Origin of the sequence: Burkholderia pseudomultivorans, assembly GCF_902499075.1 — a bacterium.
GTDB lineage: Bacteria > Pseudomonadota > Gammaproteobacteria > Burkholderiales > Burkholderiaceae > Burkholderia > Burkholderia pseudomultivorans.
In genome coordinates this window covers 57,172-172,036 of record NZ_CABVPP010000004.1, presented here as the reverse complement: position 1 = coordinate 172,036, position 114,865 = coordinate 57,172, and the positions used below count along the sequence as shown (strand labels likewise).

Genomic DNA, 114,865 nt, shown 5'->3' with positions numbered 1-114,865 from the left:
CCTGTTCGACGAGGTCCGCGAGCCGGTACAGCAGTTTGCCGCGCGCCGACGCGGTCAGGCCTGCCCAGGCGCGATCGGTCAGTGCACGGCGGGCCGCCGCGACCGCGCGATTCACTTCGTCCGTGCGGGCTTCCGGCATCTGCGCCCACACGGCGCCGGTTGCCGGGTCGATGCTGCCGAAGGTGGCGGCGCCGGGCTCGAACTGCCCGTCGATATACAGCTGAAAATGTACATTCATGACATCGTCCCCTTACCGGAACGCCGGCATCACGTCGCGGATCATCCGCTCGAGCGACGCCTTCTTGCGTTCGAACGGCATGCCCGTGTCGATCCAGAACGAGTACTCGTCGAAGCCGAGCGCCTCATAGGTCTTCAGACGTTCGATCACTTCCGCCGGCGTGCCGATCACGTTGTTCCGGCGCATCGCTTCGGGCGTGTAGAACGGGTGCGCGGCGATTTCCTCGCGGCTGAGCGGCTGGATCATCCCGCGACTGACCGGACGTTCGTTCTTGAACCACGCGCCGAAGTAGTTGTAGAACACGTTGATTTCGTCGGCGGCTCGCTGCGCGTCGTCCTCGTTGCTCGCGACATAGGTGTGACGCAGCAGCATGATCTGCGGACGCGGCACGTCGCTGTACTTCGCGCACGCGGCGTTGAAATGGCCGACGAGCTTCTCGACTTCGTCGTCGCCGAGATGCAGCGGTGTGACCTGCACGTTGCAGCCGTTGGCCACCGCGAACTCGTGACTGTTCGGATCGCGCGCGGCGACCCAGATCGGCGGATGCGGTTGCTGCAGCGGCAGCGGCGATGATGTCGTCGACGGGAACTTCCAGAATTCGCCGTCGTGCGCGTAGTTGCCTTCCCACAGCTTCTTCACGGCCGGAATCAGCTCGCGCATGCGCTGGCCTGCGCTCCACGCGTCGAGACCCGGCATCAGGCGCTCGTATTCGAACGAGTAGGCGCCGCGCGCGATGCCGAGCTCGAGGCGCCCGCCCGAGATGATGTCCGTCATCGCGGCTTCGCCGGCGAGCTTGATCGGATGCCAGAACGGCGCGACGACCGTGCCCGTGCCGAGCCGTACGCGCTTCGTCTTGTTCGCGAGATCGGCGAGGTTGATGAACGGGTTCGGCGCGATCGTGAAATCCATGCCGTGGTGCTCGCCGGTCCAGACGGCGTGCATGCCGCCGCGGTCGGCGATCTGGCACAGCTCCACCATCTCGTCGTACAGCTGCTTTTGGCTGGTCTGGTCGGAGACGCGCTCCATGTGAACGAAAAGCGAAAAACGCATGATGGGACCTTTCAGGAAAGAAGCGGACGGACGGTGCCCGTGCTGTGATCGCCGAAGTACAGGCCGTAACTCTTCAGCTGGCTCTCCTTGCGATAGCGTTCGAGCATGCTGGCGAGCGCGCTGTCCTGGAACGCGTCGGCGTCGAGATCGTCGAGGCTCACGAATTCGCCGGCGGCCGCCGCTTCGTCCGGTGCGCTGCAGAGGAACGAGATGTACTGATAGTGCGTCTCGGTATTGTTGTAGACCGAATAGATAAAGCTTGCCGATGCGTCGGGCTGGTATTGCCGGAAGAGTTCGGCGAGCGCCTTGTCGGCGCCTTCACGGCCGATCGCCTTCGCGGGCAGTGTCCACTTGCCCTCGGCGGTGCGGATCATGAGCACCTTGTCGTCGCGCGCGATGATCGCGCTGACGACGACCTTCGGGCCAGCAATGACTTCGGTCGACAGCTTCGCCGGCGTGAAATACCCGCCGCGGTAGTAACCGAGCCCCGCATAGCCTGCCGAATGAAACGCCTCTACCTTGCCGATGATGATTGCGTGATCGCCCGCATCGATCACCTCGTGCGTCGTGCAGTCGAACCACGCGCTGACGTCGTCGATCAGCGGATTACGATGTGCGCTCAGATGCCAGCCGACGTTCGCGAAGCGGTTCTCGCTCGGGCGCGCGAACCTGTTCGACAGCTCCGTTTGCCCTTCCGCGAGGATGTTGATCGCAAAGTGGCCGGCCGTGGAAAACGTCTGGAAATTGCTCGACGTCTTCGCGATGCTGACGAGCAGCAGTGCCGGATCCAGCGACACCGACGAGAACGAGTTCGCGGTGAAGCCGAGCGGCTGGCCGTCGTCGCGCGCAGTCGTGACGATCGTCACGCCCGTCATGAACGCGCCGAACGCATCGCGCAGCTCCCGGGTGTTGATCGTCGAGGCTTCCTGGCTGATTGCTTGGCTCATGTCACACTTCCGATTTCAGGGTTTCCGCCTGCGGCACGGTCTGCAGCCACGTACGCAGCGCGCGATTGACCGTGTCGGGCGCGGTCAAGTTGACCATGTGGCGCTCGTTCTCGATCACGACCGCCTTGCCATCCTGTGCGGCCTGCGCCATCTGTCGCGCCATCTCGGGCGTCGAATTCGGATCGTCCGAGCCGGTGAGCACGAGGGCGGGGCAGGCGATCCGGTGCCAGGCGTCCGCATACACCTCGTCGCCGTTCGCGAAGGCGTGGTACGCGGTCGCATAACCGGCGAGGTCGACCGAATGCAGCCACGATTGCACCTTCCGGGCGGCGGCCTGCTGCGCTTCTTCCGCGTTGAACCAGCGCTTGAGCGGCGTATCGACGTCGATGGTGCCCGACCTCAGTTCGGCGGCGCGTTGCAGTACGGCTTCGCGCGCCTGCTCGGTTCGGCGGTACACGCCGTTCAGGACTGCCACGCGCTTGACGAGATCCGGTCGCGTCACGGCGACGCCAGCCGCGATCAGCGAGCCCATCGAATGGCCGGCCAGATTGACGGGGCCGACCTTCAGCGCTTCGATGAACTCTGCCGCCCACTGCACGAACTGCGGCAGCTCGGCGCCGGTGTCGAGCGGATCACTTCTCCCGTGGCCCGGCATGTCGACGGAGATCACGCGAAAGTCGCGCGACAGGTCGTCGATCTGCGGATACCACGCGCTCGCCTGCATGCCGACCCCGTGAATCAGCACCAGCGGTTCGCCCGCGCCCTGGTCGAGATAGTGGGCGACGCGCTTATTTGACAGCGGCAGGGTTCTTGACGTCATTTCCGAGCTCTGCGAGATCTTTGTAGCGGTCGCCGATGCGGTGATGCGGCCGGCCGGCGGTGGCCGCGCCGAGGGCAATGACGAGTTCGTCGGCGGCCGGCGCGTCCGGAATCGCGAACTGGAGCGTCAGGTAGTGCGAACGGCGGCCTTCGTCGTTCTTGTCCATCATCGGAATCAGCAGCGGCGCGTTGGCCGGGCCCCGCGTGTTGTTGAACGCGAGATACGACTTCGCGCCGACGGCCGTCCGATACGTATTGCCGAAATGCAGCGTGTGGATCAGCGCGGATGCGTGCTCGATCTCGCCGTCGAGACCGACGATCGCACTCTTGCCGAACGCTTCGACGGCCTCGCCCGAACCGGCTTCGTCGAGGATCAGCTGCGTCAGGTGTTCGCTCAGTTGCGGCGCGAGCCTGCGGATCTCCGGCGACAGGTCCTCGACGTATCCGCGGCCCGCCCACGGGTTCTTGATCACCGCGGCCGCGCCGATCATCTTCAGCGGTTTCGCAGCGACCTTGTCGCCATCCACGTACAGCGTTTCGACGTGGAGGACGGATTTCCGAATCAGGCTCATGGCACCTTCCTTTCATGCGTTGATTGTCGGATTCATTGTGGTATACCATGTTACGGCATGCCATGAGTGTTAACCCGTGTCTCGAAATTGCGCGAAAGCGGAGGTGAAAAATGAGTGCGTACTGGATTGCCCACGTGCAGGTGCTGGATCCCGTGAAGTACAAGGACTACACGGATCTCGCGCCGCAGGCGTTCAAGAAGTTCGACGCCGTATTTCTCGCGCGCGGCGGCGCGTCGCAGACGCTCGAGGGCGACGCGTTCGAGCGCCACGTCGTGATCCGCTTTCCCGATATGGACACCGCGCTCGCGTGTTATCACTCGGTCGAATACCGGACGGCGAAGGCGAAGCGGGACGGACATTGCCGCGCGCAGATCTCGATCGTCGAGGGTCTGGAGGACTGAACCGGCGGCGTCGCCGGGCACGCGGCGGGCGGGATGGAAAGCTCGATGACAGTTAGGTCATAATATGGCATTCCATGTCGCCCGCCGACTTTCGGCGGGCGGCAGGCCATTTCGTTTCCAGAGTGCCGTCCATGCAAGACCTGAAAATCGACCGCAATGCCAAGACCCTGCGCGAACTGACGCTCGACAAGCTGCGTGGCGCGATCGTGCAGGGCTATTTCCGACCGGGCGCGCGGCTCGTCGAGCGCACGCTCTGCGACGAACTCGGCGTGAGTCGCACGGTGGTGCGCGAGGTGCTGCGGCATCTCGAGACGGAAGGGCTGGTCGAGACCGTGTCGCGGCAGGGGCCGGTGGTCGCGCGGCTCGATCCGGGGCAGGTCGGCGAGATTTACGAACTGCGCGGGCTGCTCGAAGCCAATGCGGCGCGCGCGTGCGCGGAGGGCGCGACGCCCGAAGTCGTGCAGCGACTGCGCGAAATTCGCGCGGTGATCGAGGATGCGTTCGAGAAGGAAGATCTGCCGCGCGTGCTCGAATACACCGAACGTTTCTATGAAGCGCTGTTCGAGGCGGCGGGCAAACACGTGTCGCTGACGGTCGTCAAGACGCTCAATGCGCGCATCAACCGGCTGCGTGCGCTGACCATCGCGATGCCGGGGCGCGGCAGCGATTCCAATACGGAGATGAACCGCCTGCTCGACGCGATCGAGCGGCGCGACGGCGACGCGGCTGCCGCGGCGTCGGCGGCGCACATCAAGCGCGTTGCCGAGCTGGCGCAGTCCGCGCTCGCGCAGCAGCAGGACGAGGCCGTCGACGACCGTTGACGACACGCCGGCGCGGGCGTCGATACGCGCGATTCACCACGGAAGGCCGTCGGCACACTTGCCGGCGGCCTTTTGTTTTGTCTGCCGATCCGACTCATGGTATTCCATAATACAGCGTTCATTGTTGTAGCCCATAAGATGGCATACCATAATCTCATCAAGCAGCACAGCCATCGCGGGAGGACGCCATGACCGAGTCGATAACCGAGCCCATCGCGCAGCAGCCATTCGACACGTCCGGCTTTCGCCGTGCCCTCGGTGCATTCGTCACCGGCGTGACGGTCGTCACGACGATCCAGCCCGACGGTTCGCCGCGCGGCTTCACCGCCAACTCGTTCACGTCGGTGTCGCTCGATCCGCCGTTGGTTCTCGTGTGCATCGCGAAGACGGCGTCGAGCCATCCGGTGTTCTCGGCCACGCAGCGTTTTGCGGTGAGCGTGCTGGCGGAGAACCAGGCCGACGTGTCCGGCGTGTTCGCCTCGAAAGCACAGGACAAATTCGCCCGAGTACCGTGGGATACGCGCAAAACGGGTGCCCCGGTGATCCGGGATGCGGCCGCGAGCTTCGACTGCGTGACGCACGACGTGGTCGACGCGGGGGACCACATCATTCTGATCGGACGCGTGGTCGACTTCGCGCAGACGAGCGCGTCGCCGCTCGGCTATTGCCGCGGCGCATACGTGAACTTCAGCCTGTCGCAGGACGCGTTGTCCGCGGCGGGGCGCGCGCAGGTGGGCGCGATTCTCGAACATCGCGACGGGCTGGTGCTCGTCGATACGCCGCACGGCCTGCGCCTGCCGACCGGCAGCCGGCTCGAACCGGCGAGCGACGCGGCGAGCCTGCGCGGCGTGCTGACGAAGCTCGGGCTCAACGCGCATCTCGACTTCCTGTTCGCCGTCTTCGAATCGGCCGGCGGCCGCGAGCCGGGCGTGCACATCTATTACCGCGGCCGCGTGATGCCCACCGGTTCGCCGTGGTTCGACAGCAGTATTCGCATCGTGCCGCTGTGGCAGGTTCCTTGGGACGACATCGCCGATACCGCCGTGCGCTCGATGCTCGAGCGCTACGTGCGCGAACGCAGGCAGGACGCATATGGAATCTACGTCGGCGACACGGAGGCCGGTACGGTCCAGCCGCTGGCCGCCGCGTAACGGCATCGGCGGCGCGCGATGCGCCGCAGTGACGAACGAGGCGATCGAGCAGCCGGCGCGGCGGGCGCTGCCGGACCGAGCACGCGTATTCGGAGGGCTGCCGTTCCGGTGGCCGCAAGCCGCACCCGTTTCATCTGGAGAGAGACCATGAGCAGCAGAAGCATCCCGCGTTTCGCAGCATCGCGTCTGGCATCGCAGCTTGCCTGTATCGCACCGTTGGCCGTTCTTTGCGCCGCACCGGCGCGCGCTGCGGACCCGATCGTGTTCACGAGCTGGGGCGGCACGACCCAGTCGTCGCAGCAGAAGGACTGGGCGCAGCCGTTCACGCAGGCGAGCGGCATCAAGGTGCTGATGGACGGACCGACCGACTACGGCAAGCTCAAGGCGATGGTCGAAAGCGGCAACGTCAGCTGGGACGTGGTCGACGTCGAAGGCGACTTCGCGTATGCGGCGGAAAAGGCCGGGCTGATCGAGCCGATCGACTATTCCGTGGTGAAGAAGGCCGACCTCGACGCGCGCTTCGCGACGCCGTCTGCCGTGGGCAGTTTCTATTATTCATTCGTGCTCGGCTACAACAAGGCGAAGTACACGGGTGCGCAGCCGCAGAACTGGGTCGATCTGTTCGACACGAAGCGTTTTCCGGGCAAGCGTACGCTTTACAAGTGGTCGGCGCCGGGCGTGCTCGAGATCGCACTGCTCGCCGACGGCGTCGCGCCGAACAAGCTGTATCCGCTCGATCTCGACCGCGCGTTCAAGAAGCTCGATTCGATCAAGGGCGATATCGTCTGGTGGAGCGGCGGCGCGCAATCGCAGCAGTTGCTCGCATCGGGCGAAGCGCCGATCGGCATGTTCTGGAACGGCCGTCTGCATGCGCTCGCGCAGACAGGCGTACCGGTCGGCATGTCGTGGAATGAGAACCTGACCGCGGCCGACATGCTCGTGATTCCGAAGGGCGCCAAGCATCGCGACGCGGCGATGAAGTTCCTGGCCGCCGCGACGAGCGCGGAAGCCCAGGCCAGGTTCGCCGCCAATACCGGGTATGCACCGATCAACGTGAAGTCGGCCGCGCTGATGCCGCCGGCGATCGCGAAAGCACTGCCCGACCAGTACAAGGGCTCGCAGATCAATCTCGACATGAAGTACTGGGCCGAGAACCGCGATGCGATCGCGAAGCGCTGGTACGCGTGGCAGTCGAAGTAAGCCGGCGCGTCGTGTTGTACCCACCCGAACGCCGTTCAGGAGCCTGAACCGGACGGAACCCGCCCGGTAGAGCAACGAACCCGCATGGGGCCAGCGGCAACAGGCACTGAAGTGCCGGCGCTGGCCGACAAAGGAGACACCATGCCGAACGTATTGAGTACCGTCGCGCATCCTGCCGCGACACCGCCGCGCAAGCGGCGCGATTGGCGCAGCGTGCGGCTGCTGGCCCCCGCGATGCTGCTCCTCGTGATCTTTTTCCTGCTGCCCGTGCTGTCGCTGCTGTTGCGCAGCGTGCTCGAGCCGGCGCCCGGGCTGCACAACTACGCGCAACTACTCGGCTCGACGACGTACGTGCGCGTGTTCGGTAATACATTCATCGTCGCGACGGTCGTGACGCTCGTCACGCTGATCGTCGGCTTTCCGATGGCGTGGCTGCTCGCCATCGCGCCGCGCAAGCTCAGTTCGGTGCTGTTCGCGATCCTGCTGTTGTCGATGTGGACGAACCTGCTCGCGCGCACGTTCGCGTGGATGGTGCTGCTGCAGGGAACGGGGCCGATCAACCGCGCGCTGATGGCGCTCGGCGTGATCCGGGAGCCGCTGTCGCTCGTGAACAATCTGACAGGCGTGACGATCGGCATGACCTACATCATGCTGCCGTTTCTCGTGATGCCGCTGCATGCGACGCTGCGCGGCATCGACCCGTCGACGCTGCGCGCGGCCGCGGTGTGCGGTGCGAGCCGTTGGCAGGCGTTCTGGCGCATCCTCGTGCCGCTCGCGATGCCGGGCGTGGCGTCCGGTGCGCTGATGGTGTTCGTCATGGCGCTCGGCTACTTCGTCACGCCGACGCTGCTCGGCGGGCCGTCGTACATGATGCTGGCCGAACTGATCGCGCAGCTCGTGCAGGAGCTGCTGAACTGGGGCCTCGCCGGCGCCGCGGCCTTCGTGCTGCTTGCCGTCACGCTCGCGCTCTATGCGTTGCAGCTGCGCTTCACGGGCAGCGCACACGCCGCCGCCGGAGGGCGCTGACATGTTGCTCGATTTCGATCGCCTCGGCGCGCTGCGCTGGATTCTGGTGGCCGTGGGCGCGGCCGTCGCACTGTTCCTGCTGTTGCCGATCGTGTTTATCGTCGCGTTGTCGTTCGGCGATTCGCAATGGCTCATTTTCCCGCCGCCGGGCTGGACGCTCGAATGGTATCGGCAGCTGTTTACCGACGCCGGCTGGATCGACTCGCTGCTGACCAGCGCGAAGCTGGCGATTATCGTGACGATGCTGTCCGTCGCGATCGGCTTTCTTGCCTCGCTGGCGCTCGTGCGGGGCAGGTTCCGCGGCCGCGAGGCGGTGCGCGGCTTCTTCCTGACACCGATGGTGCTGCCCGTCGTCGTGCTCGCCGTTGCGCTCTATGCATTCTTTCTGCGTATCGGGCTCAACGGCACGATGACCGGCTTCGTGATCGCCCACCTGATCATCGCGCTGCCGTTTTCGATCATCGCGATCAGCAATTCGCTCTTGAGCTTCGACACGGCGCTGGAAGACGCCGCGCTGATCTGCGGCGCATCGCCGCTCACGGTGAAGCTGCGCGTCACGCTGCCTGCCATCCGGCTCGGCCTGTTTGCGGCCGCGGTCTTCGCGTTTCTCGCGTCGTGGGATGAAGTCGTGGTGTCGATCTTCATGTCGAGCCCGACACTGCAGACGCTGCCCGTGCGGATCTGGGCAACGCTGCGGCAAGACCTGACGCCTGTCGTCGCGGCCGCGTCGTCGCTGCTCGTCGGACTGACGACCGTATTGATGCTGGCGGGCGCCGTGGTGCGCCGCGCACGCGCTCACTGAGGTACTACGCCATGACTGCTTTCCTGCAAATCCAGCGCCTGCGCAAGACCTACGATGACGTCGTTGCGATCGACCACGTGTCGCTCGACGTGCGCAAGGGCGAATTCATGACCTTCCTCGGGCCGTCGGGTTCGGGCAAGAGCACCACGCTCTATATCGTCGCGGGCTTTCAGGAGCCGACCGACGGACGCGTGCTGCTCGACGGCAAGTCGCTGCTTTCGGTTGCGCCGAACCAGCGCAACATCGGAATGGTGTTTCAGCGCTATACCTTGTTTCCGCACCTGAGCGTGGGCGAGAACGTCGCGTTCCCGCTGCGCGTGCGGCGCCGGCCGGACGCGGAAGTTCGCGCCAAAGTGGAGCAGATGCTGAAGCTCGTACATCTGTCCGAATGCCGTGACCGGATGCCTGCGCAACTCTCCGGCGGCCAGCAGCAGCGCGTCGCGATCGCGCGTGCGCTGGCCTACGATCCGCCCGTGCTGCTGATGGACGAGCCGCTGTCCGCGCTCGACAAGAAGCTGCGCGAGGAAATCCAGCTCGAACTGCGCCGCATTCACCAGGAGACCGGCGTGACGATCCTTTACGTCACGCACGACCAGGAGGAGGCGCTGCGGTTGTCCGACCGTATCGCCGTGTTCAACCAGGGGCGGATCGAGCAGGTGGGCACGGGCGAGGAACTGTATGCGAATCCCGCGTCGCGCTTCGTCGCGAGCTTTATCGGTAATTCGAATTTCCTGCCGGTCAAGGTGACGAAGACACGCGACGGTCGCATGGGCGGCGTGTTTCCCAACGGTGTCGAAACGGCCTCGGACGCGTTCCATCCCTCGCTCGCTGCCGGCGACGATGGCACGCTGATGATTCGTCCGGAACAGATGCGCATCCGCCCGGTGCAATACGCAGGCACAGCAACCGCGTCGGCCGTCGGCGCGGGTCTGCCCGTCACGGTGCGCGACATCACCTATCTCGGCGATGCGATGCACTACGCGGTCGCGACACCGTGGCAGCAGGAAATCTCGATCCGCACGCCGGCCGCCCATCGACACGGCAACGGCATCGTGATCGGCGCACAGGCGCTCGTCGAGTGGGATGCGCGCGACGCGCGCCTGTTCGCGCAAGCGTGACGGCAACGGCCATGCGTCCCGCACTGCCGTCACTGAAAGTCGAGCGGCCTACTGCCACGCTGCGGGAGCTCGCGCTCGAGAAGATGCGCACCGCGATCCTCGACGCGCATTTCCAGCCGGGCGAACGGCTCGTCGAACGCTCACTGTGCGAGATCCTGGGCGTCAGCCGGACCGTCGTGCGCGAGGTCCTGCGCCATCTGGAAACGGAGGGCCTCGTCGACTCGATCCCGAACCAGGGGCCCATCGTCGCGGTCCTCGACTTCGACACGGCCGCCGAGATCTACGAGATCCGCGCCTTGCTCGAGGGCGAGGCCGCGATGGCCTGCGCGGAGCATGCCGATGCGTCGCTCGTCGCAGATCTTTCGACGTGCATCGACCGGATCCAGCACGCGTTCGATACGCAGGATCATCACGCGGTGAAGGCGCTGACGTCGGCGTTCTACGAGCGCATGTTCATCGCCGGTAAAAAGCACGTTGCGTGGGAGATCGTGCAGACGTTGATCGCTCGCATCAATCGGCTGCGTGCGCTGACGATCGCTTCCGACGATCGCGGTCAGCAGGCGGTCGAGGAAATGCGCGAGATTCTCGCCGGGATCGCGGCCGGCGACGCGAGGGCGGCACGCGAGGCAGCCGTCGCGCACGTGGCGCGCGTGGCCGAGATTGCGCGCAAGCTGCTGACGCAGGGACGCGAGAGCGCCGCGTGGCGCCAGGCCGGGTAGCGCGCAGGCGGCAGCGTCGCGGCCGTGGCCATTGCCACGCCGCATCAATCGACCGGCGGAATCACCCCTTCATTCAAGGTCTTGAGAAGACGCGCCCGACGCTTTTCCAGGTCGGCGATCTGACGCTCGATTGCCTCGAGCCTTGCCCGCTGAACGTCCGTAATCTGATCGCAAGAACGGGCACCCTCGATCAAAAGCATGCAGTCGGGAAAACCGCGAATATCGTCGATGGTGAATCCGGTCGCGATCATGCGCTGAATCTGCTTGACCTGCGTGACGGCCTTCTCGGGAAACATGCGATAGCCATTGCTCGCACGTACCGAAGTGAGCAGACCATGTTCGTCGTAGTGGCGGATCGACCGCACGCTGGCGCCGGTGAGTTGCGAAAGTTGTCCGATCGCCAGCAGCTGCCGGGAAGGCGTGTTTTTCATGCAAAGCAGCGTAGCACGATTCGCTTGACTCTCACATCAGTGTAAGGGTTGAGAGTAAGCGTACCGACACTCTCCCGGGCAAGACAATGAGCTTAAGGACGTTCTCTCACCTTCTGATTTCCGCGCTCTCGGCGGTTACGCTGCTTGCGTCCGCGCCCCACGCATTTGCAGCACCGAACAGCTATACGGTGACCTCGGCGGATGGCGTAAGGATCGCCGTTCAGGAAAACGGTAATCCGAACGGCCAGCCGATCATTCTCGTGCATGGACTGCTCGGCAGCCGCCTGAACTGGGATGCCCAGGTGCGAAGCCGCGAACTGAGCCGATACCGGATCATCACCTATGATCTGCGCGGTCACGGTCTGTCCGACAAGCCGGCCGGCCCGGAGCCCTATCACGACGGGAGCCGCTGGGGGGACGACCTCGCAGCGGTGATCCGCGGCTCGCATGCGCGCAAGCCCGTCGTGGTCGGCTGGTCGCTCGGCGGCGTGGTGATATCGAACTATCTCGCGAAATACGGCGATAGCGGCATCGCGGGTGCCGTATATGTCGACGGCGTGGTCGAGCTCGCGCCCGGTCAGATCGTCGCCCACCCCGACGTTTATCGCGACATGAATTCGGCCGATCTGAAGACGCATCTGGACGGCGAGCGTACCTTCGTCGGCCTTTGTTTCAATCGTCGGCCCGACGCCGACACATTCGCGCGGCTGCTCGCGAACGCCGCCATGGCATCGTGGGACATGCAGCGAGAAGTGCCGGCCATGACCGTGTTCGCCACAGAAGGGCTCGCCAAGGCGCGCGTACCGCTGCTCTTTATCTACGGAGGTCGCGACGTACTGGTCGACACGCAGGCAACGCTCGCCCGCGCGGCCGCGCTGAATCCGCACATCGTAAGTCACGTGTACGCGGACGCCGGCCATGCGCCGTTCATCGAGGAGCCCGAGCGTTTCAACCGCGATCTGGACGCGTTCGTCAGGTCGGCATCGCAGCAAGGCCGCGACGTGTTACCGGAAGGTAAAGAGGGAACGTGACGTCGGATGTTTTCGGCCGACGGTTCGCTATCTCGTCGTCGAAGGTCCGACGCCTTTCCGCCTCGTTGTACTGCGGGCTTCGCGCAGTATCACGAGATCGTCGGGCGCGACGGCGTGTCGATATCGGCCGTCTCGACCACGACGCGTCCGAGCGCCCTGAACGGCGCAAGAAGCGCCTCGTCGGCCATGCTCGACGTGATCAAGCACCAGTCCCGTTCGAGCGGCGTCCAGTGTTGTTGCCGCGAGCGGCCGAGCTTGTCGGCGTCGGCGAGCACAAACGTCTGAGCCGCGCGCCGGATGATGCAGTCCTTCAGATACGCTTGTTGCGCGCTCGCTTCGCACAGCCCGAACTCCGCGACCACGCCGTCCGCACCGAGAAATGCCTTGTCGACGCTCAAGCGGCTCAGCGACAGTTCGGCGAGCGGCCCGAGCGTGCTCATGCTCGATTTGCGCAGATCGCCGCCGATCAACGTGAGATGGACGCCGGGCGCGTTCGCCAGCGTCATGACGGCAAGCAGATTGTTGGTCACCACATGAAGATCGACGCGCGAGACGAGATGCCGCGCCAGCGCGGCGCAGGTCGTGCCGCCGTCGAGCAGCAGCGTATCGCCGTCGTGCACGTGAGCGGCCGCCGCGCGAGCAATCGCTTCCTTCTGCTCGCGCTGCGTCGCCTTGCGCTCCTCGAGCGACGCCTCCGGTTCGTGTGCGCCGATCAGCGCCGTCGCACCGCCATAGGTGCGCACGAGACGGCGCTGGTTGGCGAGCGTCGTCAGGTCGCGCCGCACGGTAGCTTCGGATACGCCGAGCGCGGCGCTGAGCTGTTCGACGCTGGCGTCGCCCGTCAGGACGAGATCGAGAATCGCGCGATGGCGCTCGGACGCTTTCATGGCTGACATCTGCAGGATGGGAGGTTGCCGATGTTACACCACGGCCCGCGCGCATTCCGTCACGCCGGTTGCGCGCTCAGCCGCGCCGCGTCGCGAGTTCGGCGCCCTGGCGCAGCGCTTCGAGCAGGCTGCGCTCGTCCGCGACGCCCGTGCCCGCGATGTCGAACGCGGTGCCGTGATCGACCGACGTGCGGATGACTTCCAGTCCCACCGTCACGTTGACGCCCGCTTCGAGCCCGAGCACCTTCACCGGGCCATGACCCTGGTCGTGATACATCGCGACCACGAGATCGAAGTCGCCGCGGCCCGCACGGAAAAACAGCGTGTCGGCAGGCAGCGGGCCGGTCACGTCGAGGCCGCGTTCCTGCAACAACGCGACCGCCGGCACGATCTTCTCTTCTTCCTCGCCGTATCCGAACAGACCGTTCTCGCCGGCATGCGGATTGATCCCGCATACGCCGATGCGCGGCTTTGCGATGCCGGCCTTCACGAGCGTCGCGTGGCCGCGCTCGATCGTGCGCTGTACGAGGCCCGGCTCGATTTTGCGGATCGCGTCGATGATGCCGATATGCGTGGTCACATGAATCACGCGCAGTTGCGGCGCGACGAGCATCATCGATACTTCGTCGACGCCCGTCAGATGCGCCAGCATTTCGGTGTGGCCGGGATACTTGTGGCCGCCGGCGTGCAGCGCTTCCTTGTTGAGCGGCGCCGTGCAGATGGCGTCGATCTGCCCGGCTTCCGCCAGCTTCACCGCGCGCGCGATGAATTGGTAGGCCGCATCGCCCGCGACGGCCGACAAGCGGCCGAATGGCAGGTCGGCCGGAATCAGGTCGAGATCGATGCAGTCGATCGTGCCCGGTTCGTAGCGCGCGTCGGCCGCTTCCTGGATGCGGCGGATCTTCGTCGTGCCGCCGACGATCTCGTTCGCTCGTTCGAGCCGGCGCGCATCGCCGATCACGAGCGGACGGCATTGCCGATAAACGACGTCGTGTGCGAGGCTCTTGACGATGATTTCCGGGCCGACGCCTGCTGCGTCGCCCATCGTAATGCCGATCACGGGAAGGTAGTTGCTCATGATGTTTTGCCTTGATGTCCTTGAATTCTGCTCTACTGCATACCCGATCGCGTAGGAACGATCAGGCCGAACCGTGTGAGCGGGCGCCCGCCCTGACGCTCGCTGCCGGCGTTTCGCGGAGATAGCGCCACGCGGCGAACAATGCGTGATCGGTGCCGAACGCCCCGGCCTTCGTGACGATACGCAGATGAGGCTGGCAAACGGAGGCACCGATCGGCTTGCCGACGGCCACGCCGGCCTCTATCTCCTCAATCAGTTCGACGCTGCCGACGCCAACGGCGCTCAGCATCGCGCGGGCGGTTTCGCCGCCCGTCGCGATCAAGCCGCCGAGCACCGCGAAATGCGGCTTGACGAGCGCGGCAAGCGTGGCCGACAGCAACGCGCCTTCCGCCGGATCGAACGCGTCGTCGCTGCCGATGCGCAGCAGCAGGTCCGCGCCCGTTCGCAGCGCGTCGCCGATGCGCGCCTGCCATTGCGGTACGTCCGCGTGGCGCTCGCCGCCACGCAGCACGGCGGGCGGTACCGTCAGTTCCATCATGCCGGCGCGTTCGCGCAGCATCGCGCACTGCCGCTCCGACACCGCCGACAGGCTGCCCACCAGCGCCAGCACGGGCGCGTGTCGTGGCTGCCGTTGCGAAGCGGCAGCGCCTGTTCGCGCCGCGCGCGCGTCGAACAGACTTTCCACGCTCGCGATTTCGCGCGCGAGCCCGCCCGAGCCGACCCAGAACAGCGCGTCGTCCATCTGTGCCGTCGCCCGTGCGAGTGCGATCAGATCGTCGTTCGTCTCGGCGTCGACCACCAGCGCCTCGGTGCCGCTCGCCGCCACGGCGGCGATTCGCGCAATGAGCGTCTGGCTGCTTTCGCGCAATGCATCCACGTCGAGTTGGGCGGTCGAAACACCGTTTTGCGCGAGCATCGCGTGCAGGTCTGCAGTGCGGCCCGCGTTTTCGAGCTTCCATGTATCGGTGGTTTCGAGCGGCTCGCCGCGCACGAACACACGGCCGCCGAGGACGGTGCGGCCCGTCGCCGGAAACGCCGGCGCGACGATCGCAAGACCCGCGAGCGGCTGCAACGCGGCGACTTCGGCCGCCCAATTGCCGCGCAGCGTCGAGTCGATCTTCTTGTAGAGGCGCCGGCCCGGTTCGCGCAACGCCCGCCACGCGGCCGACGTGCGCTGCGCGGCCTCGGCCGGCGTGAGGCGGCGGGTGTCGGTATCGGCTGCGATCACGTCGGCGACGGTTGCGTCGAGGCCTTGCGTGGGCACGTCAAGCGTGACGACCGTCCGATAGCCGGCGCTCGCAAAGCCGATGGCGCAATCGGCGGCGCCCGACAGATCGTCCGCGATGATCAGCATGCTCATTGCGCCATTTCCGTTGCTTCGCGGCCGACCTGCACGCGTTTTGCGACGGCGGCGGTCAGGATCGGCGAAAGGACCGCGGTCACGACGACACAGGCGGCCACCAGCAGCGTCGCGCTCTTGGCGGCCTCCGCGTAGACCGGATTTGCCGCGGCGATCAACGCCGGCACGGCGGCCGCGTTACCTGCCGTATTCGCCGCCGCGGTGCCGGCGACGCCGGTGCCGCCCGTCAGACGGTCCGCGAGGTAAAGGGGAATGCCCGTCACGATGACGACAGCGATCCCCAGGCCGACGCCGAGCACGCCGGCCTGCCACACCTTGTGCAGATCGAGACTCGCGCCGAGCGCCAGCGCGAAGAACGGAATCATCACGGGTACCGCTTTGCCGAGAAACGCACGCATCTCGCGATCCAGATTGCCGAGCAGCATGCCGAATGCGAGCGGCAGAATGCTGCCGACCAGCGTCGGCCACGGGAACGCCGACAGTCCCGCCACGCCGAGCGTGACCATGGTCAGGAACGGCCCGGATTCGAGCGACATGATCGTATACGCGCCGACGTCTTCGGAGCGACCGTACTGGCCCATGAGCGCCATGTACAGCCCGCCGTTGGTGTCGTTCATCGCCGCGACGACGGCGAGCGTCGACAGGCCGGCGAACAATCCCGACGAAATCGGCTGTTCGCCGAGGAAATGCCCCATGACGACGCCCACGACGATCGCGGCGCCCACCTTCGTGACGAACAGCGCGCCACCCTTCTTCAGCAGGTAGGGCGTTGCCTTGACATCGATGCTCGCGCCCATGCAGACGTAAAACACCGCGAGGATCGGCAGCGCGCCGGTGAACAGCGCATTGGTAAAGGAGCCGAAAAACTTCGGCATGTCAGGCAAAAACGTGGCGACGAGTGCGCCCACGAGCAACGGCACGATCATCATGCCGCCGGGTACGCGTTCGATGCCGCGCTTGATGTGTATTTGAGCCATGCCAGTCTCCATTCTCTGATCGGACTTTGATTGAATCGGTCACTTATATGATTGAAACGATCAGTCTGGAGTGTACTTCGGCTGCGCATTTTGCGCAAATCGATCATTTTGGTGATCGATTCGATCACGCGCGTGGCGGGTGACCGCGCTCGAACCCGGTCATTGCCCCGAGATACAAGGAGCGCGCTGGCGCCATGCTTCGTGTGTCGAGGCGGATATCTGAAGCGCGCGCTCGAGCCAAGCTCCGGATACTGCTGCCCCAGCAGCACCGAATCAGCACCGCTGTTCACGCTCGTTCATCTCGTCTGCCGATAGCGTTATGAGCACCTTGCTCACACGCATATCTTCGCGCGTGGAATAACGCCGCCGCGCCCGCCGGACGTCGCGCACCATCCCGACACCCGCCCTTTGCCGCCGAACCTCGACGCGACTCGCGGAAATGGCACGCCGCTTGCAACGCAATCCAGCGACGGGCCCCTGGCCCGCTTCGACAGGAGAGATGCAAGCGATGAGCAAACCGGTGAACGTCGTCGCGGTATCGGGCAGCCTGCAACGCCCGTCGCGCACGCTCGTGCTGATCGACGCGCTCCTCGCGGCGCTCGGCAATGCGGCACGGATCGAAACGCGACGCATCGAGCTCGCGGAAATCGGCAGCCGGCTTGCCGGCGCCGCTACGCGCGCACAGGTGCCGCCCGATCTCGACTCGCAACTGCGCGCGATCGAAACAGCCGACGTGCTGATCGTGGCGAGCCCCGTCTATCGCGCGTCGTACACGGGCCTGCTCAAGCACTTGTTCGATCTCGTCGATCGCGATGCATTGGTCGACGTTCCCGTGCTGCTCGCCGCGACCGGCGGCAGCGAGCGGCACGCGCTCGTGATCGACCACCAGCTGCGCCCGCTGCTCGGCTTCTTCCAGGCGCGCACGCTGCCGATCGGCGTGTATGCATCCGAAAGCGATTTCGACCGCTACGCGATCGCGAATCCGGCGCTACACGCACGCATCGCACGCGCAGCCCGGCATGCCGCGCCGCACCTGCGCGCACGTCAGTTTCCGGTGGCGGCAGACGCCGCCGCGTAATCCCGCTTTTCCCGACGAGGACAATTCATGAGCGTTACCGAATCGCACGCCGATGGCGTCAAATTTGCGTACTGGGTGCCGAACGTCAGCGGCGGACTCGTGGTCAGCACGATCGAGCAGCGTACCGACTGGAGCCTCGAATACAATCAGCAGCTCGCGCGCGTCGCAGAAGCGGCCGGCTTCGACTATGCGCTGAGTCAGATCCGCTTCACGGCCGGCTACGGCGCCGAGTATCAGCACGAGTCGGTATCGTTCAGCCAGGCGCTGCTGCACGCGACGACGAAACTGAAAGTGCTCGCGGCGATCCTGCCGGGGCCGTGGCATCCGGCCGTCGTCGCGAAGCAGCTCGCGACGATCGACCATATTTCGAACGGACGCATCGCGATCAACGTCGTCAGCGGCTGGTTCAAGGACGAATTCACCGCGATCGGCGAGCCGTGGCTCGAGCATGACGAGCGCTATCGACGTTCGAAGGAATTCATTCAGGCCTTGAAGGGCATCTGGACGCAGGACAACTTCACGTTCAAGGGCGACTTCTACCGCTTCAACAACTACACGCTGAGCCCGAAGCCGCTGCAGAAGCCGCATCCGGAAATCTTCCAGGGCGGCAGCTCGCGCGCCGCACGCGACAACGCGGCAAGCGTGTCCGACTGGTACTTCACGAACGGCAATACGCCCGAAAACCTGAAGACGCAGATCGACGACATTCGCGCGAAGGCGGCCGCAAACGGCCATCGCGTCCGAATCGGCGTCAATGCGTTCGTGATCGCGCGCGACACCGAGGACGAGGCGCGCGCCGTGCTCGACGATATCGTCCGTCACGCCCATGTCGAAGCGGTGCACGCGTTCGGCGACGCGGTGAAGCAGGCCGGCAAGGCTTCGCCCGAAGGCGAGGGCAACTGGGCGAAATCGACGTTCGAGGATCTGGTCCAGTACAACGACGGCTTCCGCACGAACCTGATCGGTACGCCCGAGCAGATCGCGCAGCGCATCCTCGAGCTGAAGGCGATCGGCGTCGATCTCGTGCTCGCCGGCTTCCTGCATTTCATCGAGGAAGTCGAATACTTCGGCAAGCGCGTGCTGCCGCTCGTGCGCGAACTGGAGGCGCAGCGGCAGCCGGTCGCCGCCTGACGGGCGAACGCGCGCGTAGCGAAGCGCGTGGCGACGGGCCGGCTCGCCGGCCGCTACCGGCGCGCTTTGGCCGCGCGCCGCCGCGGCGTACCGGGTTGCATCGCGCGCAGCTCCGCCGCGTCGAGGAAGAAGTCGCGGTTGTCGGCGAGCCGCTCGACGACGAAGTCGATGAACGTCTTCACGCGCAGCGACCGCTCGGTGCGGTGACCGTAGTACAGATAGATCATCCCGTGCTCGACCACGTGTTCGGTCAGCAACGGAACGAGCCGGCCGCTGCGGAGATGCATCGCCGCACTGAAGCTGCCGAGCTGTCCGACCCCGAGTCCCGACAGCACCGCATGCGTTTCCATGTCCGTGTCGTTCACGGTGAGCGCGGCGGGCACGTCGCGGTACACGATTTCGTCGCCGACGCGAAACGTCCACTGCGCGAGCTTGCCTGTGTTCGCGCGTCGATAGCCCGTGCAGCGATGCGCGGCCAGTTCGTCGATCGTGCGCGGCGCGCCGTGGCGCGCGATGTACGCGGGCGACGCGCATACGATCAACTGGATCGGCACGAGCGGGCGCGCGATCGAGCCGGCGGACGGCGGCGGGCCGCCGCGGAATCCGACGTCCGCGCGCTCGGTGACGAGATCGGTGAACTGATCGTCGAACCGCACGTCGAGCTGCACGTCGGGATACGCGTGCTCGAACGCCTCGAAGCACGGCCAGAGCACGGGCAGCCCGAGCGCGCGCGGCGCGCTCACGCGCAGCAGGCCGGCTACCTCGGACTTCGAACGCCGCGCGTCCCCGAGCGCGGACGCGAGCATCGCAAGCGCCGGCTTCACGCTGTCGAACAGCCGCTCGCCTTCTTCCGTCAGGCTCAGCTTGCGCGTCGTCCGGTGAAAGAGCCGCACGCCGAGCGCCTTCTCGAGCTGCATCACCGCGTGGCTCGCCGCCTGCGGCGAGATGCCCTGATCGACGGCCGCCGCGCGCAGGCTGCCGAGCGTCGCGGCACGCACGAAGACGGTGATCGCACGAACTTCGTTCACGGCGGTCTCCTCGATTCGCAAATAAAAGTTGATTATGCGTCCAGTTCGCGGCAGCTAGTGTGTGTCAATCGACGCGCCTACGATGAAGTCACTTCATCACACACGTAGGAGAAACGTCATGGCAGCCACGCAACATCACGGTTTCAAGCGCGTCTGGTTCATCACCGGCGCGTCGCGCGGGATCGGCGCACTGATTGCGGAAGCGGCGCTCGCGGACGGCAACGCCGTCGTCGCGGCAGGGCGCAACGTGTCGGCGATCGTCGAGCGGCTCGGCGAATCGGCCGCGCTGCTGCCGGTCGCGCTCGACGTGACCGACGAAGCGCAGGCGCGCGCGGCCGTGCAGGCGGCGGTCGAACGATTCGGCCGCATCGACGTGCTGGTCAACAATGCGGGCTTCGGCCTGCTCGGCGCGGTCGAGGAATCGTCGGACAAGGACGTGCGCCGCATGTACGACACGAACGTGTTCGGGCTGCTGAACGTCACGCGCGCGACGTTGCCGGCGATGCGCGCGAACCGGTCGGGGCACGTGATCAACATCTCGTCGGTCGGCGGCTATCGTGCGGCGGCCGGGTTCGGCGTCTATTCGTCGACGAAATTCGCGGTCGAAGGGATCACCGAAGCGCTGCATGCGGAACTGCAGCCGCTCGGCATTCATGCGACGGTCGTCGAGCCCGGTTACTTCCGCACCGATTTTCTCGATGCGTCGTCGCTGGTCGTCGCGCCGACCGTCATCGACGATTACGACGCGACGTCGGGCGCCGTGCGTCGCAAGGCCGCGCAGCTGAATCACAACCAGCCGGGCGACCCGACGAAGCTCGCGGCCGCGATGATCGCGCTCGTCGATGCGCCGAACCCGCCGTTGCGTCTGCCGCTCGGCACCGACACGCTGGCCGCGATCGCCGCAAAGAACGCGTACGTCGCGCAGGAAACGGAAGCGTGGCGCGCGCTGTCGGCGTCGACCGACTTCGCGGCGTGACGGGCGGCGCGGCCGTGGCGCCCGGCTGCGGGCCGCGCCGCTTCGCCGCTCAGCCGGCCGGGACGAAGGCGGGATTGAAGACGACTTCCCACACGTGGCCGTCGGGATCCTGGAAGTAGCCGGAATAGCCGCCCCAGAACGTCTCGCCGGCGGGCTTCACGATGCGCGCGCCGGCGGCCGCCGCTTGCTGCATCACGTCGTCCACTTCGCGTGCGCTCGCGACGTTGTGACCGATCGTCGATGCGATGCCGTCGCGCGTCGTGGGCGGCAGGCCGGTGTCGTGTGCGAGGTCGGCGCGACCGAACAGGGCGAGTTTCAGCCCCGGCTGCAGATCGAAGAACGCGACCGCGCCATGTTCGAATTCGCGGCCGACGATGCCGTCGGTTTTTAGGCCGAGGCCGTCGCGGTAGAACCGCAGCGCGGCTTCCAGATCGTCGACGCCTAGCGTCAGCACGCTGATTCGGGGTTGCATCGATCGGACTCCGTCGTCGAGTAACGAAGCCGACATCCTAAACCGTACGATGCGCGACGGGTGTCGATTCGGCAACAGTGTGTGTCCGTCCCTGGCGCTACTGCGTTGCAATACGTGGCAACCACGATGCTGACGAAGCCGAACGTGCCGTCGGGCGCCTGATGCGGGCTCGCAAAGATGCACCGGTATCGACCTCGACGCGCGGTTCAAGAAGGGCGCGCCGGCGCCGATGCCGATGAAGCGACGCGCTCAGGTTCGTGGTAGACCGCGAGCCACACGGTCGGCACCGACGGATCGGTCCACGCGACGCGGTGCCGGCAATGCGCGTCGATCAGCAGATGGTCGCCGGCGTGCAGCGCGTGGCGCGCGGCGTCGTGTTCGAACTCGAGCACGGCCGCGCCCGACAACAGCACGACCCATTCGGCGCGCGGATCGTCGTACCAGAAGCCGGGCGGGCTGGCGTGTCCGGCCGAGACGATCCGCTCAATCGTCACGTTGGATCCGGCGACGAGCGTGTCGAAGCGTTCGCCGTCGCCGGGCGTGCGTTCGATATCGAACAGGTTGCCGATCCTGAGCATCGTTGCGGGCCTCGCTGCGAGCGTCGCGCGCAGGCCGCGCCGAACAATTACAGCGCCGCCTGCGGCGTGTTGCGAAAGCTGATTGCCATTCGGTTATAGGCATTCATCAGGCTGATCGCAATCGTCAGATCGACGATTTCCCGCTCGTCGAATACCTGCCGCGCGGCCTCGTAGGCAGGGTCGGGCACGCCGGTCTCGGCGACGCGCGTGACCGTTTCGGCCCAGGCGAGCGCCGCGCGTTCGCGTTCGTCGAACAGCGAGCCGGCTTCGGCCCATGCCTGGACGAGCGCGAGCTTCTCGATGCTCGCGCCGCGCTCGATCAGGTCGCGCGTGTGCATGTCGAGGCAGTATGCGCAATTGTTGATCTGCGAGACGCGCAGATAGACGAGATCGACGAGGATCGGCGAAAGGCCGCTTTGCATCACGTATCCGTAGACGCTGCCGAGCGCCTTCATGCCGGCGGGCGCAATCTGCGCATAGTCGAGACGACGGGTCATATCATTCTCCATGTTCAACGGGGGTTGTCAGTACGCGTGTTTCGATACGCGTGTCGGGCGTCGTCCGGTCGATCGCCGCGGGCGCGCGCATTCGTCGATACGCGGCTTCGGCGCACACGAACGCGACGACGATCAGCGCGGCCGCGACCACGCTCAGATAGCGCGCATCGATCGTGCGCAGCACGAGGCCGCCGAGCACGCCGGAGCCCGCGAGCCCGATATAGGTCGCCGTATTGTTCAGCGCGAGCACGAGCGGCGCGACCTGCGGCGCGGCATGCACGAGGCGGTGCTGCTGCGGCACGATCAGCCCCCAGCCGCAGAGGCCCCAGATCGTCAGCGCCACGATCGCGCCGAATACGTGGGCCGCCGTCCACGGCAGCAGGCAGAAGTTGACGATCGCAATCCAGAGCATCGCGTCGATCACGCGTCGGCTGTCGAAGCGGTCGACGAGCCGGCCCGCGATGAAATTCCCGGCAGTCGCCGCGACACCCCACAGCAGGAACAGCGCGGCGAGCATGCGTTCGTCGCCGTGCGTCACGCGCTGCAGCACGACGCCCGCATACGTGTAGACCATCAGGAAGCCGCCGAACGCGAACAGCGAGGTCAGCAAGGTCAGCGCGATCCGCGCGTCGCGCATCGGCGCGATGCGCTCGCGCAGGCCGACCGGCGCGGGGCGCGGCACGGCCGGCAGCATCGTCCACACGCCGATCATCGCGACGGCGCCGAGCGCGGCGACGAACCAGAGCGTCGAACGCCAGCCGCCGAAGCCGCCGATGAAGGTGCCGAGCGGCGAGCCGAGCGCGGTCGCGCCTGTCAGGCCGGCCGTCACGGCGGCCAGCGCGCGTCCGCGCCGTTCGGGTGTCGCGAGCGCCGATGCGACGCCAAGCGCGGTCGGCGAAAACAGCGCCGCGCCGAAGCCGGCCAGCGCGCGGCTGAACAGCACGACGCCGAGGTCGGTCGCGAGCGCGCTCAGTACGTTGCCCGCGACGAAGATGCCGAGCGCGGACACCAGCAGCAGCTTGCGCGGCCAGCGGCCGGCGAGTGCTGCCATGATCGGCGCGGCGATGGCGTACGTGAACGCGTAACAGGTCACCATGAGTCCGGCGAGCGCGACCGACGTATGAAGGGATGCCGCGACGCCGGGCAGAATCCCGGCGACGACGAAGTTGTCGGTCCCCATCGCGAACATTCCGACGGCGAGTATCGATAGTCGACGATCCATACGAAAGCTCTGACGGTAAGGGTTTCGGGAGCGGTACGCGGAGAGGATAGGCGCGATTGACCGTGTCTCAAATGTCATATATACAAGCAATTTCGGACATCGCTGGAGCACGCGCATGCACACGATCGGTTTCGTCGTCTTCCCGAATTTCTATCTGCTCGGCTTCGCGGCGATCACCGCGTTCGAGCTCGCGAACGTCGTGCTCGGCGAACCGGCGTATCACGTGACGGTGCTGTCGGAGGAAGGCGGGCTCGTGCTGTCGTCGGCCGGCATCCGCGTCGAGACGCAGCCGTTCTCCGACACGTCGTTCGATACGGTGATGTTCGGTTCCGGCGTCGAGATCGACATCGCGTCGCCTGCGCTGACCGCGTTCGTGCAACGCGCGCTGGCGACGTCGCGACGCATCGCGGCGCCGTGCACGGGCGCGTTCATTCTCGCGGAGGCCGGCGCGCTGGACGGGCGGCGCGCGACGACGCACTGGCGCTTCGCGGCCGACCTGCAGCGCCGTTATCCGGAGGTGGCGGTCGAGGACGATCAGATCTTCATCGTCGACGGGCCGATCTGGACGTCGGCCGGCATGACCGCGACGATCGACATGGCGCTCGCGATGATCGAGAAGGATCACGGACACGAGGTGTCGCGCGCGGTCGCGCGCAAGCTCGTCGTCTACCACCGTCGCGCGGGCGGGCAATCGCAGTTCTCGACGCTGCTCGATCTCGAACCGAAATCGGATCGGATCCAGAAGGCGATCGACTATGCGAGCGCGAATCTGCGCAAGCCGCTGACCGTCGAGGAGCTCGCGGACGTCGCGGGACTGAGTCCGCGCCAGTTCAGCCGCGCGTTCAGCGCGGAAACGGGCCAGTCGCCGGCGAAGGCAGTCGAGCATCTGCGCGTGGAAGCCGCGCGGCTGCTGCTCGAGAAAGGGCGTCTATCGCTGGACGTGATCGCCGATGAAGTGGGCTTCGCCGATCGCGAACGGATGCGGCGCGCCTTCCTGCGCACGATCGGTCAGCCGCCGCAGGCCGTTCGCCGCTTCAGCCGCAGCGCGCGTGCGGGCAATGCGGACGGCGGCGAGCGCACGCTCGTGCCGCCGGCCGCCGACGTGCAAGCGGCGACAGCAGCCGGCGCGGTACCGCGGTCATAGGCGGGACCCCTTGGCGGCTGCGCGTGCGTCAGCCACCGGTCGCGAAGCCGAGCGCGGTTGCCTTCGCGCGCAGGTCCGCGAAGCGGTCGGCGGTCGGATTCACCGCGGGCTTCGCGGCCATTTGCGACGGATCGATCTGCGAGATCGAGTCGGACGGCGCCGGTGCGGTCGCGCCGGCGCACAGCCCGCCGAACGGCCCTTGCGGCACGGTGAAGGCGGGCGCGTCGGTGCGCGGCGCACTTGCGAGATCGAGCGCATAAGCGAGATTGACGGTCGCCGGATCGCTGCCGCGCACGCCGAGCGGCTTCAGTCCGAAGCGCCATTGCAGCAGCGCATGAATCGAACTCGGATCGAACGGGTAGCGCGTGACCGTTCCTGCGCGCACGCGCGGGCCGAGCAGCGCGAGCGGCACGCGGCAGCCGAGCTTGCCGTCGTTGCCGAGCGCGAGCTCGTTGTTGCTGATCGGCCGCGTCGGCGGCACCACGTGTTCGAGAAACCCGCCCCATTCGTCGTACACGATGATCAGCAGCGTGCGGCTCCACGTCGGGCTCGTGCGCAGTGCGTCATACACCTGATTCAGGAATGCCTGGCCGTCGCGAATGTCGGCGTGCGGATGATCGTCGGACGACGTGCCCTCGCGTTCGCCCGCGAAAGCGGGGTCGACCATGCAGAACGCCGGCAGCGTACCGGCCGCTGCATTCGACAGGAACTCGGAGAACGGATGCGAGATGCCGACATAGCGCGTGCCGTACAGCGCCGTGAACGGCACGTCGTGATAGTAGTAATGGCAGCCCACGTTCGCATCGGCGAGGTTGTCCCAGATCGTGCGCAGCGTCGACGTATCGATGCCGTCGCCGAGGCGGTCCGTCGCGCCGCTGTGCAGATACAGGCGGTTCGGAAACGTGCTCGTCAGAATGCCGGTGAAGTAGAAGTCGCCGATCGTGTAGTGAGTCGCCGCCGCGCTGAAGAACGGCAGGTCGGCGGACGTGTAATAGCCGATCGGCAGCAGGTCGCCTTGCGTCTGGCTCGTGCCCGGCGTCAGCAGCCAGCCGTTCATCGCGCCGGACGCGAGTTGCGTGCGCGCCCCTTCGTAGCTGTGGTTCGGATCGTGGTACGCGCAGGCCTGATAGCCGTATGCGGGATTGGACGCGAGCGCGAACGGCGCATGTGTCGCGCCGAACGCGTCGGTGTATTGGCGGTTCGCGGGCATGCCTTCGGCGCCGGGCACCCAGCTCAGGAAGTGATCGAACGAACGGTTTTCCATCGTGACGAGCACGATGTGATCGATGCCGGCGTTCGACGGGTCCGGCAACGGCGGCCGCGGCAGACTGTAGCGATCGCCGCCGTTCGGCGAAGGCGTGTTGCCGATCGACGGCGCGGCCGCATTGCCGTCGGCGCCTGATCCGCCGCTACCGCCACCGTTACCGCCGTCGCCGCCCCCGCCGCCGCAACCCGATAGCGCGACACTGCCCGCAACAGCGGCAACGCCGGCGAGAAAGCGCCGCCGGTCGTAATGGCGATATGCTCCGGTCCCGTCCATGACAACGTCTCCCTGAATGAATGCGGCGCTGGCCAGCCGTGAGCGCTCCGAGCCGCGAAGCGAAGCGCGCTCGCCGTGCCGTGCGGCACGGCCGGCCGACAGGGGCAAGCGTCGTGCCCGGCGCGCGCATCGACGGACGGCCGATCACGATGCGGTGCTGCGGCGACGGATCGCGCGCGGTGACTGCGCACGTCGTGCGGCGCTTCGGCGTTCGTTGCGCAGGCAGCGTCCGGCGCGGCGTGTTGCGCCGCAATTTGTCGGGGGAGAGCTATCGGAAGGTTGGTACGCGATGCCGTTTGGATGGCCGCTGGTCAAAAAGACACAGTCGATGCGTGCGCAATGATCGGCGGAATCGAACGGCGCGTGCGCATCGGGACGTCGAATCGTGGGCGCAGATGCTTTGGATCGAGATGCCGCAGCGGCCCGATGCGCGATGCCGAGCAGTTGAAGCCGTTACGCGCAGTCGCACGGTCGATCCGCAACGCCACTGATTCTCGAAGCGACACTGCTTCTCATTTTCGGTTTGCGTGGCGAGACGGGACGCGGAACACGATCATCGCGATGCTCTCAAGAGCGCGCTCTGTACGTTGAACGCAATGGGGCGCGTCATCCGCATCTGCATCGAACCGGCCAGCCGTACGATCGCAACGCGCCGGCTCGATGCGGCCGCTCGCGGTCCCGGCTCAACGCATGACAGGAAGCGCGGCACGCACGACCAGCGACACGAGCTCGGCCTGCCGATGCGTACCGGTTTTCGCGAGGATCTGTTTCAGATAGCCGCGCGCGGTGCCGATACCGATGCCGAGTCGAGCGGCCGCTTCACCGAGATCCAGGCCGCCGGAGAGCAGCGCGGCGAGTGCCGCCTCGCGCGGCGTGAGATCGAACGTCGTCGCGATGCAGTCCGGATCGATGTCCGCCGGCCGGTCCGGCTCGGTCACGAAGACGATTGCGCGCGCCGCCGTGTCGATGCCGTCGGGCAGGTCGGAGGCACCGACCGGCACGACGCGGATCGTGAGCGGCGGACGCGGCGGACGGCGCGATACGTGGCAGCGCATCGACGCAGGCGGCTGCACGGTCGCGTCTGCGACGCGCCGGCTCCCGGCGTTCAGCGCCACCGCCGCGGCAATCGTACGCCGCAATCGCGCCGCGTCGGCCGGTTGCACCGCCGACACGGCGTTGCGATCGAGCAGCAGTCCGTTGCCGCCGCGCGCAAGCGCTTCGGCAGCTGGATTCGCGAACAGCGGGCGCATCGCCGCATCGACGAGGATCACGCCGAACGCGAGACGCGAGATCGCGTCGTACGCGCCCTGCGCACGCAGGTTGGCCTCCGCGATGCGGCGTTGCACCTGCAGCGCGGTCGCGACATGCGGGACGAGCCATTGTGCGACGCGCACGTCGTCGTCCGTGAAGTCCGCCGCGCCGCGATGGCGGCCGATCGCCAGAACCACGCGCCGGTCGGCGGCGAGCGGCGCGATCATCGCATAGAAGCCGTCGGCCGGCCGCACCGCGTCGTGGTAAAAGCGCGACCGTGCGAAATCGCGATCCGATATGCAGGCGGTCTGCCGCACCGGCGTGGCGACCGGAATCGCGCCGATCCACGGCGGCGGCTGCGCTTCGAACTCATGTTGCATGCGCGTGGCGCAAGCAGCGTCGAAGCCGGTCGCGAGCCTCGCCGAGCGCTGCGTCGCGGGCCGCGCATTCAGCAGGATCGCCATCGGCGAGGCAGCCGCATGCGCGAGCGCGCTGCCCGCGCGCGACCATCCGTCCGGCATCAGCGCAGCATCGTAAATGTGCCGGATCGTTTGATGGATCGTTTCGATGCGCGTCATGGACCCCTCGCCGGACAGCCGTTTCCCTCCCAAATGGGAGTGCCGCATATGCGCCGGCCGTTCAAAAGTATAGGTAACGGCGCGCGTTGCTTCGAGCGGAGTGGAGGCTAGGGGTTAACCCGTTCGGAGCGCGTCGACGAACCGTTGCGACTTCGCGAGGATCGGTTTCCATGCGGCGCTGGTGGATCGTCATCGGAGAGCGGGCCGACATCTGTCTGCTCGTTGCGCTTTACGCGGGCATGCTGGCCGTCGCGTTGTGTTGCGCGACGTCGGCGGACGGCGATCGCGACGGAGCGCTGTTTGCGTTCGACGTCGCGCCTGTCGTCGAGCTGAAGCTGCGCGGCGATGCCGCGACGTGCGTCGTGGAGAACGTCGTCGTCGGCGATGGCGCGATTCGCGCCGGTACGCGCTGCGCGCCGACGCTGCCGGTGCCGCGGCAGCGAGCGGGGCCGCGTTGACGACGACTGCGCACGCGATGCGCGCGCGCTCACGTCATGCAGACGCTGCCTCCCGCAGCCGAAACTGGGCGACCGCATTGCTGAGCCGCGCGCCCTGTTTCTCGAGCGACAGCGCGGCGGCAGCCGTCTCTTCGACGAGCGCGGTATTGCGCTGCATCGTCTGCTCCATCTGCGTGACGGTCGCGTTCACCTGTTCGATGCCCGACGACTGTTCGTCGAACGCGGTGCTGATGTCGCTCATGATCGCGTTCACGCGCTCGACGGCCGCGACGATCTCGGTCATCGCGGAACCAGCATGCGCGACGAGGCCGCTGCCGTGTTCGACGCGCTGCGTCGAATCGCCGATCAGCTCCCGGATCTCCTTTGCCGCCGCCGCGCAGCGCTGCGCGAGCCCGCGCACCTCGGTCGCGACGACCGCGAAGCCGCGGCCCTGTTCGCCGGCGCGCGCCGCTTCGACCGCCGCGTTGAGCGCAAGGATATTGGTCTGGAATGCGATGCTTTCGATCACGCCGACGATCCCCGCGATTTGCGCGGCACTTTGCGAGATCGCCGACATCGTATCGACGACGCGCTGCATCGCCTCGCCGCCGCGCGCCGCGATGCCGGCCGCGCCTTCGACGTAGCTGCGCGCATCGCGCGCGTTGTCGGCGTTCTGCCGCACGGTCGCCGTCAGCTGCTCCATGCTCGCGGCCGCTTGCTGCAGCGATACCGCATGCTGTTCGGTGCGCGCGGACAGATCGACGTTGCCGCTCGCGATCGTGCGCACGTCGCCGACGATCGTTTCCGTGCTCGCGCGTACCTGGCTGACGGTGTCGACGAGCCCGTCCTGCATCCGCTTCAGCGCGTTGAGCAGATAGGCCATCTCGTTGTCGCCGCCGATCGCGACCGCGCCGGTCAGATCGCCCTTCGAGATCTTGTCGAAATGATCGACCGCGAGCGCGATCGGCTCGATGATCGCCTTCGCGAGCAGACGCTGCGCGACGAAGCCGACAACCAGCGCAATCGCGGCGACCGCCGCCATCGCCCACACGATCCGGTGAAAGCGCTCGCCGGCCGCTTCGTAGCGCGCCTTCTCGCGCTCGACCTGAAACGCTTCGAGCGCGTCGATCGCCTTCTGGTATGCGGTGAACAGCTCGGGCGGCGCGGTGCGCTGCGTGTCGAGGAAATTGAACGCGTCGTCCTGATCGAGCTGCGCGAGCGCCTTCGAGAACACGCGATCGAGCAGCGTGCGGCGACTGGCCTGCAGTGCGTCGAATAGCGTCTGTTCATGCGCGTCGCGCGCATGCAGCCGCGAATACGCGAGCAGTTCGTCGTTGCTCTGCTGCAGCAGCGTGCGAAGCTGCGCGATTTCGTCCTTCGCGGGCCGGCCGGCGCTGATGATCTGCGCGACGTCGGCCATCCGCTCGCGCAGTACGAGCATGCGCTCGGAGCTGGTCTTCAGGTGCAGCAGCGACGCGGTGTCGTCGCGGTACATCGCTTCGAGCGAGTCGTTGCCGAGGTACAGGCCGCCGATGCACGCGGCGACCACGAGGACGAGCAGCAGCGTATAGCCGGCGATGGTCGCGACGAGCCCGCCGCGGATCGTGAATCGTTTTCGCATGTCGTTCCCTTGCCGGCGGCCGCACGCGGCCGACGGCGCAGAAGTGTTCCGGGTCGGAGGGACGAACGCCGCATGCAGCGCGCGGCGCCCGGGCTGCGAACGCGTTAACGGCACCGCGGCGGCCGCGCTTTTATCCGGACACGACGCGAATCATCACGATTGCGACAGGTTGTGCGTTTTTGGTTCAGCGCGGTTCGATCGCGTTGGCTGGTGCGAGACGTTCGGCGGCGCGGCGCGTCGCGGCGGGGCCGCCCAGTTCGTGCAGCGGCGTGCGGTGCGTCTCGCGTGCCGTCCATGCGGCGACGGCCGCGAGCGCGCTGATCGCGAGTGTTACGGTGCCGATCCGCAGTGGAATGTCGTGCGTGCCGGGCGGCGCGATCGCCGCGAACAGCGACGGCAGCAGCGCAGTCAGCGCCATGCCGACGTTCTGGCCGATCGACATCGCGGAGACGCGCGTGCGCGTCGGAAAGAGTTCCGGCATGAAGCTCGGGAACACCGCATTGAAGCCCTGATAGACGACGCCCCACATCAGCACCGACGTGAGAATCGCGGCCGCCGCGTTGCCGACGCTGATCGCATACAGATACGCATACGACAGCAGCCCCGCGCCCAGCGAACCGACGACGACCGGAATGCGGCGGCCGATGCGGTCGGACAATCGTCCGACGAAAGGAATCAGGATCACTGCGACGACGTGGCGCGCGTCGAGCGCAAGCCGCTGACGCCGTTTACGCGCACGTCGGTCGACGAGATCAAGGCGATCGTCGCGCAGATCCGGGAGCAGGGGTACGTGGAACTGGATCAGGAGTACGAGGTCGGCATGCGGATCCTCGGCGTGCCGCTGACGAATCGCGCCGGGCAGATGTGCGCGAGCCTCACGATCACGACGCGGGTGTCGTCGCTGTCGCTCGACGATATTCGCGAGCGCTGTCTGCGTTATCTGTATGAAGGACAGGCGCTGCTTCGGCCGATTATCGACATGTGAGGGTGGAGGGCGTGTCGGGTGATGGCGCGCTTCGCAGGGTGCGATACCGCAGTGTCGGCCCTCTATTGGGCCTTGCTGCGGCATGGAGCCCGGCGTGCGCCCCAGAACCGGCAGTCGAGCCGGCGAAGCAGGGAAGGGAGACCCCCGAATTGATAGCTGGGGGGAATGACGATGTCAGCTGGGCAGAGTAGCGGACCGGATCTTGGCCTGCTACGTGCCGATCACCGGCTTTGTACAGATCGCGCTGCTATCGGCTATTACGGGCGCAACCCTGCGATGCGCTGAGCCGTGTCCGGGCAACCAGCCCCCTCGCCCGATAAATAGATTGCGTTTTCGATGAAATGTAACTGAAAGGTAGTTTCGAGCACCTTTCGCCGTGTTGGAATTTGTCCTACAGTAGCGGGGCCTCGGATTGGCGGTCTGCCGGGGTAGAACCTGAGACGAGAAGAAAGGAACAAGAATGAGTTTCGCCCCGAATGGCGGTATTCCGAGCGGATTCGGAGGGAATTCGTTGGGCTCACTGAGTGCGCTCGTTGGCCTTGCCGGTCCAATTGCGTCCACAGTGGCCGGCCAAATCGGCCCGCTTGCTGGCGTCGCCGGCCATCTCGACACCGTGCAACGCGCGGTCCAGCTGGCGCAGACCGGTTTCTCGTTGATGAACAAGACGCCCGCTGCGATTGCGGATGCGCTCAACAATGCAACGGGCGGCGTCGCTCGTCTGACGCAACTGAACCGGTACGTGACGATCGAGTCTCCGCTCGGGCCCGACGTGTTATTGGTCGGTGCTGCGGTCATCGACGAACACGTCAATCGCCTGCCGGAAATTCATCTCGATTTGCTGTCGCATAAGCATGATCTCACGCCGGATCATCTGATCGGCCAGCCGATCAAGCTGCGGCTCGATCACAATGCGCGGCAGTCGACACTCGAACGCATCGTAATGTCCGGCGGTGCCGACAATAACCGCTATTTCGACGGGTATGTCGCGTCGTTCGATCGCGCCGGCAATCCGGGGCGCGTAACGCAGTACCACATGACCGTGGTGCCCTGGTTCTGGTTCCTGACGCGCTCGACCGATTGCCGAATTTTCCAGAACAAGACTTCGCGCTAGATCCTCGGCGAGATTTTCCAGGATCACGGGTTCACCGACTTCGAGTTCGACATCCGGACCGCCCAGAAACCCATCGAGTACATCGTGATGTACCAGGAGTCGTATTACAACTTCTGCGCACGATTGATGGAGCAGGAAGGGCTGATCTGGACGCACCGCTACGAGAAGGACAAACACATTCTCGTGATCGGTGATACCAACTTCGTGTTCCGCCCGATCGAAGGACTCACGACGGTTCCTTACGCGGACAGCGAAGCCAGTGAGTTCAACGGAATCGATCAGCTGCACGAAGGGCGGCGTTTTGGCGTCGGCAAGGTTACGTTCCAGGATTTCAATCATCAGAATCCGTCGTCGCCGCTGATGCTCGTACAAGCTGAGCCGCAGACGTTGCGACACGCGCGGCTCGACGCGACCGAGCGTTTCGAGCACCAGTCGCTGTATGACCACGGTGACGACGGAAATCGCTACGCGCGCATTGCGATGCAGGCGGAGGAAGCGCAGGCGCATCGATATACCGGTAGCGGCTATGCATGGAGGATGACCACCGCAGGCAGTGTGACGGTAGCCAACCATCCCGTGATGGCAAACAATCAGGAATACGCAATCCTGCACGTGCGGCATGAAGCGGTGAACGACTACACGCAGCATGCCGCGAAGATGCCGTACCGCAACTCGTTTGCGCTTCTGCCGCAAAACATTCCGTACCGCGCGCCGCGTAACACGCCGAAGCCGGTCATCCATGGAACTCAGTCAGCGATTGTTGTCGGCCCAAAAGGCGAGCAAATCCATACGAATGGCAGTTGCGTGAAGCTGCACTTCTTGTGGGATCGGCGCGGCCAGATGGATGGGTCTGACTCGATGTGGATTCGAGTGTCCCAGCCATGGGCGGGTGCAGGGTGGGGTGCAGCTGCGATTCCGCGGATCGGGCAGGAAGTTCTGGTCTCGTTCAATCAGGGCGATCCTGATAACCCGGTGATTGTGGGGCGCGTCTTCAACGGCGAGCAAGGCAATCCGTACCACGGTGCGGCTGGCCAGACGATGGGGATCAAGAGCCAGACGCACAAAGGACAGGGCTCGAACGAGTTGCGGTTTTCCGACGTGAACGGTGCTCAGGAAGTCTTTCTGCATGCGCAGAAGGATATGAAGACCGTGATCAAGGATTCCGAAACGCATACTGTCGAAGCCGGCGCGCGCACTGTTTCATTGCTCAAGGGCAGCGAAACCAAGCAGATTGCACAGGGCGGGCTGTCGGAAACCATCGCACTGACGCGCGACACCACCGCGAACGTGATCAACACGAAGGCGATCGCTAGCAAGGCCGGCCCCGGGATGCAGAGTCACCAGGCCAGCGACGGCATGGAGTTTCGTGTCGGCGAAAGCATCGTGACGATGACGCCGGACGGCATCAAGCTGGCGCACGGACCGTCGACGATCCTTATGAACGCGAACGGGATCTATCTCGACGCGCCCGTCATCCACCTGAATCAGGGCAGTGCACAGGCGCCTGAACAAGCGCTTGCGCTTCAGTGGGCGGAAGCACAAGCGATGATTGCCCAAGGGCTGGCGAGCCCTGATCCCGCGACTCGCGCCGCCGCGGGCAAGCTGGCGAATTCCCTGAAAGCCCAGCAAATGGCGAAACTGGCTGATCACGTTTATCACCCGAACGATCCACCGCCCACCGGCTGGAAGATGGTCACCAACGATCCGGAAGCGCTCAAGGCGTTTGGCTTGAAGCCGAGCGATTTCCTGAAAGGCGGTAGCAATTTTGGGGCACAGATGTATGTTCCCGATCCCAAGGTCTTCGGCGACAGCATGAAACCTTCGATCGCGTTCAAGGGAACGCAGCAACTCTTCGGCGAAGACATGACCAACAACATGGCGCAGGGGCTTGGTGCCGATGCACCGTACTATCGTAGTGCGGTCTCCATCGGCAAGAACATCCAGGCCGCAGGTGCGTCCTCGGGCGTCGATTTCACCGGGCATTCCCTAGGCGGTGGGCTGGCCTCGGCGGCCGCAGAAGCCAGCGGTAGCTCGGCAATGACGTTCAATGCGGCTGGCCTCAATCCGGGGACAGTGGCGCAGTACGGTGGGACCGTTCAACCGACCAACATCACGGCCTATCGGGTAGATGGCGATATCTTGACCGGGCTACAGGAAGGCCGGCTCGGGCCGATTAGCGATGGCACTGCGCAGCTCATGCCCAAAGCGGTCGGTACACCCGTCACCCTCGACGGCGAAAGCATCACCACGGTTGGGCGCCACATGATGGGCGACGTAACGAACGGGATGAACCAGCAGGTCGCGAAAGACGAGTTCGACCTGGTGTCCCAATTGAATTCATCACATTGACATGCAATACAAGAAAGCGATAACCGCTGGCGCGATTGCCGTGCTCGTGGGAGCGACCTCACCGCTTTGGTGGCCCACTCAAGCTCAAGGGACGAACATGACTGGCTTCAAACGTTACGCACCGGAAGAATTCTTCTCGGGGCAGCAGCTCGCGTTGGCTCAGGCCATTCATGACGGCGACCTTAACCGCGTGCAGCAGCTCGCGCCGAAGACCGATCTGAATGCACCGGGCGCAAAAAATACGACGCTACTGTCGTATGCTGTGCAGGAGATCGTCCCGGTAAAGAACGATGCGTCAAACACGCGCTATCAGATTATCTCGGCGCTCCTCAAGAATGGTGCTGATCCCAAGGCGCCGGTCGGAGCCAGCGGTGGGACGGTCGTCGATGTTGCGTTGCGCGCCGACACGCCGAATCTGCTGCGCGTGCTGCTGGACGGTGGCCTCGATCCCAACTGGCGGCCAAGCGGCGACACGCCAATGATTTTTGAAGTCGCCGAGAACAAGCTGCTGCCCCAGTTGAAGCTGCTGATCGAACATAAGGCGAATGTGAATGGCCGCGATTCGCTTGGAAAAACGGCGCTATTCGAGGCGACGATGATTCAGCAGTGGGATACCGTCGACTACTTGCTCGCGCATGGCGCTGACCCGAAGATCTCCAGCGAACTCGGCGTTTCTTACGGTTGGGTGCTGCAGAACGAACTGAAAAACCACACGACGCCCGATTCGCCGGCGCGTGCGCGCATCGACGCAATCCGCCGCAAGATTGTAGCGGCTGGTGCGCCGTGGCCGCCGGTCGATCCGAAAGCGCAACGCGCGGACATGCGCGCGCGTGGCGAAAAGGTCGTGACACCGGCTGGCCAAACGGAATGAGCGTGTGGGCAATCGATAATCCGACTTGCGAAGGAATCAGGCAATGACGCGTGCCTTGGAATCGCTGCCACGCGTTCGACGAGGAACCGTCCTGGGGGTATCGGTCGGGCTGTATGTCGTCTCGCTGCTGCTGCCCGCGATGTATTTCGAAAAGGAAGCCCCGCTCATCGGGATGTCCGTTCTCGCTCAGGGCTGGTGGGGGTTGCTGATGCTCAATCCTTCATGGCTCGCCAATCCGCTTTATGTGATCGCTGCGGTCCAGTTTGGCCGTGCACGATACGGACGCGCCAGCGTATTTTCCGGCGCGGCAGTCGTATGCGCACTCTGCTCACTGTTCACGACGAAGTGGTACTTCAACGAAGCCGACGCCACTCCGATCACGGGCTTCGGCATTGCTTTCTACGTCTGGCTCATCTCGCAGGTTGCGTTGTTGTTGGGCGGTTTGCGTTTGCGTCAGGACGCCGCTACCGCACCGCCCGGCAACTGAGTTTTACCAAGGCGCCTGACTCCTTTCGACTTCCCCGTTTCACGAGATTACCCGCATGACCGATTCCGAAAACCGCATCCGGATTCACGAAGGCAGCATCGTACTGCCAGACGGTTTCGAGGATCGCACAACCAATCTGCTTGTGCCTGCCGACTTGACCACGCAGCCGAACCTCAGTGTGGCCCGCGACTGGCTCAAGGATGGAGAAACGCTCGCGCCATACATCGACCGGCAGGTCACGTTGCTCAAATCCCGTTTGCAGGGCCTTCGCTTGCTCGGTCGTCAAGCCGAGCGGCTCGGCCCTGAGGCGGACGGGATGCCTGGAGAACGCATCGACACAGCCTATCGGAACGGCGCAAAGATGGTGTTTCAACGGCAAGCCGCGTTCATCGTCGCGCCCGGGCGCGTACTTATCTTCACGGCGTCGAACGCGAAAAGCTTCAACGGCACCTTCGACACATTCTGGCGCACCTGGCTCGATGGCTACCGGCCGGCTGAGCAAGCGTCGGCATGACAACAGCAAAGGACATTCATCGTGTACGAAGCCGCACGCGTCACTGATCCGATCGAGCATACCAGCGCGCTCGCGGGCTTTCTGGTCGGCGCTGTACTCGGCATCGCCCTGATCGCCGCCGTGGCGTTCGCGACATTCACGTGTGGATTCGGTGTGGCGCTGCTGGCGGGTATGGCAGCAGGCATCGGTGCACAGGGGCTGCTATCGTTAGGCGAGGCGATCGGCAAGATGTTCAGCTCCCAGTCCGGCAACATCATCACCGGCTCGACGAACGTCTATGTCAACGGCAAGCCGGCGGCCTATGCGACGCTGAGCGGCGTGGCGTGCAGCAAGCACAACCCCGTTCCGCTGGTCGCGCAGGGCTCGACAAACATCTTCATCAACAATCGGCCTGCGGCCCGCAAGGACGACAAGATCACTTGCGGCGCGACGATCGGCGGTGGTTCGCACGACACCTTCTTCCACGGCGGCACCCAGACGTATCTCCCGGTCGACGATGAAGTCCCGCCGTGGCTGCGGACTGCGACCGACTGGGCCTTTGCACTTGCCGGTTTGGTCGGGGGACTCGGTGGGCTGCTGAAGGCGGCAGGCGGTTTATCGCGCGCGGTCTTGCCGTGCGCTGCGAAGTTTATCGGTGGATACGTATTGGGCGAAGCCGTAGGTCGCTATGTTGCCGGTCCCGCGATCAACAAGGCGATCGGCGGGATGTTCGGCAACCCGGTCGACGTCACGACGGGTCGGAAGATTCTGTTGGCCGAATCAGAAATCGACTACGTCATCCCGAGCCCGATTCCGGTCGCGATCAAGCGATTCTATTCGAGCAGCCTCAACTACGTAGGCACGCTCGGCCGCGGCTGGGTGCTGCCGTGGGAACTTCGACTTCAAGCGCGAGACGGACGCCTCTGGTACACCGACGCCCAAGGGCGTGAGAGCGGATTCCCGCTATTGCGTACCGGGCAAGCGGCTTTCAGCGAGGCCGACCAGCGATACTTGACGTGCACGCCGGATGGCCGCTACATCCTGCATGACATCGGCGAGACATATTACGACTTCGGCCGATACGAGCCGGATTCCGGGCGTATTGCGTGGGTGCGCCGTATTGAGGATCAGGCCGGACAGTGGTACCAGTTCGAGCGCGACAGCCGTGGCCGCGTCACCGAGATCCAGACGTGCGGCGGCCTGCAGGCTGCGCTCGATTATGAACCGGAGCATGGCCGCCTTGGCGCGGTCACGCTCGTTCACGGTGACGAGCGCCGGGTTGCCGTTACGTACGGGTACGACGAAAACGGCCAACTCACCTCTGTGACGGATGCAAACGGCGCGATCGTGCGCCGATTCAGGTATGCCGACGGCCTGATAACGAGCCATTCCAATGCGCTGGGTTTCACGTCGAGCTACGTGTGGTCAACGATCGAAGGACAGCGGCGGGTCGTCGAGACGAACACCAGCGAGGGTGAACACTGGACTTTCGAGTACGACGTCGACGGTCGGCAAACCCGCGTTCGGCATGCTGACGGCCGTACTGCGCATTGGCGTTTCGACGCTGCGTTCCAGATCATCGAGTACACCGACCTCGACGGTGGCTTCTATCGGATCAAGTACAACGACGCGGGTATGCCGACGATGCTCATGCTGCCGGGTGAGCGCACGGTCGAGTTTGAGTACGACGACGCCGGCCGAATCGTTGCCGAGACCGACCCGCTCGGGCGCACGACGCGTACCCGCTATGACGGTAACAGCATGCGGCCCGTCGAGATCATCGGGGCCGATGGCGGCGCCTGGCGCGCCGAATACGATCCACAAGGTCGGTTGCTGTCGACTCAGGATCCACTGGGCCGTGAGAATCGCTACGAATATCCCACGGGATTGACCGCGCTGCCGACCGCGCACATCGATGCACGCGGCGGCCGCAAAATGCTGGCGTGGAACCGCCTTGGCGAGCTGGTCGGCTACACGGACTGCTCAGGCAAGACAACGCGTGCGTTCTTCGACGCGTTCGGCCTTCCGCTCGCACGCGAGAACGCGCTCGGGCAGCGCATCTCGTATGACGTGCGTCCAACCGGTGAGCCCCGTCGGATCACCTATCCCGACGGCAGCTCGGAAACGTTCGAATACGATGCCGCCGGGCTCGTAGTGAAGCACGTCGGACTCGGCGGCCGGATTCAACAATCGCTGCGCAATGCGCGCGGGCAACTTGTCGAGGCAATTGATCCGGCTGGTCGACGGACCCGCTTTCGTTACGATCCCGAGGGGCGGCTTCGCGAGCTACAGCAGGGGCACGCGCACTACGCCTTCACGTATAGCGCCGGCGGTCGACTAGCGACCGAAACACGTCCCGATGGTGTCGAGCGGCGGTTCGGGTACGGCGAAGCCGGCGAACTGGTTGCGCTGGACATCGTCGGCGCGCCGGACAGCGGTACAACCTCGAATCGGCCGATCCGCACCGTCCGCTTCGAACGTGACCGGATGGGCAACCTGAAGGTCCAGCATACGCCGACCGAAGTGACCCGCTACGAGCGTGACAAGGGAGATCGGCTGCTGAAGGTGGAGCGCACCCCGACGGCCATGGGTGTCGCGCTCGGCGTTGCGCCGGATACCGTCGAGTTCGAGTACGACAAGGCCGGCCGCCTTGTTGCCGAGCATGGTGCGAACGGAACCGTTCAGTACACGCTCGACGCGCTGGACAACGTAATGACGCTCGAATTGCCGCACGAGCAGAAGCTGCAGATGCTGCGCTATGGCTCAGGCCACGTGCATCAAATTCGTTGCGGCGATCAGATAGTCAGCGACTTCGAGCGCGACGACCTGCATCGCGAGGTGACGCGTACGCAAGGGCGGCTGATTCAGCGTTCTGCGTATGACCCGCTCGGCCGAAAGGTCTGGCAGTCCGCCGGTTTCCACCTAGAGGCGCTGGGCCGCGGGCGCGGCCATCTGTGGCGTAACTACGGGTACGACGCCGCCGGTGAACTGATCGAAACGAGTGACAACCTGCGCGGCAGCACGCAGTACGACTACGACCCGGCAGGACAGCTGACTCGCCGCGTGAACATCCTGGCCCGGCAGCTCGAGGAGTTTGCGTGGGATGCCGCCGGTAACCTGCTAGACGATGTGCAGCGCAGAAGCCGCGGATATGTCGAAGGGAACCGTCTGCGAATGTGGCAGGATCTGCGGTTCGAATATGATGCGTTCGGCAATCTGGTGGCCAAGACGCGCGGCGCGAACCGGACGCAGCGCTTCACGTACGACGGGCAGGATCGGCTGATCGCGGTGCGCACGCAGGACGCGCGTGGTGTTGTGGAATCGCGCTTCGCTTACGATCCCCTCGGTCGGCGCATCGCGAAGTCCGATACGTTTTTCGACATCCGCGGAGTGAAGCAGCGCACTGAGACGAAGCGCTTCGTATGGGAGGGGCTGCGACTCGCTCAGGAGGTGCGCGAGACCGGGGTGAGCAGTTATGTGTACAGTCCAGATGCGCCTTACTCGCCTGCAGCCCGCGTCGACAGGGTGATCGCAGAAGCGCTGGCGGCCGCAGCGATCGACACCGCGAAGCGTGCAGCGCGGATCTACCACTTCCATACTGATCTGGTTGGAGCCCCACTCGAAGTGACAGACGAGTCGGGCGAACTGGCATGGACCGGGCAATATACGGCGTGGGGCAAAGTTGAGTCGAGCAGCAAGGACATCGCTAGGATCGAGCAACCGTTGCGCTATGCCGGGCAATATGCTGACGAAGGCACCGGCCTGCACTACAACACCTTCCGCTTCTATGATCCAGACGTAGGGCGGTTCATCAATCAGGATCCGATCGGCCTGTACGGCGGCGGAAACTTATATGCCTATGGGCCAAATTCACAGCAGTGGGTCGATCCGTGGGGCTGGTGTTCGGTCAAGCTGAGCAATAACATGGAAAAGTCAGGCGTGACTCGTCCGGCCAACTCTGCCGCGCACCACATCGTCGGGGATACCGCGAAGGAAGCGGCGCCGGCGCGCGCCATCCTCTCGAAGTACGGCATTGATGTCGATTCTGAATTGAATGGCGTATTCTTGCCTAATCGGAATAATACTGACAATCTCGCCGGGATATTGCATAACGGGAAGCATCCGAATACGTATTTCCAAAAGGTAAACCAGTTGCTGCAGGATGCCGATCTGGGTGGCAAGCAAGCCGTTCTCGACCAGCTTCAGACGATAAGAGAGACGTTGCAAAATGCATCCAGAGATACTCCGTGGAAATCTGTTCTTTCTGAGTTGTGAGGGTATATGAACAATATCTATGGCTTGAGGCAGGACGACGCATTCCAAGCGTTGGTTCAGGTCGATGATGCGGGTGAAATTGGATATGACGACAGTGTCGCGATAAAGGCGACGGCGCTTTGTGGAGAGAAGTTTGACGGAAGCTTTTTGCCGCCCAAACTGTCTTGGGGAACGCCGCGCAAGAAGAAAGATTGTGATTTGCAGGCGATGCTTTCTCCGTTTCTCGTATTTAGTAAAAGAGCGTTAGATGCGTTGATGCCCTTCCTTCAAGCAAGCGGACAGATATTGCCGGTTCAAGCTCCAGTGGACGGTATGAGCGGATTCCATGTTACGCGTGTGCTGGAAGGCGCTGTAGATATGGATGCGTCCAAATTCAAAGTCTACCCTCAGGCGACAGTATTCAATAAGATTGTTCTCTTGGAAAAGCGGGTGCGGGACGTTGATATGTTCCGGTTGAAAGAGAAGCCGGCGACAGTATTTGTTTCCGAGAAATTTCGAAGAGCCGTAGAGGCGAGTAATCTCAAGGGATTTGACTTTGGGGAAGTAATCTTGCAGTCAGCCGAGAGGGGCTGATCCGATGGCGCCTGCGTGGTATCTCGTGGGTGCCAACCCGATCGCTTTCATCACGGTTTTCCTACTCGCCCGCTGGCGGAACGTGCGGCTCGAGCGGGCGCGGCACAATGATCGTGTTCCGAGCGGGGTGCGCGGAACGCGACACGCGGCTCGCAATCTCACGAGCGAACACGTCGTTACGCGCCACACGGGCAGTCCTAGCTACAAAGTCATCACGTAGGTGAGATCTAGCGTCCGCTGCCCGCGAACAACAGTGCAAGTGCGTCATTCAAATACGAAGTCCTTTTTGCGAACGTGCTCGTCACCGACATACGGGCCTTGAAAATCGACATTGTCGCCGTGCCCTAGTACTTTGCCGCATTGACCGCGTTGCCCGACCCACAATTGCGCGCCGCGAATAGCAAAATCGAGCTGGCACGCATCCGCACCTGCATATAACGCCTTGCTGTCGGCTCGCACGACGGCATCACCATTGAATTCCCGTCCGCTGTTCTGACCGTTCCATGAAACTGCATCGAACGTCAAACCGGCTGCGTCGGCGCGCTCGTTAACATGGATCGTTCTCATTTCATAGAGACCGGAATCACCGGAGCTGCCGACACATTGTGTCGCGAGCGACCGCGATCACAAGCTGATCGTCGAGTTTTGACAGCTCTGGGACGGCGCAAATAGTTCGTTCGGTCGGATGGCCGGCCCGATGGCAATTGAAGGAAGTTGCGTGTCCCGTGCTGGGAACGCAAAAGGAAACCAGTAGGGAAGCGGTTCGGAGTAGCGAGCGGTGGGCATGCACTTTCTTCATGTCGAAAAGGTCGGGAATGCCCCCGGCTCCGAATGCGCCGAGCAAGAGGGCGAACGGCACGAGCGCTGATCACGGCATCAACCCGGCCCGTCGCTCGCGGCCGCGAGGAGCGGCACAAGGACGTCGCTGATCGGAGTCGGAATGCCGTGCATCCGGCCGCGACGCGAGATGACACCGTTGCGGATATCCCATTCCAATGGCCGGCCGGCTTCCCGGTCCGTGAGGATGGAGGTGCCCATGTCGGCAGGCGCTGCACGGAACTTGTCGAGAATCGCTTGGGGCACCTCGTCGCCGAGTTCAGCGCCTTCCGCGCGAGCCACCGCCAGGCATTCGCGCAGATAAGCCAGCGCAAGCTCGGCGATGTCGGGGCGGCCGAACATGCCCGAGCGGCGGACCGCGAGCGCCATAAGACCGGCTACCGCGTTCTGCAGCAATTTGCGCCAGGCCAGAGAACTGAAGGCGGCCGTCACGTCCACGGCGCATCGCGTCCCGCGCAACGCGTCGGCTACCGTGCGGGCATCCGCCGTATCCGGCAGGCTGAGGCGCACTTCGCCTCGCAAGCGTACCGAGCCGTCCGGTTGCGCCTGCGCGGGGAACCATACGACCGCGGGAACGATCCGCCCCTGCGAACAATGCGGGGCCACCGTATCCGACTGCTCGATTCCGTTCTGCAAGACACACACCATGGTTTCCGGCCCGGTCAGCGCCGCCAGCCATTCTGCGGCCGCGGCAGTTTGCGTTGCCTTGACTGACAGGAAGACGAGATCGACCGTGCGATCGATTTCCGCGGGATCCGTTCGGACCGGGCCGGGCACGACGATGAGGCGGTCGCCATCGCGCAGCGTCAACTCATCGCGACGCGTGCGGCCACACAGCAAGGGCGTGCGGCCCGCTTCGTGCAGTGCCGCCGCGACCGTGGTGCCGATGGCGCCGGGGCCGACGACAGCGATTTCAGTACCGATTTCGGCGTTCATGAGAGGAACTCCTGTAACCGCGCATGCCGACGGAATGGTTGCGCGCGTGGAAGCGGCGTTTCGAACAGATCCGAACCCGAACCCGAACTCGATCGCACGTTTCAGCGCGCGTTCATGAGCCAATCCCGAAACGCCGCCAACGACGGCAACGATTCGTTCTCCGGCGGGTACACGAGGTAGTAACTGCGCCGGCTCGTGATCGCGTCGCCGATCGACACCAGTTCGTTGCGGCTCAGCTCGTCCTCGACGAGCACTTTCGGCACGAGCCCGATCCCCATTCCGGCGCGCACGGCCTGAATCAGGTGCGACGTCAGTTCGAAGCTCGGGCCGATCCGCATCTGGCGGTGGTCGAGCCGGTAATGCGCAAACCATTCCGCCCATGCGTGCTGATTGCTCGTCACGCCGAGCAGCGTCTGCCGAGCGGCCCACGCAGGGGCGCGCTCGCCGTTTGCGTCGGGCGGCGCGTCGGGGCTCGCGATCGCGATCAGAAACTCGTTGTATAGCCGGTGCGCATGCAGGCCCGGCCAGTCGCCGGTGCCGACCGCGATCGCCGCGTCGAGATCGTCGACGTGGAAATCGATGTTGCCGATCCGCGAATGCAGATGCACGGTCACGCCCGGATGCGCGGCATAGAAGTCGTGCAGATGCGGGAGCAGCCATTTCGAGCCGAACGTCGGCAGCGTCGCGAGCCGCAGCGTGCCGGCGCCCGCCTGATGCGACATCGCCTGCAGCGTCGCGCCGCGAATGCGGCCGAGCGCACCGCCGACCTCGGCGAAGTAGCGGCGGCCGACGTCGGTCAGCTTCACCGAGCGGCCTTCGCGCCGGAACAGCGGCACGCCGAGCTGATCCTCGAGCGTCTGGATCTGCCGGCTGATCGCGCTCTGGCTCAGCGACAGCTCGTCGGCCGCGCGCGTGTAGCTCTCATGACGCGCGGCGGCCTCGAAGACGAGCAGCAACGACATGGACGGAGTCAGACGCCGGTAATTCATGAGTTTTATGCAAGTGTCGACGGACAAGAATACGTTTGTTTGCGGCCATGACCCGAACGATACTGGAAACCCCGGCCGCGCGGAAACTTGCTCAAAATTCATGATTCGGCGGCGGCCGCGGACCGATTCATTCTCTTGACCTGTTCCTCCGATGCCGATCGCTCCGTTGCCCCGTCCCGCCGCCCCGACCGCCACCGCCTATCGCGACTTTCTCGATGCGCTGCGGGCGGCCGGCTTTGCCGGCGAGATCCGCGCGGACTACGCGAACCGCACGGTGCAGGCGACCGACAACTCGATCTATCAGCGCCTGCCGCAGGCGGTCGTGTGCCCGGCCGACGTAGGCGACGTCGAACGGCTCGCGCGGCTGCTCGCGCAGCCGGCGCATCGCGGCGTCGTCGTCGCGCCGCGCGGCGGCGGCACCGGCACGAACGGACAGTCGTTGACCGACGGGCTCGTCGTCGATCTGTCGCGCAACCTGAACCGGATTCTCGAGATCGATGTCGAGCGGCGCCGGGTGCGCGTGCAGGCGGGCGTCGTCAAGGATCAGCTCAATGCGGCGCTGAAGCCGCACGGACTGTTTTTCGCGCCGGAGCTGTCGACGTCGAACCGCGCGACGATCGGCGGGATGATCAACACCGATGCGAGCGGGCAGGGCAGCTGCACGTACGGCAAGACGCGCGATCACGTGCTCGCGCTCGATTTCGTGCTGCCGGGCGGCGAGCGGCTGCATAGCACCGCGCTGTCCGACGACGAGCTGGTGCGCCGCTGCGCGCGGCAGGACCGGATCGGCGAGGTCTATCGCACCGCGCGCCGGATCGGCGACGACCACGCCGCGCTGATCGACGCGAAGTTCCCGAAGCTGAACCGCTGCCTGACCGGCTACGATCTCGCGCACCTGCGCGAGGCCGACGGCCGGTTCAACCTCAACAGCGTGCTGTGCGGCGCGGAAGGCTCGCTCGGCTTCGTCGTCGAGGCGACGCTCAACGTGCTGCCGATTCCGAAGTACTCGGTGCTCGTCAACGTGCGCTACGCGGGCTTCATGGAGGCGCTGCGCGATGCGCGCGCGCTGCTCGAGCTCAAGCCGCTGTCGATCGAAACCGTCGACTCGACCGTGCTGATGCTCGCCATGAAGGATTTCGTGTGGAGCAGCGTCGCCGACTATTTCCCGCAGGACGACCGGCGCCCGACGCTCGGCATCAACCTGATCGAGTTCAGCGGCGACGATGCCGACGAGGTCGACGCGCGCGTACGCGCGTTCGTCGAGCATCTGCGCGCCGACACGACGGTCGAGCGCCTCGGCCATACGATCGCGGCCGGCGACGATGCGGTGAAGCGCGTCTACGCGATGCGCAAGCGCGCGGTCGGGCTGCTCGGCAACGTGCAGGGCGAAGCGCGCCCGCAGCCGTTCGTCGAAGACACGGCCGTGCCGCCCGAGCATCTCGCCGCGTATATCGCCGAATTCCGTGCGCTGCTCGACGGCTACGGGCTGCGGTACGGGATGTTCGGCCACGTCGATGCGGGCGTGCTGCACGTGCGCCCGGCGCTCGACATGAAGGACCCGAAGCAGGCGGCGCTGGTGCGGCCCGTGTCGGATGCGGTAGCCGCGCTGACGCAGCGGCATGGCGGCCTGCTGTGGGGCGAGCACGGCAAGGGCGTGCGTTCCGAATATGCGCCGGCGTTCTTCGGCGAACTGTATCCGGCGCTGCAGCAGCTGAAAGCCGCGTTCGATCCGCACAACCAGTTCAATCCGGGCAAGATCGCGACGCCGCCGCAGCCCGCGATGCGGCTGCTGAAGATCGACGAAGTGCCGACGCGCGGCGAGCACGACCGGCAGATCGACGAACGCGTGTGGCAAAGCTACGGCACCGCGATGCACTGCAACGGCAACGGCGCGTGCTACAACTTCGATCCGGACGACGCGATGTGTCCGTCATGGAAGGCGACGCGCGAACGCGTGCATTCGCCGAAGGGGCGCGCGTCGCTGATGCGCGAATGGTTGCGTCTGCAAGGAGAAGCGGGCGCCGACGTGCTCGCCGCCGCACGCGAGCGGCAGCCGTGGCTGCGCGGCTTCGTCGACCGCTGGCGCAACACGCGCGCCGCACGTCGCGGCGCAGCGGACTTTTCGCACGACGTGTACGACGCAATGGCCGGATGCCTCGCGTGCAAGTCCTGCGCGGGACAGTGTCCGGTCAAGGTCAGCGTGCCGGAGTTCCGTTCACGCTTTCTCGAGCTTTATCACCAGCGCTACTTGCGGCCGCTGCGCGACTACCTGATCGGCTCGCTCGAATTCACGGTGCCGTGGTTCGCGCGCGTGCCGGCGCTATACAACGGACTGATGCGTGCGGGCTGGGTGCGCACGCTGTTCGAACGGCACGTCGGCATGGTCGACAGCCCGTTGCTGAGCCGCTTCGATCTCGCGGCCGTCATTCGGCAGTTGGACGTGCGGCCGGCCGATCCGCATGCGCTCGCCGCGCTGACCGACGCGCAGCGCGCGCGCAGCGTCGTGATCGTGCAGGACACGTTCACGCGCTATTTCGACACCGAACAGCTGGCGACGCTGATCGAACTGGCCGCGCGGCTCGGCTTTCACGTGTGGCTCGCGCCGCTCGCGCCGAACGGCAAGGCGCTGCACGTGCAGGGCTTTCTGCGCGCATTCGAGCGGGCCGCGGTCCGCAACGCGACGCAGCTGGCTGCGCTCGCGCGTGCGGGCGTCGCGCTCGTCGGCGTCGATCCCGCCATCACGCTCACGTATCGGCAGGAATACCGCAAGGTGCCGGGGCTGCACGACGTGCCGCCGGTCGCGCTGCCGCAGGAGTGGTTGCTCGATGTGCTGCCCGATGTGAAGGGTGATATGCAGGCCGACACACAGGCCGGCGACGCGGCTCGCGCGTATCGGCTGCTGCCGCATTGCACCGAGAAGACCAATGCGCCGGACAGCGGCAAGCAATGGGTGCAGGTATTCGCGCGCCGCGGCTTGCGTCTCCAGGTTCAGCCGGCGGGATGCTGCGGGATGTCGGGCACGTATGGACACGAGGCGCGCAACGTCGATACGTCGCGGACGATCTACGCGCAGTCGTGGGCCGCGCACGTCGATGCATCGGAGCCGGCCGGCGAAGCGCTGGCGACCGGCTATTCGTGCCGCAGTCAGGTCAAGCGCATGTCCGCGCGGCAGTTGCGGCATCCGCTGCAGGTGCTGCTCGATCAGGTGCGGGCGGCGCAGTGAATCGCGGCTTCGGCGACGTGCAGGCGCGCAACGTCGCGGCGATGGAGAAGATGCGGGCGCGGTTGCCGCAGCGAACCCGGGCGGCCGCACAGGCGGCTGTGGTGGCATGACAGGGCTGGGCGGCGAGGGGCGATCGAGCAATCGCGAACGCCGCATGTGAAGCGCGCATCGAGCGACGTGCCGTCTGTCGTGAAGTCGCGCGTGCGCGCATGCGAGCGATCCGAACGGATAGTCTGGTTGCGCGGCGGCGTGCCGTTCGCGGCCGCCGGTTGACGCGCTTTACGACTGTTCGTCGCCGCGCTTTGCGGTACGCGGATGGGTCGTTGCGGGAAACGCCCCGACGCCGCGCGGCCGTTTCGGCTCGATCCGCGTCTGCCGGATCACGCGGCGGAAGTCGATCTCATGCGCGGCCAGCGCGCCGATCAGCGTTGCGATCACGGCGAGATGCGACGGCACCGTGCCCTTGCTCGAATAGTTCGTGATCGAGCTTTCGTTCATCCGGATCAGGCGCGCGAACTCGCGCGCGGTCAATTGCGCCTTCTTCAACTCCTGCTGAAAGTCGGCATACGCCATCGCACACATGATTGCTGTCCTCCGTCAAGCAAAGCCGGCTCGCGCGGCGCCGGCGCCGACGGGCGGCGACACCCGTCGCGCCGGCGTTGCGGCCGTTACATCCGGACCTGATCGAGGAAGGTCTTCTTGCCGCCCTTGTAGCCGTAGATCGAAATGATCCCGTGCGTCAGGTCGCCCTTCGAATCGAACGTCGTCGTGCCGATCACGCCTTCGTACTTCGTCGCCGGCATCGCGGCCAGGATCTTCGCGGGGTCGGTCGAGTTCGCGCGCTTCATCGCGTCGACGACGATGTACACGGCGTCGTACGCGAACGGCGCATCGAACTTGATGCCCTGGTTGAAGCGCTTCTGATACTTCGCGACGAACGCGGCGCCGCCCGGCATCTTCTCGATGGCCGCGCCGGCCTGCGAGCAGAGCACGTTGTCGGCCGCGGGGCCGGCGAGCTGCGCGAGCTGGTCGGTGCAGACACCGTCGCCCGACAGGATCTTCGCGCGCAGGCCGAGCTGCTTCGCCTGCTTCGCGAGCGGGCCGCCGGTCGCGTCCATGCCGCCGTACATGATCGCGTCGGGGTTTTCGCCCTTGATCTTCGTCAGGATCGCGCGGAAGTCGACCGCCTTGTCGTTCGTCGCGTCGTGTGACAGCACCTTCAGGCCGAGCGCCTTCGCCTTCTTCTCGAACTCGTTCGCGAGACCCTGGCCGTACGCGGTCGAATCGTCGACGACGGCCACCGTCTTCACGCCGTTCGACTGCGCGTAGCTTGCGAGCGCCGGGCCTTGCTGCGCGTCGGTCGCGACCACGCGATACGTCGTCTTGAAGCCCTGCTGCGTGTAGGTCGGGTTCGTCGCCGACGGCGAAATCTGCACGATGCCCGCGTCGCTGTAGATCTTCGAGGCGGGGATCGACGTGCCCGAGTTCAGATGGCCGATCACGGCGACGACCTTGTCGTCGACGAGCTTCTGCGCAACCTGCGTCGCCTGACGCGGGTCGGCCGCGTCGTCCTGCGGGTCGAACTGCAGCGTGATTTTCTGGCCGCCGATCGTCAGCCCCTTCGCGTTGATTTCCTCGACCGCGAGGCGCGCGCCGTTCTCGTTGTCCTTGCCGAGGTGTGCGATGCCGCCCGTCGTCGGTTCAACGCTGCCGATCTTGACGACCTGATCGGCCAGTGCGCCCGACGCCGCGCCGAATGCGGCGACGGCGAGTGCGGCCGTGATCAGGGGTTTGCAGCGCATGCCGACAATGCTTCGTTCCATCAGCCATCTCCATATCGATTGATATTTCTATTGACGTCCGGCGCGCCGGTCGCCTTGTGGGCGGCCGATGACCGGACGAGTCTCCGTCACCCTTGAAGGGTTCGTTTGCCTGGCGTCGGCGGCCGCGCGCGCATGCGAGCGTCGCGCGCGGCGTATTCGCCTGACGAAAAGCAAGGTGTGAATATAGCCGAACCGCTGTCGGCTCGCTTGCGGTTCGCTTCGGCTTCGGCGATGTCGGTCGCTGTCGTCGACTGAAGGATTATTCGGCCGCGTACGACGCGCTGGCCATGGACAGTCCGGTGCTGTCGGTACGGAACTGTTCGGTCGTTTTGGCGGCACACTTTCCGTCGATGTCATCGACAGGCCGACGACCGGATCGCGACAATCGGCACGTTGACGCAACTAACGGTCCGGTTCGCCGGCCTCCGCCAGTGACGGGCCGCACACGCGGCTCACGCTATGGGGCGCCTTGTTTTCGAGCGAGCAAAAAAACGGGCGCACACCGCAGTGCGCGCCCGTCGCGACGCTTGCCGATACGCCGCTATCGCGGCAGCGCGCAGCGGTCAGAACTTGTGCCGGATCCCGACGATCGCCAGTTCCTGCGTATCGGTACCGGAATTGACACCGTACGACCCGACCGACGCGGTCGCATTCACACGCGCGCCGTTCGCGTCGAGCGTATGGCCGCTCGCCTTCTGATAGCCGAACAGCGCATACAGATCGGTGCGTTTCGACAGCGCATAGTCGGCCCCGACGTTGACCTGGTTGTAATGCGCGGAGGTCGGCCCCGTCAGCGACGTGTAGTTGTAGCCGACGCCCGCGCGCAATGCCGGCGAGAACTGCCAGTTGAAGAACGCGGAGCCGTTGTTGAACTTCGCGGTCTGGCGGAACGCCGACAGCGTGTCGGCGCCGTATTGCGTATTCGAATACGCGATGCCGAACGTCGCCGGCCCGGCTACGTACTGGCCGGCCACGCGCACGATCTGAATCGACTTCGCGCTCGAGAAGCCCTGATTGATCACGGTGTTGAACAGCGTGTCCGAACTGCTCGTCCACGAGCGGATGCCGTTCGCGGTCGTCGTGCCGCCGTTCGCGAAGAAGTAGCCGGCGCCGAGCGACAGCGGGCCGTTCGCATAGCCGAGCGCGAAGCTGTACGTGCGCCCGCTGCCCGTCGCACCGGCGACGCCGCCGAAGCCGTACAGCGCTTCGGCCTGGAAGCCGGCGATCAGCGGACTCGTGTACTTCACCGAATTGCTCACGCGCAGGCTGTTGTCGTAGTTGTCGAGATCGCCGGGCGTCGCGAACACGCCGCCGAAGTAGTTGTCCTCCGTGAGCCCCTGCACGAGATCGACGACCGGATCGTACTGGCGGCCGAGCGTCACGGTGCCGTACGTGCCGCTCGACAGGCCGACGATCGCCTTGCGGCCGAACTCGCGCTGGCCCTGGCCGAGCGCGCCCGTGCCGATGTTGAAGCCGTTCTCGAGCTGGAACAGCGCGGCGAGCCCGCCGCCGAGATCCTCGGTGCCGCGCAGCCCCCAGCGGCTGCCGGACAGGTTGCCGCTGCTGAACTTGACGAGGTTCGACGCGTTGCTGCCGTTCGCGTTCTGCGCGTTGTGCACGTACGCGATGCCGGCATCGACGATGCCGTACAGCGTGACGCTGCTTTGCGCGTGCGCGCCGGCCGCGTAGAGCGATGCCGGCAGGGCGAGCAAGGCGAGTGACCTGATGCGTTTCATGACTGGATTCCCCCGTTGGTCGTTAGGTCTGACGATTCGGGGTGAACGATACGGACAGACGCCTCGTCGAGGGAACCAATAAATTGTCGGAACGTTATGAGGTGCCGCGGTGTACGCGCGCTCGGCTCCGATGCAATGGCGTTTCGTGAGGCGATGCGGGTGTGGCGACGATCGGTCGGCCTTGCGGGTTCAAGGACGATTGCAGTTGCGGTCGCAGTCGCAGCCGCGCACGCATGCATGACGTCGCGCGACCGATGGGCGTCGGCCGCGCTCGCTATCGCGAGATCGCTTCGGCTCCGCCGTCTCGCCGAGAAACCCGCCGCTCCGATGCGCCCACAGCGCCGCGTAAATCCCTTCCGCCCTCGCCCCTCGCGCACCGTATTCGCGCCTTCACGTCGCGCCCGATCGGCCATGCCGATGCGATCGCGCTGCCGCCGTACGAAGGTCGAAATCGACGCGCTCGGCGTGTTGCGAAATCCCGTCGCAAAAGTGAGGGTGGCCGGCTGATGCGGTAAAGCCAGGTGCGGGCGCTCGCTGTGGCAGATCGCCCAGCATGCGCATGTCCGCGAATGCCCGCACATTTGTCGCTCCTTCTTCAGTCGCCGCCTGCTCCACAGCAGGCGCTTCCGCCGCGAAACGATCGCATCCCGGGCGCCGCGAGCGGCATGCCGATGTCTATGAGGGATTCCCCCGTAGGCGCCCGTTTCAATCCCCCATGCGTTCGCGCAGCGCTTCTCCACCGGCCTGCGCGCCCGCCACGCCGATTATTTGCATTTCGCGAATGGCGCGTTCGCCGGTTGTTTCATACCCAATCCGCATCCGCACACCTATCGTTCGGGCGTCGGCGGGCTGAATTCGACGCCTCCGGCCGGCAGGCGAGCGCCATTTCCGCGCGGCTCGCGTCGCATCGCACCCAAAGACAACGGACCTGGCTCATGCACGAACGCCGCGCCTCGCGCGCGCTGACCAGCTTCACGGAGACAGACATGAAAGCAAACAAGTGGGATACCGCGTACGAGTGGAAGGCGGTCACGCTGCTGGCGCTCGGTTTCGGGCTGGTCGGCCTCGACCGCTGGCTCATCGCGCCGCTATTCCCCTCGATCATGAAAGACCTCAACCTCACGGCGCAGGACGTCGGTAACTGCATCGGCGTACTCGGCCTGTCGTGGGGCATCTTCGCCGCGCTGATGGGCGGCATCTCGGACAAGGTCGGTCGCCGCAAGGTCCTGATTCCCGCGATCGTCGCGTTCTCGCTGCTGTCCGGCTTCTCGGGGCTCGCGAGCGGGCTGCTCGGGCTGATCGCGATTCGCGGGCTGATGGGCGTCGCCGAAGGCTCGTTCTGCCCGACCAGCTTCGCGGCGACGGCCGACGCGTCGCATCCGCGGCGGCGCGGCTTGAACCTCGGGCTACAGCAAAGCGGCTTCGCGCTGTTCGGGCTCGCGCTGTCGCCGATCATCGCGACGCAGCTGCTCGAATTCGTGTCGTGGCGCTGGGTATTCGCGCTCGTCGCCGTGCCCGGTCTGGTCCTCGGCGCCGTCATGTTCTTCGTGATCCGCGAACCGGAGCGCGCGAAGGCAGTCGAGTCGGAGCACGCGCCGGCGTCGCTCGGCCATGTGCTGAAGAGCCGCAACATCCTCGTCGCGATGGCCGCATTGTGTTGCGCGATGACGGGCGTGTTCGTGCTCGGCGCGCTGCTGCCGCTGTACCTGACGGACTACCTGTCGCTGGGCACGCAGAAGATGGGGCTCGTCGTATCGGCAATCGGTTTCGGCGGCTTTTTCGGGCAGTTCGGGTTGCCGGGGCTGTCGGACCTGGTGGGGCGCCGCGTCGCGAGCATCGTCGGCTTCGCCGGCACGGCCGTGATGCTCTACCTCTTCCGCGGCCTCGGCCCGCAGCCCGTCATGCTGTTCATCGTCCTGTTCGTCGCCTCGTTCTTCACGCTCGGGCTGGTGTCGCTGCTGTCGGGGCCGGTTGCAACCGAAGCCGCGCCGGTGGGCCTCGTGTCGACGTCGATCGGCGTGGTGGTCGGCTGCGGCGAAATCTTCGGCGGCGGCATCGCGCCGGCGATGGGCGGCTACGTCGCCGCGCACTTCGGGATCCAGAACATCCTGTGGCTGCCGATGGGTGCGGTGCTGCTCGGCATCGTGGTCAGCACGCTGATGCGGGAAACCGCGCCGGCCGTGCTGCAGCGCCGCGTCGGCGTGCAGCCGGAGCTGACGGCCGGCAAGCAGCAGTAACGTGCCGGAGGCGGCCGGCGCGATTGACACCCGTCAGGCGACAGAGTGACGCCTTTCGCATGATCGAACCGGCCGGCAGCTCCGGTTAGACTGGTGCTTTCGCTTGCAGCAAGGGCGCGGTATGGATCGGTTTCTGAGCATCGAGGCATTCGTCAGGGTCGCGGAGGCGAGCAGCTTCGCCGAAGCGGCCCGTCAGCTTGGGGTCACCAGTTCGGTCGTGACGAACCGTATCCAGCAACTGGAGAAGTTCGTCAACGCACCGCTGTTCCATCGAAGCACGCGGCACGTTCGCTTATCGGAAGTAGGCGAGACCTTCTACCGCGAATGCGCGGAGGTCGTCGGGCGCGTGAACGAGCTGACCGACCAGATGCGCGAGCTGCGCGCGACACCGACCGGGCGGCTGCGCATCCAGATGCTGCCCGGCTTCGCGCTCGATCACTTCGGCGTGCCGCTCGCCGAATTCAATCGCCGCTATCCGGGCATCCAGCTCGACGTCATCGTCAACGATCGGGTCGTGGACCCGGTCGAAGAAGGGTTCGACATCGCATTCCAGATCTTCCCGCCGATTTCCGACTCGCTGATCGAGCGGCGACTGTTCGTCGTGCGGCGCCTGTTCTGCGCGTCGCCCGCGTACCTCGAAGCGCATGGTGCGCCACAGCATCCGCGCGAATTGCTGCAGCACACCACCGCGCTGTATTCGGGTTATCCATCACGCAATCGCTGGACGCTCACGCGCGGCGACGAAGTCGTCGAAATGGAGCTGCCCGGCATGATCCGCTCGAACTCCGTGCATCTGCTGCGCGAGTACGCACTCACGGGCGGCGGTGTCGTGTGCCTCCCGACGCTCGTCGCGAGCGATGCACTCGTCGCGGGCCGCCTGGTGCCGATTCTGACCGACTTCCAGATCGCCCCGCTGAGCTTCGCGGCCGTTTATCCCGCAACGCAGCGACAGGCGTTGAAGGTCAAGGCGCTCGTCGAATTCCTCGCTGAATACATCGGTGACGAATCGCCTTGGGACCGCCCGCTGCTCGAGCGCGGCTGGGTTCGCTGAACGACGCGATTATTCGCGAATCGCAAATGCCGTAGTCGCGGTCCGTTGCCTTGTTGAGAGGCGCCCCTGCCCCTAGAGTTGAATCCAACAAGCGGTTCAACTCAGGAGACAGCAATGACCGACACGGCACGTCACACCGTTTTTGGTTCGCTCGACAGCTACACGCGGGGCGAGATCGAAATCACCAGCGGCAGCGCGAAGCACTACGCGTTTTCGAACATCTTCGACATCGCATCGAAGTCGGCGCCCTACGAGAAAGTGGTCGCCGGCAAGAATCTCGAATACGTGATCGAGGTGCTGCGGACCGAGGGCGAGTCGCCGTGGTTTGCTTGCGCGCACGACGAGTTCGCGATCCAGATGGACGGCGAAGTCCGCATCGAATTCATCAAGCTCCACAGCCCGCCCACCACGGGCCGCGGCACCGTGAGCGCCGGCATCCAGCCGGCGGGCCGCGAGATGGGTTACGTGGTGCTGCGCAAGGGGCATCAGGCATTGCTGCCGGCGGGCTGCGCGTATCGGTTCATCGCGAGCAAGCCCGGCGTCGCGCTCGTGCAGACCGTGCTCGGCGAGCTCTCCGTCGAGAAGTGGGCCGAGATCTGCGTGCACTGATCCGCCCGCTCGACACCATTCAACTATTCCTGGAGACATCTCATGGCCACGCTCGAGACCCTCGATCTTTCCGCAGGCTTTGCCGCCGATCTGGTGCAGGCCACGCAAGCCGATGCCGTCACCGGTTACCGCCGCTTCCAGCTCGGCGAATTCGCGTTCCAGCGCGACGAGTACTTCGTGAAGATCAGCTGGCCCGCGAAAGGCCAGACCCGCACGCACGCGATACCCGCCGACGCCTTCCTGCGCGCGATGATGCGCGACGTCGCGTGGGGCTTCTTCTACGGCTGGGTGAATTTCGATCACGTGTTCGGCACGCGCAATCACTACGGCAAGGTCGACGTCTATGCGGGAACGTTCAACGGCATCCTGAAGGAAGCCGGTGTCGACTACACGGAGACGTTCGAGACGCCGACGATCATGGCGACGTTCAAGGCGATGCTGCACGACTGGACCAACGAAGGCTTCGATCCATTCGCGGCGCCGGAGGAGACGGGCAGCGCATTCGGCCGCAAGCACGGCGAAAACGATTCGGCGATCGAACGCACGCGCATCGCGACGCGCCGCATGCCGGGCCTCGAAGGCGACTCGCCGCTGCGCGAGGCGCTGCCGGTCAACCGTGCGTTTCTCGACGTCGATCAGGACGAGCCGGAGGTGCACGTGGAGCCCGGATTCGAAGGTGAGCTGCACGCGTTCAACCTGTTCAAGTACCTGTCGCGCTCCGACGTGACGTGGAATCCGTCTGTGACATCCGTGTGCGGGCGCAGCCTGTTCTGCCCGACGACGGAGGAATACATCCTGCCGGTGTTCCATGGCAACGACCGGGTCGAATGGTTCCTGCAACTGTCGGACGAAATCGTGTGGGACATCGGCGACAAGAACACCGGTGCGCCGCGTGCGCGGATCACGATGCGCGCCGGCGACATCTGCGCGATGCCGGCCGACATCCGGCATCAGGGCTACTCGACGAAGCGCTCGATGCTGCTGGTCTGGGAAAACGCGACGCCGGACCTGCCGCAGCGATACGAAAGCGGCGAGCTGGCGCCGTATCCGATCGAGTTCTGAGCCGCGCTCGCGCAACCAATCGAGGACGATTCATGCAAACCCAACTTTTCATCGACGGGCGCTTCGTCGACGCCGTCGACCGCGGCACGATCGACGTGCTCAATCCGCACGACGGCTCGCTGATCGCGAAGATCGCCGCCGCCACCGCCGTCGACGTGGACGCGGCGGTCGAAGCCGCGACGCGCGCGTTTCCGACATGGTCGGCGCTGGCGGCGGCCGACCGCGGCCGGCTGCTGCTGCGTCTGGCCGATGCGATCGAGGCGAATGCCGAGGAACTCGCCCAGCTCGAATCGCTCGACACCGGACACCCGATCCGCGATTCGCGGGCGCTCGACGTGCCGCGCACGGCGGCGTGCTTCCGCTACTTCGGCGGGATGGCCGACAAGCTGCAAGGCTCGGTGATCCCGGTCGAACCGGGCTTTCTCAACTATGTGCAGCGCGCGCCGATCGGCGTAGTCGGCCAGATCGTGCCGTGGAATTTCCCGCTGATGTTCACGAGCTGGAAGATGGGCCCGGCGCTGGCCGCCGGCAACACGGTCGTGCTGAAGCCGTCGGAGATGACGCCGCTGTCGACGCTGCGCATCGTCGAGTTGATGGCCGAGGTCGGCTTTCCGGCCGGCGTCGTCAATATCGTGCCCGGCTATGGACACACGGCCGGCCAGCGTCTTGCCGAACACCCTGGGGTCGGCAAGATCGCGTTCACCGGTTCGACGGCGACGGGGCGCCGGATCGTCGAGGCATCGCAGGGCAACCTGAAGCGCGTGCAACTCGAACTGGGTGGCAAGGGCGCGAACATCGTATTCGACGACGCGAACCTCGATGCCGCGATCAACGGCGCCGCGTGGGCGATCTTCCACAACCAGGGGCAGGCTTGCATCGCCGGTTCGCGTCTGATCCTGCACGAACGTATCGCGGACGAATTCCTCGAGCGCTTCGTGTCGCTGGCTTCGTCGATCCGCATCGGCAATCCGCTGGACCCGGACACCGAGATGGGTCCGCTGACGTCGAAGCAGCACCTCGATCGCGTGCTGTCGTTCGTCGACGTCGCGCGCGAGCAGGGCGGCCGCGTGCTCGCCGGCGGCAGCGCGCCGCAGGATGCCGCACTCGCCGACGGTTACTACGTGCGTCCGACCGTCATCGAAGCGAAGAGCGCGGCCGATCGCATCGCGCAGGAGGAAGTGTTCGGTCCGTTCGTCACGGTGCTGCGCTTCGGCAGCGACGAGGAAGCGCTGTCGATTGCCAACGCGACCGAATACGGGCTCGGCAGCGGCTTGTGGACCAACGACCTGTCCCGCGCGCACCGGATGGCATCGAAGATCGACGCGGGGATGTGCTGGATCAACTGCTACAAGCGCGTCAACCCGGGCAGCCCGTTCGGCGGCATCGGCAAGTCGGGCTACGGCCGCGAGATGGGCTTCGAGGCGATGCACGACTACACGGAAGCGCGCTCGGTGTGGGTCAACGTCGACGGCAACGTGCCGCCGCACTTCAAGCGTTGAGGTCGCGATGGAGCGTTTCGTCTACCAGGGAACGCCTTCGCGCGTCGTGTTCGAATGGGGCGCGCTCGAACGGCTGCCGGACGAGCTGAATGCACTCGGCGTGCGGCGGGCGCTGATCCTGTCGACGCCCGAGCAGCAGCCGCTCGCGGAGCGCGTGAGCCGCGTACTGGGCGAGCGCGCGGCCGGCGTGTGTGCGCAGGCCGTGATGCACGTGCCGGTCGAAGTGGCACGCGCGGCATGCGAGATGGCCGTCGAACTCGGCGCGGACTGCTGCGTCGCGATCGGCGGCGGTTCGACCATCGGGCTCGGCAAGGCGATCGCACTCGAATCGTCGCTGCCGATCGTCGCCGTGCCGACGACCTACGCGGGCTCGGAGATGACGCCGATCTTCGGGCTGACGGAAGACCGCCTCAAGCGCACCGGGCGCGATGCGCGCGTGCTGCCGCGCACGGTGCTTTACGACCCGTCGCTGACGCTGTCGCTGCCGCCGGGGATCTCGGCGGCGTCCGGCGTCAATGCGATGGCGCACGCGGTCGAGGCGCTCTATGCCGACGATGCGAACCCGGTCATCAGTCTGATGGCGGAGGAATCGATACGTGCGCTCGGCGAAGCATTGCCGGCGATCGTTCGCGCGCCCGACGATCGCGAGATGCGCAGCCGCGCGCTGTATGGCGCTTGGCTCGCCGGCACGTGCCTGGGGGCGGTCGGCATGGCGTTGCATCACAAGCTCTGCCATACGCTCGGCGGCACCTTCAACCTGCCGCACGCCCAGACGCATGCCGCGATGTTGCCGCATACCGCGCACTACAACCATGCGGCGGCGCCCGACGCGCTGCGACGTGTCGCGCGGGCGCTGGGCGGTAGCGACGCCGCCGACGCCGGCCCGCTGTTGTTCGAACTGAACCGGCAGCTCGGGCTGCAGGCGGCGCTTGGCGACCTCGGGATGCCGGAGGTGGGCCTCGACGAAGCCGCCGACCTCGCCTGCCGGAATCCGTATGCGAACCCGCGGCCGATCGAACGTGCGCCGATCCGGGAGTTGCTTCAGCATGCATGGGAAGGGCGCGCGCCGCGGTGAGCGGCGGTCCGCGTCCAAGGAGACGAACGTGACGAATGATCATGATGACGGCGATACGCGGTTGACCGAGCAGGTCGTCGCCAGCTTCGACGGCGCGCCGAACCCGCGCGTGCGCATGCTGATGCAGAGCCTCGTGCGGCACCTGCATGCGTTCGTCCGCGAAACCGAGCTGACCGAAGCCGAGTGGATGGCCGCGATTCGCTTCCTGACCGAAACCGGGCAGATGTGCGACGACGTCGTGCGGCAGGAGTTCATCCTGCTGTCCGACACGCTCGGTGTGTCGATGCTGGTCGACGCGATCAACCATCGCTTGGCGACCGGCGCGACGGAAACGACGGTGTTTGGACCGTTCTACATCGAAGGGATGCCCGATCGCGCGTATGGCGAGAACATGGCGCTCACGTCCGGCACGCCGGCGCTCGTGCATGGCCGCGTGCTGACCACCGACGGTGCGCCGCTGCCGGATGCCGTGCTCGACGTCTGGCAGACCGCCGACAACGGCATGTATTCCGGACAGGACCCGGCGCAACCGCACGGCAACCTGCGAGGCCGCTACCGGACCGATGCGCAAGGGCACTACGCGATCACGACGATTCTGCCGGTCAGCTATCCGATTCCGACCGACGGCCCGGTCGGCAAGATGCTCGACGCGACCGGGCGCCACCCGTGGCGCCCCGCGCATCTGCACTTCATGATCGATGCGCCCGGCTATCGCAGGCTCGTCACGCATCTGTTCGACGAGGAAGACGCGTACCTGCAGTCGGATGCCGTGTTTGGCGTGAAGCCGTCGCTGATGGTGGCCTATCGTCGGCGCGAAGCGGGCGATGAGCTGGCGCGCCGATTCGGCATCAGCGGTGCGTACCGCGAAGCGACGTACGACTTCGTGCTCGACCGGAGCTGACCGATATGGCTCGATTCTTTGCGGTGTTCGCGACGGACCAACCGGGGATGCGCGACGTGCGCGACCGCGTGCGGCCCACGCATCGCAGCTATCTGCGCTCGGCGGCTCAGCATGGCGTGTACGTGCGGCTCGGCGGCCCGACGCTCGACCCGCAGGGCGATGCGATGAACGGTACGCTGCTCGTGATCGAAGCCGATGACATCGATGCGGTGATGCGGTTCGTCGGTAACGATCCGTATGTGAAGGAAGGCCTGTTTTCGCGGGTGGACGTGCGCCCGTGGGACTGGAGCCTCGGCAACCCGGAGCGGAGAGTGTGAGCATGGGCGCGACGCAACTCTGTCGCTTCTCCGACGTGCCCGACGGCGGGGCGCGGGTCGTCGATGAAGCGCGCAGCGGCCGGTCGGTGATCGTCGTGCGGCGCGGGCCGCAGGTGTGGGCGTACGTGAACCGCTGCCCGCATTTCTCGGTTCCGCTCGACTTCGTGCCGGGCAACGTTTCGTGCTATCGGTCGCAGGTGCTGATGTGTGCACATCACAGCGCGCTGTTCCGGTTCGACGACGGGATGTGCATCGACGGGCCGTGCGCCGGTGCGGGGCTGGAGGCCGTGCCGGTTGAAGTCGATCCGGCGGCGTGGGTGATTTGCCGAAACGCTTGAATCGAGGGTTCGCGTAATCGCGTCGACGCGATGAAGAAAGCGACTCGCCGGCGAGATTCCAGTCGTGCTGTTGAATCAGTATCACTAATCAAAGTTAGATGTGACGCCCTGAATCTTCGCTGATCCAGGGCAGGGAAGGTGTTGTTTAAAAAAAACATCGGGCGAGCGCCGGTGACGTAGCGCACGCTCGCGCGTGCGAATTTTCAAAAAAAAGACGGAGACACGATGAAACTCAGGTTTGGTGTAGTCGCGATGCTGGCCATCGCGCCGGGCGCGTATGCGCAAAGCAGCGTGACGCTGTTCGGGCTGATCGACAGCGGCATTTCGTATGTGAGTAACGAGGGCGGCGGGAAGAACGTCAAGTTCGACGACGGCATCTTCACGCCGAACCTGTTCGGCCTTCGCGGCACGGAAGATCTCGGCGGCGGCTATCACGCGACGTTCGCGCTCGTGAACCAGTTCTCGATGGCGAACGGCAGCATCGTCGGCACGGGCCTCTTCGCCCGTAACGCTTACGTGGGCATCGAGAGCGAACGGTTCGGCAGCGTCCGGCTCGGTAACCAGTACGACTTCATGGTCGATTCGCTGTTCGCGAAGGGCAACGCGATTTCGATGGACATCACGGGGCTGTACGGCTTCAGGAACGGGCCGTTTCAGCGGCTCGCGCTGCCGAACAATCCGACCGGCGCGTTCGATTGGGATCGCACGGCGGGCAGCAAGCCCGTTGCGAATTCCGTCAAATACAGTTCGCCGACGATTGGCGGGCTTTCCGGCGGCGTGATGTATGCGTTCGGCGGTGTGGCCGGGTCGGTCGGCGCGAACAATACCGTCAGCGTCGGATTGAACTACGAGGCCGGGGCATTGGGTATCGGCGCGGCCTATACGAACGAGAAGTACGGCTCGACGCCGGGGACACCGTCGACCAGCGTGCGCAACTGGGGCGTCGGCATGCACTACGACTTCGGCGCGGTCACCGCCAAGGCCTTGCTGACCACCGTCCGCAATTCATTCAACGAAGCCGGCGTGTGGATGGCCGAAGCCGGCGCGGTCTGGCGGATCCGGCCGGACGTCTTTCTCGGCGCGAAATACATGTACATGAAGGGCAACGAAGCCGTGAACGACAACCATGCGCATCAGGTCAGCGGCGCGCTGCAATACCTGTTGTCGAAGCGCACGATGGTGTATGTGTCCGCCGACTATCAGCGCGCGAATAGCGGCGCGAATGCGCAGATCAACGGCGTGCTCGATCCGAACGGGGCGTCCGGCTCGGCGAGCCAGGCCGTTGCACGCATCGGGGTGCATACGATGTTCTGAGGCGGTGGCGGCGAACCGCGTATGCAGCTTCTTCGAGCATCTCGGGCTGATCGCCGCACTCGTCCTCGTCACCGTGCTGGGCGACGTTCAACGCGGGGACGCCCGCAGCCGCGCCTGATCGCCGGTGCGGCCGGCCGCAACGGGACGGGGATGCAATCGCGAAGCCGATCGCCGGCCGGGCTTGCACCGATGCCGGCGGCCGGCTTTACCGCGACGCTCACTGCGCGGGTGCCGCCTCGTCCGCCGTCTCGCCGAGGAACCCGCCGCTCTGATGCGCCCACAGCGCCGCGTAAATCCCGCCTGCCTGCAGCAGCTGCTGATGCGTGCCTTCCTCGACGATTCGCCCTTCGTCGAGCACGATCAGCCGGTCCATCGCCGCGATCGTCGAGAGCCGATGCGCGATCGCGATCACCGTCTTGCCCATCATCAGGCTGTCGAGGCTGCGCTGGATCGCGACTTCGACCTCCGAGTCGAGCGCGCTCGTCGCTTCGTCGAGCACGAGAATCGGCGCGTCCTTCAGCATCACGCGCGCGATCGCGACGCGCTGCCGCTGGCCGCCCGACAGCTTCACGCCGCGCTCGCCGACCTCGACGTCATAGCCCGAGCGCCCATGCCGGTCGCGCAGCCGCTCGATGAATTCCGACGCTTCCGCACGCTCGGCGGCGGCGCGCATCTCGCGTTCGGTCGCGTCCGGGCGGCCGTACAGGATGTTCTCGCGCATCGTCCGATGCAGCAGCGACGTATCCTGCGTGACCATGCCGATGGCCGCGCGCAGGCTGTCTTGCGTGACGTGCGCGATGTCCTGCCCGTCGATCCGGATCGCGCCGCCGTCGACGTCGTAGAAGCGCAGCAGCAGGTTCACGAGCGTCGACTTGCCGGCGCCCGAGCGGCCGATCAGCCCGATCCGCTCGCCTGGACGAATCGTCAGGTTCAGCCCGTCGAACACCGGCTTCTCGTTGTCGTCGTGCGCGAACCGCACGTTGTCGAACACGATCTCGCCGCGTGACACGACGAGCGGCCGCGCATCGCGCGCGTCGACGACGCTGCGCACGCGTGTGAGCGTCGTGATGCCGTCCTGGATCGTGCCGACGTTCTCGAACAGCTCGGTCATCTCCCACATGATCCAGTGCGAGTAGCTCGACAGCCGCAACGCCATCGCGATCACGGCGGCGACGACGCCCGCGCTCGCTTCGCCGTGCATCCACAGCGCGACCGCGAGGCCGGTCGAGCCGACCAGCAGCGCCGTCGACAGCAGGTGATTGACGATCTCGAACGCACTGACGAGCCGCATCTGCGCATCGCCGGTGACCTTGAACGCTTCCATCGCGCGCCGCGCGTGATCGGCCTCGCGGCGCGTATGCGAGAACAGCTTGACGGTCGTGATGTTCGAATACGCGTCGGTGATGCGGCCCGTCATCAGCGCGCGCGCGTCGGCCTGCTCGCTGCCGACGCGGCCGAGGCGCGGCACGAAATACGCGCACGCGGCGCCGTAGCCGAGCGCCCACAGCGCAAGCGGAATCATCAGCCGCCAGTCGAAGCTCGCGGCGAGCGCGAGGATGCCGAGCAGATACGCAGCCACGCCGATCACGACGTCGACCGACATGAACAGCGCGTCGCGCACGGCGAGCGCGGTCTGCATGATTTTCGTCGTCACGCGGCCCGCGAATTCGTTCGCATAGAACGACAGGCTCTGTTCGAGCATCAGCCGATGAAACAGCCAGCGCAGCCGCATCGGGAAATTGATCGCGAGCACCTGATGCTTGACCATCGTGTGCAGCGCGATCAGCACGACGCTGCCCGCAAGGATCGCCGCGAAGCCGGCCAGCGTGCCGAAGTGAAGCTCGCCGAACGTCGCCGGCGTCGCCGACGACAGCCAGTCCACCACGCGGCCCATCATCGCGAACAGCGCGGCTTCGTAGGCGGCGAGCGCCGCCGAGGTCAGCGCGATCAGCAGGATCCAGCCGCGCGCCCCCTGCGTGCAGGCCCAGACGAACGAGAAGAAGCCGTTCGGCGGCGTCGCGGGCTCTTCGAGCGGGAAGGTCGGCAGCCGTCGTTCAAACCACGAATACATCGATCATTCTCCTGATGCGATCGGGCGACGGGGCCCGATCGGCCATGCCAATAGCGGTGGGTGTGCGGCCGCATGTACCCGCGCCGGCTCACGGCCGTTGCAGCGCGGACTGCGTCGCGGCCGCGACGCCCGGCTGCGAGTGTCGCATCGTTTCGCTTGCGTTGCAGGGCGGTTGTAAACCATGCCGGAATCGCGGCTTGCTGGCGGGCGCCGTCTTTTTTTCGTCGAGCCGAAAAAAGTCCTTGACTATCTATCTATGAGTAGATAAAGTTCGATCCATGGAAACGAAACCGACCGTCCGCGAACAGATTCTCGATCACGCGATCACGCTGATGATGCTGCGCGGCTACAACGGCTTCAGCTATCGCGACCTGTCCGATCTGGTGGGCGTGAAGACGTCGAGCATCCATTACTACTTCCCGTCGAAGGACGATCTCGTACTGGAAGCGGTAGCGGCATACAGCGACGAAGTGCTGGCCGCGATGCGCGCGATCGATCCGTCGTTGCCGGCCGACGTGAAGCTGAGCCTGTACACGAAGCTGTTCGGGCGCGCGCTCGGCGACGGCGACCGGATCTGCCTGTGCGGCATGCTCGCGGCCGATATCGAGTCGCTGCCCGACAACGTGCGGCAGGCGGTGCAGGCGTTCTTCCAGGCGAACGAGCGCTGGCTCGCGGAACTGCTCGCGCAAGGCGCAAAGGAAGGCACGCTGAGCTTCAGCGGCAAGCCCGACGCGGCGGCGCGCGCGCTGTACGCGGCGTTTCAGGGCAGCGTGCTCGCGAGCCGGCTGTTTCATACACGGGCGCGCCTCGAGGATGTCGAGGCGGTCTGGAAGACGCGGGCCTGACGGCGGGCGCGTAAGCAAGAAGGAGGGCGGTTCGCCGCCCTTTTGTCGGGTTTGGTTGTCTATCTGTTGGTAGATAGACTATGTTGCGCAGATGCCTGGACATCTGCATTTTTTGGGGATGTTTATCTATCTATGAGTAGATAAACAAACGCGAAGCCGGCGACGACGATGCCGCCTGCGAGCGATCCCCGCTGGAAGGTTGTTCCACTCACTTGTTGAAAAGGAGTCTGTCATGTCGATCGAAAAAGTGCTGTACCGCGCTCACGCAAAAGCCACCGGCGGCCGCGACGGCCGTGCGACGGTGCCCGAAAGCAATCTGGACCTGAAGCTCACGACGCCGCGCGAACTCGGCGGCGCGGGCGGTGCAGGCGCGAATCCCGAGCAGCTGTTCGCCGCCGGCTACAGCGCGTGCTTCATCGGCGCGATGAAGTTCGTCGCGGCGCGCGACAAGATCGCGATGCCCGCCGATGCGTCGATCGAGGGCAGCGTCGGCATCGGCGCGATCCCGAACGGCTTCGGCATCGAAGTCGAACTGAAGATCTCGCTGCCGGGCCTCGAGCGCGAGGTCGCGCAGACGCTCATCGAGCGCGCGCATATCGTCTGCCCGTACTCGAACGCGACGCGCGGCAACATCGACGTCACGCTGACGCTCGTCTGACCGTCCATCGCAACCGCCCCGTTCATCGCCCATCCCTTACCCGATTCAGGAGTCTCATCATGAAGATCGTCAAGCCGCTGCTGATCGCCGCCGCCGTCGCGGCATTGTCTTCCGCCATTCCGGCCGCGCTCGCGGCAGGGCCCGACACCGTGCGCCCCGACGCGACGACGAGCGCGTTTCTCGCCGCGTTGAACGCGCAGAAGGGCCCGGGCCTCGAAACGCTGAGCCCCGCGAAGGCGCGGCAGGTGCTCGTCGACGCACAGAACGGCGTGAAGGTCGACCTGTCGGGGATCGACGTGTCGAACCGCACGATCGAGCAGGACGGGCTGTCCGTGCCGATCACGATCGTGCGTCCCCAACACGCGACGGGCACGCCGCCCGTGTTCATGTTCTTCCACGGGGGCGGCTGGGTGCTCGGCGATTTCCCGACGCACGAGCGGCTCGTGCGTGACCTCGTCGTGCAATCGGGTGCGGTGGCCGTGTTCGTCAACTACACGCCGTCGCCGGAAGCGCGTTACCCGGTCGCGATCAATCAGGCCTATGCGGCGACGAAGTGGGTGGCCGCGCACGGTGCGGAGATCGGCGTCGACGGCAGCCGTCTCGCGGTGGTCGGCAATAGCGTCGGCGGCAACATGGCGGCGGTCGTCGCGCTGATGGCGAAGGACAAGGGCGGCCCGGCGATTCGCTTCCAGGGTTTGCTGTGGCCCGTCACCGATCACGACTTCGACACGGGTTCGTATCGCGCGTATCAGCAGGGCCACTTCCTGACGCGCCCGATGATGAAGTGGTTCTGGGACGCGTACACGAAGAACGAAGCGCAGCGCAACGAGATCTATGCGTCGCCGCTGCGCGCGAGCGTCGCGCAACTGAAGGGGCTGCCGCCCGCGCTGATCCAGGTCGCGCAGTTCGACGTGCTGCGCGACGAAGGCGAAGCGTACGGCCGCAAGCTCGACGCGGCCGGCGTCGAAGCGACGACGACACGTTACGACGGCACGATCCACGATTTCGGGCTGCTCAACGCATTGGCCACCGATGCGCCGACGCAGGCGGCGCTGAAGGCGATGGCGAACGAAATCGCGACGCGTCTGAAGTAAGGGTGCATTCGCGCGCGCCGCGAGGTGCGCGCGGAAATCGACGCGGCGGGCCTATGCCCGCCGCTCTTGCGTGTAGGCCACGCCAACCGAAAGCGTCGCGCAGGACGCGGTGCTCGGCCCGTTCGTGACGGTCACGACGTTTCGCACCGGCGAAGAGGCGCTCGCGATCGCGAACGGCACTGCGTGCAGGTTCGGCGCGGGACTCTGCACGCGCGACCTGCAGCGCACACGGCTTCGCACGCAATTTCAAAAGCGGTGCAGGGCGAATCGAGTGCGACAAACGCGTGAGCGCCTGGTCGCGGTTCGACGGCGTCGGTGCGAACGGACGACCGGCGCGCGAAGCGGCTACGACACGATGCACGAGTACGCGCATGCGAAATCGGTCCGGCTCGACGTCGACGCGCAGATTCCGCCGTACTATCCGCGTTGAACCTTTACACGGAGCGCATCGCGATGCATTCGTTCGTCTACAACGGCCTGCCGTCGCGCGTCATATTCGGCGCGGGCAGTCTCGCGCAGTTGCCGCAGGAAATCGAGCGCCTTGGCGCGACGCGCGCGATCGTGCTGTCGACGCCGCCGCAGCGCGCGCAGGCCGAAGCGCTCGCGCATCGGCTTGGCGCGCGCGCCGCCGGCGTGTTTGCCGAAGCGGTGATGCACGTGCCGAACGAGACGGCGCGCGCGGCCCGCGCATTCGCCGCGCAGGTCGATGCGGACTGCGCGATCGCGATCGGCGGCGCCTCGACGACGGGCCTCGGCAAGGCGATCGCGCTCGATTCGGGGCTGCCTATCGTCGCGGTGCCGACGACCTATGCCGGCTCCGAAATGACGCCGATCTACGGGCTCACTGAAGGCGGCGTGAAGAAGACGGGCCGCGACCTGCGCGTGCTGCCGAAGGCCGTGATCTACGATCCGGACCTGACGCTGTCGCTGCCGGTGGCGCTCTCGGTGACGAGCGGGATCAACGCGATCGCGCACGCGGCCGAAGGGCTGTACGCGCCGGACGCGAACCCAGTCGTGAGCCTGATGGCGGAGCAAGGCATCCGTGCACTGGCCGGCGGCCTGCCGCGCATCGTGCACGACGCGCACGACGCCGACGCGCGCGCCGACTGTCTGTACGGCGCCTGGCTGTGCGGCGCCGTGCTCGGCAGCGTCGGGATGGCGCTGCATCACAAGCTGTGCCATACGCTGGGCGGCACGCTGAACCTGCCGCACGCGGAAACCCATACGATCGTGCTGCCGCATGCGCTCGCTTACAACCGCGATGCCGCGCCGGCCGCGATGCGCCGCATCGCCGCCGCGCTCGGCGCCGACGACGCGGCACGCGGCGTCTTCGATCTCGCCCGTGCGAGCGGCGTGCCGGTCGCGCTGAAGGACATCGGCATGGACGAGGCCGACATCGAACGCGTGCTCGATCTCGCGTTGCGCAATCCGTACTGGAACCCGCGTCCGCCCGAGCGCGCATCGCTGCGCGCGCTGCTCGAAGACGCCTATGCGGGCCGCCGGCCGGCGTGAGCGGCGCGACGCCGGCGGGCCCATTGCGGCGCGCGCGTCGCGCCGACGAAGAGAGGAGACGGAGCCGAGTTCCGGCGCACGCGCCGACGAAGCGCCGAGCGCGATCACCGACACGGTGCGCGCGACATTCGATGCCTGCGAGGACCTGCGGCTCGAAACGATCATGAGCACACTCGCGCCGCTACCCGCACGGCTTCGCGCGCGAGCATGAACTGACGCCGGCCGAATGACGCTGCAGGTTTCGCGAACTTGGTACGATCGCGCTTACCGCGCGCGCCGAGGCCGGTAGCGGCCGGCGCGTGCCGGCCGCCGCGGCGCGCGCCGTCGTCAGGAGAATCGCTTCATGTTGCAGGCTTTCGCGGTATTGCTGACCTTCCAGTGTCTCGGGGAAGGCGTGTCCTATCTGTTCGGTTTGCCGGTGCCCGGCCCGGTGATCGGCATGCTGCTGTTGTTCGGTTTCGCGATGCTGCGGCCGCAGGTCGCCGACGCGATCGAGCCGACCGCGCTCGAACTGCTGCGCCATCTGTCGCTGCTGTTCGTGCCGGCCGGCGTCGGGATCATGGTGTCGGCGGGCCGCGTGCGCGGCGACGCGGTCGCGGTCGTCGTCGCGCTCGTCGTCAGCACGACGCTCGCGATCGCGGTTACCGCACTCGTCACGCGCGCGCTGCTGCGGCGCCAGCAACGTGCGGCCGGCACCGCGGAGGGCACGCGATGACGGCCTTCCCGAAACTCGGCGCGATCTGGGTCTACCTCGCCGCGAGTCCGCTGCTCGGGCTCACGATCACGCTGATCGCGTATCTCGTCGCGCAGGCCGTCTATGCGCGCGCCCGCTTCAATCCGCTCGCGAACCCGGTGCTGATCGCGGTCGCGCTGATCGTCGCGCTGCTGACGCTGACGCGCACGCCGTACCCGACGTATTTCGAAGGCGCGCAGTTCGTCCATTTCCTGCTCGGCCCCGCCACCGTCGCGCTCGCACTGCCGCTGTATCGCCAATGGGCAAAGCTGCGCCGCGCGGCGGTGCCGCTGCTGATCGGCCTCGTCGCCGGTTCGCTGACGGCGATCGTGTCGGCGGTCGGCATCGCCGCGTTGCTCGGCGCGTCTCATCAGACGATTGCGTCGCTCGCGCCGAAGTCCGCGACGACGCCGATCGCGATGGCGGTTGCCGCCGAGATCGGCGGCATTCCGTCGCTGACGGCCGTGCTCGTCATTTCGACCGGCATCTTGGGCGCCGTCTGTGCGCGCAGCATCCTGAACGCGCTGCGCATCGAGGAGCCTGCGGTGCGCGGCTTCGCGCTCGGCGTCGCCTCGCATGGCATCGGCACCGCGCGCGCGTTTCAGGTCAGCGAGGAAGCCGGTGCGTTCGCCGGGCTCGGGATGGGATTGAATGGCGTGTTGACCGCGTTCGTCGTGCCGATCCTGCTGCCGATCGTGTCGCGCTGGCTCTGAGCGGCGTGCGCTGCGGCTGTACGGCAAGATCGCATTACGCGTCTCGATCGCGGCCGGCACGTATGCGGGCCGTTATCGCCGGAATTCACGAATGCACAAGGACAATTCCGCGGCGATCGGCTAACGTTGCATCGGCGCCGTCGTGCGCAACCGAGATCCGTCGCGAGCGCGCCGGCGCCGCTCGATTCACCATCAACAATCGACAAGGAGATCCGGCATGAAGCAGTCTCGCGTGGTTTCGGTGGTAGTGGCAGTCACGGCGTCGTTCGGTCTGCTGTTGACCGGTGCGCCGGCGGCATGGGCGCAGGACACGACGGCGGCATCCGCGCCGACGCAGAAGCAGCTCGACAAGGCGAAGAAGAAAGCGGCGCGTAAGGCGGCACGCGAGCGGCACGCGAAGGACCTGAAGGCGATCGGCACGGGCAGCGGCTATCGGCTGACCAACGATCAGAGCAACTATCCGCAGAACGCGGTACAGAAGGCGCCGGCCAACGCGGCGCCGGCCGCGCCGGCTTCCGGACAGTAGCGCCGGCGGCGCACGACGCAGAACGCGCGGCGCGCGGCGTCGCGGCGCCACGCCCGCGACGCGCACGGTCGCGCTACGCGCGCGACCTGACGACGGGCTTACGAAGCGAGCTTCACCGCGAGTTCCGCGACGTGCTTGCCCTGATAGCGCGCGATGTCGAGTTCGTTCGCGCTCGGCTGACGGCTGCCGTCCGCGCCCGCGAGCGTCGTCGCGCCGTACGGCGTGCCGCCCGTGATCTCATTCATGTTCACGAGCCCGCTGCACGCATACGGCACGCCGACGATCACCATCCCGTGATGCAGCAGCGTCGTATGGAACGACGTGATCGTCGTTTCCTGGCCGCCGTGCTGCGTGCCCGTCGACGCGAACACGCTGCCGATCTTGCCGACCAGCGCGCCCTTCATCCACAGGCCGCCCGTCTGGTCGAGGAACGTGCGCATCTGGCCGGCCATGTTGCCGAAGCGTGTCGGCGTGCCGAACAGGATCGCATCGTAGTCCGCGAGCTCGTCCACCGTCGCGACCGGTGCGGCCTGATCGGTCTTGATGCCGATCGCCTTCGCCTGATCGGCGGGAATCGTCTCCGGCACGCGCTTGAGCGTGACTTCGACGCCGGGCACCGATTTCGCGCCTTCCGCGACCTGCTGCGCCATCGTTTCGACGTGTCCGTAGGATGAGTAGTAAAGAACGAGTACCTTGGCCATGTTGCGAATCTCCGCTTAAAAAAGGCCCCGCACGCGGCGGGGCCCGGTTTCCCGAGCAGGCGTCATGCCCACTCGGCCGTCACTTCGATCGGACGCAGGTCGAAGACCAGCACTTCGGCATCGTGGCCATCGGCGAACGTCAGCGCCTGTTCGCCGCGAATCCGTGCGCCGTCGCCTTCACCGAGCGTCACACCGTTGACCGTGACGCTGCCGCGCGCGACGTGCACGTAGGCGAAGCGATCCGGTGCGAGCTCGAGCGTCGCGCGTTCGTCGCCGTCGAAGAGGCCCGCGTAGATCCGCGTGTCCTGGCGAATCTTCAGCGAACCGGCGGCGCCATCCGGCGACACGACGAGCGCGAGCTTGCCGCGCTTGTCGTCGGCCGCGACGTGCGTCTGCTGATAGCGCGGCGCGGCGCCTTTCTCGGCCGGTCCGACCCAGATCTGCAGGAAGTGGACGGGCGCGTCCGGCGAGTGGTTGAACTCGCTGTGGCGCACGCCGGTGCCGGCGCTCATCAGCTGCACGTCGCCCGGCACGATCACCGAGCCGGTGCCCATCGAGTCCTTGTGCTCCAGCGCGCCTTCGAGCACGTACGACAGGATTTCCATGTCGCGGTGCGGGTGCGTGCCGAAGCCGCGCGCCGGCGCGACGCGATCGTCGTTGATCACCAGCAGATCGGAGAAGCCGACCTGCTGCGGATCGAAGTAGTTCGCGAACGAGAACGTGTGACGGGAGCTGAGCCAGCCGTGCTCCGCACGGCCGCGTTGGTTTGCTGCACGGATGTCGATCATGATGGGTCCTTGGTGACGCATCGCCTCGGAAGTGGGCAGTCGCGTTGTGTTGACATCCATCGTAGGTCAATCGATTTGACAAATAAATCGCTGAGGCGATAATCACTGTCACATTCAAGTGGACAATATGGAACTCAACGACCTCCGGATTTTTGTCGCGACCGTCGATGCGGGCAGTTTCACCGCGGCGGCCGATCAACTGATGCTGTCGAAGCAGTTCGTCAGCCGGCGCACGATGGCGCTCGAGGCGTCGCTCGGCGTGCGCCTGCTGCACCGGAACACGCGCAATCTCGCCGTGACCGAATCGGGCCAGGAGTTCTATGCGCGCGCGCAGCGGATCCTCGCGGAAGTCGCCGATGCCGAGCAGGCGATGTCGGTGCGCAGCACCGAACTGCACGGTTCGCTGAAGATCAGCGCGCCGCTGTCGTTCGGGATCACGCACGTCTCGCCGCTGATCGCCGAGTTCCTGTCCGCGCATCCGGCCGTGCGGCTCAATCTCGATCTGACCGATCGGCGCGTCGACGTGATCGGCGAGGGCTTCGATCTCGTGCTGCGGATCGGCGCGCTCGAGGATTCGACGCTGATCGCGCGGGCGCTCGGCGCATGGAAGATGATCGCGTGCGCGAGCCCCGCCTATCTGAAGCGGCACGGCACGCCGGCGACGCCGGCCGAGCTCGCGAATCACACGTGCCTGCTGTACGGGCGCGAGCGGCGCGTCGGCTGGGAGTTCCGCGTCGACGGCGCGCCGCGCACGTTCGACGTGCAGGGGCCGCTCGTCGCGAACAACGGCGAAGTCGTGCGCGATGCGGCAATCGCGGGGCTCGGCATCGCGTTGCTGCCGTCCTTCATCGTCGGCGCGGCGCTCGACGGCGGCGCGCTCGTGCCGGTGCTCGACGCGTATGCGCCCGCGCCGATCACGCTGAACGCGGTGTTTCCGCAGCATCGCGAAGGCTTCGTCACGCTGCGCACCTTCATCGGCTTTCTCGCCGAACGCCTCGGTCCGCGCGCGTGACGCGGTCCGGTGCGGCGCGGCGCAGTGCGTCGCGTCGCGTTCGCGTCCGCCTGCACGCCCGCTGGCCCAAACGATTCCCCGCGTCTGGCACTATCGCCGCGCATTTTGGCTTCGAATACTGGGTTCGACGATTGCGCGCGACGTGCCGCCGCGCGCTCGCATCGCTGTTCCCGACGAACCCGTTAGCGAGGAGGCGTGCATGCTCCGATATCTGATCGGCATCGGTATTCCGTATCTCGGTGTGATGGGCGTGCTGCCGTGGGTCGCGTCGCAGGACCGCTACGTGTTCGGCGTGCCGTTCCTGTTCATGTGGATCTTCGCGTGGTTCGTGCTGACGTCCGGCTGCCTGTTCGCGTGCTGGATGCTGTTCGACCGCCACACGCCCGGCGCGTAGCCGGTTCGTTCGCGCGGACCGCCGGCCGCCTGCGCTTTCCGGCGAATCCTTCGTTCCCGTCCTTTCGCCGAGGTGCGCATGTCCACGGTCGTCTTCGCCGCGCTGATCGCGCTGTCGCTTTACCTGGCCTACCGCTCGCGACGCGGGCACGGCAAGCAGAGCGTGCATGACTTCTTCGTCGCGTCCGGCCAGTTCGGCACGGCGCTGCTGTTCTTCCTGACCGCCGGCGAGATCTACAGCATCGGCACGATGGTCGGCTTTCCCGGCGGGATCTACGCGAAAGGGCCGACCTACGGCGTATGGTTTCTCGGCTATATCCTGCTCGCCTATCCGATCGGCTATTTCATCGGCCCGAAGATCTGGGAAGCCGGGCGTCGGCATCATGCGATCACGCTCGCCGATCTGTTCAAAGGCCATTACGGCAGCCGCGCGCTCGAACTGATGGTTGCGCTCGCATCGATCCTGTTCCTGATTCCGTGGGGGCAGATGCAGTTCACGGGGCTCGCCGCCGCCCTGAAAGGACTCGGCTGGCACGTCGATCCGCTGTATCTGATCCTCGTCTGCGCGGCGCTCGCGTTCACGTATATCGCGATGTCGGGCGTGCGCGCGTCCGCGTATATCGCGATCCTGAAGGATATCCTGATGCTGCTCGCGATCGTCGTCACGGGCACGGCCGTCGCATTGAAGGTCGGCAGCGTGCATCCCGTATTCGAAGCCGCGAGTCGGCACGTGAGCAACACGATGACCGCACCGCAGCTGCGCTTCTCCATGAGCACGATGCTCTATCAGTCGCTCGGCTTCTACATCATGCCGTTCGCGGTGCAGGGCTTTTTCACGGCGCGCGGGCCGAACACGATTCGTCGCACGCAGGTCGCGATGCCGCTGTACATGTTGATGTATCCGTTCCTCGTCGTCGCGTCGTATTACGCGATCAGCGCGAATCTGAAGCTCGCGTCGCCGAACGACGCGTTCTTCGCGGCCGTCGTCCATCTGCTGCCGGGCTGGCTGATCGGGCTCGTCGCGGCGGGGGCCGCGCTGTCGGGGCTGCTCGTGCTCGCCGGCATCTGTCTCGCGATCGGGCCGATCGTCACGCGCAACCTGATGCCGAATCTGCCCGAGACGCGCCAGAAGCGCGCGGCGAAATACGTGATCGTCGGCTATCTGCTGCTGTCGATCGCGACGACGATGCTGACGCCGAACCTGATGCTCACGCTGATCAACACGACGTTCTACGGCATCGCGCAGTTTCTGCCCGGCGTGCTGATCCTGCTCGCCGGGCGTCGCGTGCGGCCCGTCGCCGTGGCGTCGGGCATGCTGTGCGGGCAGGCGCTCGCGATGCTGTTTTACCTGTTGCACGTCGATTTCGGCGGCATCAATCTTGGCCTGGTGTGCCTCGTTATCAACATGCTGGTCGTCGCGGCCGTGCACGCGACGCTGCGCGGGCGACCGGTCAAGCACTATGCGGTGTCCTGACGCGCGTGTCGCGCGTCTCATGGAGGAAAACCATCGATGCAAGCCTTCGCGAGCTCCGACGCGCGCGTGACGATCTTCGCCGCGCGCCGCATCCTGACGATGAATCCGGCGCAGCCGGCGGCCACGCACGTCGCGGTGCGCGACGGCCGCATTCTCGCGGTCGGCGACGCCGACGACGCGGCCGCGTGGCACACGCGCTTCGGCGCCTGCGCGACCGACGACACGCTGCGCGACCGGGTGCTGATGCCGGGTTTCGTCGAAGGGCATTGCCATCTGATGGAAGGCGCGATGTGGGATGCGGTGTACGTCGGCTACTACGATCGCCGCGGGCCGGACGGCACGTTATGGCCGGGCCTGCGCTCGCTCGACGCGGTGCTCGACCGGCTCGCGCAGGCCGAGCGCGCGATGACCGACGACGGGCCGCTGCTCGCCTGGGGCTTCGATCCGATCTTCTTCGGCACGTCGCGGCTGACGGTGCGCGAGCTCGATCGCGTATCCGCGCGCCGGCCGATCGTGATCCTGCATGCGAGCGTACACCTGATGAACGTGAACGGCGCGATGCTCGCGCAGGCAGGCATTGACGAGGACACCGACATCGACGGCATCTCGCGCGACGCCGACGGGCGTCCGACCGGCGAATTGCAGGAGTTCGCGGCGATGTTCCCGGTCTATCAGGCGATCGGCAGCAAGCTCGCGATTTCGGCCGGCGAACAGCCGCATGCGATCCGCAATTTCGGTCGTGTCGCGCAGCTCGCGGGCGTGACGACGGCGACCGACCTCGTGAACGATCTTTCGCCGGCAGGCAATCGCACGCTGCGCGATGTGACGGGCGACGTCGATTATCCGGTGCGCATCGTGCCGGCGTTCGCGCCGCAGCGCAGCCCCGCGCGCTCGGCCGACAGCGTGCTTGCCGAAGTGGCGCGCAATACCGACAAGCTGCGCTTCGGCGCGGTGAAGTTCATCGTCGACGGCTCGATCCAGGGCTTCACGGCGCGCGTGCGCTGGCCCGGCTACGCGGGCGGCCAGCCGAACGGGCTGTGGCTGATTCCGCCCGCGCAGCTCGTCGACGTGTTCGCGCCGTTTCACCGCGCGGGATTGCAGCTGCATATCCATACGAACGGCGACGAGGCGACCGAGGTCGTGCTCGACGCGATGACGACGCTGCTCGCGCGCGATCCGCGCCCCGATCATCGCCACACGCTGCAGCACTGCCAGATGGCGGACGCCGCGCAGCTCGCGCGCATCCGCGCGCTCGGGATGTGCGTGAACTTCTTCGCGAACCATCTGTACTACTGGGGCGACGCGCATTACGCGCAGACGATCGGCCCCGACCGTGCGAACCGGATGGACGCGGCCGGCTCCGCACAGCGGCTCGGCATTCCGTACGCGCTGCATTCGGATGCACCGATCACGCCGCTGAATCCGCTGTTTACCGCATGGTGCGCGGTGCAGCGCGAGACCGCGTCGGGGCGCGTGCTCGGCGAGCACGAGCGGATCTCCGTCGACGACGCGCTTCGCGCGATCACGCTCGGTGCCGCATATACGCTGAAGATGGATCATCTCGTCGGCAGTATCGAGGTCGGCAAATTCGCGGACTTCGCCGTGCTCGACGACGATCCGTCGCGCGTTGCGCCGGCGCGGCTCAAGGACGTGCGTGTGTGGGGCACCGTGCTGGGCGGACGCGTGTTCCGCGCACCGCAATGAACGCGGCCGCCGCGCCGATCGATCTCGCGGTCGTCGGCGGCTATCTCGGCGCGGGCAAGACGACCGTCGTGAACGCGATCCTGCAGGCGCCGCACGGCCGCCGCATCGCGGTGCTCGTCAACGACTTCGGTGCCGTCAACATCGACGCGCGCCTCGTACGCGCGCGCGGCGACGACGTGATCGAACTCGACAACGGCTGCATCTGCTGCACCATCGGCGGCGCGCTCGTCGATGCGCTCACGCGCGTCGCGGCGCGCGATGCGCGTCCCGAACTGCTGCTCGTCGAAGCCAGCGGCGTCGCCGATCCCGCGAAGATCGCGCAGATCGGCATGCTCAACGGCGCGTTCCGGCTGACGTCGGTGCTCGTCGTCGCCGACGCGATCGCGCTCTACGATACGCTCGCCGATCCGCACGTCGGTGCGATCGCGCAACGGCAGCTCGACGGCGCGAGCGCGCTCGTCGTCACGAAGCTCGACCTGCTTGCGCCGCCGCAGCGCGATGCGGCGCTGGCGCGCGTGCGTGCGCGCGCGTCGACAGACATCGTCGTTGCCGCGTCGCACGGCGCGATTCCGCTCGCGCTGCTGTTCGATGCCGCGGTGCCCGATCGGCGCGCGACGCTGCGTATCGCGCGTGGGCACCGGCCGCTCGGCAGCGACGCGATGCCGGCGCTCGCGAGCGTGACCATCGTGCCGCCGCAGGTGCTCGACAAGGCGCGGCTGCGCGCGTGGCTGAAGGCGCTGCCGCGCACGATCCTGCGCGCGAAAGGCATCGTGCGCGTCGCGGACGGCGACGACGTCGCGCTGCGCGTATGCCAGGTCGCGGCACGGCGCGTGCGCTTCACGCCGCACGAATCGCAAGCCGAAGCCGACCGGCGCTGCGCGATGGTGTTCATCGGTATTCTCGACGCCGACACCGTGGCCGCGCTGCATGACGGGCTCGCGCAATGCCGCGCGTCGGGCGTAGCGGCGTCGCCGTCGGCCGTGGATTGACGGCGAACGATGGCAGGCCGACGCCCGAGCGTCGGTCTTTATCGTCAAAGCAGATAAACGTATCGAAATCGCTTCGTTGACGCTTGCGTTGCGGCGCTCGTAGATTCGCGTTTTTGACCGAATCGGAGGGCTGCACCGTGACGACCACTGCCACCCGCGACGCGGCACCGGATGCCGTCGTGCCACCGCCCGTGTCGCCTGCGTCGGCTGCGCCGCAGCGGTTCGAGATCGTGCCGTTCGATGCGCCGCTCGGCGCCGAAGTCGTCGGCATCGACCTGTCGCAGCCGCTCGACGCCGACGCGTTCGCGCGGATCCGGCGCGCCCATCTCGACCATCATGTGCTCGTGTTTCGCGACCAGCGCATCACGCCGGACGAACACGTCGCATTCAGCCGCCGCTTCGGCCCGCTGCAGACCCACGTGCTGCATCAGTTCGCGCTGCCCGGCCATCCGGAAGTGCTGATCGTGTCGAACATCGTCGAGAACGGCAAGCCGATCGGCCTTGGCGACGCCGGCTACTTCTGGCATTCCGACCTGTCGTACAAGCGCCGCCCGAGCCTCGGCTCGCTGCTGCACGCGCAGGAACTGCCGGCCGAAGGCGGCGATACGTTGTTCGCGAACATGCACCTCGCGTGGGACACGCTGCCGGAGGCACTGCGGCGCGCCGTCGAAGGGCGCCGCGCGGAGCACACCTATCTCGCGCGCTATGCGGAGCTGCAGGCGCGCAGCCCGTGGCGGCCGAACCTGTCCGCCGAGCAGATCGCGCAGGTCGAGCCCGTCGTGCATCCGGTCGTGCGCACGCACCCGGAGACGGGCCGCCGCGCGCTGTTCGTCAGCGAGCATTTCACGACGCGCATCGTCGGGCTGCCCGACGACGAAAGCCGTGCGCTGCTCGACGAATTGTTCGCGCACAGCGTGCGCGCCGAGCATCAGTATCGGCATCGCTGGCGCGACCACGACCTCGTGTTCTGGGACAACCGGTCGCTGCTGCATCTGGCCGCCGGCACGCCCGACCATCTGCGCCGCAAGCTGTACCGCACGACGATCGAAGGCGACGAACCGTTCTGATCGCACGCCGCGCCGTACCCGTTTCCGCCATTCATTTCCGACCGGAGGTCCGATGTCGTTTTCGTTTCTGTCCGCGCTGACCGGCGCTGCATCGCGCCCGCGTCGCGCGCTCGCCGCGACGCTGGCCGCCGCGCTCGCATTCGCGGGCGTGGCCGCGCCGCAGGCCGCGCATGCCGAAGGCCGGATTCGCATCGCCGAGCAGTTCGGCGTCGTCTATCTGATGCTGAACGTCGCGCGCGACCAGCAGCTGATCGAGAAGGAAGGGCGCAAGGCGGGGCTCGACATCAAGGTCGACTGGGTGCGGTTGTCGGGCGGCGCGGCCGTCGACGATGCGCTGCTGTCCGGGGCGGTCGACATCGCCGGCGCGGGTGTCGGCCCACTGCTGACCGTGTGGGATCGCACGCGCGGCCGGCAGAACGTGAAGGGCGTCGCGTCGCTCGGCAATTTTCCGTACTACCTCGTCAGCACCAATCCGAACGTCAGGACGATCGCGGACCTGAGCGCGAAAGACCGGATCGCGGTGCCGGCCGTCGGCGTCTCCGTGCAGTCGCGCGTGCTGCAGTATGCGGCCGCCAAGCAATGGGGCGACCGTCAGTTCGACCGGCTCGACGCGCTGACGCAGGCGATCCCGCACCCGGACGCGACGGCGGCGATCGTCGCGAACAGCAACGTGATCACGGGCCACTTCGGCAACCCGCCGTTTCAGGAGCAGGAACTGGCCGGCAATCCGAACGCGCATGTCGTGCTGAATTCGTACGACGTGCTCGGCGGCCCGAGCTCCGCGACCGTGCTGTACGCGACCGAGGCGTTTCGCCGCGACAACCCGAAAACGTACCGCGCGTTCGTCGCCGCGCTCGCGGATGCCGCGCAGCAGATTGCGGCGGACCCCGAGCGTGCGGCGGACGTCTACATTCGTGCGAACGGGTCGAAGATCGATCGCGCGTTGCTGCTGAAGATCCTGCGCAATCCGCAGGTGCAGTTCAAGATCGCGCCGCAGAACACGCTGCGGCTCGCGCAGTTCATGTATCGCACGGGCGCGATTCGCCACGAGCCGACCTCGTGGCGCGACTATTTCTTCGACGATCCGGCGACGGCCGGCGGCAGCTGAGCTCGCCGAGGCACGCGTCGCCGCTGCTGCAGCGGCGGCACGCACGCTTATGCATCGCCCGGATTAGGTTATGCGCAATCGTTGGTTGATGTGCGCATCGGGCAGCCGTATCGTGATGCGTTATCGACGTTTTATCCGCGAGAGCTTCGATCGTGAACGCCCCTTCTTCCCGCACCTGGCTGCCGCCGTTCGCGGCGCGCGATCGCGCGTCGTCCGACACGGGCACGGCTGCGTCCGCGTCCGCGTCGCGTGACGCCCATCGCGCGGCGCCGCAAGCCGCACCGTCCGCCGCGCATAGCGCACGTCTGCTCGCGGTCGACCGCGTGACGCTCGAGTACCGCACCGGCACGCGCATCGTGCGTGCGACGCAGCAGGTCAGCTTCGACGTGTACGGCGGCGATCGTTTCGTGCTGCTCGGCCCGTCCGGCTGCGGGAAATCGACGCTGTTGAAGGCGATCGCCGGCTTCGTCGAACCGGTCGCGGGCACGATCTCGCTCGACGGCGCGCCGGTGCACGGGCCGGGCCCGGATCGCGTGGTCGTGTTTCAGGAGTTCGATCAATTGCCGCCGTGGAAGACCGTCGTCGAGAACGTCGCGTTTCCGCTGCGCGTCGCCGCGAAGCTGACGCGTGCCGAGGCGCGCGAACGTGCGCTGCACTATCTCGACAAGGTCGGGCTCAGCACGTTCGCCGATGCGTATCCGCATACGTTGTCGGGCGGCATGAAGCAGCGCGTCGCCATTGCGCGCGCGCTTGCGATGCAGCCGCGCGTGCTGCTGATGGACGAGCCGTTCGCCGCGCTCGATGCGCTGACGCGCCGCAAGATGCAGGAAGAGCTGCTGCGGCTGTGGGACGACGCGCGCTTCACGCTGCTGTTCGTCACGCACTCGATCGAGGAAGCGCTCGTCGTCGGCAACCGCATCCTGTTGCTGTCGCCGCATCCGGGCCGCGTGCGCGCGGAGCTCAACAGTCATGCGTATGGGCTCGACAGCGTCGGCAGCGGCGATTTCCGCGCGAGCGTCGCGCGCATTCATCGGCTGCTGTTCGACACCGATACACCGCAGACGGAGGAGGCCGCCTGATGCGACCGTTCGATCCCGTCCTGCCGCCCGTGCGCGCCGAATACGAGCGCGAGCTCGAACCGCCGCGCGACGCCGAGCGCGCGGCGCCGTTGCCGTTGGTGCGGCGTGTCGCCGACGCGGCGTGGTTTCGCCGCGCGGCGATCGCGTTCGTGCTGATCGCCGCATGGGAGCTCGTCGCGCGCGTCGTCGCGAACGATCTGCTCGTGCCGACCTTCAGCGCGACGCTCGCCGCGTTCGTCGACGGCATCGTGTCGGGCGAGCTGCTCGTGAAGACCGGCATCTCGATGTCGGTGCTGCTGCGCGGCTATGCGCTCGGTGTGCTGCTCGCGTTCGTGCTGACGTCGGTGGCGGTGTCGACGCGCTTCGGCCGCGATCTGCTGACGATGCTCACGTCGATGTTCAATCCGTTGCCGTCGATCGCGCTGCTGCCGATCGCGTTGCTGTGGTTCGGGCTCGGCACCGGCAGCCTGCTGTTCGTCCTCGTGCATGCGGTGCTGTGGCCGCTCGCGGTGAACATGTATACCGGCTTCGTCGGCGTGCCGGCGACGCTCAGGATGGCGGGCCGCAACTACGGCCTCACCGGCCTGCGGCAGGTACTGCTGATCCTCGTGCCGGCCGCGCTGCCGTCGATCCTCTCCGGGCTGCGCGTCGGCTGGGCGTTTGCGTGGCGCACGCTGATCGCCGCGGAACTCGTGTTCGGCGCGAGCGCCGGGCAGGGCGGGCTCGGCTGGTACATCTTTCAGAACCGCAACGAGCTCTATACGGACCGCGTGTTCGCCGGCCTGGCGGCCGTCATCGTGATCGGGCTGCTCGTCGAGCATCTCGTGTTCGACACGCTCGAGCGCGTGACCGTGCGCCGCTGGGGCGTCCAGCACTGACTCGGTAGCGGCACCGACGCGCGCCCGACGGCGTGCCGCTCGGACGGAGGTTGTCCACAGGGTTATGCACGAAAACTGTGGATAGCTTCGGGCATGCGGCCGTATGAGGCCGGTTCTGCGAGGGCAGCGCAGGGTGCCGCGTCGTGCGGCGTCTCCATTTTCCGTGTCGGCAATCCGTTCAATTGTCCACCAAACCGTGACAGCCAATCAGAATCCAGCCAATTGATGAATTTCAACGGGACAGTAGACTGCACCCGTGCTTCGCCGAAACCGCTTCGAAGCCCGCGCCGTGAAGGTGCGGCCGGGACGGTTCTACGTGACGCGCGCCGACCGGCGCGGGGATCGATCGTGCGAGGAAAGGGTCCGTCGTCGACGTCGCCGCCCTGTATGGCGGCCGCTCGCTGCGGATGCAACGAACGTCAATTGAAGGATGACTGCCATGCGTTACCTGTCGCTGGAATCGAAGAAGGACGAGCTGCTGCTGGCCGCTCGCGTACTGTTGATGATCCTGTTCGTGCTGTTCGGCTGGCAAAAGCTGACCGGCTTTGCGGGCACCGTCGCCTATATGGCGTCGACCGGTTCGCCGTCGCCCGAGTTGTCGGCGGCGATTGCGGTGGGCGTCGAGCTGGTCGGCGGCGTGCTGATCGCGATCGGGTTCTACACGCGTCCGCTCGCGCTCGCGTTTTCCGTCTATACGCTCGCGACCGCGTTCATCGGCCATCGCTACTGGTCGCTGCAAGGGATGGACCAGTACCTCGCGATGATCAACTTCTACAAGAACATCAGCATCGTCGGCGCGTTCCTGCTGCTCGCGCTCACGGGCCCCGGCCGGTATTCGGTCGACCGGCAGTGACGAAGCGGCGCATCGGCGGATGCGGCAGCCCGGCGCGCGACGCGTGCGCCGGGCTTTTTTGATGGGACGCCCGCGCTTCGCTAAGATGGGCGACCGGAATCCGCCACGGCCTGCGCCTGCACTGCCCCCATGACCGCCGCTTCCCCGTCGTCCCGTCCCGCCACCGTTCTCGTGATCGGCGCGTCCGGCCTGCTCGGCCGCGCGGTCGTCGCGTCGCTGGCGCGCGATCCGGCGTTCGCGACGATCGCCACGATCCGCAACCGCGATACGCGCGGCGCACGCCTGCTCGCGCTGCCGCCCGACAAGATCGCGATACTCGACGTACTCGATCGGCCGGCGCTCGAACGCGCATTCGACCTGTATCGGCCGGCGGCGGTCGTGGTGTGCGCGGCCGAGCGGCGCCCGAACGTCTGCGAGCGCGATCCGGCCGGTGCGCGCGCCATCAACGTCGACGCGCCGGCCCGCATCGGCGCGCTCGCCGCGCGCTACGGCGCATGGACGCTCGGCATCTCGACCGACTATGTCTTCGACGGGCGCGCAGCACCTTATCGCGAGGATGCGACGCCGAATCCGCTGAACGTCTACGGCCGCACGAAACTGGAAGGCGAAGCGGCGCTGCTCGCCGCGTCGCCGCTGTCGTGCGTGCTGCGCTTGCCGCTGCTCTACGGACCGATTGCCGACTGGAGCGAGTCGGCGGTGACGAGCCTCGTGCCGGCGATCGTCGCGTCCGCGCGCGCGGGCGCCGATGCGGTCGGGATGGACGCATGGGCGATCCGCTATCCGACCTACACGCCCGACGTCGCGGCCGTGATCCGCGATCTCCTGCATCGGCATCTGGCCGGTGCGTCGGTCCTCGGCATCCGCCATTGGTCGGGCGACGAAGCGATGACGAAGTACGAGATCGCGCAGCGCATCGCCGACGCGCTGGGCCTGCGCGCATCGCTCGCGCCGATCGACACGCCGGCCGATGCGACGCCGCGTCCGTACGACTGCCATCTCGACGCGGCGCAGTTGCACGCGCTCGGTATTCATCATGCGACGCCGTTCGACACCGCGCTGCGCGAGGTGCTGCGCGATGCACCGCCGCTTCCGTCGCTTCCGTCGCCATCGACTGCGCCGCACAAGTCCTGAAACGCGCGGGTCGCGCACTGCTATCATTCGCGCCATGCCGCCTGTGCCAGGGGGCGGAGCCGGCGGCGAGGAGGTCGTCGCCGGCCGCGTGCGTCGTGCGCGCGCGCGTGTTGCGGTTCGACGGCGCGCCGGCGTTCGACGAAGTTCGGACGCCGCTCGGTCGGCCGCGTCACACATTGCAACACGGATCGGCGGAACTTCGTGTTAGGTTCGGCCATCGGAGTTTTTCAGAAAACATGCCCAAAGAGGATGAATCAATGACCCAGGCCCTGCGGGATCTCGAAGCACAGCTTCGAGACCTGAACATCAAGCTGTCGGAAGCCAAGCAGAAGGAGAAGCAGGCCGCACTCGCGGCATTCAAGCAACAAGTCGAGCTGTACGGCATCACGCAACAGGAAGTGCTGAGCGCGCTCGGTTATATCGTCCAGCGCAAGCGCAAGGCGCCGGCCAAGTATTACGATCCGACGACCGGCCGCTCGTGGTCCGGCCGCGGTCCGAAGCCGAAATGGCTCGAAGGCAAGGATCTCGATTCGCTGCTCGTCGATCGCGAAGCGAAGACGTGGTGGCCCGGCGACGATCAGGGTTGAGGCAGGTCGCGCCGGACGGCAGGTCGGCGTAGCTCGCCTGGCGCGAGCAGGTTTTTCCGGCGATGCGTGGCGTCGCCGTTCTTCTGCGGTTTCATTGCGGCATTCCGTTCAGCCGGTCGTCGATCGTTCGACGGCCGGCTTTCCTTTTTTCTGCGTCCGCCGATTCGCCTAGAATGTCGCGAATATTTTTCGGCAGAACACGATGGCAGCAGATCTCCCTTCTTCGACGCTCGGCGATTCGTCGACGCCGCCTGTGCAGCAGGTCGGTCCCTACGCATGGAAGGCGCTCGCCGGCTCGGCGATCGGCTATGCGATGGACGGCTTCGACCTGCTGATTCTCGGCTTCATGCTGCCCGCGATCACGGCGGCGCTGCAGTTGACGCCGGGCGAGGGCGGCGCGCTCGTCACGTGGACGCTGATCGGCGCGGTCGCGGGCGGCATTCTGTTCGGCGCACTGAGCGATCGCTACGGACGCGTGCGCGTGCTCACCTGGACGATCATGCTGTTCGCGATCTTCACGGCCCTGTGCGCGTTCGCGCGCGGCTTCTGGGATTTGCTCGTCTACCGGACCGTCGCCGGGATCGGCCTCGGCGGCGAGTTCGGCATCGGCATGGCGCTTGCGGCCGAAGCGTGGCCCGCGAACCGGCGAGCGCGCGTGTCGTGCTACGTCGCGCTCGGCTGGCAGGTCGGCGTGCTGCTCGCGGCGCTGCTCACGCCGTGGCTGCTCGTGCATATCGGCTGGCGCGGGATGTTCGTCGTCGGCGTGGTGCCGGCGCTGCTCGCCTGGGTGCTGCGCAACCGGCTGCACGAGCCCGAGGTGTTCGTGCAACGCGCCGCGCAGCCGGCGTCCAATGCGTTCCGGATGCTCGTCGCCGACGGCCGCACCGCGCGCACCAGTGCCGGCATCGTGATCCTCTGCGCGGTTCAGAACTTCGGCTACTACGGCATCATGATCTGGCTGCCGACGTTCCTGTCGAAGCAGCTGGGCTTCTCGCTGACGAAGTCAGGGCTGTGGACGGCGGCGACCGTCGTCGGAATGATGCTCGGCGTCTGGGTGTTCGGCCAGCTCGCGGACCGCATCGGCCGCAAGCCGACCTTCCTGATCTACCAGCTCGGCTCGGTCGCGACCGTCATCGCCTATGCGCAGCTGTCGAATCCGACCGCGATGCTGTGGGCCGGCGCGTTGATGGGCATGTTCGTGAACGGGATGGTCGGCGGATACGGGACGCTGATGTCCGAAGGCTATCCGACGGCGGCGCGCGCGACCGCGCAGAACGTGCTGTGGAATATCGGCCGCGCGATCGGCGGCCTCGGGCCGATGACGGTCGGCGCGCTCGCCGCGCGCTACTCGTTCCAGACGGCGATTGCACTGCTTGCGGGCCTGTACGTACTCGACATGGTGGCGACGGTATTCCTGATTCCCGAACTGAAGGGCGTCGAACTCGAGTAGCGCACGCGCGCTAATGCGCGGCCTCTCGCGCGACGATGCGCGGCCCGCGTGCGATGTCGGTCGCGACGACGCGTATCGCATCGATCAGCGCGCGCGCTGCCGGCGACGGCGGGCTGCCGCTGCGCGTGATCAGCCCGATGTCGCGCGTCGTGTCGTGCATCGGCACGTCGAGTACCGCGAGCAGCCCCGACTCGCATTCGTAATGCAATTGCTGCGCGGACAGCACGGCCAGCATGTCGCTATGCAGCAGCAGCCCGCGGATCACCGCGAGATCGGCGCTTTCGACGGTCGGCATCGGCGGCTTGAGCTTCATGCGCCGGAACAGCGCATCGAACAGGCCGCGCGCGGGCGCATGGCTGCGCGGGAGGATCCATTGCGCGGCCGCGAGGCTGCGCAGCCCGAGATTGCGCACGCGCGCGAGCGGATGATCGCGGCGCGCCAGCACGACGAGATTCTCCGACATCAATCGTTCGTTCTCGAGGTCGCCGGCCGCATCGTTCGCGCGCAACGCGCCGAGAATGAAGTCGATGTCGCCCGCGCGCACGCCCGCGACGAGCGCCTCGTACGCGCTTTCGTCGGTGATCACGCGCACTTTCGGGAAACGCGTGACGACGCGCGCGACCGCTTCCGGCAGGATCAGCGTGCGGCCGAGCGGCAGCGCGCCGACGGTCACCACGCCCTGGATGCTGCCGTGCAATGCGGCGACGTCGTCGGCGACATGCCGCAACTCGTTCAGCGCGCGCCGCACATGCAGCAGAAACGTTTCGCCGTCGGCCGTCAGCAGCAGGCCGCGCGGATGGCGATGAAACAGCGCGAAACCGGCGCCGCTTTCGAGAATCCGGATCGCGCTGCTGACGGCCGGCTGCGTCACGCCGAGCGCGCGGGCCGCGCTCGGCATGTGACGGTGCCGCGCGAGCGTCGAGAAGAGCTGCAGCCGCCGCGTGTTCAGCAGATACGCCGGCAGCCCGCCTTCGCCGGGCGCACGCCGCCGCGACTGCCGCAACGCACACCAGTTCGCGAGTTCGCCGAGCTCGGCGAAGACGCGCTCGCTGCGCTTCAGCACCGCGCGTCCGACCGGCGTCGCCAGCATGCCGGACGGCTTGCGATCGAACAGCGGTTCGCCGAGCGCCGCTTCCACTTCCTGCACGGCACGCGTGACGGCCGATTGCGCACGAAACAGCGCGGCGGCCGCGCGGCTGACGCTGCCCGTGTCGGCAACGCGCTGGACGGCATACAGACACGCAAGGTTCGGCAGATCGTTGGAATCCATGGTCGCGGAAGTTCGATGGAAGGCACGCGAGCGTCGTCGCGGCGGCGCTCGCCCATGACGATCGACTTTACCGGAACGGCGCCGCCCGAGCTTGCGTCGTGCTTATCGACGTATCTGTTTTATTTATCGGGGATGAATCCGGCGCCGCTGCCACGCGCGCCGAGCGGCGCGCGACGGCCGCGCGCGGAAGCCCTGTCCCGTGGGCCTGCGGCGTGTGCAGCACGCCTGCGGCGCGCTCGCCGAACGTGCGCCACATGCGACTTTCCGCTCAAAACCAAGGGTTTACCCCGACTGGGTGGCGACGATGCGCAATGGGTAATTTCGGCCTGGTCAGCAGCGTGCGTGCCGTTGCCGGCGACCGGGCGGGCCATCTGATCCGTTGTTCGTCCGATCGAAACCGGACATCGGGCGGCAACGGCGAGCGGCGACACGCGCTCCGCGCACCGTCTGCCGCGACGGTGGCGACGCGCACACCGCACACGCGCATCCATTCTGCCGGACCGTCGAGCGGACGATCCGCATTCGAACATCGCGAAGGAGCACACAGGCCATGGCACGGATTATCGGAGGCATCGCCGCCTCCCACACGCCCACGATCGGGTTCGCGTTCGACAAGAACAAGCGCGACGATCCGGTCTGGGCGCCGATCTTCGAGAACTTCGCGCCGCTCGCCGCATGGCTCGACGCGCAGCGCCCGGACGTGCTGCTGTTCATCTACAACGACCATGTGACGTCGTTCTTCTTCGACCATTACTCGGCATTCGCGCTCGGCGTCGGGCCGCAATGGCATCCGGCCGACGAAGGCGGCGGCGCGCGCGACCTGCCGCCGATCGCCGGCGATCCGGCGTTCGCCGCGCATATCGGCCAGTCGCTGATGGCCGACGAGTTCGACATGTCGTTCTTCCAGAACAAGCCGCTCGATCATGGCTGTTTCTCGCCGTTGTCGGTGCTGTGTCCGCATCGCCCGGACTGGCCGGTGCGCCTCGTGCCGCTGCAGATGGGCGTGCTGCAGCTGCCGGTGCCGTCCGCGCGCCGCTTCTACCGGCTCGGGCAGGCGCTGCGCCGCGCGATCGAAAGCTATCCGGAGGACCTGCGCGTCGCAATCGTCGCGACGGGCGGGCTGTCGCACCAGGTGCACGGCGAACGCGCGGGCTTCAACGATCCGGAATGGGACCGGCGCTTTCTCGATCTGTTCGAGCGCGATCCCGAACGTCTTGCCGGCATGACGCTGGCCGAATACGCGACGCTCGGCGGCTTCGAAGGCGCCGAGGTCGTGATGTGGCTCACGATGCGCGGCGCGCTGCCGGCCGGCGTCGTGTGCCGGCATCGCAGCTACTACCTGCCGTCGATGACGGGCATCGCGACCGCGATCTACGAAAGTGCGGACCCGGACGTCGACACGGCCGCCGTCGAACGGCACCGTCGGCGCATCGCGGCCGAACTCGACGGCGTCGAGCGCCTGCCCGGCACGTATCCGTTCACGATCGCGCGTGCGGTGCGTGCGTACCGGATCAACGACTATCTGCACCGGATGATCGAGCCCGCCCATCGCGCGCAGTTCCTGGCCGACCCCGAAGCGAGCTTCGCGGCGGCGGGCCTCAGCGACGAAGAGCGCGACCTGATCCGCCGACGCGACTGGGCCGGCCTGCTGCGCTACGGCGTGATCTTTTTCCTGCTGGAAAAACTCGGCGCGGTGACGGGCGTGTCGAACCTGCACATCTATGCGGCGATGCGCGGCGAATCGCTGGAAGATTTTCAGCGCACGCGCAATGCGCCCGGCGCGCTGTATTCGGTCGCCGGCAAGAGCGCGGGGCCGCTCGGCTGGGACGCCGGCACGGAGGGCAACGAAAGCTAGCGAATGCGCGCGCGCACGCGGCAACGTTGCCGGGTGCGTCGCCGGCCTCCACAGGAGACCGGCTCAGATAAATAGGATGGCGAAGCGAAGCGCGGGTCGCCGCCAAGGAGACAGGAGAAACAGGATGGCAAGTGGAAAGACAATCGACATCAAGTCGTTCATCGACGACCGGCCGGTGTCGCGCTACCAGTGGCTGCTGGTCGCGCTGTGCTGCCTCGTCGTGATCGCGGACGGGATGGACGTCGCGATCATGGGGTTCGTCGCACCGTCGGTGATTCGCGACTGGGCGATCTCGCGGCCGGAATTCGGGCTCGTGATGAGCGCGGCGCCGATCGGTCTCGTGATCGGTGCGCTCGTCGCCGGCCCGAGCGCGGACCGGTTCGGGCGCAAGCGCGTGCTGATCGCGTCGGTGTTGCTGTTCGGCCTCTTCACGATCGCGACCGCGTATGCGGGCTCGCCGGTTCAGATGGCCGTGCTGCGGCTGCTGACCGGCATCGGGCTCGGCGCCGCGATGCCGAACACGACGACGCTGCTGTCGGAGTATGCGCCGCAGCGGATGCGGTCGCTGATGATCACGATCATGTTCACGGGCTTCAATCTCGGCTCGGCGCTGATCGGCTTCGTCGCCGGCTGGCTGATTCCGCTGCACGGCTGGCGCGCGGTACTGCTGTTCGGCGGCGCGCTGCCGCTGCTGCTGATTCCGCTGCAACTGTGGCTGCTGCCCGAATCGGCGCGGCTGCTCGCCGTGCGCGGTGCGCCGTCGCAGCGCATCGGCGCGTTGCTGAACCGCGTCTGCGGCGCACGCTTCGACGGCAACGAGACGTTCGTCTCGAACGAGCCGCCGCTGCCGACGCGCAAGCCGATCGGCGTGCTGTTCTCGCAAGGCTACGGCGTCGTCACGGTATCGCTGTGGATCACGTACTTCATGGGACTGCTCGTGATCTATCTGCTGACCGGCTGGCTGCCGACACTGATCAAGGATGCGGGCCTGTCGGTCAGCACGGCCGCGAACGTGACGGCGATGTTCCAGATCGGCGGGACGATCGGCGCGATCGGCGTCGGCTGGCTGATGGACAAGGTGCGGCCGGCACCCGTGATCGGCGCCGCGTATCTCGGTGGCGCACTGTGCGTGGCCGTGCTCGCGTGGGCCGGCGCGCTGTCGTCGTCGCTCGCGCTGCTCGTGTTTGCGGCGGGCTTCTGCATGAGCGGCGCGCAGACGGGGCTGAACGCGTATGCGCCGGGCCGCTACCCGACCGTTGCGCGCGCAACCGGCGTGAGCTGGATGCTCGGCATGGGCCGCTTCGGCAGCATTTTCGGTTCGGCGATCGGCGGCGCGCTGCTCGGCCTCGGCTGGAAGTTCGACGCGATCCTGTCGATGCTCGCGGTGCCCGCCACGCTTGCGGCGATCGCGATCGTCACGACGCAGCGCGCGGCCGCACCTGAACCGAAGGAAATGGAAAAACCGGCGCACTGACCGCGTCCGCACGATCGCGCGTCCCGCGTCGCGGGCCGGCGCCGACACGCGGCATCCGGCCAGCACGTCATGCAACAGGAGTGTCAATGATCATCGATATTCACGGCCACTACACGACCGCGCCGAAGGCGCTCGAGACCTGGCGCAATCGCCAGATCGCGGCGATTCACAGCCCGTCCGAGCGGCCGAAGGTCGCGGAACTGAACATCAGCGACGACGAGCTGCGCGAGTCGCTCGAGCCCAACCAGTTGCGGCTGATGCGCGAGCGCGGCCTCGACCTGACGATCTTCAGCCCGCGCGCGAGCTTCATGGCACACCACATCGGCGACTTCGACGTGTCGAGCACCTGGGCCGCCGTCTGCAACGAGCTGTGCTACCGCGTGCACCGGCTGTACCCCGACCGCTTCGTGCCGGCGGCGATGCTGCCGCAAAGCCCCGGCGTCGACGTGGCGACCTGCATTCCGGAGCTCGTCCGGTGCGTCGAGGCGTACGGCAACGTCGCGGTCAACCTGAATCCCGATCCGTCCGGCGGCCACTGGACGAGCCCGCCGCTGTCGGACCGCTACTGGTATCCGCTGTACGAGAAGATGGTCGAGTACGACATCCCCGCGATGATCCACGTGAGCACGAGCTGCAACGCGTGCTTTCACACGACCGGCGCGCACTACCTGAACGCGGACACGACCGCGTTCATGCAGTGCCTGACGTCGGATCTGTTCAAGGACTTTCCGACGCTGCGCTTCGTGATTCCGCACGGCGGCGGCGCGGTGCCGTATCACTGGGGGCGCTTTCGCGGCCTCGCACAGGAACTGAAGAAGCCGCTCCTGACCGAGCATCTACTCAACAACGTGTTCTTCGATACGTGCGTCTATCACCAGCCGGGCATCGATCTGCTGACCGGCGTGATTCCGGTCGACAACATCCTGTTCGCGAGCGAGATGATCGGCGCGGTTCGCGGCATCGATCCGGAGACCGGGCACTACTACGACGACACGAAGCGCTACATCGAAGCGTCGGCACTCGACGCGCAGGCGCGCTACAAGATTTACGAAGGCAATGCGCGCCGCGTGTATCCGCGCCTGGATGCGCAACTGAAAGCGAAGGGGAAGTGAAGATGAACGAACTCGGCGTGGTTTACCGCACGATCGATCGCGCGGACGCGCAGGTCGCCGCACGGCTCGGCGAACTCGGTGCCGCGACGGTGCACGAGGCGATGGGGCGCACGGGGCTGATGAAGCCGTACATGCGTCCGATCTATCCGCGCGCGCATGCGTCGGGCACGGCCGTGACCGTGCTGCTGCATCCGGGCGACAACTGGATGATGCATGTCGCGGCCGAACAGATCCGGCCGGGCGACGTCGTCGTTGCCGCGATCACCGCGGACTGCACGGACGGCTATTTCGGCGATCTGCTCGCGACGAGCTTCAAGGCGCGCGGCGCGCATGCGCTGATCATCGACGCGGGCGTGCGCGACGTCGCGGTGCTCGAGGCGATGCAGTTTCCGGTATGGAGCAAGGCGATCTCCGCGAAAGGCACGATCAAGGCGACGCTCGGCTCGGTGAACGTGCCGGTCGTCTGCGCGGGCGCGCTCGTGCATCCGGGCGACGTGATCGTCGCGGACGACGACGGCGTCGTCGCGGTGCCGGCCGCGCAGGCGGCCGACGTGCTCGACAAGGCGCTGGCGCGCGAAGCGAACGAGGCGAAAAAGCGCGAGACGCTCGCGTCCGGCGTGCTCGGCCTCGACATGTACGACATGCGCGAGCCGCTGCGGCAGGCCGGCCTGCGCTATATCGACTGACGCGGAGGCGACGATGGCACACGGGCCCCGCACGCCGGCCGCGATCGCCGGCATCTCGTCGATGGCGACGCGATCGCTGCTCGCCCGGCTCGTCGAGTGCTATGCGTACGACACGGGCGGCCGCGTCGACGTCACGTCGATCGGCGGTGTCGATGCCGCGCGTCGCGTGCAGGCCGGCGAGCCGTTCGACTTCGTCGTGCTCGCAGCCGACGCGATCGAGCGGCTCGCGGTCGAGGGCCGGGTCGACATGGAAGGCCGCGTCGACGTCGCGCGCTCGGCCATCGCGGTGGCGGTGCCGGCCGGCACGCCGCGCCCCGATCTCGGCACCGAAGCCGCGGTGCGCGACGCGGTGCTGCGCGCACGCCGGATCGGCTACTCCACCGGGCCGAGCGGCGTGCATCTGAATCGCTTGTTCGCGCGCTGGGGCATCGCCGATGCGCTCGCGTCGCGCATCGTGCAGGCGCCGCCCGGCGTGCCGGTCGGCTCGCTGATCGCATCCGGCGACGTCGAGCTCGGCTTTCAGCAATTGAGCGAGCTGGCGAACGTCGACGGTATCGACGTCGCGGGCCTGCTTCCCGACACGATTCAGTCGATCACGGTGTTCGCGGCGGCCGTCTGCACGGCGGCGCGCGAACCGGCTTCGGCCGCGCAGTTTCTCGCCTATCTGGCTTCGCCGCACAACGATGCGGCAAAGCGTGCATGCGGGATGGAGCCGGCGTGACGTCGTAATACGCGACCGGATGTCGGCGCGCGCGTCGGCTGCATCCGAGCGATAAACAGATCGGATGGCACGGCGCGCGGTTCGCAACGCAGCAATGCGACGTCGCTCGTTATGCTGACCAACGAACGTCGCGCCTGTCGATGCACGGCGTTCAACCGCGTGTCGACGCTTTCACGAACGGCCGTCGCGCGACAAGCGCGAGCCGGCCGCCAATCAAAACGACAGGAGACGGACATGGAGACGAACGGCAACGCAGTGTGCGCGCGGCGCACGACTGGACGCGAGACGGGCAGCGGAACGGAGCGGCTGCTGCGGCGGCTGGCGATCGCGATCGGGTGGCTCTGCGCGGTGATGCTCGGCTGGCCGCTGGTAGCAAGTGCAGCCAATGCAGCGAGCAGCGGCGGTCTCGCGAATCTGCCGGCCGTGATGCCGGCGATGTCGTGTCAGGCGATCGCGTCGCTCGACCTGAGCGGCGTGACCGATGGCCCCGTGACGATCACGTCCGCGACCGTGCTGCCCGCGGGCACGGTCGTCGGCAACAACACGCTGCCCGCGCCGATGTGCGACGTGAAGGGGACGATCGGCCCCGGCGCATCGCTGTTCGAGCTCCAGCTGCCGACGCAGGGCTGGACGCAACGCTATCTGCAGACGGGATGCGGCGGCCTGTGCGGCAATCTGTCGGTCAACGCGCCGATGGCATCGACCTGCGTGCCAGTGACGAACGGCACGATCGCGATGGCCGCGACCGACATGGGACACGAAGGCGGCAACGACGGTGCCTGGGCGCTGGACCCGCGCGCGAAGCTCGACTTCGCGTATCGCGCCGAGCATGCGACCGCGCAGGTCGCGAAGGCGATCATCCAGCGCTTCTATGCGCGACCCGCACGCTATGCGTACTTCGACGGCTGTTCGGACGGCGGCCGCGAGGCGTTGATGGAAGCGCAGCGCTACCCCGACGATTTCGACGGGATCGCCGCCGGTGCGCCCGCGAACGATCTGATCGTGCAGAACACGTTTCATCACGCGTGGCCCGCCGCCGTGAACACCGATCCGAAGACCGGCAACGCGATCCTGCTCGCCGGCAAGCTGCCGATGCTGCATGCCGCCGTGCTGAAAGCATGCGATGCACTGGATGGCGTCGTCGACGGCGTGATCGACAATCCGCGCGCGTGCCGCTTCGATCCCGCGACGCTCGTCTGCGCGACCGGCCAGGCGGATGCGACCTGCCTGACGCCGCAGGAAGCCGCTGTCGTGCGCCGGCTTCACGACGGCGCGACGACGGCCGACGGGCTGCGGCTCGAACCGTTCGTATCGCGCGAGTGGGGCTCGGAGCTGAACTGGACGCTGTTCGTGCCGGCGACGGCCACCGCGCAAAGCGGCACGATCGGCTTCGTGCTGCCGTTCCTGCGCTACCTCGACTATTACAACGCATCGTATCCGTCCGCGACGATCGGCGATCTGAAGTTCACGCTGGCGGGCTTCCTGAAGACGGTGGTCCCCGCGTCGAACTACCTCGCCGCGACCGATCCCGACCTGAGCCGCTTCGCCGGCCGCAACGGCAAGCTGCTGCTCTGGCACGGCCTCGAGGACCAGCATATCTCGCCGCGTTCGAGCATCGAATACTACGAAGCGATGAAGCGCTACATGGGCGATGCGACCGTCGACCGCTTCGCGCGCTTCTACCTGTTCCCCGGCGTCGCGCACTGCGGCGGCGGCCAAGGACCGAACGTGTTCGACGTGCTGACGCCGCTGATGGCGTGGACCGAGACGGGCGCGACGCCGGGCCGAATCGTCGCGTCGATCGTCGACGCGAGCGGCAACACGACGCGCACGCGGCCGGTGTTTCCGTATCCGGCCACCGCGCGCTACACGGGCAGCGGCAGCACCGACGACGCGGCGAACTTCGTCGCCGACACGCCGAAGGCCGACCCGTTCGTCGACCTGCACTGGGCCGGCGAATGGCTGTACTCGCCGGGCTACGAAGCGACGTGCCGTGTGAGCGGTTCGCAACTCGCGTGCACGGGCGGCAACGGCTGGCGTGCGTACCGCCCCTGATCGAACGAGCGGCGTCGATGCGCCGCTCGCCATTTCAATCCTGTCAGACAAAACCAACGAAGGAGACATATCGATGAAGAAGCAGGCATGGCGGACGGCGCTGACGTCCGGCGTCGCGTTCGCGGTCGCTGCACCGGCATTCGCGCAAAGCAGCGTCACGCTGTACGGGATCGTCGACAACGGCATCGGCTACCAGAGCAGCGCGACGACGGTCGGCTCGACGTCCGGCGGCAAGTCGCTCGTCAAGATGAATCAGGGCGTGTGGGCCGGCAGCCGGTTCGGCCTGAAGGGCACGGAGGATCTCGGCGGCGGCACGAAGGCGATCTTCACGCTCGAATCCGGATTCAATTCGGGCACCGGCGCCGCGCAGTACACCGACGCGATGTTCGGCCGGCAGGCGTGGGTCGGGCTGACCAACGCGACGTACGGCACGCTGACCGCCGGGCGACAGTACGCGTCGTACTACCAGACGATGGCGCCGTTCAGCCCGATTACATGGATCACCGGCTACTACGGCGCGCACCCGGGCGACGTCGACGGGCTCGACACGATCTATCGTGCGAACAACACGATCGAATATACGTCGCCGAAATGGTACGGCCTGACGCTGAGCGGCTCGTACTCGCTCGGCGGCGTCGCGGGCAGCACGAACGCCGGCTCGACGTGGGCAACCGGCATTCAGTATGCGGCCGGCCCGCTCGGTGTCGGCGTCGCGTTCGAGCGCATCAACAACTCGAATACCGCGGGCGGCACGTGGGGCGCGAATTCGACGACGTCGAACGGCGGCTCGCAGATCGGCGTGTCGGCGGTCACGAACGGCTATCAGACGGCGAAGGCGCAGCAGCGCTTCGCGGTCGGCCTCAGCTACCGGTTCAGCGACGCGTGGGATGCAACGGCGACGTACACGAACACGCAGTACATTCCGGGTGCCGCATCGAAGTTCTTCAATACGGCGATCTTCAATACGGCGGGCGCGGTACTGCACTGGAAGCCGTCGGCGGTGTGGGATTTCGGTGCGGGCTATGCCTATACGCGCGCGACCGAATCGAACGGCATCACCGATAGCGCGCAATATCATCAGTTCAACCTGTCGCAGTACTACTCGCTGTCGAAGCGCACCGGGCTGTATCTGCTCGAAGCGTATCAGCATGCGAAGGGCAAGACGCTCGGCACGAACGGCGCCGGCAATATCGTCAATGCGACCGCGACGCTCGGCGACGGGCTGAACACCGCGCCGTCGTCGACCGGCAATCAGTTCGCGTTCGGTGCCGGGATCATTCACCGGTTCTGAGCGGAGCGAGAAGCAACGCCGATTTCATGAAGGAGCGTGAACGGGCCGATAGGCCCGTTTTTTATCGTCGTGCGACTGCTGCGGGCGGTATGGACCGCGCCTTCAGAACGAATGCGTGATCCCCACATGCGCGAGCAACTGCGACCTGCCCGACGACGGCCCGTTCGGATAGGTCGCAGCCGTCGCGCCGTTGCCCGACGCGAGCTGCCACGTCAGCGTCGCCTGCACCTGCGTGCGTTTCGACAACGAATACAGGTTGCCGGCTTCCAGCGTGTTCCAGTGCATGCCCTCCATGCGCGAATACGTGTAGTCGAGCGTGACGGCCTCCGCCGCCGTGAACTGGTAGAGCGTGCCCGCATCGATGTTCTGCATGTGCGTGGCCGACCGCGCACCCTTGATGTCGGTACGCGTGTACAGCAGGTTGATCGTCCACGGCTGCACGATCCGGTACGTGAGCCCGATGCCGAGGTTGTCGACCGCGTTGGACTGGAACGTCTGCTGCGCCGACAGCGTCTGTCCGAGAAAGCGCGTCCAGCCGAAGTAGTTGTAGAGATCGAGCACGCGCCGCTTGGTCGTCATGTAGGTGACGCCGGCCGACAGCGGGCCGCGATCGTACGTCGCGTACGCGCCCGCGCTGTGCCCGCTCGCATCCGAGCCTGCAAAGCCGTATAACGCGCCGACCCGCACGCCGTACCAGTCGGGGCTGCGGTATTTGACGGCGTTCTCGATCTGGTAGCCGTTGGTCAGGCTGTCCAGATTGCCCGCATGGAACGAGTACAGGCTGCGATTCCAGAACGCATTCGAATAGCGGATCGCGACGTCGTCCATCAGATCGGACTGGCGGCCGAGCGTCAGCGTGCCGAGCGGCCCGTCGAGGCCGACGTAGGCCTGCCGGTCGAACAGCGTATTGGTCTTGATCAGCGCGCCCGTATTGACGTTGAAGCCGCTCTCGAGCGCGAACACGGCGCGATAGCCGCCGCCGAGCTCCTCGTTGCCGCGCAACCCCCACCGCGTCGGTGAACCGATGCCCGATGCAGTGCCCCACGACGCACCGCCGCGCTTGTTGCTGATGTACGTGATGCCGGAATCGACCTGCCCCCATAGCGTCAACGCGCTGCTTTGCGCATGGGCGAGCGAAACCAGCGAGACGCCGCAGCCGGCGATCAGGAGCGTGCGAGGCAGGATTTTCATATGTCGGAGTCGGAAGGGGAGTGAGTGCCGATCTTTGTTTAGATGACCATAGGTGGTCATTTCGTTATTGCGTGGAAAAATCATAGGTCTGCCGCTCGACGCCGTGCAAGCAGAAAAATAATCAAGTGCTGCTTGACCGGCACTTTTGACCGCGCGATGATCGCGGCTCCAATGGTCTAAATGTCCATACATGGTCATTCAACGACCAAACCGACGCCACCGACGAGAGACGACCGAATGCCTGATACCGCTGCCCGGAAACCCACGCGCGTCCGCTTCCTGATGCTGTTTCTCGTGTTCGTCGGCACCGTCGTCAACTATGTCGACCGCGCCAACCTGTCGGTGGCCGCGCCGCTGCTCAAGCACGAGTTCGGACTCGACCCGGTGGCGATCGGCGTGCTGTTCTCCGCGTATTCATGGACCTACGTGCTCGCGAACCTGCCCGGCGGCTGGGTCGTCGATCGCTTCGGCTCGCGCGCGATGTATGCGCTGGCGCTGCTGATCTGGTCGAGCTTCACGTTCCTGCAGGGCTTCGCCGGCCGCTTTGCGACGCTGTTCGGGCTGCGGCTCGGCGTGGGCATTGCCGAGGCGCCGACCTTCCCGATCAACAACCGCGTCGTGTCGATCTGGTTCGCGCAGCGCGAACGCGGCAGCGCGACGAGCGTCTATCTCGTCGGCCAGTACATCGGCATGGCGGCGCTGACACCGGCGCTGTTCTGGATCGCGGGCACCTTCGGCTGGCGCGCGATCTTCTTCGCGACGGGCCTCGTCGGCATCGTGTGGGCCGGCATCTGGTATCTGCTGTACCGCGATCCCGAGCAATGCCGATGGGTGAACCAGGCCGAGCTCGATCACATCCGGCGCGGCGGCGCCGTCGTCGAGACCGGCAAGCCCGCGCGCGGCGAACCGTTTCCGTGGCGCAAGCTCGCGATCGTGTTCAGCAACCGGCAGATCGTCGCGATCTGCGCGGGCAAGTTCGCGTCGCTGTCGTCGCTGTACTTTTTCCTGACCTGGTTCCCGAGCTATCTGATCAGCGAGCGGCACATGACGGTGCTGAAGGCGGGCGGCGTCGCCTCGGTGCCGTTCGTGGCCGCGTCGATCGGCGTACTCGCCGGCGGTGCGTTGTCGGACTGGCTGCTGCGACGCGGCGCGAGCGTCGGCACCGCGCGCAAGACGCCGATCATCACCGGCCTGCTGCTGGTGCCGACGATGACGCTGACAGTGCTGACCGACACGAACTGGATCGTGATCGCGATCATGTCGTTCGCATTTTTCGCGCAGGGCGTCGCGTCCGCGTCGTGGTCGCTGATCGGCGACATCGCGCCGCGCAGCATGCTCGGCATCACGGGCGGCGCGGTGAACTTCGTCGGCAACCTGTCTGGTATCGTTACGCCGATCGCCATCGGCTTCATCGTCCGCGAGACGGGTTCGTTCGGGTGGGCGCTCGGGTTGATCAGCGTGTTCGCGGTGATCGGCGCGCTGTGCTACACGTTCCTGCTCGGCGAGGTCAAACGCATCGACCTCGATCCGCCCGCACGCGGCGGCCGCTCGCCCGAACCGCTGAAGTCGACCGTGCAAGACTGACACGCCAGCCCACGATGAATCCAGATACACCCGATACGACCGGCACGCCTTCCGACGACGACACTTACCTGGTACCCGCGCTGGAGCGCGGCCTCAGGGTGCTCGAACTGTTCAATGCGCGCGAGCCGGTGCTGACGCCCAACGCGATTGCGCAGCGGCTCGGCTTGCCGCGTACGACCGCGCTGCGCCTCGTGCAAACCCTGCATACGCTCGGCTACCTCGAACGCGCGAATCGCGACCGCGACTACCGGCTCGGCGCGCGCGTGATGAAGCTCGGCTTCGACTATCTGAGTTCGCTCGCGCTGACCGATATCGGCACGCCGGTGATCGAGCGGCTGCGCGACGAGACCGGATTCGCGAGTCATCTGGTCGTGCGCGACGGACGCGACGTCGTGTTCGTCGCGAAGGCGTGGACGCACGATTCCGTGATGAGCGCGATCAAGGTCAATATCGGCACGCGGATTCCCGCGCATGCGTCGGTGCACGGCCATGTGCTGCTCGGCGATCTCGATCGTGCGGAGCTCGAAGCGCTGTTTCCCGAACCGATGCTGCCGACCTATACGCCGCATACGCCGCGCACGGCCGCCGAAGTCCATGCGCGTGCACAGAAATATGCGGCGGAAGGCTATGCGCTGAGCGAGTCGTCGTTCGAGCCCGGCATCTCGGTGATCAGTGCGCCCGTGCGCGACGGCAGCGGGTTGATCGTCGCCGCGGTCACGCTGACCGTCGCGCGGCCGTTCCTCGAGAAGTCGATGCTCGACCAAGGGCTCGTCGGCAAGGTGCTGAAGGCGGCCGGCGAACTGTCCGAGCGGTTGAACTACCGCGCGCCGGATCCGGCGGCCACGCGCGACTGACGCGTGACACACGCGGCAGGAAATCGCCGCACCTCACCAGCCCAGATTGACGAGCCGCCGCGCGGCGTCCAGGCAGCGCCGCTCGTCGCCGGGCCACCCGATCAACTGCACGCCCGCCGGCAGCTCGCCCTTCGCGTGGCACGGCGCGCTGACCACAGGTAACCCGGCAAACGAAATCGGTTGAGTGAACATGCCGAGCGTCGTCTTCGAATCGAGCGCCTCGCCGTTGACGTCGACCGTTGCATCGCAGAAGCGCGGCGCGACATAGGGCGTCGCCGGTGCGATCAGGATGTCGAAGCGTTCCAACAGTGCAGCCAGGCGTGCCTGCCACTCGGCGCGATGGGCGAGCGCGTCGGCGTACGCGGCATCGTCGATGGCGAGCCCGGTGCGAATACGCTCCCGCAGAGGCGCGGACACCTGCGACGCGTCGGCATCGAGCAGCGCCCGATGACGGCGCGCGACCTCGAAGTTCGACACGAGGCGTGCACTTCCGCGGATCGGCTCGAGCACCGATTCATCGATCGGCTCGGCCTGTACATGGTCGTGTTGCGCGAAGCACGCGGTCGCTCGCTCGACCGCACGACGCACCTGTGCATCGGCTCGGCGTTCGAATTCCCCGGTCAGCACGCCGACGCGCAGCGGCGCGTGGCCGATGGGTGAGTCGTCGCGGCGCGTACCGGACAGCGCGTCGTAAAGCGCGCAAAGATCGTCGAGGTTCGCGGCGAACCCGCCGGCCACGTCGAGCGAAGACGCATACGGCACGCAACCGTCCATCGACAGCCGGCCGTGCGTCGGCTTGATCGCCCATACGCCGCACAGCGCAGCCGGCGCGCGAATCGAGCCGTTCGTGTCGCTGCCGAGCGCGAGCGGCACGTGGCCGGCGGCCACCGCGGCCGCCGATCCGCTCGACGAGCCGCCGGTCATGCGCGAAGGGTCGGCCGGCAGGCGCACCGCACCGAAATGCGGATTGACGCCGGTCGCGCCGCACGCGAATTCGTCCATATGCGTTGCGGCGACCGGCACTGCGCCGGCCTGCACGAGGCGGTCGACCATGGCCGCGTCGCAGCGCGCGGCGGGCGCGCGAAGCCGGGTCGGCGAACCTGCGACGGTCGCATAGCCGGCGACGTCGAAATTGCTCTTCACGACGAACGGCACACCGGCGAGCGGCCCGGCGTCGCGGCCCGCGCGCACGCACGCGTCGATGCGCGCCGCCGCCTCGAGCGCACGGGTATCGAAGCACATGCTGATCGCGTTGAACTGCGCATGGCGCGCGCCGATGTCGTCGAGCACCTGCCGCGCGACCTCGACGGCGCTCAGCCGGCCCGCGCGAACCGCGCGCGCGATGCCGAGCGCGTCGCGCATGTCGATCGTATCGGTCGGCATGATCAGGCGCGACCGATGAAGCGGCGCGGGATCGACAGGATCAGCGCAGCCGCACCGAACAGCGTGAGCGCGAGCAGCGCGACACCGATCTCGGTGCTGCCCGTCATCGCCTTCAGATAGCCCATGATCGACGGCCCGACGAAGCCTGCCACGGCCGCGCCGATGTTGACGAGCCCCGCGCCGCCCGCGGCGGCCTCGCCGGCGAGGATGCGCGATGGCAGGCTCCAGAACATCGCGAGCGTGCTCATGATGCCGGCCACGCCGACGGTCAGGCACACGACCGCAAGCAACGGATGCGCACGCATGCCGACGCTCGCGAGCAGCGCGACGCCGCCGACGATGACGGGCGCGGCGGTGTGCCAGCGACGCTCGCCGGTGCGCACCGAGTGCTGCGCGTTGAGCACCATCGCGACCGAGGCGACGAGATACGGGACCGCGCTGACCACGCCGACCGCGAAGTTGCTGAGCGAGCCGAGCGCCTTGATCATCGTCGGCATCCAGAAAATTAGCCCGTAGTTGCCGACGTTGTAGAGGAACGACGTCGCGAACAGCAGCCACAGCGTCGGCTCGCGCAGCGCGGCGCCGAGGTGGGCGCGCTTGCCTTCGGTTTCCTGCGCCATCTCCGCGTGGATCATCCGCTTCTCGGCGTCGGTCAGCCAGCGCGCGTCATCGATGCGCTCGGTGACCGAGGCGAGCAGATAGAGGCCGAGCAGCACGGCGGGCAGGCCTTCGAGCAGGAACATCCATTGCCAGCCGCGCAGCCCGAAGCCGCCGTGCGTCGCGTCCATGATCCAGCCCGACAGCGGGCCGCCGATCACGACGCCGAGCGGCATCGCGAGAAACAGCAGCGCCATCACACGCGACAGGCGTCGCGACGGAAACCACACGCTGAAATAGGCGATCACCGCCGGGAAGAAGCTCGCTTCGGTCACGCCGAGCAGGAAGCGCAGCACGTAGAAGCTGGTCTGGCCGGTCGTCGCGAGCGTGCCGATCGACACGACACCCCACGCGAGCATGGACCCCGCGATGCATTTCTTCACGCCGATGCGCTGCACGAGCCAGCCGGCCGGCACTTGCAACAGCAGATAGCCGACGAAGAACAGGCCGGCGCCGACGCCGTATGCGGCTTCGGACAGGTGGAGGTCCGCCGCCATCTGAAGCTTCGCGAAGCCGACGTTGACGCGGTCGAGATAGCCGAAGAAGTAGCACACGAGAATCAGCGGAATGATGCGTCGCGTGAGCTTGCCGTAAAGGGCGTCGATGTCGGCGGCGGTGCCGGCATCGCGTTCGGATGGCATGTCGTGCATCCGTGCCGTGTCGTTGGTGCTTGCCATGATCAGTTCCCCGCGAGGTGGTCGTTGTGGCGAATCGGCGTGCCGGCCTGACGGCGCAGCGCGCGGCCCGGACGTGCGCCGGTGTGCTGCCCATGCGCGAGCACCGCGCGGCCGTTGACGAAAACATGGTCGATGCCTTCGGGGCGCAGCGTCGGATGCTCGAAGGTCGCGCGGTCCAGCACGCGTTCGGGATCGAACACGACGAGGTCGGCGCAATGACCGACCTTCAGCTCGCCGCGCCCGGCAAGACCGAACTGCGCGGCCGTGAGGCCCGTCATCTTGTGCACCGCCGTCTCCAGCGGAAAGAGTCCGCGCCGCCGCGAGAATTCGCCGAGCACGCGCGGGAACGTGCCCCACAGGCGCGGATGCGGACGCGTGTCGTTCGGCAGTCCGTCCGAGCCGACCATCGTCAGGTCGTGCCGGAAGATGCGTTCGACGTCGCCTTCGTCCATCACGAAGTAGATCGCGCCGGCCGGGCGCAGCGCGTCGATCGCCGCGTCGACCGAATCGCCGAACAGCGGCAGCAGTTCGTGGAAATCGCGGCCGGCCAGCTCAGGGTGCGGCTTCGACCATGCGAGCATCACGCGCGACGATTGGCGGATGCGATCCGCACGCAGCATCGTCGACGTGGCCGTGTACGGATGGCAGTCGAGGCACAGCGGCTGCAGCGCGCGCTGCGCGTCGATGCGCGCGAGCGTCTCGACCGAGCGCCCGTGGTTTTCCTTGCCGGCGACCTTGTGGTGCGACAGCACGACACGCACGCCGAGCGCGCGGCCGATCGCGAACGCCTCGTCGAGCGACGCGAGGATCTGCGCGGTCTCGTCGCGCAGGTGCGTCGCGAACACGCCGCCGGTGTCGCGCAGCGGCGCGCACACGTCGATCAGCTCGGCCTGCGTCGCGGCGGCGGCGGGCGGGTAGAACGTGCCCGACGATACGCCGAACGCGCCCGCGGCCATCGCCTCGCGCACGTCCGCGCGCATCGCGGCGATCTCCGCCGCATTGGCTTCGCGCTGCAGATCGGCGACGTGTCGCACGCGCAAGGTCGAGTGGCCGACCAGCGCGGCCGTGTTGACCGCGGCGGGCGTCGCGTCGAGCGCGTCGAGATAGGCGGCGAAGCTCGGAAAGCGGAACCGCTGCCATGCGCCGAGCAGGTCGAGCGGCTGCGGTACTTCATGCTCGGCCAGCAGCGGCGCGAGGCTGATCCCGCAGTTGCCGGCGACGACGGTCGTCACGCCTTGCGCGACCTTCGGCTCGACGTCGGGATCGGTCAGCACGAACGCATCGTCGTGCGTGTGGCTGTCGATGAAGCCGGGCGCGACGATGTGGCCCGAGACGTCGATGACCTGATCGGCCGACGCGTGCGACAGGTCGCCGATCGCGGCGATGTGTGCGCCGCGCACGCCGAGATCGGCGCTGAAGCGGGCGGCGCCGGTGCCGTCGATCAGTTCGCCGTGGCGCAGGATGACGTCGAAATGCATGGTGGCTCCTTGCTGCAGCCGGGCCGTGGGGTGGGCCGGTACTGTCTGCCACTTATCGTCTGCGGCCAATTTCCGGCCGTCCAATGCGAGTCTGCTCGCGATTCATGCGTGAACGCTATCAAACCGGCATGCGCATCGCTTATTCCCGCGCGGCGGCGGCCTTGACCAGCGCGCACAGGTCGCTCGCCATGCTCGACATCGACACCGCGCGATGCCGGACGATGCCGACCGTGCGCGAGATGACGGGGCTCGTGATCGGCACCGCACGCACGTCGGGCGACGCGAGCATGCCGACGCCGTCCACCGCGCTGCGCGGCAGGATCGCGCAGCCCACACCGGCCGCGACGAGCGCCGCGACGCACGAGATGTGCTCGACTTCGTAGAACCAGCGCAGGCGCACGGCTTCCTGCCCCATCAGCATTTCGAGCAGCAGCCGGTTGCCGCTGTCGCGCCCGCCGATCACGAGCCGCGCGTGGCGCAGCTCCGCGAGCGTCACGCCGTCGGCCTGCGCGAGCGGATCGTCGCGATGCACGGCCAGCACGTAGCGATCGGGAAACAGCGGCTCGAACAGCAGGTCCTCGTCGTCGCCGGGATGCAGGCTCACGCCGAATTCGGCGATGCCCGCGCGCACCTGCGACAGCACGAAGTCGTGATTGCCGTCGAGGATCTGCACGCCGATCAGCGGATATTTCTCTGCATACTGAAGCAGCACCTTCGGCAGCAGTTGCGCGACGACGGTCGGAATGCTCGACACGCGCACCTTGCCGTAGCGCTTCTCCGCGATTTCCTGGATCGACGAGAGCATCATCCCCAGCTGCGCGATCTGCTCGCGCGCCATCGGCAGGAACTGGCGGCCCACGCCGGTGAGCGTCACGCTGCGCGTCGTGCGCTGGAACAACTCGACCCCGAGCGCCTGCTCCAGTTTCTGGATGCGACGGGAAAGCCCCGGCTGCGTGAGGTGCAGCTTCTCCGCCGCACGATGGAACGTCCCCAGTTCCGCGACGGCGACAAACGCTTCCAGTTCCGAATTTTCTACTTTCATAGCGCTTCCGCATCAATTCCAAACGGGTCGTCATTGGACGACGGATTTTGATACGCCGACCATTGTCACCGAAAAATATTCGCGTGGCCGTGCAGATCCGTGCCGGCAGCGACGCGAAAAACGTTACCTCCACAACCATCGAACGAGCTCACGCGACCATGAGACCAGTCCATCGATTCGCATTCCCGATTACGTTGTCGACACTGTGCTGCGCCGCGGCATGCGCACAGAGCGGCGTCACGCTCTACGGCTTGCTGGATGGCGGCGTGGCCTATGTCAGCCATGCCGCTGCGGCGAACGGCGCGAGCGGATCCGCGTTCCGGTTCGGCAATGCGATGTCGGGCAATCGCTGGGGCTTGAAGGGCAGCGAGGAATTGGGCGGCGGCTTGTCGGCGGTGTTCCAGCTCGAAAGCGGCTACAGCCTCGGCACAGGCATGGCGGCGCAAGGCGGGCGCGAGTTCGGGCGCACGGCGATCGTCGGCTTGTCGAGCACGCGCTGGGGGACGGTGAGGATGGGGCGTCAGTACGATCCGCTCGTCGATCTCGTTTCGGCGCTGACCGAGGACGCGTACTTCGGGCTGACGTTCGGGCCGCCGGGCGATGTCGACAACTACGACGGCAGCATGCGCGTGAACAACGCGATCAAGTACACGAGCCCGCTCGTCGGCGGTTTGCGGGTCGCGGCGCTGTACGGCTTCGGCGGTGTGGCCGGCGCGACGTCGGCGGGGCAGACGTGGAGCGTGGCGGGTAGCTACGCGTACGGACCGTTCTCGGTCGCGGCCGGCTATTTTTCGGCGAACGGCGGCAATACGATGAACGATGCAGGCGTGCGCACGTGGAGCGCCAGCACGGACAGTCCGTTCAACACGGCCGCGAACGTCGGGTTCGGGAGCACGCATGCGGTCAATATCGCGCGCATCGCGGGCCAGTATGCGGCCGGCGCATGGACCGTCGGCACGGGGTACTCGCGCACGGAGTATGTGCCCGACGGCGCATCGGTGTTCCAGGTACGCACGCGCTTCAACGACGGATCGGCGTTTGCCAACTATCGGATCGGCGCGGCGCTGAATGTGGGCATCGGATATCACTACACGTGGCTCGCAGGCGCGAGCGCCGCGCATTATCACCAGCTGAATGCGGGCGTCGACTATCTGCTGTCGAAGCGCACGGACGTCTATGCGATCGCGGCGTTCCAGCGCGCATCAGGAACGACGCTCGGCGCGGACGGCACGCGCGTGACCGCGCAGGCCGTGATCGGCGACTACGGGTTGAACGCGGGCGCGAATACGCAGACGATTGTCGCGATCGGGATGCGCCAGCGGTTTTGATTGCGTCGCTACGCGTGGCGACAGAACGCGCGGCTACGCACCCTCGATGTCATTGCTCCGGCCGTTGCCGAACGAAGCGCTGCTCGGTGACGGTCGTGCCCCATTGCGCGCCTTCAGCTTCGCTGTCGAGCGTAAAGCCGAACGACTCGTAAAGATGGCGGGCCGAATCGAGACCCTTGAACGTCCATAGGTAGGTCTCGCGGAATGGATAGTCGTCGACGAAGCGCATCGCGCGCGTCATCAGTTGACGCCCGATGCCTACGCCGCGCAATGCGTCGCTCACGATGAACCAGCGCAGGTGCGCGACGCCCGTCGCCGCGTCGCCGTCGATTGCGAGAGACGCCACCGCGCGGCCGTCGTCCATGCAGAGCCAGAGCGCGCGGCCTTCGGCCGGCAGCGTGGCCGCGAACGCCGCGAGCTCGGTCGCGACCCGCTTCTCGAAAAAGGCGCCGAATCCCCAGTGTTCGGCATAGAAGCGGGCATGGAGGCCGGCGATGTCGCCGATGCAGCCCGGCTGATAGCCTTCGAGAATCGGCGGCGCGTCGGGTTTGCGAGCTGTCGTCCTCGCCGCATTGTCCTGCGCGAGCGCGTCCGCATAAAGCGCGAGCGAGCGCAGCAGCGCCTGCTGATCGGCGGGCATCAGGCGGCGCAGCGCATTCGACACCTGATCGGTCGCGAACTGGTCGATGCGTTTGCGCAGTTTTTTGCCTTCCGCGGTCAGAAACAACGCAGCCGTGCGCGCATCGCCGCTCGAGACGCGGCGCTCGACGAGGCCGGCCGCTTCGAGCCGCGCCAGCTGTCGGCTGGTGTTCGACTTGTCGAGCCGGAGGATCTGCGCGAGATCCTTCGCGTTGATGCCCGGCGACATGCCGATCTCCAGCACCGCGTGAACGGCCGACGGCGCCCAGTCGCTGTCGGCTAGCGTCGCGCGCATGAACCCCAGTTCGCGCACGAGTTTGCGGGAGAAGTCGCGCAGCTCGAGGATGGTGGCATCGCGCGGCTGTGCGGGAAGGTCGACGAGGTCCATGATCGGTCCTGGAAAGCTGCGAGTCGCAATCGATAATAGTTGCGATGCGCAACTCAATCAAGCGAAATTTTCGGCGCGATGCGCGCTGGTGAAGTGCGTGGTCTGCGACGCAATTCGAGGCACACTTGCGCTCAGGATCGGCCGCGCGTCGATCCGAAGAATCGATGGGCACGCAATGGAGGTGGGCATGAACGGACTGCGATCATCGGCTGCCATGCTGGGTGTGGGGTGCAGCATCGTCTGCGGCGTTGCGCATGGCGCGGGCGGCCAGGACACGTCGCCATGTCGTGCGGCGAACGCTGCGCCGCCGGGTATGCAGCTGATGTTGCCGGACCGACCGGGCGCGTCGACGAACGCCGAGACGACGGTTCGCAGCTTTTCGACGCAGGGATGCGCCGGCGCCGTGCTGAAGGGCGAGCGGGGAACGGCGACGGTCGACGGGGACAAGGTCGAATTGAAGCAGGGCGCGGTGTACGTGAACGGCATTTCGTACGGAGCCGTGACGTCCGCGCAAACGGTCGAATACGACGTCGCGCGAGGGACGCGCACGCTGAGGGTGGATGGGGAAGTGCGCACGCCGGCGCGATGATGGGCGGGCCTTCGTTGTGCAACTGAGGGCGATCGACCGGTTTGAAGATTGACGCGTAGTCGTCGATTGCCCGCGCCGACCGTAGATCGGACCAATCGATGCCGACACGCGTAACGGAAAGCGGCAACTGCTCGACACCGCCGACGAGCCCGACGAGGCGCGCGTTTTCGACCGGATTGCGACGGTCGGCGACGCTTCCTGCGCGCGGGATGCTCGCCGTCCCGCGATTGTCCACGATTCGTGCACGACGAATCCCCGGTTGAGCTGATTATCCGCGCCGCGCTTTCCGGCATCCTGTCGTCCAGCGTTGCGTGCACCCGCGCATGTCGCGCGCACGCCGACCGAGCACCGCACACCGGCGCATCGAAGCAGACGCAAGACGCAACCAACGACACACACGGAGAACCGGAAATGACCCAGACATTCAAGATCGCCGCGATCGCCGGCGACGGCATCGGCCAGGAAGTGATGCCCGAAGGCGTGCGCGTGCTGCAAGCAGCATGCGCGAAGTTCGGCCTGAACCTCGAGTTCACGCATTTCGAGTGGGCGAGCTGCGACTACTACCTGCAGCACGGCAAGATGATGCCGGACGACTGGTTCGAAACGCTGCGCGGCTACGATGCGATCTACTTCGGCGCGGTCGGCTGGCCCGACAAGGTGCCCGACCATATTTCGCTGTGGGGCTCACTGCTGAAGTTCCGCCGTGAATTCGACCAGTACGTGAACCTGCGTCCGGTGCGCCTGCTGCCCGGCGTGCCGTGCCCGCTCGCAAATCGCAAGCCCGGCGACATCGATTTCTACGTGGTGCGCGAGAACACCGAAGGCGAATACACGTCGGTCGGCGGCAAGATGTTCGAAGGCACCGAGCGTGAATTCGTGCTGCAGGAGTCGGTGTTCACGCGTCACGGCGTCGACCGCATCCTCAAGTACGCGTTCGAGCTCGCAAATACGCGTCCGCGCAAAAAGCTCACGGCGGCGACCAAGTCGAACGGCATCGCGGTCAGCATGCCGTACTGGGACGAGCGCGTCGCGGCGATCGCGGCCGGCTATCCCGACATCGCCTGGGACAAGCAGCACATCGACATTCTCTCGGCGCGCTTCGTGCTGCAGCCGGATCGCTTCGACGTGGTCGTCGCCTCGAACCTGTTCGGCGACATCCTGTCGGATCTCGGTCCTGCATGCACGGGTACGATCGGTCTCGCCGCATCGGCGAACCTGAATCCGGAGCGCACCTTTCCGTCGCTGTTCGAGCCCGTGCACGGCTCGGCACCGGACATCTTCGGCAAGAACATCGCCAACCCGATCGCGATGATCTGGTCCGGCGCGATGATGCTGGATTTCCTCGGCGATGGCGACGCACGCTTCAAGGACGCGCACGACGCCATCATGCGCGCGATCGAGACGGTGCTCGTGAGCGGGCCGCGCACGCCCGACATGGGCGGCACGGCCGATACGACGGCGGTCGGCAAGGCGGTCGCGGCCGCACTCTGACGCTCGCCGTACGCGATGCGAGATGCGCGGGCAGCCGGACGTCAGTGCGGCGTGGTCGCCGCGGCCGGTTGCGCGGCGAATGCGATCGCGTCGGCGGGTTCCGCTGCGCGGCACATCGCCGTCACACGCACGCCGTCGCCTTCGTCGTCGGGCCGCGCGTGACCCTGCTCGAGCATCAGCCGCACGGTGCCGTCGGGCAGCAGCGCGCGGTACAACGCGCGATAGTCGCCGTGCTTCGTCATCGCTTCCTGCAGCGCGGCATCGCGCGCGGCGCGATCGTCCGGATGCACGCGTGCCTGCACTTGCGCATGACGATGCGGCGCATCGTCACGCTCGACGCCGAACAGCCGGCACCATTCGTCCGAGACCATCACTTCATCGGGCGCCTGCCGCCATTGCCACGCGCCGCGCCCGGCCAGACGCTCGGCGTCGGCGAGCAGCGCGATCTGCGCACGCAGCTGCTGTTCCAGCGACTTGCGCGCGCTGATGTCGATCGTCGTGCCGACCATCCGCGTCGGCCGGCCCGCATCGTCGACGAGCGTCGCGGTGCGCGATTCGATCCAGCGCACGGTGCCGTCCGGCAGCACGATCCGGAACTCCCACACGTACGGCTTGCGCGCGTCGATCGCTTCCTGCAGCGCGCGGCTGTTGAGCCAGCTGCGCTCGTCGGGATGCAGGATGTCCCAGAACTCCTCGTTGCTGTGAATCTCGCGGCCGTACAGCTTCGCGCAGTTGTCGGAATAGATCAGCTCGTCGGACACGAGATTCCATTCCCAGGTGACGATGCCGGCCGCTTCCTGCGCGTGCTTCATGCGCGCTTCGCTCGACACGATTTCGGCGGTATAGCGACGGCGCAGGTCCGTCATCGGCAGTTCGGGCTGCGCGCCGATGCCGAGATCCTTCACCGCATCGTCGCCGTAGCGCAGCCAGACCCAGTTGACGTCGAGGAACGCGGCGAGCTTGCGCAGGTTGGAATAGTCGATCTCGCCGCCGCGCGTCCACTTGTGCACGGCCGGCCGCGAAATGCCGACCGCGTCGGCCACTTGCTGCAGGCTCAGCTTCTTGTGCTCGAGGAGCACCTTGAGACGGAACGCGAACGTATCCTCGGACATCCATTCCTCTTTCTGACGGCGGCGCGCGGCCAGACGACAAGGCGGCATCGCCCGCGGCGCGCGAAGGGCGGGCCGCGGGCGATGCCGCCGCGTCGAAAAGGAACGGCGCGCCGGGGTTCCTGTATCCGGCGTAGTTTACCGGATACGGCGCGCGGAAAAATTTACAGGTCGATCACGAGGCGCGGCGTGCGCGCACGCGAGACGCACAGCAGGATCGTCTTCTGCGCGGCCTTTTCGTCGTCGTCGAGATACTGGTCGCGGTGATCGGCCTCGCCTTCGAGGATCGCAACCTCGCAGGTACCGCACACGCCTTCGCGGCACAGCGAATCGATCTTTACGCCGGCGCGCTCGATCGCCTGCAGGATCGTCGTGTCCTCGGGCACCTCGAGCTCGATGCCCGAGCGCGCGAGCACGACGGTGAAGGCCCGGCCGGCCGTATCGGTCGCGGCGAACTGTTCGGAATGGAGCTGCGACTTCGGCCAGCCGAGCAGCGCGGCATTCGCATAGACGGCGTCGTTCAGGCCCTGCGGTCCGCATACGTAGACGTGCGCATCGGCGGGCAGCGTCTTGAACAGGCGCATCAGATCGAGGCGCTGGCCGAGGCTGTCGACGTACGTATGCACGTTCGCCGCATGCGGGCCGGCCTTCAGCTCGTCGACGAACGCGCCGTGTTCGGGGCTGCGGTACGCGTAGTGCAGTTCGAGTTCGACGTCGCCGCCCGGCGCATGCTCGGCGAGTTGCGCGAGGAACGGCGTGATGCCGATGCCGCCGGCGATGAACACATGGCGGCGCGCGTTGCGTGCAAGTTCGAACAGGTTCGCGGGCGAGCCGATCGCGAGCCGCGTGCCGGCCGCGACATGCTCGTGCATGAACGCCGAACCGCCGCGCGACGCTTCCTCGCGGCGCACCGCAATCTGGTATTGGCGCGTGTCGTGCGGCGAGCTCAGCAGCGAGTACGCGTTGTGGTGCCACTGCTCGCCGTTCTGCATCGACACGAGCACGTGGGCGCCGCCGCTGAACGGCGGCAACGGTGCGCCGTCGGGCAGCGCGAGCGTGAAGCGCTTGATCAGCGGGGTCAGGGTCTCGACGGCGACGACGTCGACGAAGATCGATTCACGGGCGTTCATCAGGCATTCCTTTGCCGGCGGGAAAAGCAGGGGATTCGGGACAGCAGAAAAGGCGCGCGGCCGAAGCGCGCGCGCCTGTCACGGGGATCAGGCGCTCACGCCGCCCATGCACAGGTATTTGATCGACAGGAAATCGTCGATCCCGTACTTGGAGCCTTCGCGTCCGATGCCCGACTGCTTGACGCCGCCGAACGGCGCCACTTCGTTCGAGATCAGGCCGCTGTTGATGCCGACGATCCCGTATTCGAGCTGCTCGGCCACGCGCCACACGCGGCCGATGTCGCGGCTGTAGAAGTACGCGGCGAGGCCGTAGATCGAGTGGTTCGCGAGACGCACGACTTCGTCGTCGCTCGTGAAGCGCACGATCGGCGCGACGGGCCCGAAGATTTCCTCGCTCAGCACGGCCATCCCCGGCTTCGCGTCCGCCAGCACGGTCGGCGCGTAGAAGTTGCCGCCGCGCGCGTGCGGTGCGCCGCCCACCAGCACGCGCGCACCTTGCGCGACCGCGTCGCGCACGAGGCCGTCGACCTTGTCGCGCGCGGCTTCGTTGATCAGCGGGCCGATGTTGACGCCGGCATCGAAACCGTCGCCGACATGGAACGCCGCGACGCGCTCCGCGAAGCGGCGGCAGAATTCGTCGTACACGGTGTCGTGCACGAAGAAGCGGTTCGCGCACACGCAGGTCTGGCCCGCGTTGCGGTACTTCGACAGCAGCGCGCCTTCGACCGCGCGGTCGAGGTCGGCATCGTCGAACACGATGAACGGCGCGTTGCCGCCCAGCTCGAGCGACATCTTCTTGACGGTGTCCGAGCACTGGCGCATCAGCAGCCGGCCGACTTCGGTCGAACCGGTGAAGGTCAGCTTCTTCACGAGCGGGCTCGAGGTCATTTCCGCACCGATCTCGCGCGACTTGCCGGTCACGACGTTGACGACGCCCGCCGGAATGCCGGCTTCCTCGGCGAGCGCCGCGAGCGCGAACGCGGACAACGGCGTTTCGTTCGCGGGCTTGATCACGATCGTGCAGCCGGCCGCGAGCGCGGGGGCGGCCTTGCGCGTGATCATCGCCGCGGGGAAATTCCACGGCGTGATCGCCGCGCACACGCCGACCGGCTCCTTCGTCACGACGAGGCGCTGATCGGGGTTCGGGCTCGGGATCACGTCGCCGTCGATGCGCTTGGCCTGCTCGGCGAACCATTCGACGAACGACGCCGCATAGGCGATCTCGCCGCGTGCTTCGGCGAGCGGCTTGCCCTGCTCGCGCGTCATCAGCACCGCGAGGTCTTCCTGGCGCGCCATGATGAGCTCGAACCAGTTGCGCAGCAGGCGCGCGCGCTCCTTCGCGGTGGTCTTGCGCCACGTCGCGAACGCCGTATGCGCGGCCTCGATCGCGGCGCGCGCCTCGGCGGCGCCCATGTTCGGCACGCGTGCGATCAGCTCGCCGGTCGACGGATTGGTGACGTCGAGCACCGCGCCGTCGTCGGCGCCGCGCCACGCGCCGGCAATGTATGCCTGCTCGCGCAGCAGGCCCGGTTGTTGAAGGGAAGTCATGTCGATGTCGTCCTGGTGCGGGTGTCAGTCCTGATACTTTTGTGCGAGCAGATGATGGAAGTGCGCGATGCCGTGTTCGCTGATGCCGCTGCGGCGCTGGTCCACCATGATTCGTCCTTGGCCGCGATAGCCGCGCGACTTCAGCCCCTTCTGCACGCTTTCGACGAGGCGCAGGTCTTCCGGGCGGAACACGTTGCGGTACCACTCGATCAGGTTCTTCTGATAGTCGGTCAGCGCTTCGTTCAGGAAATAGATGTCGTAGTGCTGCAGCGTCACTTCGGCGTTGACCGGGAATTCATGGATCACCGTCATGAAATCCGCGCCCGGCGGCACGTTGAACATCGTGCACGGCCACGCCCAGAAGCCCTGGAAGCTCGCGTCCTGGATCGACGGGTCGAGCTTGAACGAACGCTCCGACGATTCCGCGTGACCGAACTGCAGCGTCCAGTTGCCGTGCAGCGTGTGCGTGTACTGGTCGATCTTCACCGAGTCGGAGAAGCCGGGGTGCGCGGGGCCGCAGTGGTAGCACTCGAGATAGTTGTCGACGATCGACTTCCAGTTCGCGGGCGTCTCGCTGACGAAGCGCGCGGCGAGCTTCAGGTCGTCGATCACCGGGCACGCAGCGCGCAGGCGCGCCTCCATGCCGGGCAACTGCTCCTCGACCGTGCCGGCGTTCGGGTTCAGGTTGATGAACACGAAGCCCGCGTATTCCTCGACCTTGACCGGCACGAGGCGTGCGTTCTCCTTGTCGAACGCCATCACGTGATCGCAGTTGTTCGCGTGCGCGAGCGCGCCGTCGAGCTTGAACGTCCATGCGTGGTACGGGCACGTGATCACGTTCTTCGCCTTGCCGCTGCCTTCGAGCAGCTGATGGCCGCGGTGCGGGCAGACGTTGTAGAACGCACGCAGCACCTTGTCCTTGCCGCGCACGATCAGCACGTTCTCGCCGATCACTTCGCGCGTGACATACTGGTTCGCGTCGGCCAGTTCGCTGCGGTGCGCGACGCAGATCCACGTGTCCGCGAAGATCTTCTCTTCCTCGACCTTGAAGACCTCCTGCGACGTGTAATAGGTTTTCGGAATCGTCCACGCGAGTTCCGGGTTCGAGCAGAAATCGGCCGGCAGTTGCGGCAGCTTGGCTTTCTGGTGGAATTCGATGGGCAGATAGGTCATGGCGTCGGCTCGGATGTCGTATTTGATTAACTGGTGGTTACGTTAAAACTGACGGTTAACGAAATATAGAAGATGCGTGAGCGATTTGGGATCAGGGTTATCCCGAGATTGGCCGCGAATTTGGCGGCATCAAACAGCAAAATTCGTATGACGTTTGCTGCAAATCAGGAACGCGTCGCATAGAGCTTGCGTCAATAGGAAATTGCGCTAGTACGGTGGACCCGGCGAAGTGCGTGCTATTGTTAACTGATAGTTCATCGTTAACTGTAAGTAACGTCACCGGTGTTCGGTGATCGGCCACGCCGCTGCCGGTTTCGCTTCGGCCGCGGCGCGGCGCGTCACTGCCGCCGACAGACGCAATGGAGGAGACATGAGACAGCAGGCAGTGGCCGACGGCCTCGCGATGGAAGGTCGCGGCAAGTCGCGCATCGAGGCGCGTTCGATCGACTATGTGCCGCTCGCGGAGCGGCGCGGCAAGGCGTGGCACTTGTGGCCCGTCTGGTTTACCGGCGACGCGAATCTCGCGACGATCGCGTGCGGCGCGATCGGCGTGAGCATGGGGGGGAATCTGCTGTGGAGCGCGATCGCGGTGCTGATCGGCAATCTACTCGGCACGTTCTTCATGGCGTTCCATTCGAGCCAGGGCCCGCAGCTCGGGCTGCCGCAGATGATCCAGTCGCGGCCGCAGTTCGGCTACATGGGTGCGCTGCTGGTATGGATCGTCGCGCTCGTCACGTATGTCGGCTACAACTCGTTCAATCAGCTGATGGCCGGCCAGACCGCGCATCACCTGCTCGGCACGGAGCCGCACGTCAGCTATATCGTGTTTACCGCGATCGCGGTGGGGCTCGCGATCTTCGGCTACGACCTGATCCACAAGGCGCAGCGCTGGCTCGCGATCGCGCTGCTGATCGCATTGAGCGTGTTCAGCGTCGGCATCTGCGTGAAGGTGCCGTTCCCGGCCGGGCAGCTGTCGTTTGCCGGCTTCAAGGCGACGCCGTTCCTCGTGCAGCTGTTCGCGGCGGCGGCCTACCAGCTGTCGTGGTCGATCTACGTGTCGGACTACTCGCGCTACCTGCCGCCCAAGACCGGTGTGCGCGCAACCTTCTGGTGGACCTTCACCGGCGCGCTGATCGGCGGCGCGTGGATGATGCTGGTCGGCACGGCCGCAGCCGCGCTGAATTCGAAGATCGAGATCGCCGACGCCGTGCAGCGCGCGGGCGACGCCATCCATCCGGGTTTCGGCTCCGTCACGCTGCTGCTGTCGCTGCTCGGGCTGCTCGCGATCACGGGCCTGAATTTCTACGGCGCATCGCTGACGCTGCTCAGCATCACCGATTCGTTCCGGCCGCTCAAGTCGAACGCAGGCAAGCGCGTCGCGAGCCTGCTGATCGTCGCGGTGGTCGCGACGTCGCTCGCGTTCGCGGCGTCCGACGACTTCATGGGCAAGTTCGGCGACTTCCTCGGCATCCTCGGTTATCTGTTCACGCCGTGGACCGCGA

General features: G+C 66.3%; 102 protein-coding genes and 3 pseudogenes (2 of these 105 running past the window's edge). 66 read left to right on the top strand and 39 right to left on the bottom strand.

The window, feature by feature from the left end:
• The 5 genes in view from BST28156_RS05400 to BST28156_RS05380 are tightly spaced (at most 12 nt apart) and all read right to left on the bottom strand, a layout consistent with a single transcriptional unit that may run on beyond the window.
• On the bottom strand, positions 1 to 238 hold the beginning of the coding sequence (locus BST28156_RS05400; protein ID WP_012218433.1) for an aldehyde dehydrogenase. It extends 1,232 nt beyond the left edge of the window; the window shows 238 of its 1,470 coding nt (coding positions 1–238); its start codon is at positions 236 to 238; its stop codon lies off the left edge, out of view.
• A 12-nt stretch (positions 239 to 250) separates the two neighbouring features.
• Entirely contained in the window at positions 251 to 1,288 is a 1,038-nt protein-coding gene (locus BST28156_RS05395; RefSeq protein ID WP_006405468.1) for an LLM class flavin-dependent oxidoreductase, read from the bottom strand.
• 11 nt (positions 1,289 to 1,299) lie between these two features.
• Entirely contained in the window at positions 1,300 to 2,235 is a 936-nt protein-coding gene (locus BST28156_RS05390) for a flavin reductase (protein ID WP_012218432.1), read from the bottom strand.
• Position 2,236: 1 nt separating this feature from the next.
• Entirely contained in the window at positions 2,237 to 3,055 is an 819-nt protein-coding gene (locus BST28156_RS05385) for an alpha/beta fold hydrolase (protein WP_012218431.1), read from the bottom strand.
• On the bottom strand, positions 3,024 to 3,626 hold the full coding sequence (locus BST28156_RS05380; RefSeq protein ID WP_006399289.1) for an amino acid synthesis family protein: 603 nt from the start codon (positions 3,624 to 3,626) through the stop codon (positions 3,024 to 3,026). The genes BST28156_RS05385 and BST28156_RS05380 overlap by 32 nt, the downstream gene beginning before the upstream one ends.
• A 110-nt stretch (positions 3,627 to 3,736) precedes the next feature.
• On the opposite strand from BST28156_RS05380, the gene BST28156_RS05375 reads away from it, so the two are divergent.
• The 8 genes from BST28156_RS05375 (at position 3,737) to BST28156_RS05340 (ending at position 10,864) form a co-directional block, all read left to right on the top strand.
• Complete coding sequence (locus tag BST28156_RS05375; RefSeq protein WP_012218430.1) at positions 3,737 to 4,027, top strand: DUF1330 domain-containing protein; 291 nt, start codon at positions 3,737 to 3,739, stop codon at positions 4,025 to 4,027.
• A gap of 131 nt (positions 4,028 to 4,158) precedes the next feature.
• Complete coding sequence (locus tag BST28156_RS05370; RefSeq protein WP_038442376.1) at positions 4,159 to 4,848, top strand: GntR family transcriptional regulator; 690 nt, start codon at positions 4,159 to 4,161, stop codon at positions 4,846 to 4,848.
• Between the two features lie 188 nt (positions 4,849 to 5,036).
• Entirely contained in the window at positions 5,037 to 5,999 is a 963-nt protein-coding gene (locus tag BST28156_RS05365) for a flavin reductase (RefSeq protein ID WP_006414469.1), read from the top strand.
• Positions 6,000 to 6,146: 147 nt separating this feature from the next.
• On the top strand, positions 6,147 to 7,199 hold the full coding sequence (locus BST28156_RS05360) for an ABC transporter substrate-binding protein (protein WP_012218428.1): 1,053 nt from the start codon (positions 6,147 to 6,149) through the stop codon (positions 7,197 to 7,199).
• 141 nt (positions 7,200 to 7,340) lie between these two features.
• Complete coding sequence (locus BST28156_RS05355) at positions 7,341 to 8,225, top strand: ABC transporter permease (RefSeq protein ID WP_012218427.1); 885 nt, start codon at positions 7,341 to 7,343, stop codon at positions 8,223 to 8,225.
• Position 8,226: 1 nt separating this feature from the next.
• Positions 8,227 to 9,027, top strand: a complete 801-nt coding sequence (locus BST28156_RS05350) for an ABC transporter permease (protein WP_012218426.1) — start codon at positions 8,227 to 8,229, stop codon at positions 9,025 to 9,027.
• 11 nt (positions 9,028 to 9,038) lie between these two features.
• On the top strand, positions 9,039 to 10,145 hold the full coding sequence (locus tag BST28156_RS05345) for an ABC transporter ATP-binding protein (RefSeq protein WP_012218425.1): 1,107 nt from the start codon (positions 9,039 to 9,041) through the stop codon (positions 10,143 to 10,145).
• An 11-nt stretch (positions 10,146 to 10,156) separates the two neighbouring features.
• Positions 10,157 to 10,864 (top strand): GntR family transcriptional regulator, encoded by a 708-nt coding sequence (locus BST28156_RS05340; protein WP_012218424.1) that lies wholly within the window; start codon positions 10,157 to 10,159, stop codon positions 10,862 to 10,864.
• A gap of 44 nt (positions 10,865 to 10,908) precedes the next feature.
• Here BST28156_RS05340 and BST28156_RS05335 read toward each other — a convergent pair whose 3' ends face one another.
• Positions 10,909 to 11,295, bottom strand: a complete 387-nt coding sequence (locus BST28156_RS05335; RefSeq protein WP_006414453.1) for a MerR family transcriptional regulator — start codon at positions 11,293 to 11,295, stop codon at positions 10,909 to 10,911.
• An 86-nt stretch (positions 11,296 to 11,381) separates the two neighbouring features.
• Here BST28156_RS05335 and BST28156_RS05330 point away from each other — a divergent pair, with 86 nt between their 5' ends.
• Positions 11,382 to 12,326 carry an alpha/beta fold hydrolase gene (locus BST28156_RS05330; RefSeq protein WP_012218423.1) on the top strand — a complete coding sequence of 315 codons (945 nt, stop codon included), beginning with the start codon at positions 11,382 to 11,384 and terminating at the stop codon, positions 12,324 to 12,326.
• Between the two features lie 89 nt (positions 12,327 to 12,415).
• Here BST28156_RS05330 and BST28156_RS05325 read toward each other — a convergent pair whose 3' ends face one another.
• The 4 genes from BST28156_RS05325 to BST28156_RS05310 all read right to left on the bottom strand — a co-directional run bounded on the left by BST28156_RS05325 (position 12,416) and on the right by BST28156_RS05310 (position 16,628).
• On the bottom strand, positions 12,416 to 13,213 hold the full coding sequence (locus BST28156_RS05325) for a DeoR/GlpR family DNA-binding transcription regulator (RefSeq protein ID WP_012464831.1): 798 nt from the start codon (positions 13,211 to 13,213) through the stop codon (positions 12,416 to 12,418).
• A gap of 76 nt (positions 13,214 to 13,289) precedes the next feature.
• Positions 13,290 to 14,291 carry a 4-hydroxythreonine-4-phosphate dehydrogenase PdxA gene (gene pdxA, locus BST28156_RS05320; protein WP_012218421.1) on the bottom strand — a complete coding sequence of 334 codons (1,002 nt, stop codon included), beginning with the start codon at positions 14,289 to 14,291 and terminating at the stop codon, positions 13,290 to 13,292.
• Positions 14,292 to 14,352: 61 nt separating this feature from the next.
• A complete protein-coding gene (locus BST28156_RS05315; RefSeq protein ID WP_012218420.1) occupies positions 14,353 to 15,651 on the bottom strand; it encodes a four-carbon acid sugar kinase family protein in 1,299 nt (432 codons plus the stop codon).
• Positions 15,648 to 16,628, bottom strand: a complete 981-nt coding sequence (locus BST28156_RS05310) for a 2-keto-3-deoxygluconate permease (RefSeq protein ID WP_006405451.1) — start codon at positions 16,626 to 16,628, stop codon at positions 15,648 to 15,650. Before BST28156_RS05310 ends, BST28156_RS05315 begins: the two co-directional genes overlap by 4 nt.
• Before the next feature lie 508 nt (positions 16,629 to 17,136).
• Between BST28156_RS05310 and msuE the strand changes: the two genes are divergently transcribed.
• Positions 17,137 to 17,706: an FMN reductase gene (gene msuE / locus BST28156_RS05305; protein WP_012218419.1), complete on the top strand. Its 570-nt coding sequence runs from the start codon at positions 17,137 to 17,139 to the stop codon at positions 17,704 to 17,706.
• Positions 17,707 to 17,733: 27 nt separating this feature from the next.
• On the top strand, positions 17,734 to 18,837 hold the full coding sequence (gene sfnG / locus BST28156_RS05300; RefSeq protein WP_012218418.1) for a dimethylsulfone monooxygenase SfnG: 1,104 nt from the start codon (positions 17,734 to 17,736) through the stop codon (positions 18,835 to 18,837).
• A 53-nt stretch (positions 18,838 to 18,890) separates the two neighbouring features.
• On the opposite strand, the gene BST28156_RS05295 is transcribed toward sfnG, so the two are convergent.
• Complete coding sequence (locus BST28156_RS05295) at positions 18,891 to 19,865, bottom strand: LysR family transcriptional regulator (protein ID WP_012218417.1); 975 nt, start codon at positions 19,863 to 19,865, stop codon at positions 18,891 to 18,893.
• A gap of 118 nt (positions 19,866 to 19,983) precedes the next feature.
• Here BST28156_RS05295 and BST28156_RS05290 point away from each other — a divergent pair, with 118 nt between their 5' ends.
• Entirely contained in the window at positions 19,984 to 20,841 is an 858-nt protein-coding gene (locus BST28156_RS05290) for an oxidoreductase (protein ID WP_012218416.1), read from the top strand.
• 49 nt (positions 20,842 to 20,890) lie between these two features.
• Here the strand turns inward: BST28156_RS05290 and BST28156_RS05285 are convergent, their stop codons facing one another.
• From BST28156_RS05285 to BST28156_RS05270, 4 genes are all read right to left on the bottom strand, one after another.
• Positions 20,891 to 21,313 (bottom strand): VOC family protein, encoded by a 423-nt coding sequence (locus tag BST28156_RS05285; protein WP_012218415.1) that lies wholly within the window; start codon positions 21,311 to 21,313, stop codon positions 20,891 to 20,893.
• Between the two features lie 206 nt (positions 21,314 to 21,519).
• Entirely contained in the window at positions 21,520 to 21,891 is a 372-nt protein-coding gene (locus tag BST28156_RS05280; protein WP_012218414.1) for a cupin domain-containing protein, read from the bottom strand.
• A 47-nt stretch (positions 21,892 to 21,938) separates the two neighbouring features.
• Positions 21,939 to 22,388, bottom strand: coding sequence for a carboxymuconolactone decarboxylase family protein (locus BST28156_RS05275; protein WP_012218413.1), 450 nt, complete (start codon positions 22,386 to 22,388; stop codon positions 21,939 to 21,941).
• A 1-nt stretch (position 22,389) separates the two neighbouring features.
• Positions 22,390 to 23,610: an MFS transporter gene (locus tag BST28156_RS05270; protein ID WP_012218412.1), complete on the bottom strand. Its 1,221-nt coding sequence runs from the start codon at positions 23,608 to 23,610 to the stop codon at positions 22,390 to 22,392.
• Between the two features lie 115 nt (positions 23,611 to 23,725).
• Between BST28156_RS05270 and BST28156_RS05265 the strand changes: the two genes are divergently transcribed.
• On the top strand, positions 23,726 to 24,754 hold the full coding sequence (locus tag BST28156_RS05265; protein WP_012218411.1) for a GlxA family transcriptional regulator: 1,029 nt from the start codon (positions 23,726 to 23,728) through the stop codon (positions 24,752 to 24,754).
• A gap of 28 nt (positions 24,755 to 24,782) precedes the next feature.
• On the opposite strand, the gene BST28156_RS05260 is transcribed toward BST28156_RS05265, so the two are convergent.
• Together BST28156_RS05260 and BST28156_RS05255 are read right to left on the bottom strand one after the other, a co-directional pair.
• On the bottom strand, positions 24,783 to 26,294 hold the full coding sequence (locus BST28156_RS05260) for an alkaline phosphatase family protein (RefSeq protein ID WP_012218410.1): 1,512 nt from the start codon (positions 26,292 to 26,294) through the stop codon (positions 24,783 to 24,785).
• A gap of 683 nt (positions 26,295 to 26,977) precedes the next feature.
• Positions 26,978 to 28,123 (bottom strand): helix-turn-helix transcriptional regulator, encoded by a 1,146-nt coding sequence (locus BST28156_RS05255; RefSeq protein ID WP_012218408.1) that lies wholly within the window; start codon positions 28,121 to 28,123, stop codon positions 26,978 to 26,980.
• A gap of 170 nt (positions 28,124 to 28,293) precedes the next feature.
• On the opposite strand from BST28156_RS05255, the gene BST28156_RS05250 reads away from it, so the two are divergent.
• Positions 28,294 to 28,581, top strand: a complete 288-nt coding sequence (locus BST28156_RS05250) for a hypothetical protein (protein ID WP_038442373.1) — start codon at positions 28,294 to 28,296, stop codon at positions 28,579 to 28,581.
• A 34-nt stretch (positions 28,582 to 28,615) separates the two neighbouring features.
• Here the strand turns inward: BST28156_RS05250 and BST28156_RS05245 are convergent, their stop codons facing one another.
• Both BST28156_RS05245 and BST28156_RS05240 read right to left on the bottom strand, forming a co-directional pair.
• On the bottom strand, positions 28,616 to 30,181 hold the full coding sequence (locus BST28156_RS05245) for a methyl-accepting chemotaxis protein (RefSeq protein WP_012218407.1): 1,566 nt from the start codon (positions 30,179 to 30,181) through the stop codon (positions 28,616 to 28,618).
• 184 nt (positions 30,182 to 30,365) lie between these two features.
• Positions 30,366 to 30,878, bottom strand: a pseudogene (locus tag BST28156_RS05240) (MFS transporter); the annotation flags it as partial.
• On the opposite strand from BST28156_RS05240, the gene BST28156_RS05235 reads away from it, so the two are divergent.
• From BST28156_RS05235 to BST28156_RS05205, 7 genes and pseudogenes are all read left to right on the top strand, one after another.
• Positions 30,876 to 31,166 carry an IclR family transcriptional regulator domain-containing protein gene (locus BST28156_RS05235; RefSeq protein ID WP_230943037.1) on the top strand — a complete coding sequence of 97 codons (291 nt, stop codon included), beginning with the start codon at positions 30,876 to 30,878 and terminating at the stop codon, positions 31,164 to 31,166. The pseudogene BST28156_RS05240 and the gene BST28156_RS05235 overlap by 3 nt on opposite strands.
• A 460-nt stretch (positions 31,167 to 31,626) precedes the next feature.
• Positions 31,627 to 34,626: pseudogene (locus BST28156_RS05230) on the top strand (type VI secretion system Vgr family protein).
• A gap of 1 nt (position 34,627) precedes the next feature.
• A complete protein-coding gene (locus BST28156_RS05225; protein ID WP_038442371.1) occupies positions 34,628 to 35,497 on the top strand; it encodes an ankyrin repeat domain-containing protein in 870 nt (289 codons plus the stop codon).
• 43 nt (positions 35,498 to 35,540) lie between these two features.
• Positions 35,541 to 35,984: a hypothetical protein gene (locus BST28156_RS05220; protein ID WP_006416022.1), complete on the top strand. Its 444-nt coding sequence runs from the start codon at positions 35,541 to 35,543 to the stop codon at positions 35,982 to 35,984.
• Between the two features lie 55 nt (positions 35,985 to 36,039).
• Positions 36,040 to 36,498, top strand: coding sequence for a DUF1795 domain-containing protein (locus tag BST28156_RS05215; protein ID WP_012218404.1), 459 nt, complete (start codon positions 36,040 to 36,042; stop codon positions 36,496 to 36,498).
• Between the two features lie 21 nt (positions 36,499 to 36,519).
• Positions 36,520 to 40,752: an RHS repeat-associated core domain-containing protein gene (locus BST28156_RS05210; RefSeq protein WP_012218403.1), complete on the top strand. Its 4,233-nt coding sequence runs from the start codon at positions 36,520 to 36,522 to the stop codon at positions 40,750 to 40,752.
• 6 nt (positions 40,753 to 40,758) lie between these two features.
• Complete coding sequence (locus BST28156_RS05205; protein ID WP_038442369.1) at positions 40,759 to 41,325, top strand: imm11 family protein; 567 nt, start codon at positions 40,759 to 40,761, stop codon at positions 41,323 to 41,325.
• Between the two features lie 264 nt (positions 41,326 to 41,589).
• On the opposite strand, the gene BST28156_RS05200 is transcribed toward BST28156_RS05205, so the two are convergent.
• From BST28156_RS05200 to BST28156_RS05190, 3 genes are all read right to left on the bottom strand, one after another.
• A complete protein-coding gene (locus tag BST28156_RS05200) occupies positions 41,590 to 41,892 on the bottom strand; it encodes a hypothetical protein (RefSeq protein WP_123876437.1) in 303 nt (100 codons plus the stop codon).
• A 309-nt stretch (positions 41,893 to 42,201) separates the two neighbouring features.
• Positions 42,202 to 43,098 carry an oxidoreductase gene (locus tag BST28156_RS05195; RefSeq protein WP_012218401.1) on the bottom strand — a complete coding sequence of 299 codons (897 nt, stop codon included), beginning with the start codon at positions 43,096 to 43,098 and terminating at the stop codon, positions 42,202 to 42,204.
• Positions 43,099 to 43,199: 101 nt separating this feature from the next.
• Entirely contained in the window at positions 43,200 to 44,087 is an 888-nt protein-coding gene (locus BST28156_RS05190; RefSeq protein ID WP_012464833.1) for a LysR substrate-binding domain-containing protein, read from the bottom strand.
• A 151-nt stretch (positions 44,088 to 44,238) separates the two neighbouring features.
• On the opposite strand from BST28156_RS05190, the gene ydiJ reads away from it, so the two are divergent.
• A complete protein-coding gene (gene ydiJ, locus BST28156_RS05185) occupies positions 44,239 to 47,310 on the top strand; it encodes a D-2-hydroxyglutarate dehydrogenase YdiJ (RefSeq protein WP_012218399.1) in 3,072 nt (1,023 codons plus the stop codon).
• Positions 47,311 to 47,589: 279 nt separating this feature from the next.
• Here ydiJ and BST28156_RS05180 read toward each other — a convergent pair whose 3' ends face one another.
• The 3 genes from BST28156_RS05180 to BST28156_RS05170 form a co-directional block, all read right to left on the bottom strand.
• Positions 47,590 to 47,892 (bottom strand): DNA-binding protein, encoded by a 303-nt coding sequence (locus BST28156_RS05180; RefSeq protein WP_012218398.1) that lies wholly within the window; start codon positions 47,890 to 47,892, stop codon positions 47,590 to 47,592.
• Between the two features lie 86 nt (positions 47,893 to 47,978).
• A complete protein-coding gene (locus BST28156_RS05175) occupies positions 47,979 to 49,133 on the bottom strand; it encodes a branched-chain amino acid ABC transporter substrate-binding protein (RefSeq protein WP_006399240.1) in 1,155 nt (384 codons plus the stop codon).
• Between the two features lie 563 nt (positions 49,134 to 49,696).
• Positions 49,697 to 50,869: a porin gene (locus BST28156_RS05170; protein WP_006399239.1), complete on the bottom strand. Its 1,173-nt coding sequence runs from the start codon at positions 50,867 to 50,869 to the stop codon at positions 49,697 to 49,699.
• A 986-nt stretch (positions 50,870 to 51,855) separates the two neighbouring features.
• On the opposite strand from BST28156_RS05170, the gene BST28156_RS05165 reads away from it, so the two are divergent.
• The 10 genes from BST28156_RS05165 (at position 51,856) to BST28156_RS05120 (ending at position 61,272) form a co-directional block, all read left to right on the top strand.
• Positions 51,856 to 53,106 (top strand): MFS transporter, encoded by a 1,251-nt coding sequence (locus BST28156_RS05165; RefSeq protein WP_012218396.1) that lies wholly within the window; start codon positions 51,856 to 51,858, stop codon positions 53,104 to 53,106.
• Positions 53,107 to 53,227: 121 nt separating this feature from the next.
• A complete protein-coding gene (locus BST28156_RS05160) occupies positions 53,228 to 54,157 on the top strand; it encodes a LysR family transcriptional regulator (RefSeq protein ID WP_006399236.1) in 930 nt (309 codons plus the stop codon).
• A 114-nt stretch (positions 54,158 to 54,271) separates the two neighbouring features.
• Complete coding sequence (locus tag BST28156_RS05155; protein ID WP_012218395.1) at positions 54,272 to 54,766, top strand: cupin domain-containing protein; 495 nt, start codon at positions 54,272 to 54,274, stop codon at positions 54,764 to 54,766.
• A gap of 42 nt (positions 54,767 to 54,808) precedes the next feature.
• Entirely contained in the window at positions 54,809 to 55,828 is a 1,020-nt protein-coding gene (locus tag BST28156_RS05150; protein WP_012218394.1) for a hypothetical protein, read from the top strand.
• Between the two features lie 32 nt (positions 55,829 to 55,860).
• A complete protein-coding gene (locus BST28156_RS05145) occupies positions 55,861 to 57,327 on the top strand; it encodes an aldehyde dehydrogenase family protein (protein ID WP_012218393.1) in 1,467 nt (488 codons plus the stop codon).
• Positions 57,328 to 57,334: 7 nt separating this feature from the next.
• Entirely contained in the window at positions 57,335 to 58,402 is a 1,068-nt protein-coding gene (locus BST28156_RS05140; protein ID WP_012218392.1) for a maleylacetate reductase, read from the top strand.
• Between the two features lie 28 nt (positions 58,403 to 58,430).
• Positions 58,431 to 59,303 (top strand): intradiol ring-cleavage dioxygenase, encoded by an 873-nt coding sequence (locus tag BST28156_RS05135; RefSeq protein WP_012464834.1) that lies wholly within the window; start codon positions 58,431 to 58,433, stop codon positions 59,301 to 59,303.
• A 5-nt stretch (positions 59,304 to 59,308) separates the two neighbouring features.
• Entirely contained in the window at positions 59,309 to 59,620 is a 312-nt protein-coding gene (locus BST28156_RS05130; protein WP_012218390.1) for a YciI family protein, read from the top strand.
• Between the two features lie 2 nt (positions 59,621 to 59,622).
• On the top strand, positions 59,623 to 59,958 hold the full coding sequence (locus tag BST28156_RS05125; RefSeq protein WP_012218389.1) for a Rieske (2Fe-2S) protein: 336 nt from the start codon (positions 59,623 to 59,625) through the stop codon (positions 59,956 to 59,958).
• Positions 59,959 to 60,183: 225 nt separating this feature from the next.
• Entirely contained in the window at positions 60,184 to 61,272 is a 1,089-nt protein-coding gene (locus BST28156_RS05120; RefSeq protein WP_012218388.1) for a porin, read from the top strand.
• Positions 61,273 to 61,489: 217 nt separating this feature from the next.
• Here the strand turns inward: BST28156_RS05120 and BST28156_RS05115 are convergent, their stop codons facing one another.
• A complete protein-coding gene (locus BST28156_RS05115; RefSeq protein ID WP_012218387.1) occupies positions 61,490 to 63,343 on the bottom strand; it encodes an ABC transporter ATP-binding protein in 1,854 nt (617 codons plus the stop codon).
• 278 nt (positions 63,344 to 63,621) lie between these two features.
• On the opposite strand from BST28156_RS05115, the gene BST28156_RS05110 reads away from it, so the two are divergent.
• The 8 genes and pseudogenes from BST28156_RS05110 (at position 63,622) to BST28156_RS05075 (ending at position 69,424) form a co-directional block, all read left to right on the top strand.
• Positions 63,622 to 64,188, top strand: coding sequence for a TetR/AcrR family transcriptional regulator (locus BST28156_RS05110; RefSeq protein WP_012218386.1), 567 nt, complete (start codon positions 63,622 to 63,624; stop codon positions 64,186 to 64,188).
• Positions 64,189 to 64,420: 232 nt separating this feature from the next.
• Entirely contained in the window at positions 64,421 to 64,846 is a 426-nt protein-coding gene (locus BST28156_RS05105) for an organic hydroperoxide resistance protein (protein ID WP_012218385.1), read from the top strand.
• Positions 64,847 to 64,905: 59 nt separating this feature from the next.
• On the top strand, positions 64,906 to 65,940 hold the full coding sequence (locus tag BST28156_RS05100) for an alpha/beta hydrolase (RefSeq protein ID WP_012218384.1): 1,035 nt from the start codon (positions 64,906 to 64,908) through the stop codon (positions 65,938 to 65,940).
• A gap of 91 nt (positions 65,941 to 66,031) precedes the next feature.
• Positions 66,032 to 66,370: pseudogene (locus tag BST28156_RS05095) on the top strand (aldehyde dehydrogenase family protein); the annotation flags it as partial.
• A 23-nt stretch (positions 66,371 to 66,393) separates the two neighbouring features.
• Positions 66,394 to 67,452 carry a maleylacetate reductase gene (locus BST28156_RS05090; RefSeq protein ID WP_012218382.1) on the top strand — a complete coding sequence of 353 codons (1,059 nt, stop codon included), beginning with the start codon at positions 66,394 to 66,396 and terminating at the stop codon, positions 67,450 to 67,452.
• A gap of 343 nt (positions 67,453 to 67,795) precedes the next feature.
• Positions 67,796 to 68,167, top strand: coding sequence for a CidA/LrgA family protein (locus BST28156_RS05085; RefSeq protein WP_006399220.1), 372 nt, complete (start codon positions 67,796 to 67,798; stop codon positions 68,165 to 68,167).
• Positions 68,164 to 68,898 carry an LrgB family protein gene (locus BST28156_RS05080; protein ID WP_012218381.1) on the top strand — a complete coding sequence of 245 codons (735 nt, stop codon included), beginning with the start codon at positions 68,164 to 68,166 and terminating at the stop codon, positions 68,896 to 68,898. Before BST28156_RS05085 ends, BST28156_RS05080 begins: the two co-directional genes overlap by 4 nt.
• 217 nt (positions 68,899 to 69,115) lie before the next feature.
• Positions 69,116 to 69,424 (top strand): hypothetical protein, encoded by a 309-nt coding sequence (locus BST28156_RS05075; protein ID WP_012218380.1) that lies wholly within the window; start codon positions 69,116 to 69,118, stop codon positions 69,422 to 69,424.
• A gap of 98 nt (positions 69,425 to 69,522) precedes the next feature.
• On the opposite strand, the gene wrbA is transcribed toward BST28156_RS05075, so the two are convergent.
• Both wrbA and BST28156_RS05065 read right to left on the bottom strand, forming a co-directional pair.
• The gene (gene wrbA, locus BST28156_RS05070) at positions 69,523 to 70,125 is read right to left on the bottom strand and encodes an NAD(P)H:quinone oxidoreductase (RefSeq protein ID WP_012218379.1); all 603 of its coding nucleotides are present in this window, start codon (positions 70,123 to 70,125) and stop codon (positions 69,523 to 69,525) included.
• A 62-nt stretch (positions 70,126 to 70,187) separates the two neighbouring features.
• Positions 70,188 to 70,913 carry a pirin family protein gene (locus BST28156_RS05065; protein ID WP_006405401.1) on the bottom strand — a complete coding sequence of 242 codons (726 nt, stop codon included), beginning with the start codon at positions 70,911 to 70,913 and terminating at the stop codon, positions 70,188 to 70,190.
• 127 nt (positions 70,914 to 71,040) lie between these two features.
• On the opposite strand from BST28156_RS05065, the gene BST28156_RS05060 reads away from it, so the two are divergent.
• The 13 genes from BST28156_RS05060 (at position 71,041) to BST28156_RS05000 (ending at position 84,638) form a co-directional block, all read left to right on the top strand.
• Positions 71,041 to 71,925 carry a LysR family transcriptional regulator gene (locus BST28156_RS05060; protein ID WP_012218378.1) on the top strand — a complete coding sequence of 295 codons (885 nt, stop codon included), beginning with the start codon at positions 71,041 to 71,043 and terminating at the stop codon, positions 71,923 to 71,925.
• Positions 71,926 to 72,124: 199 nt separating this feature from the next.
• Positions 72,125 to 72,319, top strand: coding sequence for a DUF3311 domain-containing protein (locus BST28156_RS05055; protein WP_006416922.1), 195 nt, complete (start codon positions 72,125 to 72,127; stop codon positions 72,317 to 72,319).
• A 78-nt stretch (positions 72,320 to 72,397) separates the two neighbouring features.
• Positions 72,398 to 73,792: a sodium:solute symporter family protein gene (locus BST28156_RS05050; protein WP_060097119.1), complete on the top strand. Its 1,395-nt coding sequence runs from the start codon at positions 72,398 to 72,400 to the stop codon at positions 73,790 to 73,792.
• 36 nt (positions 73,793 to 73,828) lie between these two features.
• Positions 73,829 to 75,496 carry an amidohydrolase gene (locus BST28156_RS05045; protein WP_012218376.1) on the top strand — a complete coding sequence of 556 codons (1,668 nt, stop codon included), beginning with the start codon at positions 73,829 to 73,831 and terminating at the stop codon, positions 75,494 to 75,496.
• Positions 75,493 to 76,485, top strand: coding sequence for a CobW family GTP-binding protein (locus BST28156_RS05040; protein WP_012218375.1), 993 nt, complete (start codon positions 75,493 to 75,495; stop codon positions 76,483 to 76,485). The genes BST28156_RS05045 and BST28156_RS05040 overlap by 4 nt, the downstream gene beginning before the upstream one ends.
• A gap of 137 nt (positions 76,486 to 76,622) precedes the next feature.
• Positions 76,623 to 77,552, top strand: coding sequence for a TauD/TfdA dioxygenase family protein (locus BST28156_RS05035; protein WP_012464835.1), 930 nt, complete (start codon positions 76,623 to 76,625; stop codon positions 77,550 to 77,552).
• A 52-nt stretch (positions 77,553 to 77,604) separates the two neighbouring features.
• Positions 77,605 to 78,660, top strand: a complete 1,056-nt coding sequence (locus tag BST28156_RS05030) for an ABC transporter substrate-binding protein (protein ID WP_012218373.1) — start codon at positions 77,605 to 77,607, stop codon at positions 78,658 to 78,660.
• 152 nt (positions 78,661 to 78,812) lie between these two features.
• Complete coding sequence (locus BST28156_RS05025) at positions 78,813 to 79,739, top strand: ABC transporter ATP-binding protein (protein WP_012218372.1); 927 nt, start codon at positions 78,813 to 78,815, stop codon at positions 79,737 to 79,739.
• Positions 79,739 to 80,617 (top strand): ABC transporter permease, encoded by an 879-nt coding sequence (locus BST28156_RS05020; protein WP_012218371.1) that lies wholly within the window; start codon positions 79,739 to 79,741, stop codon positions 80,615 to 80,617. Before BST28156_RS05025 ends, BST28156_RS05020 begins: the two co-directional genes overlap by 1 nt.
• Before the next feature lie 439 nt (positions 80,618 to 81,056).
• Entirely contained in the window at positions 81,057 to 81,470 is a 414-nt protein-coding gene (locus tag BST28156_RS05015) for a DoxX family protein (RefSeq protein ID WP_012218370.1), read from the top strand.
• A 129-nt stretch (positions 81,471 to 81,599) separates the two neighbouring features.
• Complete coding sequence (locus BST28156_RS05010) at positions 81,600 to 82,601, top strand: dTDP-4-dehydrorhamnose reductase family protein (protein WP_012218369.1); 1,002 nt, start codon at positions 81,600 to 81,602, stop codon at positions 82,599 to 82,601.
• 257 nt (positions 82,602 to 82,858) lie between these two features.
• Positions 82,859 to 83,188, top strand: a complete 330-nt coding sequence (locus tag BST28156_RS05005; protein WP_006399203.1) for an H-NS histone family protein — start codon at positions 82,859 to 82,861, stop codon at positions 83,186 to 83,188.
• 202 nt (positions 83,189 to 83,390) lie between these two features.
• Complete coding sequence (locus BST28156_RS05000; protein WP_012218367.1) at positions 83,391 to 84,638, top strand: MFS transporter; 1,248 nt, start codon at positions 83,391 to 83,393, stop codon at positions 84,636 to 84,638.
• A 10-nt stretch (positions 84,639 to 84,648) separates the two neighbouring features.
• Here the strand turns inward: BST28156_RS05000 and BST28156_RS04995 are convergent, their stop codons facing one another.
• Positions 84,649 to 85,908: a LysR family transcriptional regulator gene (locus tag BST28156_RS04995; protein ID WP_012218366.1), complete on the bottom strand. Its 1,260-nt coding sequence runs from the start codon at positions 85,906 to 85,908 to the stop codon at positions 84,649 to 84,651.
• Positions 85,909 to 86,458: 550 nt separating this feature from the next.
• On the opposite strand from BST28156_RS04995, the gene BST28156_RS04990 reads away from it, so the two are divergent.
• The 7 genes from BST28156_RS04990 (at position 86,459) to BST28156_RS04960 (ending at position 95,102) form a co-directional block, all read left to right on the top strand.
• The gene (locus tag BST28156_RS04990) at positions 86,459 to 87,763 is read left to right on the top strand and encodes a gallate dioxygenase (protein ID WP_006399199.1); all 1,305 of its coding nucleotides are present in this window, start codon (positions 86,459 to 86,461) and stop codon (positions 87,761 to 87,763) included.
• Positions 87,764 to 87,887: 124 nt separating this feature from the next.
• The gene (locus BST28156_RS04985; RefSeq protein ID WP_006399198.1) at positions 87,888 to 89,237 is read left to right on the top strand and encodes an MFS transporter; all 1,350 of its coding nucleotides are present in this window, start codon (positions 87,888 to 87,890) and stop codon (positions 89,235 to 89,237) included.
• Between the two features lie 86 nt (positions 89,238 to 89,323).
• Positions 89,324 to 90,349 (top strand): amidohydrolase family protein, encoded by a 1,026-nt coding sequence (locus tag BST28156_RS04980; RefSeq protein ID WP_006399197.1) that lies wholly within the window; start codon positions 89,324 to 89,326, stop codon positions 90,347 to 90,349.
• 2 nt (positions 90,350 to 90,351) lie between these two features.
• Positions 90,352 to 91,035: a 4-carboxy-4-hydroxy-2-oxoadipate aldolase/oxaloacetate decarboxylase gene (locus BST28156_RS04975; RefSeq protein WP_012218365.1), complete on the top strand. Its 684-nt coding sequence runs from the start codon at positions 90,352 to 90,354 to the stop codon at positions 91,033 to 91,035.
• Between the two features lie 13 nt (positions 91,036 to 91,048).
• Positions 91,049 to 91,756, top strand: a complete 708-nt coding sequence (locus tag BST28156_RS04970) for a substrate-binding domain-containing protein (RefSeq protein ID WP_012218364.1) — start codon at positions 91,049 to 91,051, stop codon at positions 91,754 to 91,756.
• Between the two features lie 234 nt (positions 91,757 to 91,990).
• Positions 91,991 to 93,811: a tannase/feruloyl esterase family alpha/beta hydrolase gene (locus BST28156_RS04965; protein ID WP_012218363.1), complete on the top strand. Its 1,821-nt coding sequence runs from the start codon at positions 91,991 to 91,993 to the stop codon at positions 93,809 to 93,811.
• Positions 93,812 to 93,884: 73 nt separating this feature from the next.
• Positions 93,885 to 95,102 (top strand): porin, encoded by a 1,218-nt coding sequence (locus BST28156_RS04960; RefSeq protein WP_012218362.1) that lies wholly within the window; start codon positions 93,885 to 93,887, stop codon positions 95,100 to 95,102.
• A 102-nt stretch (positions 95,103 to 95,204) separates the two neighbouring features.
• Here BST28156_RS04960 and BST28156_RS04955 read toward each other — a convergent pair whose 3' ends face one another.
• A complete protein-coding gene (locus BST28156_RS04955; protein WP_012464836.1) occupies positions 95,205 to 96,293 on the bottom strand; it encodes a porin in 1,089 nt (362 codons plus the stop codon).
• Positions 96,294 to 96,530: 237 nt separating this feature from the next.
• Here BST28156_RS04955 and BST28156_RS04950 point away from each other — a divergent pair, with 237 nt between their 5' ends.
• Together BST28156_RS04950 and BST28156_RS04945 are read left to right on the top strand one after the other, a co-directional pair.
• Positions 96,531 to 97,877: an MFS transporter gene (locus BST28156_RS04950; RefSeq protein ID WP_230943035.1), complete on the top strand. Its 1,347-nt coding sequence runs from the start codon at positions 96,531 to 96,533 to the stop codon at positions 97,875 to 97,877.
• Between the two features lie 14 nt (positions 97,878 to 97,891).
• Positions 97,892 to 98,731, top strand: a complete 840-nt coding sequence (locus BST28156_RS04945) for an IclR family transcriptional regulator (protein ID WP_012218359.1) — start codon at positions 97,892 to 97,894, stop codon at positions 98,729 to 98,731.
• Between the two features lie 33 nt (positions 98,732 to 98,764).
• Here the strand turns inward: BST28156_RS04945 and BST28156_RS04940 are convergent, their stop codons facing one another.
• From BST28156_RS04940 to BST28156_RS04925, 4 genes are all read right to left on the bottom strand, one after another.
• Positions 98,765 to 100,114 carry an amidase family protein gene (locus BST28156_RS04940; protein ID WP_012218358.1) on the bottom strand — a complete coding sequence of 450 codons (1,350 nt, stop codon included), beginning with the start codon at positions 100,112 to 100,114 and terminating at the stop codon, positions 98,765 to 98,767.
• A gap of 2 nt (positions 100,115 to 100,116) precedes the next feature.
• Positions 100,117 to 101,448: an MFS transporter gene (locus tag BST28156_RS04935; RefSeq protein WP_012218357.1), complete on the bottom strand. Its 1,332-nt coding sequence runs from the start codon at positions 101,446 to 101,448 to the stop codon at positions 100,117 to 100,119.
• Positions 101,449 to 101,450: 2 nt separating this feature from the next.
• Positions 101,451 to 102,926, bottom strand: coding sequence for an N-acyl-D-amino-acid deacylase family protein (locus BST28156_RS04930; protein ID WP_012218356.1), 1,476 nt, complete (start codon positions 102,924 to 102,926; stop codon positions 101,451 to 101,453).
• Positions 102,927 to 103,065: 139 nt separating this feature from the next.
• Positions 103,066 to 103,968, bottom strand: a complete 903-nt coding sequence (locus tag BST28156_RS04925; RefSeq protein ID WP_012218355.1) for a LysR family transcriptional regulator — start codon at positions 103,966 to 103,968, stop codon at positions 103,066 to 103,068.
• A 158-nt stretch (positions 103,969 to 104,126) separates the two neighbouring features.
• On the opposite strand from BST28156_RS04925, the gene BST28156_RS04920 reads away from it, so the two are divergent.
• The gene (locus tag BST28156_RS04920) at positions 104,127 to 105,296 is read left to right on the top strand and encodes a porin (protein WP_012218354.1); all 1,170 of its coding nucleotides are present in this window, start codon (positions 104,127 to 104,129) and stop codon (positions 105,294 to 105,296) included.
• A 49-nt stretch (positions 105,297 to 105,345) separates the two neighbouring features.
• Here the strand turns inward: BST28156_RS04920 and BST28156_RS04915 are convergent, their stop codons facing one another.
• Positions 105,346 to 106,323 (bottom strand): bifunctional helix-turn-helix transcriptional regulator/GNAT family N-acetyltransferase, encoded by a 978-nt coding sequence (locus BST28156_RS04915; RefSeq protein ID WP_012218353.1) that lies wholly within the window; start codon positions 106,321 to 106,323, stop codon positions 105,346 to 105,348.
• Between BST28156_RS04915 and BST28156_RS04910 the strand changes: the two genes are divergently transcribed.
• Both BST28156_RS04910 and BST28156_RS04905 read left to right on the top strand, forming a co-directional pair.
• Entirely contained in the window at positions 106,322 to 106,912 is a 591-nt protein-coding gene (locus tag BST28156_RS04910; protein ID WP_230943036.1) for a hypothetical protein, read from the top strand. The genes BST28156_RS04915 and BST28156_RS04910 overlap by 2 nt on opposite strands.
• Before the next feature lie 411 nt (positions 106,913 to 107,323).
• Positions 107,324 to 108,403, top strand: a complete 1,080-nt coding sequence (locus BST28156_RS04905) for a tartrate dehydrogenase (RefSeq protein WP_012218351.1) — start codon at positions 107,324 to 107,326, stop codon at positions 108,401 to 108,403.
• Between the two features lie 41 nt (positions 108,404 to 108,444).
• Here the strand turns inward: BST28156_RS04905 and BST28156_RS04900 are convergent, their stop codons facing one another.
• From BST28156_RS04900 to BST28156_RS04885, 4 genes are all read right to left on the bottom strand, one after another.
• On the bottom strand, positions 108,445 to 109,515 hold the full coding sequence (locus tag BST28156_RS04900) for a PAS domain-containing protein (RefSeq protein WP_012464839.1): 1,071 nt from the start codon (positions 109,513 to 109,515) through the stop codon (positions 108,445 to 108,447).
• A 161-nt stretch (positions 109,516 to 109,676) separates the two neighbouring features.
• Complete coding sequence (locus BST28156_RS04895) at positions 109,677 to 110,642, bottom strand: PDR/VanB family oxidoreductase (RefSeq protein WP_012218349.1); 966 nt, start codon at positions 110,640 to 110,642, stop codon at positions 109,677 to 109,679.
• A gap of 87 nt (positions 110,643 to 110,729) precedes the next feature.
• Positions 110,730 to 112,190 (bottom strand): NAD-dependent succinate-semialdehyde dehydrogenase, encoded by a 1,461-nt coding sequence (locus BST28156_RS04890; protein ID WP_012218348.1) that lies wholly within the window; start codon positions 112,188 to 112,190, stop codon positions 110,730 to 110,732.
• Positions 112,191 to 112,214: 24 nt separating this feature from the next.
• Positions 112,215 to 113,363 (bottom strand): aromatic ring-hydroxylating oxygenase subunit alpha, encoded by a 1,149-nt coding sequence (locus tag BST28156_RS04885; RefSeq protein ID WP_012218347.1) that lies wholly within the window; start codon positions 113,361 to 113,363, stop codon positions 112,215 to 112,217.
• A 370-nt stretch (positions 113,364 to 113,733) separates the two neighbouring features.
• Between BST28156_RS04885 and BST28156_RS04880 the strand changes: the two genes are divergently transcribed.
• Positions 113,734 to 114,865: the 5' portion of a purine-cytosine permease family protein gene (locus BST28156_RS04880; protein WP_012218346.1), read on the top strand. It continues 311 nt past the right edge of the window; 1,132 of the gene's 1,443 nt are visible here — the first part of the coding sequence; its start codon is at positions 113,734 to 113,736; the stop codon falls past the right edge of the window.

Coding starts and splice junctions, on each gene's coding strand:
- BST28156_RS04955 (WP_012464836.1), bottom strand. CDS start 96,293: ATGAAAATCCTGCCTCGCACGCTCCTGATCGCCGGCTGCGGCGTCTCG.
- BST28156_RS05290 (WP_012218416.1), top strand. CDS start 19,984: ATGGCAGCCACGCAACATCACGGTTTCAAGCGCGTCTGGTTCATCACC.
- BST28156_RS05045 (WP_012218376.1), top strand. CDS start 73,829: ATGCAAGCCTTCGCGAGCTCCGACGCGCGCGTGACGATCTTCGCCGCG.
- BST28156_RS04920 (WP_012218354.1), top strand. CDS start 104,127: ATGAGACCAGTCCATCGATTCGCATTCCCGATTACGTTGTCGACACTG.
- BST28156_RS05090 (WP_012218382.1), top strand. CDS start 66,394: ATGCATTCGTTCGTCTACAACGGCCTGCCGTCGCGCGTCATATTCGGC.
- BST28156_RS05145 (WP_012218393.1), top strand. CDS start 55,861: ATGCAAACCCAACTTTTCATCGACGGGCGCTTCGTCGACGCCGTCGAC.
- BST28156_RS05325 (WP_012464831.1), bottom strand. CDS start 13,213: ATGAAAGCGTCCGAGCGCCATCGCGCGATTCTCGATCTCGTCCTGACG.
- BST28156_RS04900 (WP_012464839.1), bottom strand. CDS start 109,515: ATGTCCGAGGATACGTTCGCGTTCCGTCTCAAGGTGCTCCTCGAGCAC.
- BST28156_RS05370 (WP_038442376.1), top strand. CDS start 4,159: ATGCAAGACCTGAAAATCGACCGCAATGCCAAGACCCTGCGCGAACTG.
- BST28156_RS05005 (WP_006399203.1), top strand. CDS start 82,859: ATGACCCAGGCCCTGCGGGATCTCGAAGCACAGCTTCGAGACCTGAAC.
- BST28156_RS05335 (WP_006414453.1), bottom strand. CDS start 11,295: ATGAAAAACACGCCTTCCCGGCAGCTGCTGGCGATCGGACAACTTTCG.
- BST28156_RS05360 (WP_012218428.1), top strand. CDS start 6,147: ATGAGCAGCAGAAGCATCCCGCGTTTCGCAGCATCGCGTCTGGCATCG.
- BST28156_RS05015 (WP_012218370.1), top strand. CDS start 81,057: ATGCGTTACCTGTCGCTGGAATCGAAGAAGGACGAGCTGCTGCTGGCC.
- BST28156_RS04925 (WP_012218355.1), bottom strand. CDS start 103,968: ATGAAAGTAGAAAATTCGGAACTGGAAGCGTTTGTCGCCGTCGCGGAA.
- BST28156_RS04995 (WP_012218366.1), bottom strand. CDS start 85,908: ATGGATTCCAACGATCTGCCGAACCTTGCGTGTCTGTATGCCGTCCAG.
- BST28156_RS05375 (WP_012218430.1), top strand. CDS start 3,737: ATGAGTGCGTACTGGATTGCCCACGTGCAGGTGCTGGATCCCGTGAAG.
- BST28156_RS05260 (WP_012218410.1), bottom strand. CDS start 26,294: ATGGACGGGACCGGAGCATATCGCCATTACGACCGGCGGCGCTTTCTC.
- BST28156_RS05110 (WP_012218386.1), top strand. CDS start 63,622: ATGGAAACGAAACCGACCGTCCGCGAACAGATTCTCGATCACGCGATC.
- BST28156_RS05115 (WP_012218387.1), bottom strand. CDS start 63,343: ATGTATTCGTGGTTTGAACGACGGCTGCCGACCTTCCCGCTCGAAGAG.
- BST28156_RS04885 (WP_012218347.1), bottom strand. CDS start 113,363: ATGACCTATCTGCCCATCGAATTCCACCAGAAAGCCAAGCTGCCGCAA.
- BST28156_RS05000 (WP_012218367.1), top strand. CDS start 83,391: ATGGCAGCAGATCTCCCTTCTTCGACGCTCGGCGATTCGTCGACGCCG.
- BST28156_RS05380 (WP_006399289.1), bottom strand. CDS start 3,626: ATGAGCCTGATTCGGAAATCCGTCCTCCACGTCGAAACGCTGTACGTG.
- BST28156_RS05160 (WP_006399236.1), top strand. CDS start 53,228: ATGGATCGGTTTCTGAGCATCGAGGCATTCGTCAGGGTCGCGGAGGCG.
- BST28156_RS05060 (WP_012218378.1), top strand. CDS start 71,041: ATGGAACTCAACGACCTCCGGATTTTTGTCGCGACCGTCGATGCGGGC.
- BST28156_RS04930 (WP_012218356.1), bottom strand. CDS start 102,926: ATGCATTTCGACGTCATCCTGCGCCACGGCGAACTGATCGACGGCACC.
- BST28156_RS05315 (WP_012218420.1), bottom strand. CDS start 15,651: ATGAGCATGCTGATCATCGCGGACGATCTGTCGGGCGCCGCCGATTGC.
- BST28156_RS05310 (WP_006405451.1), bottom strand. CDS start 16,628: ATGGCTCAAATACACATCAAGCGCGGCATCGAACGCGTACCCGGCGGC.
- BST28156_RS05390 (WP_012218432.1), bottom strand. CDS start 2,235: ATGAGCCAAGCAATCAGCCAGGAAGCCTCGACGATCAACACCCGGGAG.
- BST28156_RS05340 (WP_012218424.1), top strand. CDS start 10,157: ATGCGTCCCGCACTGCCGTCACTGAAAGTCGAGCGGCCTACTGCCACG.
- BST28156_RS05155 (WP_012218395.1), top strand. CDS start 54,272: ATGACCGACACGGCACGTCACACCGTTTTTGGTTCGCTCGACAGCTAC.
- pdxA (WP_012218421.1), bottom strand. CDS start 14,291: ATGAGCAACTACCTTCCCGTGATCGGCATTACGATGGGCGACGCAGCA.
- BST28156_RS05120 (WP_012218388.1), top strand. CDS start 60,184: ATGAAACTCAGGTTTGGTGTAGTCGCGATGCTGGCCATCGCGCCGGGC.
- BST28156_RS04970 (WP_012218364.1), top strand. CDS start 91,049: ATGGCACACGGGCCCCGCACGCCGGCCGCGATCGCCGGCATCTCGTCG.
- BST28156_RS05150 (WP_012218394.1), top strand. CDS start 54,809: ATGGCCACGCTCGAGACCCTCGATCTTTCCGCAGGCTTTGCCGCCGAT.
- BST28156_RS05085 (WP_006399220.1), top strand. CDS start 67,796: ATGTTGCAGGCTTTCGCGGTATTGCTGACCTTCCAGTGTCTCGGGGAA.
- BST28156_RS05170 (WP_006399239.1), bottom strand. CDS start 50,869: ATGAAACGCATCAGGTCACTCGCCTTGCTCGCCCTGCCGGCATCGCTC.
- BST28156_RS05220 (WP_006416022.1), top strand. CDS start 35,541: ATGACGCGTGCCTTGGAATCGCTGCCACGCGTTCGACGAGGAACCGTC.
- BST28156_RS05105 (WP_012218385.1), top strand. CDS start 64,421: ATGTCGATCGAAAAAGTGCTGTACCGCGCTCACGCAAAAGCCACCGGC.
- BST28156_RS05200 (WP_123876437.1), bottom strand. CDS start 41,892: ATGAGAACGATCCATGTTAACGAGCGCGCCGACGCAGCCGGTTTGACG.
- BST28156_RS05245 (WP_012218407.1), bottom strand. CDS start 30,181: ATGCGAAAACGATTCACGATCCGCGGCGGGCTCGTCGCGACCATCGCC.
- BST28156_RS05050 (WP_060097119.1), top strand. CDS start 72,398: ATGTCCACGGTCGTCTTCGCCGCGCTGATCGCGCTGTCGCTTTACCTG.
- BST28156_RS04935 (WP_012218357.1), bottom strand. CDS start 101,448: ATGGCAAGCACCAACGACACGGCACGGATGCACGACATGCCATCCGAA.
- BST28156_RS04990 (WP_006399199.1), top strand. CDS start 86,459: ATGGCACGGATTATCGGAGGCATCGCCGCCTCCCACACGCCCACGATC.
- BST28156_RS04945 (WP_012218359.1), top strand. CDS start 97,892: ATGAATCCAGATACACCCGATACGACCGGCACGCCTTCCGACGACGAC.
- BST28156_RS04950 (WP_230943035.1), top strand. CDS start 96,531: ATGCCTGATACCGCTGCCCGGAAACCCACGCGCGTCCGCTTCCTGATG.
- BST28156_RS04980 (WP_006399197.1), top strand. CDS start 89,324: ATGATCATCGATATTCACGGCCACTACACGACCGCGCCGAAGGCGCTC.
- BST28156_RS05270 (WP_012218412.1), bottom strand. CDS start 23,610: ATGGATCGTCGACTATCGATACTCGCCGTCGGAATGTTCGCGATGGGG.
- BST28156_RS05055 (WP_006416922.1), top strand. CDS start 72,125: ATGCTCCGATATCTGATCGGCATCGGTATTCCGTATCTCGGTGTGATG.
- BST28156_RS05100 (WP_012218384.1), top strand. CDS start 64,906: ATGAAGATCGTCAAGCCGCTGCTGATCGCCGCCGCCGTCGCGGCATTG.
- BST28156_RS05040 (WP_012218375.1), top strand. CDS start 75,493: ATGAACGCGGCCGCCGCGCCGATCGATCTCGCGGTCGTCGGCGGCTAT.
- BST28156_RS04895 (WP_012218349.1), bottom strand. CDS start 110,642: ATGAACGCCCGTGAATCGATCTTCGTCGACGTCGTCGCCGTCGAGACC.
- BST28156_RS05080 (WP_012218381.1), top strand. CDS start 68,164: ATGACGGCCTTCCCGAAACTCGGCGCGATCTGGGTCTACCTCGCCGCG.
- BST28156_RS05385 (WP_012218431.1), bottom strand. CDS start 3,055: ATGACGTCAAGAACCCTGCCGCTGTCAAATAAGCGCGTCGCCCACTAT.
- BST28156_RS05275 (WP_012218413.1), bottom strand. CDS start 22,388: ATGACCCGTCGTCTCGACTATGCGCAGATTGCGCCCGCCGGCATGAAG.
- BST28156_RS05020 (WP_012218371.1), top strand. CDS start 79,739: ATGCGACCGTTCGATCCCGTCCTGCCGCCCGTGCGCGCCGAATACGAG.
- BST28156_RS05130 (WP_012218390.1), top strand. CDS start 59,309: ATGGCTCGATTCTTTGCGGTGTTCGCGACGGACCAACCGGGGATGCGC.
- BST28156_RS05395 (WP_006405468.1), bottom strand. CDS start 1,288: ATGCGTTTTTCGCTTTTCGTTCACATGGAGCGCGTCTCCGACCAGACC.
- BST28156_RS05285 (WP_012218415.1), bottom strand. CDS start 21,313: ATGCAACCCCGAATCAGCGTGCTGACGCTAGGCGTCGACGATCTGGAA.
- BST28156_RS04960 (WP_012218362.1), top strand. CDS start 93,885: ATGAAGAAGCAGGCATGGCGGACGGCGCTGACGTCCGGCGTCGCGTTC.
- BST28156_RS05365 (WP_006414469.1), top strand. CDS start 5,037: ATGACCGAGTCGATAACCGAGCCCATCGCGCAGCAGCCATTCGACACG.
- wrbA (WP_012218379.1), bottom strand. CDS start 70,125: ATGGCCAAGGTACTCGTTCTTTACTACTCATCCTACGGACACGTCGAA.
- BST28156_RS04905 (WP_012218351.1), top strand. CDS start 107,324: ATGACCCAGACATTCAAGATCGCCGCGATCGCCGGCGACGGCATCGGC.
- BST28156_RS05030 (WP_012218373.1), top strand. CDS start 77,605: ATGTCGTTTTCGTTTCTGTCCGCGCTGACCGGCGCTGCATCGCGCCCG.
- BST28156_RS05180 (WP_012218398.1), bottom strand. CDS start 47,892: ATGTGTGCGATGGCGTATGCCGACTTTCAGCAGGAGTTGAAGAAGGCG.
- BST28156_RS05165 (WP_012218396.1), top strand. CDS start 51,856: ATGAAAGCAAACAAGTGGGATACCGCGTACGAGTGGAAGGCGGTCACG.
- BST28156_RS05215 (WP_012218404.1), top strand. CDS start 36,040: ATGACCGATTCCGAAAACCGCATCCGGATTCACGAAGGCAGCATCGTA.
- BST28156_RS05065 (WP_006405401.1), bottom strand. CDS start 70,913: ATGATCGACATCCGTGCAGCAAACCAACGCGGCCGTGCGGAGCACGGC.
- BST28156_RS05195 (WP_012218401.1), bottom strand. CDS start 43,098: ATGAACGCCGAAATCGGTACTGAAATCGCTGTCGTCGGCCCCGGCGCC.
- BST28156_RS05350 (WP_012218426.1), top strand. CDS start 8,227: ATGTTGCTCGATTTCGATCGCCTCGGCGCGCTGCGCTGGATTCTGGTG.
- BST28156_RS05345 (WP_012218425.1), top strand. CDS start 9,039: ATGACTGCTTTCCTGCAAATCCAGCGCCTGCGCAAGACCTACGATGAC.
- BST28156_RS05175 (WP_006399240.1), bottom strand. CDS start 49,133: ATGGAACGAAGCATTGTCGGCATGCGCTGCAAACCCCTGATCACGGCC.
- BST28156_RS05330 (WP_012218423.1), top strand. CDS start 11,382: ATGAGCTTAAGGACGTTCTCTCACCTTCTGATTTCCGCGCTCTCGGCG.
- BST28156_RS05140 (WP_012218392.1), top strand. CDS start 57,335: ATGGAGCGTTTCGTCTACCAGGGAACGCCTTCGCGCGTCGTGTTCGAA.
- BST28156_RS05190 (WP_012464833.1), bottom strand. CDS start 44,087: ATGAATTACCGGCGTCTGACTCCGTCCATGTCGTTGCTGCTCGTCTTC.
- BST28156_RS05255 (WP_012218408.1), bottom strand. CDS start 28,123: ATGACGCGCATCGAAACGATCCATCAAACGATCCGGCACATTTACGAT.
- msuE (WP_012218419.1), top strand. CDS start 17,137: ATGAGCAAACCGGTGAACGTCGTCGCGGTATCGGGCAGCCTGCAACGC.
- BST28156_RS05355 (WP_012218427.1), top strand. CDS start 7,341: ATGCCGAACGTATTGAGTACCGTCGCGCATCCTGCCGCGACACCGCCG.
- BST28156_RS05205 (WP_038442369.1), top strand. CDS start 40,759: ATGAACAATATCTATGGCTTGAGGCAGGACGACGCATTCCAAGCGTTG.
- BST28156_RS05225 (WP_038442371.1), top strand. CDS start 34,628: ATGCAATACAAGAAAGCGATAACCGCTGGCGCGATTGCCGTGCTCGTG.
- BST28156_RS05075 (WP_012218380.1), top strand. CDS start 69,116: ATGAAGCAGTCTCGCGTGGTTTCGGTGGTAGTGGCAGTCACGGCGTCG.
- BST28156_RS05010 (WP_012218369.1), top strand. CDS start 81,600: ATGACCGCCGCTTCCCCGTCGTCCCGTCCCGCCACCGTTCTCGTGATC.
- BST28156_RS04985 (WP_006399198.1), top strand. CDS start 87,888: ATGGCAAGTGGAAAGACAATCGACATCAAGTCGTTCATCGACGACCGG.
- BST28156_RS04910 (WP_230943036.1), top strand. CDS start 106,322: ATGATCGGTCCTGGAAAGCTGCGAGTCGCAATCGATAATAGTTGCGAT.
- BST28156_RS05250 (WP_038442373.1), top strand. CDS start 28,294: ATGCGGCGCTGGTGGATCGTCATCGGAGAGCGGGCCGACATCTGTCTG.
- ydiJ (WP_012218399.1), top strand. CDS start 44,239: ATGCCGATCGCTCCGTTGCCCCGTCCCGCCGCCCCGACCGCCACCGCC.
- BST28156_RS04975 (WP_012218365.1), top strand. CDS start 90,352: ATGAACGAACTCGGCGTGGTTTACCGCACGATCGATCGCGCGGACGCG.
- sfnG (WP_012218418.1), top strand. CDS start 17,734: ATGAGCGTTACCGAATCGCACGCCGATGGCGTCAAATTTGCGTACTGG.
- BST28156_RS05125 (WP_012218389.1), top strand. CDS start 59,623: ATGGGCGCGACGCAACTCTGTCGCTTCTCCGACGTGCCCGACGGCGGG.
- BST28156_RS04890 (WP_012218348.1), bottom strand. CDS start 112,190: ATGACTTCCCTTCAACAACCGGGCCTGCTGCGCGAGCAGGCATACATT.
- BST28156_RS05280 (WP_012218414.1), bottom strand. CDS start 21,891: ATGCTCAGGATCGGCAACCTGTTCGATATCGAACGCACGCCCGGCGAC.
- BST28156_RS04915 (WP_012218353.1), bottom strand. CDS start 106,323: ATGGACCTCGTCGACCTTCCCGCACAGCCGCGCGATGCCACCATCCTC.
- BST28156_RS04965 (WP_012218363.1), top strand. CDS start 91,991: ATGGAGACGAACGGCAACGCAGTGTGCGCGCGGCGCACGACTGGACGC.
- BST28156_RS05265 (WP_012218411.1), top strand. CDS start 23,726: ATGCACACGATCGGTTTCGTCGTCTTCCCGAATTTCTATCTGCTCGGC.
- BST28156_RS04940 (WP_012218358.1), bottom strand. CDS start 100,114: ATGCCGACCGATACGATCGACATGCGCGACGCGCTCGGCATCGCGCGC.